General features: G+C 69.4%; 121 protein-coding genes (2 of these 121 cut by a window edge). 102 read left to right on the forward strand and 19 right to left on the reverse strand.

The window, feature by feature from the left end; all coding sequences use genetic code 11:
• The 55 genes from AS850_RS01375 to glmM all read left to right on the forward strand — a co-directional run.
• Positions 1–1,070: the 3' portion of a GspE/PulE family protein gene (locus AS850_RS01375; protein WP_119867504.1), read on the forward strand. Its footprint begins 598 nt before the window's first position; 1,070 of the gene's 1,668 nt are visible here — the last part of the coding sequence; the start codon falls outside the window, past its left edge; it ends in the stop codon at positions 1,068–1,070.
• Between the two features lie 38 nt (positions 1,071–1,108).
• The gene (locus AS850_RS16980) at positions 1,109–2,842 is read left to right on the forward strand and encodes a type IV pilus twitching motility protein PilT (RefSeq protein ID WP_119867505.1); all 1,734 of its coding nucleotides are present in this window, start codon (positions 1,109–1,111) and stop codon (positions 2,840–2,842) included.
• Positions 2,842–4,068 carry a type II secretion system F family protein gene (locus tag AS850_RS01385; RefSeq protein WP_119867506.1) on the forward strand — a complete coding sequence of 409 codons (1,227 nt, stop codon included), beginning with the start codon at positions 2,842–2,844 and terminating at the stop codon, positions 4,066–4,068. The genes AS850_RS16980 and AS850_RS01385 overlap by 1 nt, the downstream gene beginning before the upstream one ends.
• A gap of 28 nt (positions 4,069–4,096) precedes the next feature.
• The gene (locus tag AS850_RS16755) at positions 4,097–4,582 is read left to right on the forward strand and encodes a type II secretion system protein (RefSeq protein WP_236940793.1); all 486 of its coding nucleotides are present in this window, start codon (positions 4,097–4,099) and stop codon (positions 4,580–4,582) included.
• A 269-nt stretch (positions 4,583–4,851) separates the two neighbouring features.
• The gene (locus tag AS850_RS16995; protein ID WP_119867507.1) at positions 4,852–5,331 is read left to right on the forward strand and encodes a type II secretion system protein; all 480 of its coding nucleotides are present in this window, start codon (positions 4,852–4,854) and stop codon (positions 5,329–5,331) included.
• A 114-nt stretch (positions 5,332–5,445) separates the two neighbouring features.
• The gene (locus AS850_RS01400; RefSeq protein ID WP_119867508.1) at positions 5,446–6,843 is read left to right on the forward strand and encodes a type IV pilus modification PilV family protein; all 1,398 of its coding nucleotides are present in this window, start codon (positions 5,446–5,448) and stop codon (positions 6,841–6,843) included.
• Positions 6,843–7,559 carry a PulJ/GspJ family protein gene (locus tag AS850_RS01405; RefSeq protein ID WP_119867509.1) on the forward strand — a complete coding sequence of 239 codons (717 nt, stop codon included), beginning with the start codon at positions 6,843–6,845 and terminating at the stop codon, positions 7,557–7,559. Before AS850_RS01400 ends, AS850_RS01405 begins: the two co-directional genes overlap by 1 nt.
• A gap of 14 nt (positions 7,560–7,573) precedes the next feature.
• Positions 7,574–9,421, forward strand: coding sequence for a pilus assembly PilX family protein (locus tag AS850_RS01410; protein ID WP_119867510.1), 1,848 nt, complete (start codon positions 7,574–7,576; stop codon positions 9,419–9,421).
• A complete protein-coding gene (locus AS850_RS01415; protein WP_119867511.1) occupies positions 9,421–10,266 on the forward strand; it encodes a prepilin peptidase in 846 nt (281 codons plus the stop codon). The genes AS850_RS01410 and AS850_RS01415 overlap by 1 nt, the downstream gene beginning before the upstream one ends.
• A gap of 36 nt (positions 10,267–10,302) precedes the next feature.
• A complete protein-coding gene (gene pilM / locus AS850_RS01420; protein WP_119867512.1) occupies positions 10,303–11,352 on the forward strand; it encodes a type IV pilus assembly protein PilM in 1,050 nt (349 codons plus the stop codon).
• Positions 11,349–12,191 carry a hypothetical protein gene (locus AS850_RS01425; RefSeq protein ID WP_119867513.1) on the forward strand — a complete coding sequence of 281 codons (843 nt, stop codon included), beginning with the start codon at positions 11,349–11,351 and terminating at the stop codon, positions 12,189–12,191. Before pilM ends, AS850_RS01425 begins: the two co-directional genes overlap by 4 nt.
• 2 nt (positions 12,192–12,193) lie before the next feature.
• The gene (locus AS850_RS01430) at positions 12,194–13,000 is read left to right on the forward strand and encodes a hypothetical protein (protein ID WP_119867514.1); all 807 of its coding nucleotides are present in this window, start codon (positions 12,194–12,196) and stop codon (positions 12,998–13,000) included.
• 188 nt (positions 13,001–13,188) lie between these two features.
• Positions 13,189–13,656, forward strand: coding sequence for a DUF6121 family protein (locus tag AS850_RS01435; RefSeq protein WP_119867515.1), 468 nt, complete (start codon positions 13,189–13,191; stop codon positions 13,654–13,656).
• Positions 13,657–13,800: 144 nt separating this feature from the next.
• A complete protein-coding gene (locus tag AS850_RS16655; RefSeq protein ID WP_216819834.1) occupies positions 13,801–14,232 on the forward strand; it encodes a CBU_0592 family membrane protein in 432 nt (143 codons plus the stop codon).
• Between the two features lie 296 nt (positions 14,233–14,528).
• Positions 14,529–14,903 carry a 30S ribosomal protein S12 gene (gene rpsL, locus AS850_RS01445; protein WP_055964941.1) on the forward strand — a complete coding sequence of 125 codons (375 nt, stop codon included), beginning with the start codon at positions 14,529–14,531 and terminating at the stop codon, positions 14,901–14,903.
• The gene (rpsG, locus tag AS850_RS01450) at positions 14,903–15,373 is read left to right on the forward strand and encodes a 30S ribosomal protein S7 (protein WP_055964944.1); all 471 of its coding nucleotides are present in this window, start codon (positions 14,903–14,905) and stop codon (positions 15,371–15,373) included. Before rpsL ends, rpsG begins: the two co-directional genes overlap by 1 nt.
• Before the next feature lie 80 nt (positions 15,374–15,453).
• Positions 15,454–17,568, forward strand: a complete 2,115-nt coding sequence (gene fusA, locus AS850_RS01455) for an elongation factor G (protein ID WP_119867516.1) — start codon at positions 15,454–15,456, stop codon at positions 17,566–17,568.
• A gap of 164 nt (positions 17,569–17,732) precedes the next feature.
• Complete coding sequence (gene tuf / locus AS850_RS01460; RefSeq protein ID WP_119867517.1) at positions 17,733–18,923, forward strand: elongation factor Tu; 1,191 nt, start codon at positions 17,733–17,735, stop codon at positions 18,921–18,923.
• Between the two features lie 144 nt (positions 18,924–19,067).
• Entirely contained in the window at positions 19,068–19,280 is a 213-nt protein-coding gene (locus AS850_RS01465) for an Rv0909 family putative TA system antitoxin (RefSeq protein WP_119867518.1), read from the forward strand.
• A 105-nt stretch (positions 19,281–19,385) separates the two neighbouring features.
• Positions 19,386–20,378, forward strand: coding sequence for a DNA topoisomerase IB (locus AS850_RS01470; RefSeq protein WP_119867519.1), 993 nt, complete (start codon positions 19,386–19,388; stop codon positions 20,376–20,378).
• A gap of 51 nt (positions 20,379–20,429) precedes the next feature.
• Positions 20,430–21,221 (forward strand): DarT ssDNA thymidine ADP-ribosyltransferase family protein, encoded by a 792-nt coding sequence (locus AS850_RS01475; protein ID WP_123955411.1) that lies wholly within the window; start codon positions 20,430–20,432, stop codon positions 21,219–21,221.
• Between the two features lie 593 nt (positions 21,222–21,814).
• Complete coding sequence (rpsJ, locus tag AS850_RS01480; RefSeq protein WP_055964962.1) at positions 21,815–22,123, forward strand: 30S ribosomal protein S10; 309 nt, start codon at positions 21,815–21,817, stop codon at positions 22,121–22,123.
• Positions 22,124–22,136: 13 nt separating this feature from the next.
• Positions 22,137–22,790 carry a 50S ribosomal protein L3 gene (gene rplC, locus AS850_RS01485; protein ID WP_119867521.1) on the forward strand — a complete coding sequence of 218 codons (654 nt, stop codon included), beginning with the start codon at positions 22,137–22,139 and terminating at the stop codon, positions 22,788–22,790.
• A gap of 3 nt (positions 22,791–22,793) precedes the next feature.
• Positions 22,794–23,456, forward strand: a complete 663-nt coding sequence (gene rplD, locus AS850_RS01490; RefSeq protein ID WP_119867522.1) for a 50S ribosomal protein L4 — start codon at positions 22,794–22,796, stop codon at positions 23,454–23,456.
• Positions 23,453–23,752, forward strand: a complete 300-nt coding sequence (rplW, locus tag AS850_RS01495) for a 50S ribosomal protein L23 (RefSeq protein WP_119867523.1) — start codon at positions 23,453–23,455, stop codon at positions 23,750–23,752. The genes rplD and rplW overlap by 4 nt, the downstream gene beginning before the upstream one ends.
• Positions 23,753–23,771: 19 nt before the next feature.
• Positions 23,772–24,611, forward strand: a complete 840-nt coding sequence (gene rplB / locus AS850_RS01500; RefSeq protein WP_119867524.1) for a 50S ribosomal protein L2 — start codon at positions 23,772–23,774, stop codon at positions 24,609–24,611.
• Positions 24,612–24,623: 12 nt separating this feature from the next.
• Positions 24,624–24,905, forward strand: a complete 282-nt coding sequence (rpsS, locus tag AS850_RS01505) for a 30S ribosomal protein S19 (protein WP_055964978.1) — start codon at positions 24,624–24,626, stop codon at positions 24,903–24,905.
• A 26-nt stretch (positions 24,906–24,931) separates the two neighbouring features.
• Complete coding sequence (rplV, locus tag AS850_RS01510) at positions 24,932–25,324, forward strand: 50S ribosomal protein L22 (protein ID WP_119867525.1); 393 nt, start codon at positions 24,932–24,934, stop codon at positions 25,322–25,324.
• The gene (gene rpsC / locus AS850_RS01515; protein ID WP_119867526.1) at positions 25,324–26,112 is read left to right on the forward strand and encodes a 30S ribosomal protein S3; all 789 of its coding nucleotides are present in this window, start codon (positions 25,324–25,326) and stop codon (positions 26,110–26,112) included. The genes rplV and rpsC overlap by 1 nt, the downstream gene beginning before the upstream one ends.
• 2 nt (positions 26,113–26,114) lie before the next feature.
• Positions 26,115–26,534, forward strand: coding sequence for a 50S ribosomal protein L16 (gene rplP, locus AS850_RS01520; protein ID WP_119867527.1), 420 nt, complete (start codon positions 26,115–26,117; stop codon positions 26,532–26,534).
• Positions 26,534–26,878, forward strand: coding sequence for a 50S ribosomal protein L29 (gene rpmC / locus AS850_RS01525; RefSeq protein ID WP_119867528.1), 345 nt, complete (start codon positions 26,534–26,536; stop codon positions 26,876–26,878). Before rplP ends, rpmC begins: the two co-directional genes overlap by 1 nt.
• Entirely contained in the window at positions 26,878–27,174 is a 297-nt protein-coding gene (gene rpsQ, locus AS850_RS01530; protein WP_119867529.1) for a 30S ribosomal protein S17, read from the forward strand. Before rpmC ends, rpsQ begins: the two co-directional genes overlap by 1 nt.
• 29 nt (positions 27,175–27,203) lie before the next feature.
• Complete coding sequence (rplN, locus tag AS850_RS01535) at positions 27,204–27,572, forward strand: 50S ribosomal protein L14 (protein WP_119867530.1); 369 nt, start codon at positions 27,204–27,206, stop codon at positions 27,570–27,572.
• A 3-nt stretch (positions 27,573–27,575) separates the two neighbouring features.
• Entirely contained in the window at positions 27,576–27,935 is a 360-nt protein-coding gene (gene rplX / locus AS850_RS01540; protein ID WP_119867531.1) for a 50S ribosomal protein L24, read from the forward strand.
• Positions 27,935–28,543 carry a 50S ribosomal protein L5 gene (gene rplE, locus AS850_RS01545; protein ID WP_119867532.1) on the forward strand — a complete coding sequence of 203 codons (609 nt, stop codon included), beginning with the start codon at positions 27,935–27,937 and terminating at the stop codon, positions 28,541–28,543. Before rplX ends, rplE begins: the two co-directional genes overlap by 1 nt.
• A gap of 141 nt (positions 28,544–28,684) precedes the next feature.
• On the forward strand, positions 28,685–29,083 hold the full coding sequence (gene rpsH, locus AS850_RS01550) for a 30S ribosomal protein S8 (protein ID WP_119867533.1): 399 nt from the start codon (positions 28,685–28,687) through the stop codon (positions 29,081–29,083).
• Positions 29,084–29,089: 6 nt separating this feature from the next.
• Positions 29,090–29,626 carry a 50S ribosomal protein L6 gene (rplF, locus tag AS850_RS01555; RefSeq protein ID WP_119867534.1) on the forward strand — a complete coding sequence of 179 codons (537 nt, stop codon included), beginning with the start codon at positions 29,090–29,092 and terminating at the stop codon, positions 29,624–29,626.
• A gap of 2 nt (positions 29,627–29,628) precedes the next feature.
• Entirely contained in the window at positions 29,629–30,000 is a 372-nt protein-coding gene (rplR, locus tag AS850_RS01560; protein WP_119867535.1) for a 50S ribosomal protein L18, read from the forward strand.
• Positions 29,997–30,722 (forward strand): 30S ribosomal protein S5, encoded by a 726-nt coding sequence (gene rpsE, locus AS850_RS01565; RefSeq protein ID WP_119867536.1) that lies wholly within the window; start codon positions 29,997–29,999, stop codon positions 30,720–30,722. Before rplR ends, rpsE begins: the two co-directional genes overlap by 4 nt.
• Positions 30,722–30,904, forward strand: coding sequence for a 50S ribosomal protein L30 (rpmD, locus tag AS850_RS01570; RefSeq protein ID WP_173795167.1), 183 nt, complete (start codon positions 30,722–30,724; stop codon positions 30,902–30,904). The genes rpsE and rpmD overlap by 1 nt, the downstream gene beginning before the upstream one ends.
• Entirely contained in the window at positions 30,904–31,491 is a 588-nt protein-coding gene (gene rplO, locus AS850_RS01575; RefSeq protein WP_119867537.1) for a 50S ribosomal protein L15, read from the forward strand. The genes rpmD and rplO overlap by 1 nt, the downstream gene beginning before the upstream one ends.
• Positions 31,492–31,557: 66 nt before the next feature.
• Positions 31,558–32,880: a preprotein translocase subunit SecY gene (gene secY, locus AS850_RS01580; RefSeq protein WP_119867538.1), complete on the forward strand. Its 1,323-nt coding sequence runs from the start codon at positions 31,558–31,560 to the stop codon at positions 32,878–32,880.
• Positions 32,877–33,491 carry an adenylate kinase gene (locus AS850_RS01585; RefSeq protein WP_236940794.1) on the forward strand — a complete coding sequence of 205 codons (615 nt, stop codon included), beginning with the start codon at positions 32,877–32,879 and terminating at the stop codon, positions 33,489–33,491. Before secY ends, AS850_RS01585 begins: the two co-directional genes overlap by 4 nt.
• A 7-nt stretch (positions 33,492–33,498) precedes the next feature.
• Entirely contained in the window at positions 33,499–34,347 is an 849-nt protein-coding gene (map, locus tag AS850_RS01590; RefSeq protein WP_119867539.1) for a type I methionyl aminopeptidase, read from the forward strand.
• A 199-nt stretch (positions 34,348–34,546) separates the two neighbouring features.
• Positions 34,547–34,768 (forward strand): translation initiation factor IF-1, encoded by a 222-nt coding sequence (gene infA / locus AS850_RS01595; protein WP_055965022.1) that lies wholly within the window; start codon positions 34,547–34,549, stop codon positions 34,766–34,768.
• A 68-nt stretch (positions 34,769–34,836) separates the two neighbouring features.
• Positions 34,837–34,953 carry a 50S ribosomal protein L36 gene (gene rpmJ / locus AS850_RS01600; protein WP_055965025.1) on the forward strand — a complete coding sequence of 39 codons (117 nt, stop codon included), beginning with the start codon at positions 34,837–34,839 and terminating at the stop codon, positions 34,951–34,953.
• A 140-nt stretch (positions 34,954–35,093) separates the two neighbouring features.
• Positions 35,094–35,468: a 30S ribosomal protein S13 gene (gene rpsM, locus AS850_RS01605; RefSeq protein ID WP_119867540.1), complete on the forward strand. Its 375-nt coding sequence runs from the start codon at positions 35,094–35,096 to the stop codon at positions 35,466–35,468.
• A 43-nt stretch (positions 35,469–35,511) separates the two neighbouring features.
• A complete protein-coding gene (gene rpsK, locus AS850_RS01610; RefSeq protein ID WP_055799944.1) occupies positions 35,512–35,910 on the forward strand; it encodes a 30S ribosomal protein S11 in 399 nt (132 codons plus the stop codon).
• A 161-nt stretch (positions 35,911–36,071) separates the two neighbouring features.
• Positions 36,072–37,064 (forward strand): DNA-directed RNA polymerase subunit alpha, encoded by a 993-nt coding sequence (locus AS850_RS01615; protein ID WP_066277132.1) that lies wholly within the window; start codon positions 36,072–36,074, stop codon positions 37,062–37,064.
• A gap of 45 nt (positions 37,065–37,109) precedes the next feature.
• Positions 37,110–37,727, forward strand: coding sequence for a 50S ribosomal protein L17 (gene rplQ / locus AS850_RS01620; RefSeq protein ID WP_119867541.1), 618 nt, complete (start codon positions 37,110–37,112; stop codon positions 37,725–37,727).
• Between the two features lie 81 nt (positions 37,728–37,808).
• Positions 37,809–38,696 (forward strand): tRNA pseudouridine synthase A, encoded by an 888-nt coding sequence (locus tag AS850_RS01625; protein WP_119867542.1) that lies wholly within the window; start codon positions 37,809–37,811, stop codon positions 38,694–38,696.
• Between the two features lie 18 nt (positions 38,697–38,714).
• Positions 38,715–39,203, forward strand: coding sequence for a GNAT family N-acetyltransferase (locus AS850_RS01630; protein WP_216819836.1), 489 nt, complete (start codon positions 38,715–38,717; stop codon positions 39,201–39,203).
• A gap of 143 nt (positions 39,204–39,346) precedes the next feature.
• On the forward strand, positions 39,347–39,793 hold the full coding sequence (rplM, locus tag AS850_RS01635) for a 50S ribosomal protein L13 (RefSeq protein WP_119867543.1): 447 nt from the start codon (positions 39,347–39,349) through the stop codon (positions 39,791–39,793).
• Between the two features lie 29 nt (positions 39,794–39,822).
• Positions 39,823–40,308 (forward strand): 30S ribosomal protein S9, encoded by a 486-nt coding sequence (rpsI, locus tag AS850_RS01640; protein WP_119867544.1) that lies wholly within the window; start codon positions 39,823–39,825, stop codon positions 40,306–40,308.
• A 19-nt stretch (positions 40,309–40,327) separates the two neighbouring features.
• Positions 40,328–41,698, forward strand: a complete 1,371-nt coding sequence (gene glmM, locus AS850_RS01645; RefSeq protein ID WP_119867545.1) for a phosphoglucosamine mutase — start codon at positions 40,328–40,330, stop codon at positions 41,696–41,698.
• Positions 41,699–41,704: 6 nt separating this feature from the next.
• On the opposite strand, the gene coaA is transcribed toward glmM, so the two are convergent.
• Positions 41,705–42,649: a type I pantothenate kinase gene (gene coaA / locus AS850_RS01650; protein WP_119867546.1), complete on the reverse strand. Its 945-nt coding sequence runs from the start codon at positions 42,647–42,649 to the stop codon at positions 41,705–41,707.
• 134 nt (positions 42,650–42,783) lie between these two features.
• Between coaA and glmS the strand changes: the two genes are divergently transcribed.
• From glmS to tsaE, 5 genes are read left to right on the forward strand one after another with little or no spacing between them, the layout of a single operon-like run.
• Positions 42,784–44,631: a glutamine--fructose-6-phosphate transaminase (isomerizing) gene (gene glmS, locus AS850_RS01655; protein WP_119867547.1), complete on the forward strand. Its 1,848-nt coding sequence runs from the start codon at positions 42,784–42,786 to the stop codon at positions 44,629–44,631.
• A 15-nt stretch (positions 44,632–44,646) separates the two neighbouring features.
• Positions 44,647–45,075, forward strand: coding sequence for a holo-ACP synthase (locus tag AS850_RS01660; RefSeq protein WP_236940795.1), 429 nt, complete (start codon positions 44,647–44,649; stop codon positions 45,073–45,075).
• On the forward strand, positions 45,072–46,172 hold the full coding sequence (gene alr / locus AS850_RS01665; RefSeq protein WP_119867548.1) for an alanine racemase: 1,101 nt from the start codon (positions 45,072–45,074) through the stop codon (positions 46,170–46,172). The genes AS850_RS01660 and alr (AS850_RS01665) overlap by 4 nt, the downstream gene beginning before the upstream one ends.
• Positions 46,169–47,335, forward strand: a complete 1,167-nt coding sequence (alr, locus tag AS850_RS16395) for an alanine racemase (RefSeq protein ID WP_164088354.1) — start codon at positions 46,169–46,171, stop codon at positions 47,333–47,335. Before alr (AS850_RS01665) ends, alr (AS850_RS16395) begins: the two co-directional genes overlap by 4 nt.
• Positions 47,332–47,856 (forward strand): tRNA (adenosine(37)-N6)-threonylcarbamoyltransferase complex ATPase subunit type 1 TsaE, encoded by a 525-nt coding sequence (gene tsaE, locus AS850_RS01675; RefSeq protein ID WP_257788665.1) that lies wholly within the window; start codon positions 47,332–47,334, stop codon positions 47,854–47,856. The genes alr (AS850_RS16395) and tsaE overlap by 4 nt, the downstream gene beginning before the upstream one ends.
• 61 nt (positions 47,857–47,917) lie before the next feature.
• On the opposite strand, the gene AS850_RS01680 is transcribed toward tsaE, so the two are convergent.
• Genes AS850_RS01680 through AS850_RS16400 form a run of 6 tightly spaced genes read right to left on the reverse strand, consistent with a single transcriptional unit; the run spans position 47,918 to position 51,971 of the window.
• Positions 47,918–48,655, reverse strand: a complete 738-nt coding sequence (locus AS850_RS01680) for an ABC transporter permease (protein ID WP_119867549.1) — start codon at positions 48,653–48,655, stop codon at positions 47,918–47,920.
• A complete protein-coding gene (locus tag AS850_RS01685) occupies positions 48,652–49,413 on the reverse strand; it encodes an ATP-binding cassette domain-containing protein (protein WP_119867550.1) in 762 nt (253 codons plus the stop codon). Before AS850_RS01685 ends, AS850_RS01680 begins: the two co-directional genes overlap by 4 nt.
• Complete coding sequence (locus tag AS850_RS16195; protein WP_164088355.1) at positions 49,373–50,260, reverse strand: hypothetical protein; 888 nt, start codon at positions 50,258–50,260, stop codon at positions 49,373–49,375. Before AS850_RS16195 ends, AS850_RS01685 begins: the two co-directional genes overlap by 41 nt.
• Positions 50,235–51,053 (reverse strand): hypothetical protein, encoded by an 819-nt coding sequence (locus AS850_RS16200; RefSeq protein ID WP_123955414.1) that lies wholly within the window; start codon positions 51,051–51,053, stop codon positions 50,235–50,237. Before AS850_RS16200 ends, AS850_RS16195 begins: the two co-directional genes overlap by 26 nt.
• On the reverse strand, positions 51,043–51,828 hold the full coding sequence (locus AS850_RS01690) for an SAM-dependent methyltransferase (RefSeq protein ID WP_119867551.1): 786 nt from the start codon (positions 51,826–51,828) through the stop codon (positions 51,043–51,045). The genes AS850_RS16200 and AS850_RS01690 overlap by 11 nt, the downstream gene beginning before the upstream one ends.
• 5 nt (positions 51,829–51,833) lie before the next feature.
• Positions 51,834–51,971, reverse strand: coding sequence for a hypothetical protein (locus tag AS850_RS16400; RefSeq protein ID WP_164088356.1), 138 nt, complete (start codon positions 51,969–51,971; stop codon positions 51,834–51,836).
• Between the two features lie 136 nt (positions 51,972–52,107).
• On the opposite strand from AS850_RS16400, the gene tsaB reads away from it, so the two are divergent.
• From tsaB to AS850_RS01720, 6 genes are all read left to right on the forward strand, one after another.
• Positions 52,108–52,761, forward strand: coding sequence for a tRNA (adenosine(37)-N6)-threonylcarbamoyltransferase complex dimerization subunit type 1 TsaB (tsaB, locus tag AS850_RS01695; RefSeq protein WP_119867552.1), 654 nt, complete (start codon positions 52,108–52,110; stop codon positions 52,759–52,761).
• Positions 52,758–53,243: a ribosomal protein S18-alanine N-acetyltransferase gene (gene rimI, locus AS850_RS01700; RefSeq protein ID WP_173795168.1), complete on the forward strand. Its 486-nt coding sequence runs from the start codon at positions 52,758–52,760 to the stop codon at positions 53,241–53,243. The genes tsaB and rimI overlap by 4 nt, the downstream gene beginning before the upstream one ends.
• Positions 53,240–54,298 (forward strand): tRNA (adenosine(37)-N6)-threonylcarbamoyltransferase complex transferase subunit TsaD, encoded by a 1,059-nt coding sequence (tsaD, locus tag AS850_RS01705; protein WP_119867553.1) that lies wholly within the window; start codon positions 53,240–53,242, stop codon positions 54,296–54,298. Before rimI ends, tsaD begins: the two co-directional genes overlap by 4 nt.
• A 193-nt stretch (positions 54,299–54,491) precedes the next feature.
• Positions 54,492–54,824, forward strand: a complete 333-nt coding sequence (locus AS850_RS01710) for a DUF4190 domain-containing protein (RefSeq protein WP_119867554.1) — start codon at positions 54,492–54,494, stop codon at positions 54,822–54,824.
• 175 nt (positions 54,825–54,999) lie between these two features.
• On the forward strand, positions 55,000–55,704 hold the full coding sequence (locus AS850_RS16975; RefSeq protein ID WP_119867555.1) for a DUF4190 domain-containing protein: 705 nt from the start codon (positions 55,000–55,002) through the stop codon (positions 55,702–55,704).
• Positions 55,701–55,913 (forward strand): hypothetical protein, encoded by a 213-nt coding sequence (locus AS850_RS01720; RefSeq protein ID WP_119867556.1) that lies wholly within the window; start codon positions 55,701–55,703, stop codon positions 55,911–55,913. The genes AS850_RS16975 and AS850_RS01720 overlap by 4 nt, the downstream gene beginning before the upstream one ends.
• A 103-nt stretch (positions 55,914–56,016) precedes the next feature.
• Here AS850_RS01720 and AS850_RS01725 read toward each other — a convergent pair whose 3' ends face one another.
• Positions 56,017–57,210 carry a class I SAM-dependent methyltransferase gene (locus AS850_RS01725; protein WP_119867557.1) on the reverse strand — a complete coding sequence of 398 codons (1,194 nt, stop codon included), beginning with the start codon at positions 57,208–57,210 and terminating at the stop codon, positions 56,017–56,019.
• A gap of 161 nt (positions 57,211–57,371) precedes the next feature.
• Here AS850_RS01725 and groES point away from each other — a divergent pair, with 161 nt between their 5' ends.
• The 4 genes from groES (at position 57,372) to AS850_RS01745 (ending at position 61,144) form a co-directional block, all read left to right on the forward strand.
• Positions 57,372–57,668, forward strand: coding sequence for a co-chaperone GroES (gene groES / locus AS850_RS01730; protein WP_119867558.1), 297 nt, complete (start codon positions 57,372–57,374; stop codon positions 57,666–57,668).
• Positions 57,669–57,813: 145 nt separating this feature from the next.
• Positions 57,814–58,806 carry an EamA family transporter RarD gene (gene rarD, locus AS850_RS01735; RefSeq protein WP_119867559.1) on the forward strand — a complete coding sequence of 331 codons (993 nt, stop codon included), beginning with the start codon at positions 57,814–57,816 and terminating at the stop codon, positions 58,804–58,806.
• A gap of 111 nt (positions 58,807–58,917) precedes the next feature.
• On the forward strand, positions 58,918–60,252 hold the full coding sequence (locus AS850_RS01740) for an ABC transporter substrate-binding protein (RefSeq protein ID WP_119867560.1): 1,335 nt from the start codon (positions 58,918–58,920) through the stop codon (positions 60,250–60,252).
• A gap of 139 nt (positions 60,253–60,391) precedes the next feature.
• A complete protein-coding gene (locus tag AS850_RS01745) occupies positions 60,392–61,144 on the forward strand; it encodes an SGNH/GDSL hydrolase family protein (protein ID WP_123955415.1) in 753 nt (250 codons plus the stop codon).
• 140 nt (positions 61,145–61,284) lie between these two features.
• Here AS850_RS01745 and AS850_RS01750 read toward each other — a convergent pair whose 3' ends face one another.
• The 4 genes from AS850_RS01750 to AS850_RS01765 form a co-directional block, all read right to left on the reverse strand.
• A complete protein-coding gene (locus AS850_RS01750; RefSeq protein ID WP_442856915.1) occupies positions 61,285–62,007 on the reverse strand; it encodes an ABC transporter ATP-binding protein in 723 nt (240 codons plus the stop codon).
• A gap of 62 nt (positions 62,008–62,069) precedes the next feature.
• Positions 62,070–63,080: an ABC transporter ATP-binding protein gene (locus tag AS850_RS01755; protein ID WP_119867563.1), complete on the reverse strand. Its 1,011-nt coding sequence runs from the start codon at positions 63,078–63,080 to the stop codon at positions 62,070–62,072.
• The gene (locus tag AS850_RS01760) at positions 63,073–64,059 is read right to left on the reverse strand and encodes a branched-chain amino acid ABC transporter permease (RefSeq protein WP_119867564.1); all 987 of its coding nucleotides are present in this window, start codon (positions 64,057–64,059) and stop codon (positions 63,073–63,075) included. Before AS850_RS01760 ends, AS850_RS01755 begins: the two co-directional genes overlap by 8 nt.
• Before the next feature lie 14 nt (positions 64,060–64,073).
• Positions 64,074–65,450: a branched-chain amino acid ABC transporter permease gene (locus tag AS850_RS01765; RefSeq protein ID WP_236940796.1), complete on the reverse strand. Its 1,377-nt coding sequence runs from the start codon at positions 65,448–65,450 to the stop codon at positions 64,074–64,076.
• 278 nt (positions 65,451–65,728) lie between these two features.
• Between AS850_RS01765 and guaB the strand changes: the two genes are divergently transcribed.
• From guaB to guaA, 7 genes are all read left to right on the forward strand, one after another.
• Positions 65,729–67,231: an IMP dehydrogenase gene (guaB, locus tag AS850_RS01770; protein ID WP_119867565.1), complete on the forward strand. Its 1,503-nt coding sequence runs from the start codon at positions 65,729–65,731 to the stop codon at positions 67,229–67,231.
• Between the two features lie 43 nt (positions 67,232–67,274).
• Complete coding sequence (locus tag AS850_RS01775) at positions 67,275–68,396, forward strand: GuaB3 family IMP dehydrogenase-related protein (RefSeq protein ID WP_119867566.1); 1,122 nt, start codon at positions 67,275–67,277, stop codon at positions 68,394–68,396.
• 163 nt (positions 68,397–68,559) lie between these two features.
• The gene (locus tag AS850_RS01780) at positions 68,560–69,066 is read left to right on the forward strand and encodes a cation:proton antiporter regulatory subunit (protein WP_236940797.1); all 507 of its coding nucleotides are present in this window, start codon (positions 68,560–68,562) and stop codon (positions 69,064–69,066) included.
• Positions 69,067–69,071: 5 nt separating this feature from the next.
• A complete protein-coding gene (locus AS850_RS01785) occupies positions 69,072–70,556 on the forward strand; it encodes a cation:proton antiporter (protein ID WP_119867568.1) in 1,485 nt (494 codons plus the stop codon).
• The gene (locus AS850_RS01790) at positions 70,556–71,368 is read left to right on the forward strand and encodes an SURF1 family cytochrome oxidase biogenesis protein (RefSeq protein ID WP_119867569.1); all 813 of its coding nucleotides are present in this window, start codon (positions 70,556–70,558) and stop codon (positions 71,366–71,368) included. Before AS850_RS01785 ends, AS850_RS01790 begins: the two co-directional genes overlap by 1 nt.
• A gap of 73 nt (positions 71,369–71,441) precedes the next feature.
• On the forward strand, positions 71,442–71,885 hold the full coding sequence (locus AS850_RS01795) for a DUF3817 domain-containing protein (protein ID WP_119867570.1): 444 nt from the start codon (positions 71,442–71,444) through the stop codon (positions 71,883–71,885).
• On the forward strand, positions 71,882–73,465 hold the full coding sequence (guaA, locus tag AS850_RS01800) for a glutamine-hydrolyzing GMP synthase (protein WP_119867571.1): 1,584 nt from the start codon (positions 71,882–71,884) through the stop codon (positions 73,463–73,465). The genes AS850_RS01795 and guaA overlap by 4 nt, the downstream gene beginning before the upstream one ends.
• Positions 73,466–73,558: 93 nt before the next feature.
• Here the strand turns inward: guaA and AS850_RS01805 are convergent, their stop codons facing one another.
• Positions 73,559–74,410, reverse strand: a complete 852-nt coding sequence (locus AS850_RS01805) for a Bax inhibitor-1/YccA family protein (RefSeq protein WP_119870078.1) — start codon at positions 74,408–74,410, stop codon at positions 73,559–73,561.
• Between the two features lie 208 nt (positions 74,411–74,618).
• On the opposite strand from AS850_RS01805, the gene AS850_RS01810 reads away from it, so the two are divergent.
• Both AS850_RS01810 and AS850_RS01815 read left to right on the forward strand, forming a co-directional pair.
• Positions 74,619–75,656: a glycerophosphodiester phosphodiesterase family protein gene (locus AS850_RS01810; protein ID WP_119867572.1), complete on the forward strand. Its 1,038-nt coding sequence runs from the start codon at positions 74,619–74,621 to the stop codon at positions 75,654–75,656.
• Positions 75,657–75,714: 58 nt separating this feature from the next.
• Positions 75,715–78,162, forward strand: a complete 2,448-nt coding sequence (locus AS850_RS01815; RefSeq protein WP_119867573.1) for an ATP-dependent helicase — start codon at positions 75,715–75,717, stop codon at positions 78,160–78,162.
• A 38-nt stretch (positions 78,163–78,200) separates the two neighbouring features.
• Here the strand turns inward: AS850_RS01815 and AS850_RS01820 are convergent, their stop codons facing one another.
• Both AS850_RS01820 and AS850_RS01825 read right to left on the reverse strand, forming a co-directional pair.
• Positions 78,201–80,144 carry a Cys-Gln thioester bond-forming surface protein gene (locus AS850_RS01820; RefSeq protein WP_119867574.1) on the reverse strand — a complete coding sequence of 648 codons (1,944 nt, stop codon included), beginning with the start codon at positions 80,142–80,144 and terminating at the stop codon, positions 78,201–78,203.
• 207 nt (positions 80,145–80,351) lie between these two features.
• Entirely contained in the window at positions 80,352–80,573 is a 222-nt protein-coding gene (locus tag AS850_RS01825) for a hypothetical protein (protein WP_119867575.1), read from the reverse strand.
• A 211-nt stretch (positions 80,574–80,784) separates the two neighbouring features.
• On the opposite strand from AS850_RS01825, the gene sucC reads away from it, so the two are divergent.
• The 8 genes from sucC (at position 80,785) to AS850_RS01865 (ending at position 91,704) form a co-directional block, all read left to right on the forward strand.
• Positions 80,785–81,948 carry an ADP-forming succinate--CoA ligase subunit beta gene (gene sucC / locus AS850_RS01830; RefSeq protein ID WP_119867576.1) on the forward strand — a complete coding sequence of 388 codons (1,164 nt, stop codon included), beginning with the start codon at positions 80,785–80,787 and terminating at the stop codon, positions 81,946–81,948.
• A gap of 15 nt (positions 81,949–81,963) precedes the next feature.
• On the forward strand, positions 81,964–82,851 hold the full coding sequence (gene sucD, locus AS850_RS01835; protein WP_119867577.1) for a succinate--CoA ligase subunit alpha: 888 nt from the start codon (positions 81,964–81,966) through the stop codon (positions 82,849–82,851).
• Between the two features lie 156 nt (positions 82,852–83,007).
• Positions 83,008–84,405 (forward strand): cell division protein PerM, encoded by a 1,398-nt coding sequence (locus tag AS850_RS01840; protein WP_216819838.1) that lies wholly within the window; start codon positions 83,008–83,010, stop codon positions 84,403–84,405.
• Positions 84,406–84,454: 49 nt separating this feature from the next.
• Positions 84,455–85,048: a phosphoribosylglycinamide formyltransferase gene (gene purN / locus AS850_RS01845; RefSeq protein ID WP_119867578.1), complete on the forward strand. Its 594-nt coding sequence runs from the start codon at positions 84,455–84,457 to the stop codon at positions 85,046–85,048.
• Complete coding sequence (purH, locus tag AS850_RS01850) at positions 85,045–86,664, forward strand: bifunctional phosphoribosylaminoimidazolecarboxamide formyltransferase/IMP cyclohydrolase (RefSeq protein WP_119867579.1); 1,620 nt, start codon at positions 85,045–85,047, stop codon at positions 86,662–86,664. The genes purN and purH overlap by 4 nt, the downstream gene beginning before the upstream one ends.
• Before the next feature lie 246 nt (positions 86,665–86,910).
• Positions 86,911–87,438 (forward strand): hypothetical protein, encoded by a 528-nt coding sequence (locus AS850_RS01855; protein ID WP_119867580.1) that lies wholly within the window; start codon positions 86,911–86,913, stop codon positions 87,436–87,438.
• A 547-nt stretch (positions 87,439–87,985) separates the two neighbouring features.
• Positions 87,986–89,899 (forward strand): ABC transporter ATP-binding protein, encoded by a 1,914-nt coding sequence (locus tag AS850_RS01860; protein ID WP_119867581.1) that lies wholly within the window; start codon positions 87,986–87,988, stop codon positions 89,897–89,899.
• Positions 89,896–91,704, forward strand: coding sequence for an ABC transporter ATP-binding protein (locus AS850_RS01865; RefSeq protein ID WP_119867582.1), 1,809 nt, complete (start codon positions 89,896–89,898; stop codon positions 91,702–91,704). Before AS850_RS01860 ends, AS850_RS01865 begins: the two co-directional genes overlap by 4 nt.
• Positions 91,705–91,983: 279 nt before the next feature.
• Here AS850_RS01865 and AS850_RS01870 read toward each other — a convergent pair whose 3' ends face one another.
• Together AS850_RS01870 and AS850_RS01875 are read right to left on the reverse strand one after the other, a co-directional pair.
• Entirely contained in the window at positions 91,984–92,307 is a 324-nt protein-coding gene (locus AS850_RS01870) for an MGMT family protein (RefSeq protein WP_173795169.1), read from the reverse strand.
• Positions 92,308–92,321: 14 nt separating this feature from the next.
• The gene (locus AS850_RS01875) at positions 92,322–92,810 is read right to left on the reverse strand and encodes a GNAT family N-acetyltransferase (RefSeq protein ID WP_119867584.1); all 489 of its coding nucleotides are present in this window, start codon (positions 92,808–92,810) and stop codon (positions 92,322–92,324) included.
• 126 nt (positions 92,811–92,936) lie between these two features.
• On the opposite strand from AS850_RS01875, the gene AS850_RS01880 reads away from it, so the two are divergent.
• The 7 genes from AS850_RS01880 to AS850_RS01910 all read left to right on the forward strand — a co-directional run bounded on the left by AS850_RS01880 (position 92,937) and on the right by AS850_RS01910 (position 101,742).
• Positions 92,937–94,178, forward strand: coding sequence for an ROK family transcriptional regulator (locus tag AS850_RS01880; protein WP_119867585.1), 1,242 nt, complete (start codon positions 92,937–92,939; stop codon positions 94,176–94,178).
• Between the two features lie 223 nt (positions 94,179–94,401).
• On the forward strand, positions 94,402–95,817 hold the full coding sequence (locus AS850_RS01885) for an extracellular solute-binding protein (RefSeq protein WP_119867586.1): 1,416 nt from the start codon (positions 94,402–94,404) through the stop codon (positions 95,815–95,817).
• Between the two features lie 2 nt (positions 95,818–95,819).
• Positions 95,820–96,803, forward strand: coding sequence for a carbohydrate ABC transporter permease (locus tag AS850_RS01890; RefSeq protein ID WP_119867587.1), 984 nt, complete (start codon positions 95,820–95,822; stop codon positions 96,801–96,803).
• Positions 96,804–96,805: 2 nt separating this feature from the next.
• A complete protein-coding gene (locus tag AS850_RS01895; protein WP_119867588.1) occupies positions 96,806–97,642 on the forward strand; it encodes a carbohydrate ABC transporter permease in 837 nt (278 codons plus the stop codon).
• Positions 97,643–97,711: 69 nt separating this feature from the next.
• Complete coding sequence (locus tag AS850_RS01900) at positions 97,712–100,720, forward strand: alpha-mannosidase (RefSeq protein WP_119867589.1); 3,009 nt, start codon at positions 97,712–97,714, stop codon at positions 100,718–100,720.
• Between the two features lie 113 nt (positions 100,721–100,833).
• Positions 100,834–101,484, forward strand: coding sequence for a hypothetical protein (locus AS850_RS01905; protein WP_119867590.1), 651 nt, complete (start codon positions 100,834–100,836; stop codon positions 101,482–101,484).
• Positions 101,485–101,526: 42 nt separating this feature from the next.
• On the forward strand, positions 101,527–101,742 hold the full coding sequence (locus AS850_RS01910) for a DUF4287 domain-containing protein (protein WP_119867591.1): 216 nt from the start codon (positions 101,527–101,529) through the stop codon (positions 101,740–101,742).
• Between the two features lie 124 nt (positions 101,743–101,866).
• Here AS850_RS01910 and AS850_RS01915 read toward each other — a convergent pair whose 3' ends face one another.
• Positions 101,867–102,364: a GNAT family N-acetyltransferase gene (locus AS850_RS01915; RefSeq protein ID WP_119867592.1), complete on the reverse strand. Its 498-nt coding sequence runs from the start codon at positions 102,362–102,364 to the stop codon at positions 101,867–101,869.
• 64 nt (positions 102,365–102,428) lie between these two features.
• Positions 102,429–103,124, reverse strand: coding sequence for a phosphonatase-like hydrolase (locus AS850_RS01920; RefSeq protein WP_119867593.1), 696 nt, complete (start codon positions 103,122–103,124; stop codon positions 102,429–102,431).
• 188 nt (positions 103,125–103,312) lie between these two features.
• On the opposite strand from AS850_RS01920, the gene AS850_RS01925 reads away from it, so the two are divergent.
• The 8 genes from AS850_RS01925 to nagB form a co-directional block, all read left to right on the forward strand.
• Entirely contained in the window at positions 103,313–104,458 is a 1,146-nt protein-coding gene (locus AS850_RS01925; RefSeq protein WP_119867594.1) for an ABC transporter substrate-binding protein, read from the forward strand.
• Positions 104,459–104,462: 4 nt separating this feature from the next.
• Positions 104,463–105,413, forward strand: a complete 951-nt coding sequence (locus tag AS850_RS01930) for an ABC transporter permease (protein ID WP_119867595.1) — start codon at positions 104,463–104,465, stop codon at positions 105,411–105,413.
• A complete protein-coding gene (locus AS850_RS01935; protein WP_119867596.1) occupies positions 105,410–106,309 on the forward strand; it encodes an ABC transporter permease in 900 nt (299 codons plus the stop codon). Before AS850_RS01930 ends, AS850_RS01935 begins: the two co-directional genes overlap by 4 nt.
• Positions 106,306–107,400: an ABC transporter ATP-binding protein gene (locus AS850_RS01940; RefSeq protein WP_119867597.1), complete on the forward strand. Its 1,095-nt coding sequence runs from the start codon at positions 106,306–106,308 to the stop codon at positions 107,398–107,400. The genes AS850_RS01935 and AS850_RS01940 overlap by 4 nt, the downstream gene beginning before the upstream one ends.
• 141 nt (positions 107,401–107,541) lie before the next feature.
• Positions 107,542–109,752, forward strand: coding sequence for an NADP-dependent isocitrate dehydrogenase (locus AS850_RS01945; RefSeq protein WP_119867598.1), 2,211 nt, complete (start codon positions 107,542–107,544; stop codon positions 109,750–109,752).
• Positions 109,753–109,925: 173 nt separating this feature from the next.
• The gene (locus AS850_RS01950) at positions 109,926–111,083 is read left to right on the forward strand and encodes an ROK family transcriptional regulator (protein WP_119867599.1); all 1,158 of its coding nucleotides are present in this window, start codon (positions 109,926–109,928) and stop codon (positions 111,081–111,083) included.
• A 69-nt stretch (positions 111,084–111,152) separates the two neighbouring features.
• The gene (locus tag AS850_RS01955; RefSeq protein ID WP_119867600.1) at positions 111,153–112,781 is read left to right on the forward strand and encodes a beta-N-acetylhexosaminidase; all 1,629 of its coding nucleotides are present in this window, start codon (positions 111,153–111,155) and stop codon (positions 112,779–112,781) included.
• A 71-nt stretch (positions 112,782–112,852) separates the two neighbouring features.
• Positions 112,853–113,046, forward strand: partial view of a glucosamine-6-phosphate deaminase gene (nagB, locus tag AS850_RS01960; RefSeq protein ID WP_119867601.1) — the 5' end (the start) only. It continues 592 nt past the right edge of the window; only the first 194 of its 786 coding nucleotides appear in the window; the start codon lies at positions 112,853–112,855; its stop codon lies off the right edge, out of view.

Consider the following 113,046-nt stretch of genomic DNA (forward strand, 5'->3'; position numbering starts at 1 on the left):
AGGTGCGGGTCCGCTACCGCATCGACGGCGTCCTCCACGAGATGCAGCCCGCCCCGAAGAGCATCCAGAACGGCGTGATCTCGCGCCTGAAGATCATGAGCGACATCGACATCGCCGAGCGTCGCAAGCCCCAGGATGGCCGCATGTCGGTCCGCCACGGCAACCGCCAGATCGACCTCCGCGTGGCCACGCTGCCGACGGTGTGGGGCGAGAAGGTCGTCATGCGGATCCTCGACAACTCGAACACGTCGATGAGCCTCCGCGACCTCAACCTCCTCGAGCGCAACTTCGACGTCTACGCCGAGTCGTACTCGAAGCCGTACGGGATGATCCTCGTGACCGGGCCGACCGGATCCGGCAAGTCGACCACGCTCTACACGACGCTCAACGCCGTCGCGCGGCCCGAGATCAACGTCATCACGGTCGAGGACCCGGTCGAGTACCGGATGCCCGGGATCAACCAGGTCCAGGTCAACCCGAAGGCGGGCCTGACGTTCGCGAGCGCTCTGCGGAGCATCCTGCGGTCCGACCCCGACGTCGTCCTCCTCGGTGAGATCCGCGACCACGAGACGGCGCAGATCGCCATCGAGGCGTCGCTGACCGGCCACCTCGTGCTCTCGACGCTGCACACGAACGACGCACCCAGCGCCATCGTCCGCCTCACCGAGATGGACATCGAGCCGTTCCTCGTCGGCAGCGCCCTCGACTGCGTTGTCGCTCAGCGCCTCGCCCGCCGCCTCTGCGACCGGTGCAAGCGCCCCGCCGACTACACGCCCATGCACCTCAACGCCCTGAAGTTCCACATCGATCCGGACCTCGCGCCGCCCGTCATCTTCGAGCCGGTCGGCTGCCAGTCGTGCTCGAACACCGGCTACCGCGGCCGCGTGGCCCTGCACGAGGTCATGGCCGTCTCCGAGGACATCGAACGCCTCGCCGTCAAGCGCGCCTCGAGCGCCGAGATCGGCCGACTCGCCCAGGAGCAGGGCATGTTGACCCTCCGTCAGGACGGCTGGGAGAAGGCCAAGCAGGGCCTCACCAGCGTCGAAGAGATCCTCCGCGTCGTCGCCTAGCGGCCGACCGTTTCCGACCACCACCGAATGGACCCCCGATGAGCGACCCGATCTACGACCTGCCGGACCCCGACGGCACGAAGCGCCCGGTCTACTCCCTCGACGACGCCTCCGAGGCGGAGGCCGCAGGAGGCTGGTCCCCAGCCCCCGTGGGCAGCCGCCGCTGGCTGCGCGAGCAGGACGAGGCGGACGACTTCGACGACGACGCCCCCTCGGGCACCGGACGTGCCACGCCGACGTGGGAGATCCCGTCGTCGATCGCCGACCTCGACGACATCGATCCGACGCGCGCGCCCGAGTCGCCGCACGTCTTCGACCTCCCCTCGCCCCGTCAGAGCGCGCCGCCGGCCTGGCCCGCGTCGTCGTTCCCCGCGGCCGAGTCGTGGTCGGCACCCGCCCCCGCGGCGGAGCCGGTGGCGCCCGCCCAGCAGCCGGCCGCCTCGTTCCCGCCGCCGGAGGTGCCGCAGGCGTCCTGGGCCGCACCGACACCGGTCGACCAGGCTCCTGACCCTTCGTCGTTCGTCGCGCCCCAGGGCGCCTCGCACGTCGCGGCCGCCGAGGTCCCCGCCGCCCCGGTCGCCCCGCCGACCGCCGCCTCGTCCATCGCGCTGAGCCAGCACGCCCTGACCCAGGCGGACCACGACCTCATCGAGGCCCTCTGCCAGGTCGTCCTCCAGGGCGGCTCCGACCTCCACATCACGGTCGACGCCCCGCCGAGCATCCGCATCGACGGACACCTGCAGCCCGTCCTGTCGACCCTGCCCTGGGACCGCGAGAAGGTCCGTCGGGCCCTGTCGAGCCTCCTGTCGGCCGACCGCCAGCGCGAGTTCCAGACGCAGCTCGAGCTCGACTTCGCCTACTCGCTCTCGGAGGACTCGCGGTTCCGCGTGAACTTCTACCAGCAGCGCGGCGTCCTCGGCGCCGTGTTCCGCCTCATCCCGACCGAGATCAAGACGCTCGAGCAGCTCGGCATGGACCCCGCGGTGTCGAAGTTCGCCGGCCTGCCGCGCGGCCTGGTCCTCGTGACGGGGCCGACCGGATCCGGCAAGTCGACGACCCTCGCCGCCCTGATCGACCTCGTCAACCGCACCCGCGCCGACCACATCGTGACCGTCGAGGATCCGATCGAGTTCATCCACCAGCACAAGCGCGCGCTCGTCAACCAGCGCGAGGTCGGTTCCGACACGCACAGCTTCGCGAACGCGCTGAAGCACGTGCTGCGCCAGGACCCCGACGTCATCCTGATCGGCGAGCTCCGCGACCTCGAGACCATCTCCGTCGCCCTCACCGCCGCCGAGACGGGCCACCTGGTCTTCGCGACCCTCCACACGCAGGATGCAGCGCAGACCATCGACCGCGTCATCGACGTGTTCCCACCCCACCAGCAGGACCAGGTCCGCACGCAGCTGGCCTCCACCCTCCAGGGCGTCGTCTGCCAGACCCTCGTGCCGCGCGCCACGGGCCGGGGCCGGATCGTCGCCACCGAGATCATGATGATGACCCCCGCGGTCGGGAACCTCATCCGCGAGGGCAAGACCTACCAGATCTCCTCGTCGATGCAGGCCGGTCGCGACCTCGGCATGCACACCATGGACCAGGATCTCGCCGAGCTCGTCAACACCGGCAAGGTGACGCTCAAGGCCGCCATGGACAAGGTCCACGACACCGAGGGCTTCCACCGCCTCGTCACGCGCACCGACACCGGTGCGTCGCAGGGTCTCGCCGCCGGCGGGATCGACTTCGGAGACGCCTTCTCGGGGAGCGACCACTGATGGCCACCGCACTCACCTACGCCTACCGCGGCCGCGACGCCGCCGGCAAGGTCGTCAAGGGCAAGGTCGAGGCGTCCAGCGAGGGCGCCGTCGTCACCCGTCTCCGCACCATGGGCGTCTCGCCGATCGCGATCTCGGAGTCGTCGACGACGGGACTGCAGCGCGAGATCTCCATCCCGGGCTTCACCAAGGGCGTCAAGCTCAAGGACCTCGCGATCATGAGCCGCCAGATGGCGACGATGATCGGCTCCGGCCTGTCGCTCCTGCGGACCCTGTCGATCCTCGCCGAGCAGACCGAGAACCCGCGGCTGGCGAAGATCCTCTCGGAGATCCGCGAGGACGTCGAGACCGGTGTCTCGTTCTCCGACGCCGTCGGCAAGCACAAGCAGGACCTCCCCCCGATCATGATCAACATGGTCCGCGCCGGAGAGACGGGCGGATTCCTCGAGGGCGCCCTCGACTCGCTCGCCACCAACTTCGAGAAGGAGGTCAAGCTCGTCGGCACCATCAAGTCGGCGATGACCTACCCGGTCGTCGTGCTGGTGATGTCGCTGGTGGCGGTGGTGGTGATGCTGACGTTCATCGTTCCCATCTTCAGCAGCATGTTCTCGTCGCTGGGCGGCAAGCTGCCGCTCCCGACGCAGCTCCTCGTCTACGCCTCGCACGCCATGGTCTACGTGATCCCCATCGGGCTCGTCGTGGGCATCGCGTTCGGCGCCTGGTGGCGGGTGAACAAGAACACCGACCGGGTCCGATCCATCGTCGACCCGCTCAAGCTGAAGCTCCCCGTCTTCGGCCCCCTGATGACCAAGATCGCCATCGCCCGGTTCAGCCGGAACTTCTCGAACATGATCGGCGCCGGCGTCCCCATCCTGACGGCCCTCCGCATAGTCGGCGACGTCTCCGGCAACTGGGTGCTCCGGAAGGCCCTCGTCGAGGTGGCCGAGTCGGTCCGGCAGGGCGAGTCCATCGCCACGCCGCTCACCGAGGCGGCCGTCTTCCCGGCGATGGTCACGCAGATGATCTCCGTCGGCGAGGACTCCGGGTCGCTCGAGACGATGCTGATGAAGATCGCCGACTTCTACGACGCGGAGGTGCAGGCCACCACGGAGGCGCTCACGTCGCTGATCGAGCCGCTCCTCATCGCCTTCCTCGGCGTCGTCGTCGGAGGCATGATCGTCGCCCTCTACCTGCCCATCTTCAAGATCACGTCGCTCATCCACTGAGCCGCTCAGCACGAACGGAATTGCAGCCATGCCCCCTCGACCTCTCATCGACCTCGTCCACCGCCGGAAACCTCGACCGGACGGGGACGACGACGGGTTCACGCTGATCGAGCTCCTGGTCGTCGTCATCATCATCGGGATCCTGGCGGCGATCGCCATCCCGGTCTACCTCGGCGTGCAGAACAACGCGAAGGACTCCAGCGCCCAGTCCGACCTCGGCAACCTCAAGACGGCCGTGGTGAGCTACCAGACGACGAACGGCTCCGCGGTCGCGACGACCAAGACGACCTGGTCGTCGGCCGGGACGCCGCTGACGGCGGAGCTCGCGAAGTCCGGGGCGACCCAGGGGCAGAACACGACGAGCCTGACGTTCTATCCGTCGGCCACCGGCTTCTGCGTTCTGGCCATCAGCAAGTCGGGGACGAGCTTCGCTGCGACCGATCAGATCGGCGTGGCCAAGGGCTCCTGCACGGCCGCCGGCGTCTACCAGACGGCCCTCGTCACGACTCCCTGAGCGGGTTCCGCTCCGCCGTGAGCCCCGCCGACCCCCGTGGTCGGCGGGGCTTCTCTGTGCCCCGTTCGGGGCGACCTCGACGATCTAGCAACCACCCCCTCATCAGGGGTTCTCCCGCACCGCGCGCGCCCCGGACTGGGGTCACGAAAACGCCGAAAACCCCCCGGAGGAGGGATTGGGGGTCGCTTGATCGCCAAATAACGTCTCTCTTGGCAGGCAGAGCTTGCCTCCACCTCCCTCCCCATCCCCCTTCCCCGAAACGGACAATCATGTACTTCACGCTCATGGGCAAGCTCAACGCTCGCCGCAAGAACATCGCCGAGCAGGACGACAAGGGCTTCACCCTCATCGAGCTCCTCGTCGTCGTGATCATCATCGGCATCCTCGCCGCGATCGCCATCCCCGTGTACCTGGGCGTGCAGAACAACGCCAAGAACTCGGGCACGCAGTCGGACATCACGAACGTCAAGACGGCCGTCGTGTCGCTGCAGACGAACAACGGCGCGCTCCCCACGAAGTGGACCGCCGTCGTCACCTCGCCGACCGGCTTCCCGATCGCCCAGACCGGCGGCGCCACGACCGACTTCCCCAACGCCGGAGCCACGCTCAGCTCGAGCACGACGTCGCTGAACTACGGCCCGACCGGCACCTCGGGTGACTTCTGCATCATCGGCATCAGCAAGGGTGGCGGCACGTTCTACGCGACCTCCACCGCGGGCGTCAGCACCACCGCCTGCACCATCTCCTAACACCCCTCGTCTCAGGGCGGACACCCCGCGGTGTCCGCCCTGAAGCGCGATCCACCCACAGCACCCCACCCAGACTTCCCCGCCCGACGCCTCACCCGAAGGAGGTGAACCACCGTGAAGACCATCCGCAGGATCCTCGGCCTCGACCTCCCCGACGAGCGGACCGACGCCGGCCTCACCATCGTCGAGGTCGTCGTGGCGATGCTCGTCTTCGCGGTGATCACCGTCGGGGCCATCGCGGCCGTCGGGACCGTCCTCACGATGACGGGCGACAGCAGGAGCCGCGAGGTCGCGGCCAACCTCGCCGCCCAGGACGTCGACCGGGCCCGCAGCACGCCCGATGTGTTCGACGTCCAGTCGACGACGACCCCCGTCGTCTCCCAGCAGAACGGCACCACCTACAAGCTCACCCGTAATGTCAACTGGGTCAGCACGAGCGGGATCTCCTCCCAGTGCGGCGCCGGCGGCGGGGCGCTCCTCTACAAGCAGGTCAACACGACCGTGACCTGGGGCTCCGGCTCCTCGGCCCAGAGCACGTCGACCAACACCCTCCTCGCGCCGAACAGCAAGATCAACGACCCCGACTTCGGGACGATCCTCGTGACCGTCCAGTCGGGTGTCGGCCTCGGCTCGACGTCCGGTGTCTCGGTGACTATCGCGCCCGACTCGAGCGTGGCCTCGAACACGGCCGTCTCCCTCGCGGCGCAGCCGGACGCCACCGACGCCAACGGCTGCGCGTTCGCCCTCAAGGTGACCCCCGGCAGCTACACCGTCACCCTCTCCTACTCGGGCGCGCAGTACCGCGACCAGGCGCAGAGCGCGACCCCGAGCCAGTCCGTCAGCGTGGGGGCAGGAGGCTCGGCGTCGGCGATCTTCGCGTACGACCCCGCGGCGATCTACTCGATGCAGTACGCCAGCAACTACGCCCCGGGCGGCGCCACTCTCCCCTCGAACCTCGCCACCAGCTTCCTGAGCAACCTGCCCCAGTACACGGCGACGACGCCGGCCCTGACGCAGTACGTCAGCCCGTCCCAGGGCGGATACCAGGCGCTCGCGGGCCGCTACGCGCCGGCCACGGCCGCGCAGAGCTGCGTCGACACCGACCCCGAGGCCTGGCCCAAGGGATCGGGCAACACCACCGGCAAGCGCCAGCCGCTCGTCTCCGCGCAGCCGGCCGACACCCAGCCGATGAACGTCGCCATGGGCGTGATCCGCGTCAACGTCGCCTCCAACGTCCGCTTCGTCACCCTCTCGTCGACGTCGCCCCTGGGCGACGATCCCGGCTGCAACATCGCGCAGACCTACGTGTATCCCGTCGTCCCGACGGTGTCGGGCACGCAGTACCAGGTGACTCTCGCCGTCCCGTTCGGCACCTGGACCGTGGCCACGCAGACCACCTCCGGCGGTCTCTACAGCGGTGTCCTCTTCACGAACATCACCCCGCTGACCACGGGCCAGACGGCGTTCAGCCTCGCGCTGAACAAGGTCATGCTCGATCCGAGGACGAAATGATGCGCCGGATCCGCGAGGCGATGCCGGGCGCGCTGCGTCGCGACCGCGAGGCCGCCGACGCCGGGATCAGCCTGGCCGAGCTCCTCGTCACGATCACGATCTTCGGCATCATGATGGCCGTCGTCATGGGCATCTTCGTCTCGCTGACCCGCGCGACGTCGCTCGGTCAGAAGACGGACGCCAACGTCCGCCAGGCGTCCAACGGGATGAACGAGATGTCGCGCATCATCCGTGCCGGGACGAACAACCCGGTGCAGAACGCGGCACCGACGCCCGCGTTCGGCGACGCCAGCCGTGAGTCGCTCACGGTCTTCGCCTTCGTCAACTTCAAGGACACGACGCAGCGTCCCATCCGCGTCACCTTCTCCATCGACACCCAGCGCCGCCTCCTCGAGACCACGACGCAGGCGACCGACATCGGCAGCGGCTACTGGAACTTCACCGGTGCGACGTCGACGTCGGCGACCCGGGTCATCGCCACGGCGGTCGCGCCGCAGCAGGGGTCCGACCCGGCGCTCTTCTCCTACCTCGGGGCGGACGGGGCGGCCATCGCCCCCCAGGCGAGCGGCTCGCTCCTGCCGGCCCAGTGGCCCCTGGTGGCGGCCGTCCAGATCACGCTGAAGGTCAAGAACTCCTCCACCAGCACCGACACGGGAGTCACCCTGCAGAACACGGTCGGGATCCCCAACCTGACGAACACGGGAGCGGTCTCATGAGGCGACTTCGCCGGATGCTCGGATTCGACGCGAGCCAGGGGGAGAGCGGCGTGGCCCTCGCCATGGCCCTCATCTTCGGCGTCGTGATCACGATCGTGTCGGCCACCGCCATCTCGTTCGCCGTGTCCGGCCTCAAGAAGTCGAGTTCCGACGAGGACTGGAACGGCGCCATCGCCGCCGCGTACGCCGGTCTCGAGGATTACCAGGCGCACCTCTCGAACGACAACGCCTACCAGAAGTACGGGAATCCGGCCGCGCCCTTCAGCGCTGCGAGCTCGGTGACCCTGCCGACGGGCGCCCAGGCCAACCCGGCCTTCGGGATCGGCACCGGTGGCACCTGGCAGACCATCAAGAAGGCCGACGGCACGACGGACAGCGGTGCCCGCTACCGGTACGAGGTCGACAACTCCACCTACGCCGCCACCGGAACGCTCAAGATCCGCGTCACCGGGCAGGTCGGCCAGCGAGTCCGCTCGGTCGTGGCGAACCTCCGCCAGCAGGGCTTCATCAACTTCCTCTACTTCACGAACTTCGAGGTCCTCGACCCCAACATCTACACGCCCACGGGCGGGCAGACGGTCGCCTCCTGCTCGAAGTACGCCTGGGCGGGGCGCTCGACCAGCTGCAGCAACATCGCGTTCGGCAACGGCGACACGATCAACGGCCCCGTCCATTCCAACGACACGATCCGCATCTGCGCGGCGACCTTCAAGGGCATCGTCACGACGTCGAACCCGAACGTCGTCGGCGGCAAGCGGTACACGGCGACCGACTCCAACGGGACCGCGTGCTCCGGGCAGTCGTTCCCCGCGCAGCCGTCCACGGGCCCGACGTACGCGTCGACGATCGGTATCCCCGCCACGAACGGCAACCTCATCGCGGAGACGCGCTCCGACCTCACCGGTTCGACCGTCCCCCGCCCCGGCTGCCTCTACACCGGCCCGACGAAGATCGTCTACAGCGTCGACGGGTCCGGCAACGGTCTGATGACCGTCAAGTCGCCGAACACGAAGTTCACCAACATCGCGAGCCCCGACGCGAACGGCAACTACACCGCCGGCTCCAACCCGAGCCAGTGCGGGACCCCGGGCACCGCGACGAACGGCCTCGCCTCGGCGGCCGGCGCGACGATCCCGGTCATCAGCAACAACCTCATCTACGTCCAGAACATCCCGACCAACTCGGCCGACAAGAACTACACGTCGACGACGACGCTGCCGCAGAACTGCGGCTTCGACGCGACGACCAACCAGGCGACCGGATCCGGCAACGGCGTCGGCTACCCCATCGCCGGCGAGGCCGCGCCCGCTCCGTCGTACGCGTGCCCCTACGGCACCCGAAACGGCGACGTCTTCGTGCAGGGGACGTTCCACGGCCAGAACACGATCTCGTCGGCCAACTACACCTACATCACCGACGACATCCTCTACCGGGACACCAACGCCGACCTCCTCGGGCTCGTCAGCCAGAACCCGATCTTCATCTGGAATCCGCTCAAGTACAGCGGATCCTGCCTCAGCGGCAGCTGCAACGCCACGGCTCTCCTCAACACCGCCGCGTACAACAACGACTACAACCGCACGATCGACGCCGCCATGATCTCCGTCTCCGACATGATCCAGGTCCAGTCGACCTACGGCGGAGGGGCGCGAGGCACGCTGAACGTCTACGGCGCCATCGCTCAGAACTACCGCGGTGTCGTGACGACGGGCTCCAACGGCTACGTCAAGAACTACAACTACGACCAGCGCCTCCTCTACCAGGCGCCGCCGAAGTTCCTCTCGCCGGTGACGACGACCTACGGCGTCACCGTCCTCGAGGAAGTCCCCACCGCCATGAACCCCGACGGGAGCTCGAAGTGATGCTCACCGTCCTCCCGTGGATCCTCGCGATCGTCGTGGTCGGAGGAGGCCTCGGCCTCCTCATCGGATCGTTCCTCAACGTGGTCGTCTACCGCGTGCCCAACGGGCTCTCGGTGGTCTCGCCGCCGAGCACCTGCCCGACCTGCCACAGCGCGATCAAGGCGTACGACAACGTGCCCGTCGTGTCGTGGCTCCTGCTCCGCGGTCGCTGCCGGAACTGCAGCGAGTCGATCTCGGCCCGCTACCCGATCGTCGAGATGGCCACCGCCGTCTTCTTCGTCGCCGTGGCGGTCCGCTTCGTCCCCGCCCGTGCCCTCATGACGGCCGCGCCGGAGCTGGGCCCCTCGCTGGTCGCGCTCGTCGCCTTCCTCTACCTCGCCGCCATCAGCGTCGCGCTCGGCCTCATCGACGTCGACGTCCACCGTCTGCCCGACGCGATCGTGCTCCCGTCGTACCTCGTGGGGGCGGCGCTGCTCACCCTCGCCAGCGGGCTCGCCGGCGACTGGGCCGCCCTGGGACGCGCGGGCATCGGCATGGTCGCCCTCTGGGCCTGCTACCGCCTGATGCGCGCGGTCTACCCCGCCGCCATGGGCTTCGGCGACGTCAAGCTCGCGGGTGTCCTCGGTCTCTTCCTCGGCTGGCTCGGGTGGGGGCCCCTGGTGGTCGGGGCCTTCTCGGCCTTCCTCCTCGGGGCGGTCTTCGCCGTCTCGCTGATCGCCCGCGGGCGAGCCGGACGCAAGTCCGGCATCCCGTTCGGCCCCTGGATGCTCGCCGGCGCCTGGATCGGCATCTTCGCCGGCGGCGCCGTGTGGACCGCGTATCTGTCCCTCCTCGGACTCGTCTGAGCCCCCCACCCTTCCGAATCAGAAAGCGAGCGCACCATGAGCAAGACAATCGTCGGTGTCGACATCGGCGCGGACACCCTTCGCGCGGTCGAGATCTCGGGCGCCGCCTCCTCGCGCCCCACGCTGGTCCGCTTCGGCGAGATCCGCCTGCCCCAGGGATCGGTGAGCCGCGGCGAGGTCCTCGAGCCCCAGACGGTCGCCGACGTCCTCAAGACCCTGTGGTCGCAGGCCGGCTTCAAGAGCAAGCAGGTCGTCCTCGGCATGGGCAACCAGCGCGTCCTCGCCCGCGACCTCACCGTCGCGAAGGCGTCGAAGGCCCGCATCAAGGAGTCCCTGCCCTTCCAGGTCCAGGACATGCTGCCCGTGCCGGTCGCCGATGCGCTCCTCGACTTCTACCCCGTCTCCGAAGGTGTCGGGGAGCACGGGCCCGTCATCAACGGTCTCCTCATCGCCGCCGTCAAGGACGCCGTGCTCGGCAACGTGCGCGCCTCCAAGCTCGCGGGGCTCACGACGATCGGGGTCGACCTCATCCCGTTCGCCGTCACGCGGCTCCTGGTCGATCGCGGCCAGGCCCCGGAGACGGTGGCCCTCATCGACATCGGGGCGTCGACCACGTCGGTCGTCCTCGTGTCGAGCGGCGTGCCGCAGTTCGTCCGGATCATCCCGAGCGGCGGCGACGACGTGACCAAGGACCTCGCAGCCCGGCTGGAGATCCCCACGGAGCTCGCCGAGGGAGCCAAGCGCACCCTCGGACTCGTCTCCACGTCCACCGTCCAGGAGGACCGCGTCGCCTCGAGCGTCATCTTCGAGACGGTCAACGAGCTGCTCGGCAGCCTCCGGAACACCGTCAGCTACTACGCCAACACGCGCCCGCAGGAGACCGTCAGCAGGATCGTCCTGACGGGCGGGGGCGCTCGACTCCTCGGCCTCCCCGAGGCGCTCGCCGAGGTCACACGGCTGCCCGTCGTCGAGGCGGACCCCTTCGACTCCATCGCCTTCGGACGCTCCGTCGCTCAGGACGAGCTGCGTCGCAACGCCTCCTCGTACACCGTCGCCCTCGGACTCGCCCTAGGAAGTGCCGCATGAAGTTCTACCTGACCAAGGCCGCGCAACGCGCCGCCGAAGGGGGTGCGCAGCCTCAGAAACCGGCTCGCGCCGCGAAGACGCCCAAGCCGACCCCGGACGCTCCACCCCGGGCCCGGAATGCGAAAGCCACCGTCGAGTCCGCCGCCGCACCGCAGCGTGCTCCGAAGGCGCCGCGACGGGGTGACGTCCGCGCCGCGGGACTCGGCGCGGGCGCGGAACCCCGCGTGGACCTCCTTCCGCCCGAGGTCCGGGCCGAACGTCGCAGCGGCCAGATGGTCGGCCGCGCCTGGCTCGCCGTCGGAGTGGTCGCGGCCCTCGTCGTGATCGGGACCGGCTCGGCCACGCTCTACTCCGCGAGCGCGAAGTCGAAGCTCGCCGACTCGCAGGCCCAGACGGGCGAGTTGCTCGCCCAGCAGACGAAGTACAAGGACGTCCGGACGTACCAGGCGCAGTCGACACTCGTGTCGGCCGCGCAGAGCGTCGGGGGATCGACCGAGATCGACTGGAACACCTACCTGGCGAAAGTCCAGGCGAGCCTGCCGACCGGCGTCACGATCACCTCGGTCACGATCGACTCGACCGATCCGCTCAAGGCCTACGCCCAGGCGACGACCCCGCTCCAGGGCGAGCGCGTCGCGACCCTCACGTTCACCGCCACCAGCGCCGAACTCCCCGCCGTGCCCACCTGGTTGGACGACCTGACGAAGCTGCCGGGCTACACCGACGCCTCGCCGGGCAGCGTCGCGTTCGACGCGTCGACGAAGCTCTACACGGCGAACATCACGATGCACATCACCCAGGCCGCCTACTCGGGCCGCTACACCACCAAGGACAAGTGACCATGGACCGCAATCGTCTCCTGATGATCGGCGCCGCGGTCGCGGCGCTCGCCGTGATCGCCGGCGGGTTCCTCCTCGGCGTCCAACCGCAGCTCCAGGCCGCCGACAGCGCGTCGGCGCAGGAGACGAGCGTCCGGGCTCAGAACGCCTCCCTCGTCGAGAGCACCAAGACGCTCGAGAGCGCCTACTCCAAGCTCGACTCCCTCACGACGCAGTTGACGAGCCTCAAGGCGTCGATCCCGCAGACCGGTGGCCTCGCCGACCTGATCCGCGAGTACAACACCCTGGCCGACAAGACCGACACGACGATCGTCAAGATCGTCAACGGCGACGCCGAGGCGTACACGCCGCCCGCGGTCGCGGCGACCGCCACCGGGTCGTCGTCCGCCACCGCGACCGCGAGCCCGTCGCCGTCCGCGACCGCGGCTCCGACGAGCACGCTGCCCGTCGCGCCGGCGGTCGTCACGAGCCCGCTGATCACCGCCGCGAACTTCTCGGCGATCCCGGTCTCGGTGGAGATCAAGGGCAGCTACGCGCAGGCCCTCGAGTTCCTCAAGGGCCTCCACGACGGCCCCCGCCTCTTCCTCGTGACGCAGGTGACGAGCTCGGTGTCGTCCACCGAGACCAGCAGCGCGGCCTCGGGAGCGGCGGCGGCGTCCCAGTCGCCCAACGACTGGACCATCTCCGGCCTCGTCTACGCCCTCACCGACGCCGCCTCGGCGAAGGCCCAGCAGCAGTCGACCTCCACGTCGACCGCCGCCGGGACCGCCACCGACGCCTCGTCGGCCGACACCGCGGCCGGCAAGTAGCCCGAGGCGGGCATCCGCCGCACGGCAGCCGTCGCACCGCACCCGCCGCCCGGCAGCCGCCGGACGGCCCCCAAGCCGCCACGGACCGGTCGGAGGTCCCGATCGACCGGTCCGTGGCTCACCCCCCCCCCCCCCCCCCGCAGCACCAGCCCCGCCCCGCTCCACCGCGCCGCGCGTAGGCTCGGAGCATGTCCCGTGGCCTCCTCGCGATCATGGCCACGGTCACCCACCTCGGCCTCGTGGTCCTCACGATCGGCATCGTGTCCTACGCCTCGAACCGCGACGTCATCGTCGAGCAGGATGCCGGGACCCTCCTCGGCCCCGCCATGGTCCTGGCCGCGATGGCGGTCGTGTTCCTGACTCTCGCGCGCTCCTTCGGCGTGGCCGAGCGCGACGGGGTGACCCCCCGGATCCTGCCGCCCGCCGTCGTCGCCGCCGTGGTCGCGTTCGTCGCGATGCTGCTCGTCGGCAGCGGAATCTACGCGCTCGAACGCGGGGAGGCGGTCTGGCTCGTCCTCTTCGCGGGCCGCTACGCGTCGTCCGCTTTCGTGGTCGTGTCCGCCGTCTGGGCTGCCGCGGTCGTCGCCGGGACCCTGCTCGTCGCCCGTCACGAGGCGGCGGCCGGCCGGCCGTCGGGGCACCACGACGACCTCTGAGTATCACCCTCGTCCGGGGTGTCGAAACGGGTGCCGGAGCGTGCTTAGAATTGCTCGTCCGGCTCGTCCCGGGCACTTCCCCCCGAGGCGCCGGTCTTCTCCCGGCCGCTTCGTCGCGCTCGAAAGATAACGGAGAGACTGAGCGTGTTCATCGAGATCCTGGGCTGGTTCGGAGCCCTCGTCATCCTGGCCGGCTACGCCCTCTTCTCCCTCGGGAGGCTGCCCGACGGGCGGCTCTACCAGTGGACCAACCTGGTCGGTGCCGTCTGCATCTCGATCAACGTCGCCGTGCACGGCGCGTACCCGTCCGCGATCGTGAACGCCATCTGGGCGATCATCGCGGCCGTCGTGCTGCTGCGCCTCCGGTCCCGTCGCCGGGCTGAGCGCCTCGCGGCGTCTCACGCCGCCGCGCAGAGCGAGCGCAGGATCCGCGATGCCGAGATGGCCCAGCTCGCGCCCGCCCCGTTCATCGAGAGCGTGCCCGCGGTCACCGCCGCGCTCGCCGTCGTGGTCCTGGCCGCCGCGCACCACGAGCAGGCCCCGCAGTTCGCTCCGGGCGCACCCGCCGCCGTTTGATTAAGGCCTGAGCGACAGATAGTCTTGCTCGGGTGTGCGCTTTATCGAGCGCCCGGATTCCGGTGGTTTCACGAGGCCGGAACGAACCGTCTCTTCGGTTCGGCGAACTTCTCGCCGGTCCGATCGGGCTGCGTCACTTGCAAGGTGCGCCGTGTTTCACGGCCATTCTGCGCCGATGCAGGGAGACGCACCAGACGACACGCTTCGTATGACGACGTGTGGCGTGTGTGCTCCGGAGATGAGGAAGCCGTCCGACCGGGGCGGCCAGAACCGAGAAGTACGTCAGAGGAGAACCAGTGCCAACTATTCAGCAGCTGGTCCGAAAGGGACGCACGCCGAAGGTCGTCAAGACCAAGGCCCCCGCCCTGAAGGCCAACCCCCAGCAGCGTGGCGTGTGCACGCGTGTGTACACCACCACCCCCAAGAAGCCGAACTCGGCCCTCCGCAAGGTTGCTCGCGTCAAGCTCAGCAACGGCACCGAGGTCACCGCGTACATTCCCGGTGAGGGCCACAACCTCCAGGAGCACTCGATGGTGCTCGTCCGCGGCGGTCGTGTGAAAGACCTCCCCGGTGTTCGGTACAAGATCGTTCGCGGCGCCCTCGACACGCAGGCCGTCAAGAACCGCAAGCAGGCTCGCAGCCGCTACGGCGCGAAGATGGAGAAGAAGTAATGCCTCGTAAGGGTCCCGCTCCCAAGCGTCCCGTCGTCGCAGACCCCGTCTACGGCGCCCCCATCGTGAGCCAGCTGGTCAACAAGATCCTGCTCGACGGAAAGAAGGGTCTCGCCGAGCGCATCGTCTACGGTGCTCTCGCCGGTGTCTCGGCCAAGAACGGCCAGGACGCCGTGGCGACGCTCAAGAAGGCTCTCGACAACGTCCGTCCGACCCTCGAGGTCCGGTCGCGCCGCGTCGGTGGTTCCACCTACCAGGTGCCCGTCGAGGTCAAGCCGCACCGCGCGAACACCCTCGCCCTCCGCTGGCTCACCAGCTACGCGAAGGCTCGCCGCGAGAAGACGATGACCGAGCGTCTCATGAACGAGATCCTCGACGCGTCGAACGGTCTCGGCGCCGCCGTCAAGCGTCGTGAAGACACGCACAAGATGGCCGAGTCGAACAAGGCCTTCGCGCACTACCGCTGGTAACCCCGGCTCCGTCCGGTCGGCGCCAACCGCGCCGACCGGGCAGCAATCCCCCTCTCTAAACCCCCCAATCGGAGGATCCCGTGGCACAGGACGTGCTCACCGACCTGAACAAGGTCCGCAACATCGGCATCATGGCTCACATCGATGCCGGCAAGACGACGACCACCGAGCGCATCCTGTTCTACACGGGTATCACCCACAAGATCGGTGAAGTCCACGACGGCGCTGCCACGATGGACTGGATGGCTCAGGAGCAGGAGCGTGGAATCACCATCACGTCCGCTGCGACCACCTGCTTCTGGAACAAGAACCAGATCAACATCATCGACACCCCCGGTCACGTCGACTTCACGGTCGAGGTGGAGCGTTCGCTCCGTGTCCTCGACGGTGCCGTCGCCGTCTTCGACGGCAAGGAGGGCGTCGAGCCCCAGTCCGAGACCGTCTGGCGTCAGGCCGACAAGTACGACGTCCCGCGCATCTGCTTCGTCAACAAGATGGACAAGCTCGGCGCCGACTTCTACTTCACCGTCGACACCATCATCAACCGCCTCGGCGCCAAGCCGCTGGTCATGCAGCTCCCGATCGGTGCGGAGTCCTCCTTCGAGGGCGTCGTCGACCTGGTCGAGATGCGCGCGCTGACCTGGCGCGGCGATGCCAAGGGTGACGTCGAGATGGGCGCCAAGTACGAGATCGAGGAGATCCCCGCCGACCTCCTCGAGAAGGCCAAGGAGTACCGCCACAAGCTCCTCGAGACCGTCGCCGAGTCCGACGACGCGCTGCTCGAGAAGTACTTCGGTGGCGAGGAGCTCACGGTCGCCGAGATCAAGGGCGCCGTCCGCAAGATGACGGTCTCCTCCGAGCTCTACCCCGTGTTCTGCGGCTCCGCCTTCAAGAACCGCGGTGTCCAGCCCATGCTCGACGCCGTCATCGACTACCTCCCGTCGCCCCTCGACGTGCCGCCCATGGAGGGCCACGACGTCCGCGACGCCGAGAAGATCATCATCCGCAAGCCGGAGTCGTCGGAGCCGTTCTCGGCCCTGGCCTTCAAGGTCGCGGTGCACCCCTTCTTCGGTCGTCTCACGTACGTCCGCGTCTACTCGGGTCACATCGAGTCCGGTGCGCAGGTCATCAACTCGACGAAAGACAAGAAGGAGCGCATCGGCAAGATCTTCCAGATGCACTCCAACAAGGAGAACCCCGTCGACGGCGTGACCGCCGGTCACATCTACGCGGTCATCGGTCTGAAGTTCACGACCACGGGCGACACCCTGTGCGACCCGACCGACCAGGTCGTCCTCGAGTCGATGACCTTCCCGGAGCCCGTCATCGAGGTCGCCATCGAGCCGAAGACGAAGGCCGACCAGGAGAAGCTCTCCCTGGCCATCCAGAAGCTGGCCGAGGAAGACCCGACGTTCCGCGTCGAGCTCAACATCGAGACCGGCCAGACCGTCATCAAGGGAATGGGCGAGCTCCACCTCGACATCCTGGTCGACCGCATGAAGCGCGAGTTCAACGTCGAGGCCAACGTGGGCAAGCCCCAGGTGGCCTACCGCGAGACGCTCACCAAGGGCATCGAGCGCTACGACTACACGCACAAGAAGCAGACCGGTGGCTCCGGCCAGTTCGCGAAGGTCCAGATCGCTCTGGAGCCCTTCGAGGTCACGGCCGAGGCGTCGTACGAGTTCGTCAACAAGGTCACCGGTGGTCGCGTCCCGCGCGAGTACATCGGATCGGTCGACGCCGGCATCCAGGACGCCATGCAGGTCGGCGTCCTCGCGGGCTACCCCACCGTGGGTGTCCGCGCGCTGCTCCTCGACGGTGCGGCGCACGACGTCGACTCGTCCGAGATGGCGTTCAAGATCGCCGGATCGATCGCGTACAAGGAAGCCGCCCGCAAGGCCGGTCCCGCGCTGCTCGAGCCGATCATGGCCGTCGAGGTCCGCACGCCCGAGGAGTACATGGGCGACGTCATCGGCGACCTGAACTCGCGTCGTGGCCAGATCGCCTCGATGGAGGACGCCAGCGGCGTCAAGGTCGTCCGGGCGAGTGTCCCGCTGTCCGAGATGTTCGGCTACGTGGGCGACCTCCGGTCGAAGACCTCGGGTCGAGCCGTCTACTCGATGACCTTCCAGTCGTACGCCGAGGTTCCTCGGAACGTCGCGGAAGAGATCATCGCCAAGAACAAGGGCGAATAGCCCTCAGAGGCCGCGAGGTCTCGAGAGGGCACCAGAGCCCGAACTACGCGCCCGAGCCTCGGTCGCGTAGCATGAATACACACCAATGCGCAGGGTCTGCGGGTCGGCCGGAGAACATCCGGCCGGCCGCAGGAACTGCACCAGAGTCCTGAGGAGGACCCACAGTGGCGAAGGCCAAGTTCGAGCGGACTAAGCCGCACGTAAACATCGGAACCATCGGTCACGTCGACCACGGTAAGACGACGCTCACCGCGGCGATCACCAAGGTTCTGCACGACAAGTACCCCGACCTCAACACGGCCTCCGCGTTCGACCAGATCGACAACGCGCCCGAAGAGAAGGCTCGTGGTATCACGATCAACATCTCGCACGTCGAGTACCAGACGGAGAAGCGTCACTACGCTCACGTCGACGCTCCCGGCCACGCCGACTACGTGAAGAACATGATCACCGGTGCGGCGCAGATGGACGGCGCGATCCTCGTGGTCGCCGCCACCGACGGCCCGATGCCCCAGACCCGTGAGCACGTCCTCCTGGCCCGCCAGGTCGGCGTCCCCTACATCGTCGTGGCGCTCAACAAGGCCGACATGGTCGACGACGAGGAGATCATGGAGCTCGTCGAGCTCGAGGTCCGCGAGCTCCTCTCGAGCCAGGAGTTCGACGGCGACAACGCGCCCGTCATCCAGGTCTCCGCTCTCAAGGCCCTCGAGGGCGACGAGAAGTGGGGCGAGTCGGTCGCCGAGCTGATGGCCGCCGTCGACGAGAGCGTCCCGGAGCCCATCCGTGCGACGGACCAGCCGTTCCTCATGCCGATCGAGGACGTCTTCACGATCACCGGTCGTGGAACCGTCGTCACCGGTCGTGTCGAGCGCGGTCAGCTCAACGTCAACGAGGAGGTCGAGATCGTCGGCATCCGCCCGACCGTCAAGACCACCGTCACCGGCATCGAGATGTTCCGCAAGCTGCTCGATTCGGCTCAGGCTGGTGACAACACCGGTCTCCTCCTCCGCGGCACCAAGCGCGAGGACGTCGAGCGCGGCCAGGTCATCGTCAAGCCCGGTTCGGTCACGCCGCACACCGGCTTCGAGGCGAACGTCTACATCCTGTCCAAGGATGAGGGTGGCCGTCACAACCCGTTCTACGCGAACTACCGTCCGCAGTTCTACTTCCGTACCACCGACGTCACCGGCGTCATCACGCTGCCCGAGGGCACCGAGATGGTCATGCCCGGCGACACGACGGAGATCACGGTCGAGCTGATCCAGCCCATCGCCATGGAAGACGGACTCCGCTTCGCCATCCGCGAGGGTGGCCGCACGGTCGGCGCCGGCACGGTCACGAAGATCATCAAGTAGCACCACCAGCACTCCAGCACCGCGAGAGACGGGTCGGACCTCCGGGTCCGGCCCGTCTTTCGTCGTCGCGAACCTGTTGCACCTCGTCCGGCGCCGGGGCAGGATGGTCGAAAAGCCGGAGAGACCGGCGCAAGGGAGGGCGACATGGCTGGTTTCGACGACGTCACGAAGAAGGCTCAGGAGTTCCTGAAAGACGGCAAGGTGCAGGACGCCCTCAAGAGCGACAAGGCCGAGGAGGTCAGCGACAGCATCCTCGACGCCGTCGCCGGCGCCGCCGACAAGATCACCGGCGGCAAGTTCCACGACAAGATCGAAGACGCGAAGAACGCTGCCGACGACAAGATCGGCAACCAGTAGCGACCGCTTCACCGAGACCCTCGACGCCGAGAGCGCCGGGGGTCTCGTGCATCCTGCGTCCCCCGCTCCGCCAGATCGCAGGATGCCCGGAGTTGGCTGTTCAGCATGCCCAGACTCCGCCGCTCCGATGCCGCCCACCCCGGGCTGACGCGCTCCCGCTCCGGCAAGGGATTCACCTACCGGGACGCCGAGGGGCGGACCGTCACCAATCCCGAGCTGCGGGCCCGGATCGAGACGCTCGCCATCCCGCCGGCGTGGACCGACGTCTGGATCGCGCCGTACCCGAACGGCCACATCCAGGCGACCGGGGTCGACGGCGCGGGGCGCCGCCAGTACGTCTACCACCCCACCTGGCGGGAGCAGAAGGACCGCATCAAGTTCGACCGCGCCCTCGCCCTCGCCGAATCGCTGCCCACCGCGCGACGCTTCGTGACGATGGATCTCCGGCGCGACGAACCCGATCGGGCCCGCGTGCTGGCGGCGGCCTTCCGGATGCTCGACACCGGGTCCCTCCGTGTCGGCTCGGAGCGCTACGCGGCCGAGCACGGGAGCCACGGCCTCTCGACGCTCCTCTGCGCGCACGCCACGGTCAGCGGCGACACCGTCGGGCTGGCGTTCCCCGCGAAGAGCGGGCAGGCGTGGGACTCGGAGATCGTCGACGCCGATCTCGCGACGATCGTCCGGAGCCTCAAGCGACGCGGAGGGAGGGCTCGGCTGCTCGCCTCGCGGGAGCGCCCGGGCGGCTCCTGGAGCCCGATCCACGCCGCCGACATCAACGCCTACGTCCACGAGCGCACCGGGGGCGAGTTCACGGCGAAGGACTTCCGCACGCTGCACGGGACGGTCGCCGCCGCGGTCAGTCTCGCGAAGGCCGGTCCTGCCGCCTCGAAGACGACCCGGCAGCGCGCGCTCGCCCAGGCCATGCGTGACGCTTCGGCCGTGCTGGGCAACACCCCCGCGATCGCGAAGAAGAGCTACGTGGACCCCCGCCTCGTCGACGCCTACGCCGCCGGGGAGACCATCGACCCGTCGAGGCTCGCGTCCGCCGAGACCGAGGTGCGGGCCCTGCTGTTCCGCGGGGTGTCCGAAGTCCCGTAACGTGGACTGTCGTGCGCGCTACCCCCTCGGCGCACGCGAAAGGACCACCCTGTGACCGAGTGCATCCACGGTTTGGATGAAGCCCTCTGCGACATCTGCTCGCCCCGGAAGGCTCCGGAGGTGCAGGAGGCCCCGACGACGTCGCGGGCACGACCCGCCGCCGCGAAGAAGACGACCCCCCGCGCCCCCGCGCGCGTTCCCGGCGCCAAGCGGGTGGTCGCCGAGCAGCCCCTGCCCGACGTCGACCTCGGCTCGATGCGTGCGCACCACTGGACCCACGTGTCCAACCTCGAGCTGATCCTGGCCGACGGTCGCCTCTCGGCCGAGGCGGTCCCCGAGCTCGACGCGAGCTCGCCCGAGGCGCGCGAGAAGCGCGCGTCCGTCGCCCTGCCGACCGGCGCGACCGTCGCCGCGCACGTGCCGTTCTCCCTCTCGCCGGAGGCGTCGAGCTGGAACGAGATCCGTCGAGGAGCCGAGGGCCCCCGCTGGTCCGCCGCCGCCCGCTCGTCCCGTCCCACCGACTACATCGTCTTCGTCGCGCCCGTGACGTCCCTCCCGGAGGAGTTCGTCGTCACCGACGGAGACGCGAGCTCGACGCTGACGCGCTTCGCGACCGGTCTCTCCGACGGCAACATGCTCGTCCGTCGGGCCTCCTTCGACGACCCGGAGCTCCTCGAGGTCGAGGTGCTCGTCCCGGGCGCAGTCGACCTCGACGTGGTCAGCCTCATCGGCGTCCCGAACGACCGGGTCCGCGACCGCGTCAAGGCCCTGATCAAGGCGGCGGGAGGCGCGTCGCCCCGCGTCGCGATCTACCCGCCCTGGTTCCGGCCGCTCGAGGACTGAGCCGGCTCGCGGGGCCGGCCGTGGCCCGTTCCGCGGCTCCTGCGGGCCCGTGATCGGGGCCCCGACAGGCGCGACACGCCCGGGTTGCAGCAAATGCCGGGCTGTGGCAAGATTATCTGGTTCAACACTTCCACCTTGTGTTTCGGCGCGGGTGCGAATCACTGCCAGGCAGTGCACAGGAGCAGCGTCTCACCGAGACGCGATCTGGGCCGCGGGTAGCAGGACACCTCTTCAATCGAATCCGAAGGCCTCGGCGAGAAATCACCGCGGGCCGGATCCGGGAGCGGCTTCCACGCGGAGTCGGTCGCGGGCCGAGAGATGACCTCCCCAGGGCGGTCGCCGTGCGTGGTCCAGAGCATCATCTTCTAGGCCGGGCGAGCGGGAATCTCTCGCGGGTTCGACACGGTCGGGGAGCACCGCGAGGACTCCGCCGGCTTTGACACGAAAACAGTGGTGCGACGGTCGTCACCGGCAGATATCTGCCCGGATGCGACCCGAGTGACCCGAGTCTGATCAAGACCCAGTCTGCTTCGGCAGGCGCGTCAGGCGGCCCCGTGAAGGTGCGCGACGTATACATCGAGAGAGAGTCACACATGGCGGGACAAAAGATCCGCATCCGGCTGAAGTCGTACGACCACGAGGTCATCGACACGTCAGCTCGCAAGATCGTCGACACGGTGACCCGTGCCGGTGCGACCGTGGTCGGCCCCGTGCCGCTCCCCACGGAGAAGAACGTGATCGCCGTGATCCGTTCGCCGCACAAGTACAAGGACAGCCGCGAGCACTTCGAGAAGCGCACGCACAAGCGCCTCATCGACATCATCGACCCGACGCCGAAGGCCGTCGACTCGCTCATGCGTCTCGACCTCCCCGCCGACGTCAACATCGAGATCAAGCTGTAGGGGGCTCGTCAGAATGGCTACCACTACCAAGAACGTCAAGGGCCTGCTCGGCAAGAAGCTCGGCATGACCCAGGTCTGGGACGAGAACAACAAGCTCATCCCCGTCACCGTCGTCGAGATCTCGCCGAACGTCGTGACCCAGGTCCGCACCGAGGAGAAGGACGGCTACGTCGCCGTCCAGATCGCCGCCGGCCAGATCGACCCGCGCAAGGCGAACAAGCCCGCCACGGGCCACTTCGACGCTGCCGGCGTCACCCCCCGCCGCCACCTCACCGAGGTCCGCACCGCAGACGCCGCCGAGTACGCACTCGGCCAGGAGCTCACGGTCGACACCTTCGAGGCCGGACAGAAGGTCGACGTCGTCGGCACGTCCAAGGGCAAGGGCTTCGCCGGTGTCATGAAGCGCCACAACTTCAAGGGTGTCTCCGCTTCGCACGGTGCCCACCGCAACCACCGCAAGCCCGGTTCCATCGGTGCTTCGTCGACCCCGAGCCGTGTCTTCAAGGGCATGCGCATGGCCGGTCGCATGGGTGGGGAGCGCGTCACCGTCCTCAACCTCACGGTGCACGCCGTCGACGCCGAGAAGGGTCTGCTGCTCGTCAAGGGCGCCGTCCCCGGTGCTCGCGGTCGCATCGTCTTCGTCCGCACCGCCGTGAAGGGGAACTAGCGCATGGCTACCACCACTGCACCCACCAGCACCGTCGACGTCCTCGACGCCAAGGGCGCCAAGTCCGGCTCCGTCGAGCTTCCCGCCGCGATCTTCGATGTCGTCACCAACGTGCCGCTCATCCACCAGGTCGTCGTCGCCCAGCTCGCTGCCGCTCGTCAGGGCACGCACAAGGTCAAGGGCCGCGGCGAGGTCTCCGGCGCCGGCCGCAAGCCGTTCAAGCAGAAGGGAACCGGTCGCGCTCGTCAGGGCTCGATCCGCGCTCCCCAGATGACCGGCGGTGGCATCGTCCACGGCCCGACGCCCCGCAACTACGCGCAGCGCACCCCCAAGAAGATGATCGCCGCGGCTCTGCTCGGCGCCATCTCGGACCGCGCTCGCGGCGCCCGCGTCCACGTCGTCGAGGGCTTCGTCGCCGACGTCGTCTCGACCAAGACGGCTCTCGAGCTGCTCGCCACGATCTCGACCAGCAAGCACGTGCTCGTCGTCATCGAGCGCGAGGACGACCTCACCCGCAAGAGCGTCCGCAACGTCGACGAGGTCCACGTGATCACCTGGGACCAGCTCAACGCCTACGACGTCCTCGTCTCCGACGACATCGTCTTCACCAAGAGCGCATTCGAGGCCTTCGTGGCCGCGAAGACCAAGAAGGAGGCCACCGCATGAGCGGCATCCACAAAGACCCCCGCGACGTCGTCATCTCGCCGGTCGTCTCCGAGAAGAGCTATTCGCTGATCGACCAGGGCAAGTACACCTTCCTCGTCGACCCGCGTTCGAACAAGACCGAGATCAAGCTCGCCATCGAGAAGATCTTCGACGTCAAGGTCGACAGCATCAACACGCTGAACCGCACGGGCAAGACGCGCCGGACCAAGTTCGGAATCGGCAAGCGCAAGGACACCAAGCGCGCCATCGTGACACTCAAGTCGGGCTCCATCGACATCTTCACGGCTGTCGGCTAGGGCTCGGAGGGACAAGATAATGGCTATTCGTAACTACAAGCCCACGACTCCCGGTCGTCGCGGTTCGTCGGTCGCCGACTTCGCGGAGATCACGCGGTCGACGCCGGAGAAGTCGCTTCTCCGCCCGCTGTCGAAGACCGGTGGTCGCAACAACGCCGGTCGCATCACGACCCGTCACATCGGTGGTGGCCACAAGCGCCAGTACCGCGTCATCGACTTCCGTCGTAACGACAAGGACGGCGTGAACGCCAAGGTCGCTCACATCGAGTACGACCCCAACCGCACCGCGCGCATCGCCCTCCTCCACTTCGTGGACGGCACCAAGCGCTACATCATCGCGCCGAACAAGCTCAAGCAGGGCGACGTCGTCGAGTCGGGCGCCGGGGCGGACATCAAGCCGGGCAACAACCTCCCGCTGAAGAACATCCCCGTCGGTACCGTCATCCACGCGATCGAGCTGAAGCCGGGCGGGGGAGCCAAGATGGCTCGTTCCGCCGGAGCCTCGGTCCGACTCGTCGCCAAGGACGGCCCCTACGCCCAGCTGCGTCTCCCCTCGGGCGAGGTCCGCAACGTCGACGCTCGCTGCCGCGCCACCATCGGCGAGGTCGGCAACGCCGAGCAGTCCAACATCAACTGGGGAAAGGCCGGCCGGATGCGCTGGAAGGGCGTCCGCCCGACCGTCCGCGGTGTCGCCATGAACCCGGTCGACCACCCGCACGGTGGTGGTGAGGGCAAGACCTCCGGTGGTCGCCACCCGGTCAGCCCGTGGGGCCAGAAAGAGGGCCGCACGCGCCACCCCAACAAGGAGAGCGACAAGCTCATCGTCCGCCGCCGCAACGCTGGTAAAAAGCGCAAGTAGGAGTTGTAGAAGATGCCACGCAGTCTGAAGAAGGGCCCCTTCGTCGACGACCACCTGCTTCGCAAGGTCGTTGTCCAGAACGAAGCCAACACGAAGAACGTGATCCGCACCTGGTCGCGTCGTTCGATGATCATCCCGAACATGCTCGGCCACACGATCGCCGTTCACGACGGTCGCAAGCACATCCCCGTGTTCGTGACCGAGAGCATGATCGGCCACAAGCTCGGCGAGTTCGCGCCGACCCGCACCTTCCGCGGCCACGTGAAGGACGACAAGAAGGGTCGTCGCCGCTAACGCGGTGACGCAAGGAGGAGAGAAACATGGTGGAGTCGATCGCACGCGTGCGACACATCCGCGTTACGCCTCAGAAGGCTCGCCGCGTCGTCAACATGATCCGCGGCAAGCAGGCCCTCGAGGCCCTGGCCATCCTGAAGTTCGCGCCCCAGGGCGCCAGCGAGCCCGTCTACAAGCTCGTCGCGTCGGCCATGGCCAACGCCCGTGTCAAGGCGGACGCCCAGAACAACTACCTCAACGACGAAGACCTCTACATCTCGAGCGTCTACGTCGACGAGGGAGCCACCCTCAAGCGGTTCCAGCCGCGTGCTCAGGGCCGTGCGTTCCAGATCCTGAAGCGCACGAGCCACATCACGGTCGTCCTCGCGACGCCCGAAGAGGTCGAATCGGCCGCAACGTCGAAGAAGGCGAGCAAGTAATGGGCCAGAAAGTAAACCCGTACGGCTTCCGTCTCGGAATCACCACCGACCACGTGTCGCGCTGGTTCTCCGACAGCACGAAGGCCGGCCAGCGGTACAGCGACTACGTCGCCGAAGACATCAAGATCCGCAACCTGCTCAAGACCTCGCTCGACCGCGCCGGCGTGGCCAAGATCGAGATCGAGCGCACCCGCGACCGCGTCCGCGTCGACATCCACACCGCCCGTCCGGGCATCGTGATCGGTCGTCGTGGCGCCGAGGCCGAGCGCATCCGCGCCGACCTCGAGAAGCTCACGGGCAAGCAGATCCAGCTCAACATCCTCGAGGTGAAGAACCCCGAGGCCGAGGCTCAGCTGGTCGCCCAGGGCATCGCCGAGCAGCTCAGCGCCCGCGTGGCCTTCCGCCGCGCGATGCGCAAGGGTCTCCAGGGTGCTCAGCGCGCCGGAGCCAAGGGTGTCCGCATCCAGGTCTCGGGTCGTCTCGGCGGCGCCGAGATGAGCCGCTCGGAGTTCTACCGCGAGGGCCGCGTGCCCCTGCACACGCTCCGCGCCAACATCGACTACGGCTTCTACGAGGCCAAGACCACCTTCGGTCGCATCGGTGTGAAGGTCTGGATCTACAAGGGCGACATCACCAACAAAGAGCTCGCGCGCGAGCAGGCGAACCAGAAGTCGTCGCGCCCCGAGCGTCGTAACGACCGCGGCGGCGACCGCGACCGCGGACCGCGTGGTGGCAACACCCGCGCTCCGCAGCAGGACGCCCCCGTCACCGCAGGAGCTGAGGCGTAACCATGTTGATCCCCCGTCGTGTCAAGCACCGCAAGCAGCACCACCCCGGCCGTTCCGGCCAGGCCACCGGTGGCACTCGCGTGAGCTTCGGTGAGTACGGCATCCAGGCGCTCACGCCTGCCTACGTCACCAACCGTCAGATCGAGTCCGCTCGTATCGCCATGACCCGTCACATCAAGCGCGGTGGGAAGGTGTGGATCAACATCTACCCGGACCGCCCGCTGACCAAGAAGCCCGCCGAGACCCGCATGGGTTCCGGTAAGGGTTCGCCCGAGTGGTGGGTCGCCAACGTCAAGCCGGGTCGCGTGCTCTTCGAGCTCAGCGGCGTCAGCGAGGATGTGGCCAAAGAGGCCCTCACTCGTGCAATCCACAAGCTGCCCCTGAAGGCACGCATCATCAAGCGCGAGGAGGGCGACGCATAATGGCGATCGGATCCAAGGAGCTCCGCCCCACTGAGCTCGACACCTTCGAAGACGAGCGACTCGTCGACGAACTCAAGAAGTCCAAGGAAGAGCTGTTCAACCTGCGCTTCCAGTCGGCCACGGGCCAGCTCGAGAACCACGGCCGCGTGCGCGCCGTGAAGCGCGACATCGCCCGTATCTACACGGTCCTGCGCGAGCGCGAGCTCGGCATCCGTGCCACCCCCGCCCCGGTCGCGGCCGCTCCCAAGGCCGCCGCGAAGAAGTCGAGCAAGAAGGCCGCTGAGAAGCCGGCCGACGAGGCTCCTGCTGCCGAGGCCGCCGAAACCGCCGAGGAGAGCAAGTAATGGCTACCGAGAAGAAGACCGCGGCGGCCGAGACTCCTGTTCTCGTCCGCGGTTACCGCAAGACCCGTCGTGGCTACGTCACGAGCGACAAGATGGAGAAGACCATCGTCGTGGAGGTGGAGGACCGCGTGAAGCACCCCCTCTACGGCAAGGTCATCCGCCGCACCTCCAAGGTGAAGGTCCACGACGAGGCCAACTCGGCCGGCATCGGCGACCTCGTCGTGATCAGCGAGACCCGTCCGCTCAGCGCTTCCAAGCGCTGGCGTCTGGTCGAGATCCTCGAGAAGGCGAAGTAGGCCTCGGCCTGCTTGAGAAGGAGTAACAGATGATTCAGCAGGAATCCCGCCTCAAGGTCGCTGACAACACCGGTGCCAAGGAGATCCTCACCATCCGCGTTCTCGGTGGCTCCGGCCGTCGCTACGCCGGCCTCGGTGACGTCATCGTCGCCACGGTGAAGGACGCCATCCCCGGCGGCAACGTCAAGAAGGGCGACGTCGTCAAGGCGGTCATCGTCCGCACCAAGAAGGAGGTCCGTCGCACCGACGGCTCCTACATCAAGTTCGATGAGAACGCCGCAGTGATCCTGAAGGCTGACGGGGACCCCCGCGGGACCCGCATCTTCGGACCGGTCGGTCGCGAGCTTCGCGACAAGAAGTTCATGAAGATCATCTCGCTGGCACCGGAGGTTATCTAACTCATGGCAAACATCAAGAAGGGTGACCTGGTCCAGGTCATCTCCGGCCCCTCGCAGGCCCGCGGCGGAGACCGCGGAAAGCAGGGCAAGGTCATCGAGGTCCTCGTGGAGAAGAACCGCGTGGTCGTGGAGGGTGTCAACTTCGTCACCAAGCACGTCCGCGTCGGTCAGACTCAGCGCGGCACCAAGACCGGTGGCATCGAGACGCACGAGGCTTCGATCCACGTGTCGAACGTCGCGCTCGTCGACCCCAAGACCAAGAAGCCGACCCGCGTCGGATTCCGCGAAGAGACGGTCACGAAAGACGGAGTCACCAAGACCGTCCGTGTCCGTTTCGCCAAGAAGTCGGGGGAGGACCTCTGATGAGTGACACCGCAACCGCAACGCCCGAGGCCACTGTGCCGGCTGAGAATCGCCAGCCGCGCCTCAAGGCGAAGTACCAGGCCGAGATCCTGCAGCAGCTCAAGAGCGACTTCGGCTTCACGAACGTGCACCAGGTGCCCGGACTCGTGAAGATCGTCGTCAACACCGGCGTCGGCGAGGCCGCTCGCGACTCGAAGGTCATGGATGGCGCGGTCAAGGACCTCACCGCCATCACCGGCCAGAAGCCGCAGGTCACGAAGGCCCGCAAGTCGATCGCCCAGTTCAAGCTGCGCGAGGGTCAGCCCATCGGCGCTCACGTCACGCTCCGTGGCGACCGCGCCTGGGAGTTCCTCGACCGGCTCCTGTCGCTCGCCCTGCCCCGCATCCGCGACTTCCGTGGTCTCAGCGACCGCCAGTTCGACGGAAACGGCAACTACACCTTCGGTCTCAACGAGCAGAGCATGTTCCACGAGATCGATCAGGACCGCATCGATCGCGTCCGCGGCTTCGACATCACCGTCGTCACCACGGCCAAGACCGACGACGAGGGCCGGGCTCTGCTCAAGGCTCTCGGCTTCCCGTTCCGCACGGCCGACCAGGCCAACTAAGATCGTCCGGTCGGACACTTCAGCGATGGAGTGTCCGGCCGTACTCCCATGTTCGGAGAACCGCTCCGAGCAACCCCGATCGTTCAGGTCGGCTCCCGGTGGACCGGAAGTCGAAACCGAGCGAGAAAGTGATCAAATCGCATGACGATGACAGATCCGGTCGCAGACCTGCTGACCAGACTGCGCAACGCGAACTCGGCGTTCCACGACACCGTGTCGCTGCCGAGCTCCAAGCTCAAGTCCCACATCGCCGAGATCCTCCAGAAGGAGGGCTTCATCGACGGTTGGAAGATCGCCGACGCCCGCGTCGGACAGACCCTCACCATCGACCTCAAGTACGGCCCCAACCGCGAGCGCTCCATCGTGGGCATCAAGCGCGTGTCGAAGCCGGGCCTCCGGGTCTACGCGAAGTCGACCGAGATCCCTCAGGTCCTCGGCGGACTCGGCGTGGCCATCCTGTCGACTTCCTCCGGTCTGCTGACCGACCGCGAGGCCGAGCAGAAGGGCGTGGGTGGGGAAGTCCTCGCCTACGTGTGGTAACCCGCCATGTCACGAATCGGACGCCTCCCCATTCCGATCCCCACCGGGGTCGATGTGAAGATCGACGGCCAGGCCGTCACCGTCAAGGGCCCGAAGGGCGAGCTCTCGCTCGTCATCGCCAGCCCCATCGAGGCCAAGTTGGAGGAGGGCACCGTTCTGGTGACCCGTCCTGACGACGAGCGCTCCTCGCGTTCGCTCCACGGCCTCACCCGCACGCTCATCGCGAACCAGATCACCGGCGTCACCCAGGGCTACTCCAAGGGCCTCGAGATCGTCGGAACCGGTTACCGCGTGCAGGCCAAGGGCTCGAACATCGAGTTCGCCCTCGGCTACTCCCACCCCATCACCGTCGAGCCGCCCACGGGCATCAGCTTCACGGTCGAGGGCAACAACAAGCTCACCGTCACCGGCATCGACAAGCAGGCCGTCGGCGAAGTCGCTGCGAACATCCGCAAGCTTCGCAAGCCCGAGCCCTACAAGGGCAAGGGTGTCCGCTACGCCGGCGAGGTCGTCCGCCGCAAGGCCGGAAAGTCAGGTAAGTAATCATGGGTCTCGGAACCAGAGGTAAGAGCAAGTCGGCCGCCACGGCGCGCCGTCACACCCGCCTTCGCAAGAAGGTCGTGGGCACCGAACTCCGCCCGCGTCTCGTCGTCACCCGTTCGGCCCGTCACGTCTTCGTGCAGGTCGTCGACGACAGCAAGGGCCACACCGTCGCCAGCGCATCGACCCTCGAGGCCGACCTGCGTTCCTTCGACGGTGACAAGACGGCCAAGGCGCGCAAGGTCGGCGAACTCGTCGCCGAGCGTGCCAAGTCGGCCGGTATCGAGGCGGTCGTGTTCGACCGCGGTGGTAACAAGTACGCCGGACGCGTCGCGGCAATCGCCGAGGGCGCCCGGGAAGGTGGGTTGGACCTGTGAGCGACGCAACGAACAAGACGCCGGAGCCGGCGGCGGAAGCCGTCGTCGACCGTCCCGTCGAAACGGCTGCCGGATCGGAGTCGAACAACCGCGAGGGTGCCAACGCCGGTCGTACCGACCGACGTGGCGGCAGCGGTCGCGGCGACCGCAACCAGGGCCGTGGCGGTCGTGACGATCGCGACAAGAGCCAGTTCCTCGAGCGCGTCGTCACCATCAACCGCGTGTCCAAGGTCGTCAAGGGTGGTCGTCGCTTCAGCTTCACCGCTCTCGTCGTCGTCGGAGACGGCAACGGACTCGTCGGTGTCGGCTACGGCAAGGCCCGCGAGGTCCCCACGGCTATCTCGAAGGGTGTCGAGGAGGCGAAGAAGAACTTCTTCCGCGTCCCCCGCATCGCCAACACGATCCCGCACCCGGTGCAGGGTGAGGCCGCAGCCGGCGTCGTGCTGCTGCGTCCCGCCGCAGCCGGTACCGGTGTCATCGCGGGTGGCCCGGTTCGCGCCGTCCTCGAGTGCGCCGGCATCCACGACGTCCTGAGCAAGTCGCTCGGTTCGTCGAACACCATCAACATCGTGCACGCGACCGTCGCGGCGCTCAAGCAGCTCGAGGAGCCGCGCGCCGTCGCAGCTCGTCGTGGCCTGGACATCGACCACGTCGCTCCGGCTCGCCTGCTCCGCGTCGAGGCCGAGGCTCGTGCCGCCGCAACTGAGAAGGCAGGTGCCTGATGGCGCAGCTTCGCGTGACTCAGATCAAGTCCAAAATTAGCGAGAAGCAGAACCAGCGCGACACGCTGCGGAGCTTGGGTCTCAAGCGAATCGGCCAGACGGTCGTTCGCCCGGACGACAAGCAGAACCGTGGCTACGTCTCGACGGTCGCTCACCTCGTCAAGGTCGAGGAGATTGACTAATGGCTGACGAGAAGGCCCCCAAGGCCGCGGCCCCCAAGGCTGCTGCCGCCAAGAAGCCCGCCGCCTCCAAGGCCGCCGCTTCCACCAGCACCACCACGAAGGCGGCTCCTGCCGCTTCCAAGGCCGCGTCCACCGACGTCGCCCGTCCGCAGATCCTCAAGGTCCACCACCTTCGTCCGGCTCCCGGTGCCAAGAAGGACCGGACCCGCGTCGGACGCGGTGAGGGCTCGAAGGGTAAGACCGCCGGTCGCGGTACCAAGGGCACGAAGGCCCGTTACTCGGTCAAGATCGGCTTCGAGGGTGGGCAGATGCCTCTGCACATGCGCACCCCGAAGCTGCGCGGGTTCAAGAACCCGTTCCGCGTCGAGTACCAGGTCGTCAACCTGGAGAAGCTGGCCGACCTCTACCCGAACGGTGGCGACGTCACCGTGGGCGACCTCGTCGCCAAGGGTGCCGTTCGCAAGAACGAGAAGGTCAAGGTCCTCGGCAACGGCGACCTCGCCGTCAAGCTGAACGTCGTCGTCGACAAGGTCTCCGGCTCCGCCGAAGAGAAGATCGTCGCCGCCGGCGGTACCGTCACCAAGTAGTACCTGAAGGGGTGGCTCGGAAGAGCCACCCCTTTCAGTCGTCTATCCTCATACCGGGAGGCACACGTGTTCAGAGCTGTTGGGCGGATCTTCCGCACGCCAGACCTTCGCAGGAAGATCGGGTTCACGCTCGGCATCATTGCGCTCTTCCGGCTGGGGTCCTTCATCCCCTCGCCGTTCGTCGACTACAGCAACGTCCAGGTCTGCCTCGCCGGCAACCAGCAGACGTCCGGTCTCTACGAGCTGGTCAACCTGTTCTCGGGCGGCGCTCTCCTGCAGCTGTCGATCTTCGCGCTGGGCATCATGCCCTACATCACGTCGTCGATCATCGTGCAGTTGCTCCGCGTGGTCATCCCGCACTTCGACGCCCTCTACAAGGAGGGTCAGTCGGGCCAGGCCAAGCTGACGCAGTACACGCGCTACCTGACCATCGCGCTGGGCATCCTGCAGTCCACCACTCTGATCACCGTCGCCCGATCCGGTGCGCTGTTCGGCTCCTCCACCGTCTCGGAGTGCAGCCAGCTCATCACGAACGACGCGTGGTACGCGATCCTCCTCATGGTCATCACGATGACCGCCGGTACCGGCCTCATCATGTGGATGGGCGAGCTCATCACGGAGCGCGGCATCGGCAACGGCATGTCGCTCCTCATCTTCACGTCGATCGCGGCCAAGTTCCCCACCGCCCTCTGGGCCATCGAGCAGTCGAAGAGCTTCGAGGTCTTCCTCGGGGTGATCGCCATCGGCATCGTGATCATGGGCCTCGTGGTGTTCGTCGAGCAGTCCCAGCGCCGGATCCCCGTGCAGTACGCGAAACGCATGGTGGGTCGACGCACCTACGGCGGCAACAACACGTACATCCCGATCAAGGTGAACATGGCCGGCGTCGTGCCCGTCATCTTCGCGTCGTCGCTGCTGTACCTGCCCGCCCTGGTCGCGCAGTTCAACACCCCGTCCGACGGATCCGCTCCGGCCGCCTGGGTCACCTGGGTCCAGACGAACCTCACGTCGGGCGACAAGCCGCTCTACATGCTCCTGTACTTCCTGCTCATCATCGGCTTCACGTACTTCTACGTCGCGATCACCTTCAACCCCGAAGAGGTCGCCGACAACATGAAGAAGTACGGCGGGTTCATCCCCGGAATCCGCGCGGGTCGTCCCACGGCCGATTACCTCGACTACGTCCTGACGCGCGTCACCCTGCCCGGCTCGCTCTATCTGGGCCTCGTGGCGCTCATCCCGCTCATCGCTCTGGCCACCGTCGGCGCCAATCAGAACTTCCCCTTCGGTGGCGCGAGCATCCTGATCATCGTCGGCGTCGGTCTCGAGACCGTGAAGCAGGTCGACTCCCAGCTCCAGCAGCGTCACTACGAGGGACTCCTGCGGTGACGGGCGGAAGCGACAGCGGCGCACGCCTGCTCATCGTCGGTCCGCCCGGAGCCGGCAAGGGCACGCAGGCCGTGCGGATCGCCGAGAGCTACGGCATCCCGGCCATCTCGACCGGCGACATCTTCCGCGCGAACGTCAAAGACGAGACGCCCCTCGGCGTCCAGGTCAAGGCGATCCTCGACGCGGGCGACTACGTTCCCGACTCCCTGACGAACGAGCTCATCTCCGACCGCCTGTCGCAGCCCGACGCGGCCGAGGGCTTCCTCCTCGACGGCTACCCCCGGACCGCCGACCAGGTCGTCTTCCTCGACGAGCTGCTGGCATCCAAGGGCGAGGCGTTGAGCGCCGTCGTCCAGCTGGTCGCCGACCGCGACGAGATCGTGGAGCGCCTTCGCAAGCGTGCTCTCGACCAGGGCCGCAGCGACGACACCGAAGACGCGATCCGCCACCGCCAGGACGTCTACCTCCGCGAGACCGGTCCCCTGATCGCCACGTACGCCGAGCGCGGCCTCGTCCTCGAGGTCGACGGCCTGGGAGCGATCGACGTCGTCGCCGACCGGATCGACGCGGCGCTCTCGTCGCGCGACATCCGGCCGACGGCCGCCGCCTAGAGCGTCCGTGGCCTTCCGCAAGCAGGGCATCTACAAGACACCCGACGAGATCCGCAGGATGCTCGAGCCCGGCCTCCTCACGGCCGCTTCTCTCGACGCCGTCGCGGCGGCGATCCGGCCGGGAGTGACCACCGGCGAACTGGACGCCCTCGCCGAGAAGACGATCCGCGACGGCGGGGGAGTGCCGAACTTCCAGCTGGTGCCCGGCTACCGGCACACGGTCTGCGCCTCCGTCAACGCCGACGTGGTCCACGGCATCCCGGGCGACCGCGTCCTCCGAGCGGGAGACCTCGTGTCGATCGACTCCGGCGCCGAGGTCGGCGGGTGGAACGGCGACAGCGCCCGGAGCTTCGTGGTCGCGGGGCCCGCTGATCCTGCGCTGCCCGCCGCCGTGGTCGAGGCCCGTCGGCGCCTGAGCGACGTCACCGAGCAGTCGCTCTGGCACGGCATCGCGGCTCTGGCGTCCGCACGGCACCTCAACGAGGTCGGTGCGGCGGTCGAGGAGTACATCGAGTCGCAGGGCGACTACGGGATCCTGGAGGACTACGTGGGCCACGGCATCGGTCGTACCATGCACGAGGAGCCGCCCGTCTTCAACTACCGCGTGCGGGGCAACGGGCCGGCGGTGAAGCCGGGACTCGTCGTCGCCATCGAACCCATGGTGACCGCCGGGGGCATCGACACGGTGACGCAGGACGACGACTGGACGGTCACGACGGCCGACGGCAGCGACTCGGCGCACTGGGAGCACTCGGTCGCCGTGCACGCCGACGGCATCTGGGTGCTGACGGCGGCCGACGGCGGCGCCTCGGGGCTCGCGCCCATGGGCATCCGGCCGGTCCGTCCCGCGGGCTGACCCGTCGAGACCGACATCGGCGTGGCGAGTTGACCTGCCGGGTTGGCAAACGCAACTTCGATCGCATAAGATCGACCTTTGGTGCCTCAGGCCTGCGTTCTCGCATGCCGGTCGGCGGTGTATTCGTCTCGGATCCCCGCGACCCAGGGCACCGATCCCCGCAAGACCAACACAACCAATTTTTAGCGACAGTGAGGCTATGGCCAAAAAAGACGGTGTCATCGAAATCGAAGGCGCAGTGGTCGAAGCTCTGCCGAACGCGATGTTTCGCGTGGAGCTGAGCAACGGGCACAAGGTTCTCGCCCACATCTCCGGAAAGATGCGTCAGCACTACATCCGCATCCTCCCCGAAGACCGTGTGATCGTCGAGCTGAGCCCCTACGACCTGACCCGCGGCCGGATCGTCTACCGCTACAAGTAGGGCGTGCTGGAAAGGAACGGCCCGGCGCACCCGTCGGGCACGAGGCCAGCGAGTCAAGAGGAAACAACATGAAGGTCAAGCCCAGCGTCAAGCGCATCTGCGAGCACTGCAAGGTGATTCGCCGCAACGGTCGCGTCATGGTGATCTGCAACAGCAACCCGCGCCACAAGCAGCGCCAGGGTTAGTCCGCAGCAGCACCCGCACCACAGCAACACCACCGAGCAGCACCAGAACCGTCCTCCGCGCGAGGGCGGGGACACCCCGGGCGGAGGCCCTGGCACCGGTGCTGTGACACACCTCCACCATCTCTCAAGGAGAAGCCACCATGGCACGTCTAGCAGGCGTTGACATCCCGCGCGAAAAGCGCGTGGAAGTCGCACTGACCTACATCTACGGAGTCGGCCGCACGCGCGCGCTGAAGACTCTCGAAGAGACTTCGATCGACGGCAACATCCGCGTCAAGGACCTCAGCGACGACCAGCTCGTCCTGCTCCGCGACTACATCGAGGGCAACTTCAAGGTCGAGGGTGACCTCCGCCGCGAGGTCGCCGCCGACATCCGCCGCAAGGTGGAGATCGGAAGCTACGAGGGCATCCGCCACCGCCGCGGTCTGCCCGTCCGCGGCCAGCGCACCAAGACCAACGCTCGTACCCGCAAGGGCCCGAAGCGCACGGTCGCCGGCAAGAAGAAGGCTCGATAGGCCCGGCTTCCGCCGTAGCCATCCAAGGTTGTAGGAGAAAAAATTGGCAGCACCGAAGTCGGCCGCGCGTAAGCCCCGCCGTAAAGAGAAGAAGAACGTCGCCGTGGGCCAGGCCCACATCAAGTCGACGTTCAACAACACCATCGTTTCCATCACCGACCCGTCGGGTGCCGTCCTGAGCTGGGCGTCCTCCGGGGCCGTCGGCTTCAAGGGCTCGCGCAAGTCGACGCCGTTCGCGGCGCAGCTCGCCGCCGAGTCCGCTGCGCGTCAGGCGCAGGAGCACGGCGTCAAGAAGGTCGACGTCTTCGTGAAGGGCCCGGGTTCCGGCCGCGAGACCGCGATCCGCTCTCTTCAGGCCGCCGGCCTCGAGGTCGGTTCGATCAACGACGTGACCCCGCAGGCGCACAACGGCTGCCGTCCGCCGAAGCGCCGTCGCGTCTGAGGCTCTGCGCCCTCGGCGCTGACGCGTCGGGCGAGGGCCGGAGACGGCCCTCGCTCGTACGCGTCGTCACGATTTTCGATAACTCAATAATCGGCGGGCCAGCCACCCTGCCGCATCGCACAAGAGTCATATAGCGGACTCTTCGCCGAAAGGAATCCACAGTGCTCATTGCACAGCGCCCCACCCTCACCGAGGAGAACATCTCGGAGTTCCGCTCCCGCTTCGTGATCGAGCCCCTCGAGCCCGGCTTCGGCTACACGCTCGGCAACTCGATGCGCCGCACCCTCCTCTCTTCGATTCCCGGCGCTGCTGTCACCAGCATCCGCATCGACGGCGTGCTGCACGAGTTCACGACGGTCCCCGGTGTGAAGGAAGACGTCACCGAGGTCATTCTGAACATCAAGAGCCTCGTCGTCTCCAGCGAGCACGACGAGCCGATCACCGCCTACCTGCGCAAGCAGGGCGCCGGTCAGGTCACCGCCGCCGACATCTCGGTGCCGGCCGGAGTCGAGGTCCACAACCCCGAGCTCGTCATCGCGACCCTGAACGACAAGGCCAAGTTCGAGCTGGAGCTGACCATCGAGCGCGGTCGCGGTTATGTGTCCGCCGTCCAGAACCGCTCGGAGTTCTCCGAGGCCGGCCAGATCCCGATCGACTCGATCTACTCGCCCGTCCTCAAGGTGACCTACCGGGTCGAGGCGACCCGTGCCGGTGAGCGCACCGACTTCGACCGTCTCGTCGTCGACGTCGAGACGAAGCCGGCCATCAGCCCCCGCGACGCCATCGCTTCGGCGGGCCGCACGCTGACGGAGCTCTTCGGCCTGGCCCGCGAGCTCAACACCGCCGCCGAGGGCATCGAGATCGGCCCCGCGCCGGTCGACGCCGTCCTCTCGTCGGAGCTCCAGACCCCGATCGAAGACCTCGACCTCTCGGTGCGCAGCTACAACTGCCTCAAGCGCGAGGGCATCAACACGGTGTCCGAGCTCGTCGCCCTCTCGGAGACGCAGCTCATGAACATCCGCAACTTCGGACAGAAGTCGGTCGACGAGGTGAAGGACAAGCTCGTCGAGCTCGGCCTCTCGCTGAAGGACACCGTCCCCGGTTTCGACGGCGCCCACTTCTACAGCGGCTACGACGAGGAGGAGACCAACTAGGTCTCCTGCTGTCCGCCTTCCCCTCTCAACACTTAGGAAACGACAATGCCCAAGCCCACCAAGGGTCCCCGCCTCGGAGGCGGCCCGGCGCACGAGCGCCTTCTCCTCGCCAACATGGCCGGTCAGCTGTTCACGCACAAGAGCATCAAGACCACCGAGACGAAGGCCAAGCGCCTCCGCCCCGTGGCCGAGCGTCTGGTGACCTTCGCCAAGCGCGGCGACCTGCACTCGCGCCGTCGCGTGCAGGCCATCCTCCGCAACAAGGAGTCCACGCACATCCTGTTCTCGGAGGTCGCGCCGCTGCTCGAGCTCCGCGAGGGCGGGTACACCCGGATCACGAAGCTCGGCTTCCGCAAGGGTGACAACGCGTCGATGGTCCAGATCGAGCTCGTCCTCGAGCCCGTCACCCCGAAGACGAAGCGCAGCAGCTCGTCCTCGAAGGTCGGCGTGCCCGCGACGACGCAGGCCCTCCTGGAGGAGCCGGCCGAGGAGCTGACCGTCTCCGACGAGGCCATCATCGAGGCCACGACCGAGGCGCCCGTCGACTCCGACGTGGTCCCCGAGTCGACCGGCGAGCTCGAGTCGGAGTCCGCCGACGACCTGACGGCGTCCGACGAGACGATCATCGAGGCCACCACGGAGGCCCCGAAAGACGAGAAGTAACCTTCTCGCCGCTTCGCCGAAAGGCCCGCTCCCCTCGGGGGCGGGCCTTTCGCCGTCCTGCCCTCTCGTAGAATCGAGGGCGTGGACAGCGAGACAGGCCGGACGACCCGGATCCGGCTCGACCTCTCGTACGACGGCACCCGATTCAGCGGCTGGAGCCGTCAGCCGGGTCTCCGGACCGTTCAGGGCGAGATCGAGAGCGCTCTCGAGATCGTCTTCCAGCGTCACCTGCCCGCTCCCGTCACCGTGGTGGCGGGCCGCACCGACACCGGCGTCCACGCGATCGGCCAGGTCGCTCACCTCGACGTGACCCCGGAGCAGTTCGCGCTCCTCCAGCGCCCTCACCGCAACGTCACCAAGTACCCGACGTTCCCGCCGGCCATGATGCTCGCGCGCCGGATCAACGGGCTCGCGGGGGCGGAGGAGGACCTCCACATCACGCACGCCTCCGTCGTGCCCGACACGTTCGACGCCCGCTACTCGGCGCTCTGGCGCGAGTACGAGTACCGCGTGTCCGACCTCACGGGGCCGCGCAACCCCATCCGGCGGCACGACACCCTGTGGTTCCCGGCCACGGTCGACCTCGACCTCCTGAACGCGGCTGCGCTCTCGCTCCTGGGACTCCACGACTGGGCCGCCTACTGCCGGCCCCGCGACGGCGCGACGACGGTCCGGACCCTGCAGGAGTTCCACTGGCGCCGCGAGGCGGACGGGATCCTGGTCGCCCGGGTGCGCGCGGACGCCTTCTGCCACAGCATGGTGCGCTCGCTCGTCGGCGCGACGCTCGCGATCGCGGAGGGTCGTCTCCCGCTCGAGGCCGCCGTGGAGATCCGCGAGGCGCGCCTCCGCGACGGCCAGTTCAAGGTGGCTCAGGCCAAGGGGCTGACGCTTCGCGAGGTGCGCTACCCCCACGACGAGCACTTCGGGCAGCGCGCCGAGCAGACGAGGGCGCGCCGCGCCGCGCTCTGACCCGGGTACTGTGGCGGCGTGATCCTGCGCGAGGCCGTTCCGGCCGACATCCCCGAGCTGCTTCGTCTCACCGTCGAGCTGGCCGTCTACGAGCGGGAGCCGGACGCCGTGAAGACGAGCGAGAGCGATCTCGCGCGGGCGCTCTTCGCCGAGCATCCTGCGGTCTTCGCGTTCGTGGTGGAGGACGACGTCGAGAGCAGGCTCGCGGGGATGGCGATCTGGTTCCTGACCTTCTCGACCTGGGAGGGCGTGCACGGCATCCACCTCGAAGACCTCTACGTGAGTCCGGAGCATCGGGGCCGGGGCCACGGGAAGGCGCTGCTCTCGAGGCTGGCCGCCCTCTGCGCCGAGCGGGGCTACGCCCGCCTGGAGTGGAACGTGCTCGACTGGAACGAGCCTGCCATCGGCTTCTATCGCTCGCTCGACGCCGAGGCGCTCACCGACTGGACCACCTTTCGCCTATCGGGCGACCCGCTCGCGGTTGCCGCCGCTGCACACGTCCTGTAACGTGTCCCCTTGGTGTCTGCGCAACTGCGCGCGTTCACCCGAAGTTGAGCCCTCCACCTGACTCGTTCCCGTGCGATCCGCGCGAGAACGGCAACGGAGCGGGATTCACGAACCTCTCACCTCGACCAGAAAGCAGCACTACTGTGACGCGCACTTTCTCCCCCACCCCGGCTGATGTCAAGCCGGAGTGGCTGATCATCGACGCGAACGACATCGTTCTCGGCCGCCTCGCCAGCCACGTCGCCGCTCTCCTCCGCGGAAAGCACAAGCCCACGTTCGCCCCCCACATGGACATGGGCGACTTCGTCATCGTCATCAACGCCGAGAAGGTCGCCCTGACCGGCTCGAAGCTGCAGACGAAGCTCGCCTACCGCCACTCGGGTTACCCGGGCGGCCTCACGGCGACGACCTACTCCGAGATGCTCGAGAAGCACCCGACGCGCGCGGTCGAGAAGGCCATCCGCGGCATGCTCCCGAAGAACTCGCTCGGTCGCGCCCAGATCGCGAAGCTGAAGGTCTACGCCGGCCCTGAGCACCCCCACGCGGCCCAGAAGCCCACGGTGTACACCCTCGACCAGGTCGCCCAGTAGCGACCGCTGAAGACTTAAGGATCCCTACAGTGGCAAGCATCGCCGATTCCATCGAATCCACCCCCGAGAGCTTCACGACCGAGAGCGCCGCTCCCGTCGCCGCGTCGACTCCCCGCCCCGTCCTCACCGTCGGCGGCGGCGCCGTCGGCCGTCGCAAGCAGGCCATCGCCCGCGTGCGCCTCGTCCCCGGCTCCGGCACCATCACGGTCAACGGCCGCACCCTCGAGGACTACTTCCCCAACAAGCTGCACCAGCAGCTGATCAACGACCCGTTCAAGGTCCTCGACCTCCTCGGCTCGTACGACGTCGTCGCGAAGATCTCCGGTGGTGGCCCCTCGGGTCAGGCCGGAGCCCTGCGCCTCGGCATCAGCCGCACGCTGAACGAGATCGACGAAGAGAACAACCGCGCCGAGCTGAAGAAGGCGGGCTTCCTCAGCCGCGACGCTCGCGTCAAGGAGCGCAAGAAGGCCGGTCTCAAGAAGGCCCGTAAGGCTCCTCAGTTCTCCAAGCGCTAACACCCGGCCAGGTCTCGCGATGACGCGTCTTTTCGGAACCGACGGAGTTCGGGGCCTCGCCAACCGTGAGTTGACGGCCGCGCTCGCACTGGGTCTCGCCCAGGCGAGCGCGGTCGTGCTCACGAAGGGGCATCACGCCGATGCCCGCCGCGCCGAGGGGCGACGTCCCGTCGCCGTCCTCGCGCGCGACCCCCGGATCTCGGGGGAGTTCCTCGCGGCCGCGGTCGCCGCCGGGCTCGCCTCGTCCGGCGTCGACGTCCAGGACGCCGGGGTCATCCCGACACCCGCCGCCGCATTCCTCGTCGCCGATTCCGGCGCCGACTTCGGCGTGATGATCAGCGCGTCGCACAATCCGGCGCCCGACAACGGCATCAAGTTCTTCGCGTTCGGCGGCACCAAGCTGCCCGACGAGGTCGAGGACCGCATCGAGGCCACGATGGACGCCCCGCGGCTCATGCCGGTGGGTGGAGACGTCGGCCGGATCCGGCGCTTCGCCGACGCCGAGGACCGCTACATCGTCCACCTGATGGGTGCTCTGCCGCACCGCCTCGACGGCCTGCACGTCGTCCTCGACTGCGCTCACGGAGCCGCAGCCGGTGTCTCGCCGGAGGCGTTCGCCCTCGCGGGAGCGCGCGTCACCGTGATCGGTGCCGATCCCGACGGCGTCAACATCAACGACGGCGTCGGCTCGACGCACCTCGACAACCTCGCCGCCGCCGTCCTCGAGCACGGGGCCGACGTCGGCATCGCGCACGACGGCGACGCCGACCGTTGCCTCGCCGTCGACGCCGACGGCCGGATCATCGACGGCGACCAGATCATGGCGATCCTCGCGCTCTCGATGAAGCAGCGCGGCATCCTGCACGAGGACACCCTCGTCGCGACGGTCATGAGCAACCTCGGCCTCAAGCGCGCCATGCGCGACAACGGCATCCGCGTCATCGAGACCGGGGTCGGCGACCGCTACGTCCTCGAGGAGATGAACGCGCACGACTACAGCCTGGGCGGCGAGCAGTCCGGGCACATCGTCTTCCGCCGCTACGCGACCACGGGCGACGGCATCCTGACCGGCCTCACCCTCGTGGCCGAGATGGCGCGCACGGGCAGGACGCTGGCCGAGCTCGCCGACGTCATGACCGTCTTCCCGCAGATCCTCGTGAACGTCCGTGGCGTCGATCGGGCCGGTCTCCGGGGCGACAGCGTCATCGCGGACGCCGTGCGCGCGGCCGAGGAGGAGCTCGGCGACGCGGGGCGCGTGCTCCTGCGCCCCTCGGGAACCGAGCAGCTCGTCCGCGTCATGGTCGAGGCCGCCTCGCAGGACGACGCCGACCGCATCGCTCACGCCCTCGCCGACGTGGTGCGCGAGCGCCTGGCCGTCCCCGCCGCCTGACCCGCCTCAGATCTTCCGGAGCAGCACGCTCGACACGGTGTGGTCGGCATCCTTCCGCAGGACCAGCGTGGCGCGGGAGCGCGTCGGCTGCACGTTGCGCTTCAGGTTCGGCTCGTTGACCGTGCGCCACACCTCGCGGGCGAAGGCGAGCGCCTCGTCCTCCGGGATCTCGGCGAAGCGGTGGAAGAACGACTCCTCGGAGCTGAAGGCGCCCTCGCGCAGTTTCCGGAACCGCTCGACGAACCAGTTCTCGATGTCGTGGGTGCGCGCGTCGACGTAGATCGTGAAGTCGAAGAGGTCGCTCAGCGCGAGGCGCCCGTTCGTCGGCGGCTGGAGCACGTTCAGACCCTCGACGATGAGGATGTCCGGGCGGCGGACGACGACCTCGGCTCCCGGCACGATGTCGTACTCGATGTGCGAGTAGAACGGGGCCCGCACCTCTTCGGCGCCGCTCTTGACCTGCGAGACGAACTTGAGGAGCCGACGCCGGTCGTACGACTCGGGGAAGCCCTTGCGGTCCATGATCCCGCGGCGTTCGAGCTCGGCGTTGGGGTAGAGGAAGCCGTCGGTGGTGATCAGCTCGACCCGCGGGGTGTCGCTCCAGCGCGAGAGCAGCTCGCGCATGAGACGGGCGACCGTCGACTTGCCGACCGCCACGGATCCGGCCACGCCGATCACGAAGGGCGTGCGCTGCGCCCGCTCGCCCAGGAAGTCGCTCGTCGCGCGGTGCAGGTTGCGCGCACCTGCGGCGTAGAGGTTGATCAGTCGGCTCAGCGGCAGGTAGACGTCGCTGACCTCCTGGAGGTCGAGCCGGTCGCCGAGGCCGCGGAGCTGCACGAGCTCGAGCTCCGTCAGGGGGTTCCGCGTCGAGGGCGCCAGGTCGGCCCAGGAGTCGCGGCTCACCTCCACGAACGGGGTGAGGTGGGTGGGGGCGGCGGTCGCATCGGCCATGAGTGACGAGCTTATGGGGTCGCGCCCTCCCGCGCCCGGGCCCGCCGCCGGCGGCGGAAGTCCGTCTCGCGACGGAGCCCCGGGCGACGTGCGGCGGACGGGGTGATCAGCGAGCGGACGTTAGGCTGACTCCCATGTGTGGCATCGTGGGTTACGTCGGTTCGGACAAGAGCGTCGAGGTCCTCCTCGGCGGTCTGGCGCGTCTCGAGTACCGGGGCTACGACTCCGCCGGCATCGCGGTCATCGCGCCCGACGGCACCCTGGGGATGCGCAAGAAGGCCGGCAAGCTGAAGATGCTCGTGGGCGACCTCGGCGCCTCCCCGCTGGCGAACGGCGCCACGGGAATCGGCCACACCCGGTGGGCCACGCACGGCGGGCCGACCGACCAGAACGCCCACCCGCACCTCTCCGACGGGGGCAAGCTGGCGCTCATCCACAACGGCATCATCGAGAACTTCTCCGAGCTGAAGGCCGAGCTCCTCGCGGAGGGCGTCGAGTTCCTCAGCGAGACCGACTCCGAGGTCGCGGCGCACCTCGTGGCCCGCGAGTTCCGGGCGACGGGCGACCTCACGGAGGCGCTCCGCCTCGTCGTCAACCGGCTCGAGGGCGCGTTCACGCTCCTCGTCGTGCACGCCGACCAGCCCGGCGTGGTCGTCGGTGCGCGGCGCAACTCCCCGCTCGTGATCGGGCTGGGCGAGGGCGAGAACTTCCTGGGCAGCGACGTCGCCGCCTTCATCGAGTTCACCCACCGGGCCATGGCCATCGGTCAGGACCAGATCGTCACCATCACGCGCGACGCCGTCGACGTCGTCGACTTCCACGGCTCGCCCGTCGAGGCGCAGGAGTTCGAGGTCACCTGGGACGCCAAGGCGGCGGAGAAGGGCGGCTGGTCGAGCTTCATGGCGAAGGAGATCAGCGAGGAGCCGGAGGCCGTCGCCAACACGCTCCTCGGCCGCGCGGTCGACGGCGCCGTCCACCTCTCCGACCTCGACCCGATCCGCGAGCGTCTGCTCACCGTCAACCGGGTCATCGTGATCGCCTGCGGCACCGCCGCCTACGCGGGCATCCTCGGCAAGTACGCGATCGAGCAGTGGTCGAGGCTCCCCGTCGAGGTCGAGCTGGCCCACGAGTTCCGCTACCGCGACCCGGTGCTCGACGAGCACACCCTCGTCGTGTCGATCAGCCAGTCCGGCGAGACGATGGACACCCTGATGGCCGTCAAGTACGCCCGGGAGCAGGGCGCTCAGGTGCTCTCCATCTGCAACACGCAGGGCGCCACGATCCCGCGGGAGAGCGACGCCGTCATCTACACGCACGCCGGCCCCGAGGTCGCGGTCGCGTCGACGAAGGCGTTCGTCGCGCAGGGGACGGCCCTGTTCCTCCTGGGCCTCCACCTGGCCACGCTCCGTCGGACCCTGACGGCGGAGGAGATCGCCGAGCAGGTCGACGACCTGGTCGCCATCCCCGACAAGATCCGCCGCGTGCTCGAGTCGGGCGACCGGATCAAGACCCTCGCCGGCTGGATGGCGGACACCCGCTCGGTCCTCTTCCTCGGTCGCCACGTCGGCTACCCGATCGCGCTCGAGGGAGCGCTCAAGCTCAAGGAGCTCGCCTACATCCACGCCGAGGGCTTCGCCGCGGGTGAGCTGAAGCACGGCCCGATCGCCCTGATCGAGCCGGGCCAGATCGTGTTCGTCATCGTGCCGTCGCCGCGCGACCCGCGTTCGCTCCACCCGAAGGTCGTCTCCAACATCCAGGAGATCCGCGCCCGCGGCGCCCGCGTCATCGCGATCGCCGAGGAGGGCGACGCCGCCGTGCTGCCCTTCGCCGACGAGGTGTTGCACATCCCGCTCGCATCGCCCCTCTTCGAGCCGCTGCTCGCCGTCGTCCCGCTCCACATCTTCGGGATGGAGCTCGCCAGCGCGAAGGGGCTCGACGTCGATCAGCCCCGCAACCTGGCCAAGTCCGTCACCGTCGAGTAGCCGCCGGAGCATCGGGTGAGCATCGTGGGAGTCGGTGTCGACGTGGTCGACGTCGCCCGGTTCGACCGGGCGCTCGAGCGCACCCCGAAGCTCCGCGGACGCCTGTTCACCGAGGCGGAGCTCGTCCGCGACGGCGAACCCCGCCGGATCGAGTCGCTCGCCGCGCGCTTCGCCGCCAAGGAGGCCTTCATCAAGGCCGTCGGCGGCTCCACGGGCGTGTTCTGGCACGACATGGTGGTGGGCGCCGACGACCAGCGCGCCCCGTCGCTCCTGCTCTCGGGCGGTGCCGCGGAGCTCGCGGCCGCGCGCGGCGTCGGGCGCGTCCACCTCTCGCTGAGCCACGACGGCGGCATCGCGACGGCGTTCGTGGTGGCCGAGGCGACGGCGGCCGAGGCGACGGCGGGCGAGGCGACGGCGGCCGGCCAGTCGGGGGTCGGCGCATGACGCAGGAGGTGCGGGTCGCCGTCGACACCGGGGCGCTGCGGCACAACGTCGAGGTGCTGCGCAGGGTCGTGCATCCTGCGCGTGTGATGACCGTGGTCAAGGCGAACGCCTACGGGCACGGCGCCGTCGAGAGCGCGCGGGCGTTCGAGGAGGCCGGGGTCGACTGGATCGGCGTGGTCGACCTCGACGAGGCCGTGGCGCTCCGGCGGGCGGGCATCTCGGTGCCGATCCTGGCGTGGCTGCATGCGCCCGGTGAGACGTTCCAGCGCGCCGTGCAGTTCGACGTCACGCCGGCGATCTCCGATCTGGCGCAGCTCGGGGCGTGCGCCCGAGCCGGTGTCCCCGTCGTCCACCTCTGCCTCGACACGGGGCTCAGCCGCAACGGCGCGGTCGAGTCGGAGTGGGCCGAGTTCTTCGATCGCGCCCGGTCGCTCCGAGGCGCCGTCGAGGTGGGCGGCGTCATGAGCCACCTCTCCAACACGTCGCCCGCCGAGGACGCCCACCAGTTGGCGGCATTCCTCCGGGGGGTCAGGATGCTCGCCGACCGCGGCATCACCGCCCCGCTCCAACACATCGCGGCATCGGCCTCGGGGCAGTCGTCCTCCGACGCGCGCCTCGGGATGGTCCGCTTCGGTCTCTCGGCGTACGGTCTCAGCCCCCTCGCGGGTCGCACCCCCGCAGACCTCGGACTCCGCCCCGCGCTCACTCTGACGGCACCGGTCATCGGTCTGAAGCGCGTGCTCGCGGGAGAGGGGACCTCCTACGGCCTCACCTGGCGCGCCGAGCGCGACACCCGGCTCGCGCTCCTGCCGGTCGGCTACGCGGACGGCATCGAGCGCATCGCCGGCAACCGCGCCCGCGTCCTGCTGGGTGGCCGCCTCCGCCCCGTCGTCGGCCGCATCGCGATGAACGCCCTGACGGTCGACCTCGGGCCCGACGACCCGACCGACGCCGTCGCCCTCGGCGACGAGGCCGTCCTCTTCGGCGACGCCGAGAAGGGCCACCCGACGGTCGCCGACTGGGCCGAGGCGACCGGCACCATCGACTACGAGGTCGTGGCCAGGCTCTCGGCCCGCCTGCCGAGGAGCTACCGGTGACCGACACGTACCTGCGGCGCGCGACCGTCGACCTCGAGGCCTACCGGGCCAATCTGACGCACCTCCAGCGGCTCGTCGCTCCGGCCGAGCTGATGGCGGTCGTCAAGGCCGACGCCTACGGGCACGGCGCCACGACCCTCGCCGCGGTCGCCGTCGACGCCGGCGTGCGCTGGCTGGGCACGCTCGAGCTGCAGAACGCCCACGAGCTGCGCGCCTCCGGGATCGGCGACGGCATCGCCCTCTTCGCCTGGCAGTACTCGCCGCACGAGTCGTTCGAGCGCGCCGTCTCCGAGAAGATCGACCTCGGCCTCTCGACGCTGGCCCAGCTGGAGCGCGTCGCGCTCGCCGTGGTCTCCGTGGCCGACGCGCTCGCTCCCGACGCGGTCGGCGGCGCTGCCGTCGACGTGCCCGCTCTCGTGCACCTCAACGTCGACACGGGTCTCCACCGCGACGGTGCCTCCGCCGACGAGTGGGAGGCCCTCGTGACGCGCGCGGTCGAGCTGGAACGGGCGGGGCTCCTGCGCCTGCGGGGCGTCTACTCGCACCTCGCGGAGGCGTCCGACGAGGAGGACACCGAGTCGGCGGGCCTCCTCGCGGCCGCCATCGAGCGCGCCGAGGAGCTCGGCGCGGCCTTCGAGGTCCGGCACCTGACGGCGTCGAGCGCCGGGATGGAGCGTCCGGAGCTGCGGCTCGACCTGGTGAGGATGGGCTCGAACACCTACGGCATCCCCGTCACCGACGGCGTCTCGGCCGCCGACCGCGGGCTGGTGCCGGTCATGACCCTCACGGCCCGGATCGCGCGGGTCAAGCGGATCGCGGCCGGCACGGGCGTCTCCTACGACTACACCTACCGGGCGCCCCGCGACACGACCATCGCCCTCGTGCCCGTGGGCTACGCCGACGGTGTCTCGCGTCGAGCGCAGAACGGCGTCACCGTCGCCCTGCGCGGCAAGCGCTACCCGATCGTCGGGCGAGTGGCGATGGACCAGTTCCTGATCGACGTCGGCGACGACCCCGTGGAGGTCGGCGACGTCGTCACCCTCTTCGGCCCGGGCACGGCCGGCGAGCTCACCGTCGGCGAGTGGGCCGACCTCGTCGGCACGATCGGCGAGGAGATCTGCACGAGCGTCGGGGCTCGAGTGCCGCGGGCGTACGTCTCGTGAGCACCACGGTGGCGGTTCCCGACGCGGCGGCCATGGAGGCGCTCGGGGTCTCGCTCGCGGCGCTGCTGCGCGCCGGCGACCTGCTCGTGCTCACCGGGCCGCTCGGGGCGGGCAAGACCACTCTGACGCGCGGCATCGGTCGCGGGCTCGGGGTGCGCGGGCAGGTGGCGTCGCCGACGTTCGTGCTGGCGCGGACGCATCCTGCGCTCGCCGCGTCGGGCGTGCCGCTGGTGCACGTCGACGCCTACCGGCTCGCCTCCGCCGCCGAGCTCGACGACCTCGATCTCGACTACGAGTCGACCGTCGTGGTGGTGGAGTGGGGCGAGGGGCTCCTCGACGGCGTGGCCGACTCGTGGCTCGACGTGCGCATCGAGCGGCCCGTCGGTGCTGCCGGTGGTACCGTCTCCGGCGCTTCGGAGGTACCGGATGCACCCGCCGACGAGACCGTCGACGAGCCTCGCACCGTTGTGCTCGAGGCGCACGGCCCGCGGTGGCAGGGCGTCGCTCTTTCTCTGCCCTAATCGCCACACTGCGGCCACCCGACGTCGGCACCAGGCCAGACGTTGCGAGAAAAGGGACACGTCATCGTTCGCGAGACACGCGATCCGCCCGGCTCAGCATGACGAGCGCAAGAGACAGGGCGCCGACGGCCCACACCGTTGCGAACAGCAGAGTCGGGCCGGCGGGCCCCGAGCGCATCCACCCGACCTGATAGGTGAGCGGGTTGGCCAGGGCAATCGCGTGCAGATACGGCGGCACCGAGGCCAGCGGGTAAAAGAGCGGCGCCGAGAGCACGACCGGTAGCGACGTGACGGTGATGACGAGGTCACGGACGGCGTACGACTGGACGCGAGCAGCGACCGCGGCCCCGATGCCGACCCAGCCGGCGACCAACAGCAACCCCATGGCAGCGCGCGCCAGCAGGGGCGGTCCACCGATCGCGGCAAATCCGAAGAGGGCGCTGCCGACGGCGATGACGATGATGATCTGCGCCGCGAAGACGAGGGCGCCGAACATGAGGATGCTCGCGAGGTAGCCGGCGATGCTGCCGCCCTGAAGCGTGTAAATGGCGGTCACGCCCCACTTGCGGTCGTTCGCGACGTCCGAGACCGTGCTCGTCGCGGATCGGAACGCAATGAAGCAGAACAATCCCGTCGTGGCGAAGCCGAGATAGTCCCCGTCGGGAACGGCGACGGATCGACTGAGACCTGCCGTCAAGAAGGCGAGATAGGCGATCGGCTCGAGAAAGCGCCCCAGATAGGAGGCGCGCCAGTTCCACAGCGAGAAGAAATGGAATTCGAGCAGGGTGAACGGCCTCATCGGTGCGCCCACTCGTCTTGGAGGACCGTGTAGGCGGCCCACAGGTCGTCATGGTCGTCCGTGCGAGCGATGAACTTCTCGACCGGTTCGTCGGCGATGATCCGACCGCGGTCAAGGGCGATGACTCGCGTGCAATACCGGGCAAAACGCGAGGTCTCATGCGTGCTGATGATGGCCGAGGCCCCATGGGTTCGTCGTTGCGCAAGGTAGTCGAAGACAATGCCGATACCCTCCGGATCGAGACCGGTCGTGGGCTCGTCGAGCACGAGGAAGGCCGGCTCGCCAGCCAACGCGCGCGCGATCTGAGTGCGTCGCAACTCGCCGCCGGACAACCCCTCGGCAGTCCGGTCGAGATAGGGCGTCAGCCGCAGAGTCTCACTGACGCCGAGGATCAGTTCGCTACGCCGACCGTGCGAGAGTCGTCGCCGCAGCGCGAGGCCGAGAGCGATGTTCTGCTTGACGGTGAGCGACCAGTCGATGATCTCGCGTTGTGGGCACCAACCGACTTCCTGGGTCGGGAGACCCAGCTGGACGCGTCCGGTGTCGGGCTTCGCGAGGCCACCCAGGATGTCGAGGAAAGTCGATTTTCCGGCGCCGTTGTGACCGACCAAAGCGATTGTCTCGCCGGAGCCGATGGTGACGTCGCACACGGCGAGGGCCGGCTCGGCCTTCTTCGGGTACGACCGTGAGATCCCTTCGGCCCGCAAGAGCGGGAGGTCACTCGACGAACCGGTTTTCGATGAGAGCGGCGATGTCATCAGGCGGGGTTCCTTTCTTCACGGTGACGACGAGGGCTTCGTCGGGGAGGTAGTCGCGTTGATCGAATCCCTCGACGCCGGTGAACCAGGGCAACTGAGGTGCGGGCTCCTGGCGCATCGTTTCCGATTCGCCAGATCGCAGCACGACTAGTCGCGCAATTCGTCCGCCTGGGGCGTTGGCGAATCCCAGAACGGAAGACGGCGACAGCAGACCCACGAGACCCGTGTCCGGCGAGACCGTCGTCCGATGAGGGTGCCGATCGAAGACGGGTAGGTGGTCGAGAAGTGATTGCCGGCGAAAGCCGAGGGGCGTCTCGTACGTCAATACCCGACCGGTTTGCGTGTCGATAGAGGTGATGTTGTCCGTCACGAGGCGTGCTCCTCGACGGCAGAGCGCCAACGCCAGAGCTGTCTTTCCGACGTAGTTCTCGCCGACGATAAAGATGCGTTGGCCTGACCCGGTTTGGACTAGAGCGCCCGGCGTCGTCGCGATGGACGACCAAAGCCGAGAGTGGAACAGGGGTGGAAAAGGGGAGGGGATGGTCGACCACTCGCGGAAAGACGAGCGCCCCAGTCGTGCATCCACGTGAAGCGGCTCAACCTCTATCGACTTCAGAAGTCGGTCCTTTGCGAGGAGGCTTGTGAAGAAACCCCGCGACGGCCACTCGGAACACTTCAGAGTGACATGGATGGCCGGATCGAAGGAGGCATCGTCCGTCAGAAAACTACCGTAGAGAAAATCGAGGTCGTCGACATCTCGTCGAGTGCAGGATACGGCCACATCGACACCGAAGAATCGAAGTCGGACTACCGGGGTTGCGTCATGCACGAGGCGCACCTTCTGCATCTGTTTGAGGAGAGCACAAGTCCTCAATGCAGGCGACAGCCGACTTCAGGTGTCTGCTCACATCGAGCTGGAGGCGAAGAGCATCGCCAGCCAGCCTCTCAACAGTGAAGCTGTTCGATTTGACCAGATGAACGGTCCAGGCCCATTCCGCGGGTCGGCTCCTGACGGAAAAGCCAAGGTCGGCGGCACGGATGCATTTCGTCAGTCCTGTGGATGTTGTGAAGTCGACCCCGACTCCAGCGGGAATTCGAATTCCCGACAGAATTGTCCGCGTCTGTTGCCGGATTCCGATGGGGCGTCCGTAGGGCCAAACCATCGAATCGTCGTCGACCACGCACGTGTCATCGCTGATGAAATGCCAGCCGCGTTCGAGCAATGCCAGCAGCACGGCCGATTTGCCAGCTGTGGACTCGCCAGTGATCACAATGGCGCGCTCACCGTCGATCGGCAGAGCGGCGCAACTTGCGTGGATGGTCTTGAATCGGTCACTGAGGGGCGGATCGGTGAAGGGTGGTATTGGAGTCGGCCCGCCTTGATCGAGTGGCTCCCAAGCGCTCGTCGGGGACCGCCTGCGAAGCACCGACCGCAGGTGCGGCGCGGATTCGACGAATGCGGCATCGTCACCGATGAATTCGATCGCCACGGGGGCTTGGGGTTCTGCGTTGCAGAGGTGATCGGCGAAGTAGTAGGCCAAGTGCGCTGCGTCCTGCGGATGGTGCGTTCTCGCGTCGATTCGCGTGCCCCAGAAATCAAATGAGAGCCATGTGGACTGACGAGCGGCGTCAGTGGACATCGGAATCACCGGCAACGAAAAGCGAGCAACCAGTGTGGATCGAGCTCACGATCGCCGCAATCTCGCCGATGGTCGTCCAAGCCACCTCCGGCGCCATGTCAGAGCGCCAAGACGAGAAGATCACGCAGCACCTGCGCTCTGATGGGTAGAGCTCGCCGAGACGCGACATCAAGGGGTGCATCCGCGACACGATGTTGGTGTGCGTGCGAAGTTTTTTCGTGTGGAAATGCCCCACCTGACTGAGGAGTAGGGCGATCCGCGGATCGACCTCAACCTTCCGTTCCATGAAGAAATTCGCCTCGTAGGCCTGGAGTCCACGATCGAAACGATGCTCGAGATCGACCAGCACCTGATCTACGAATGAGGTTGCCGCGATTGCCTTTGCTCGGAGGCCATGGCTGCGCGCCTGAGACAGAATGTCCCAGTTCGAGTCGACCAAGTTGAGAGGATGGCCGTAGCTGGCGAACGCAACATATCGACCAGGGCTCTGGTCGGTGGCCTGGCACAGAACCGCACGGGTGATGGAGTCGTACACGATCTTTGGGTCGTCGTCGGACTCATAGAGAAGACGTAAATCGACAACGAGTCCGGAAGACAGAGCTCGCAGAGAATCGTCGAACGCTGTGAGATGTAAGACGACCGACGCCTGACGCAGGATGGAATCGACCTCCACTGAGCGGGAATCGAGCCCTCCGATACCGAGGCCGACCAGATAGAGATCGGCCTCGGCGTCAGGGACCCGGAGGTCTTCCCTGGGAACGCGCACTCCGGGCATTTCTGCTAGCCCATGGCCTGCTGGTGACCACCGCTTGCTTTGACCGTCTCTTCGATGGTCGGAACGTAGGTGGGGATGAACAGCACGTCAGCGGGGCTCGCGACTTCGCGTTCCACGGTTGTGTTGTCGAGGATGATTTCCATGATTTTCCCTTCTCGATGCCGACGCCAGAGCGAATTGGAGGCGATTCCTCCCAGCCCGTTGATACAAACAGTCGTGATGTAGAATGTCAAATGAAACATGATCTTGCAAGAGGCGCGACTGGCCTACGATTGGGGAATGCTGCTGGCCATCGACACCTCGTCGGGGACGTCCGTCGCCGTCGTCGACCGCGACGGGGGAGTCCTCGCCGAACGGCAAGAGCTCGACACCCGCCGGCACGCCGAAGTCATCGGGCTGCTGATCACCGAGGTGCTGGCCGAGGTCGACATCACTCCCGGGCGACTCAGCGCCGTGGTGGCCGGCATGGGGCCGGGGCCGTTCACGGGGCTTCGGGTGGGGATCGCGGCCGCGCGGGCGTTCGCCTTCGGGGCCGGCAAGCCCTGCCTGCCGCTGGTGAGCCACGACGCCGTCGTGTTCGGAACGGGGGCCACAGCCGTGCCCCTCCTCGTCGTCACGGACGCGCGCCGCCGCGAGGTGTACTTCAGTGCGTACGCGGGCCTCGACGAGCAGGGCCTGCCCGTGCGGCTCGGGGAGCCGGGGCTGTGCAAGCCGGGCGAGCTCGAGGCGACGATCCGGGCATCCTTCGCCCCCCACGCCGAGGCGCTGCTCGGCAACCAGACCGACCCGGCGAACACGCCGATCAGTGCGGGAGCCCTGGGGATGCTCGGCGAGACGCTCTTCGCGCGCGGCCGCTCCTTCGCCGCCGACGTGCCGCTCTACCTGCGCTCACCCGACGTCACCGTGCCGGGCGCGCCGAAGAGGGTCTCGTGACCGGGGCGCCGCTGGTCGTCCGGAGGGCCGAGCCGGCCGACGTCGACGGCATCATGGCGATCGAGTCGAGCGTGTTCGAACTCGACGCGTGGTCGCGCGACACCATGGCCCGCGAGGTCTCCGACTCCTCCGGCTTCTATCTCGTGGTGACCGAGGGCGACGCGGTCGTCGCGTACGCGGGGATGCTCGCACCGGTCGGGTCGCCCGATTCCGATGTGCAGACGATCGCCGTGCATCCTGCGGTCCGTCGCCGCGGCGTCGCCCGCGACCTGATGCGCAGGATGCTGGCCGAGGCCGTCGAGAGGGGAGCGCGCGAGACGTTCCTCGAGGTGCGAGTCGACAACCCGGGCGCCCAGGCGCTCTACGAGTCGCTCGGCTTCGAGGGCATCGCCGTGAGGCCCCGCTACTACATGCCCGAGGGGGTCGACGCGCTCGTCATGCGCGCGAAGCTCCCCGCCCCGACCGGTGGAGGTGCGTCGTGAGCGACCGGGAACCCCTCGTCCTCGGCATCGAGACGAGCTGCGACGAGACCGGCGTCGGGATCGTCCGCGGCCGCACGCTCCTCGCCAACGTCATCGCGTCGTCGATGGACGAGCACGCCCGCTACGGCGGCGTCGTGCCGGAGATCGCCGCCCGCGCCCACCTGGAGGCGATGCAGCCCGCGCTCCGGGCGGCGCTCGCCGAGGCCGACGTCACCCTCGACGATCTCGATGCCATCGCCGTGACGAGCGGTCCGGGGCTCGCCGGCGCCCTCATGGTCGGCGTCGGGGCGGCAAAGGCGCTCGCGCTCGGCTCGGGCAAGCCCCTCTACGCCGTCAACCACCTCGTCGGCCACGTCGGCGCCGACGTGCTGCGCGACGACGGCAGCGAGATCGAGCTGCCGACAATCGCGCTCCTCGTCTCGGGCGGTCACACGTCGCTCCTGCTCGTCCGCGATCTCCTCGACGACGTCGAGCTCCTCGGCGAGACCATCGACGACGCCGCCGGGGAGGCCTTCGACAAGGTGGCGCGCCTGCTCGGCCTGCCCTACCCCGGGGGCCCGCAGATCGACCGCGTGGCGGCGACCGGCGACCCGGCGGCGATCCGGTTCCCGCGCGGGCTGACCCTTCCCAAAGACCTGGTGCACCACCGCTACGACTTCTCCTTCTCGGGTCTCAAGACGGCGGTCGCGCGCTGGGTCGAGAAGACCGAGAGCGCAGGAGCCCCGATCCCGGTGCCCGACGTCGCCGCCAGCTTCCGCGAGGCCGTCGTCGACGTGCTCCTCACCAAGGCCCTCGCCGCCTGCCGCGACCTCGGGGTGCCGCGGCTCTTGCTCGGCGGAGGCGTCGTCGCGAACCAGCGGGTCCGCCAGGTGGCGGCCGAGCGCTGCGCCGCCGCCGGGGTCGCCCTGCGGATCCCGCCGCTGTCGCTGTGCACCGACAACGGCGCCATGATCGCCGCTCTGGGGGCGGAGCTCGTCGCCCGCGGGCGGACGCCCTCGCCCCTCGGCTTCGGGGCGGACTCCACGCTCCCGGTGACGAGCGCTCAGGCGCTCTGACCTGGCCTGGGCCGAAAAGCGACTCCGCCGGCGCGGGCCCCGGGCGACTCGGCCCGGCGCGTTTTCCGGCTAGTCGGCGGGGGAGCGAACCGAACGGTCCGCTCCGGGAATAATCTCGACGCCGAGCAGCGTCGACGCCGCTCGTGGCCGCGCCGATCACGTCCGGCCACCCTTCCCGAAATCGGAGACACCCATGTCCAGCTCCACCCCTCCCGCCGCGAACCCCGCTCCCCAGACGGGCGTCGCCGCCACCGGCGCGCTCAACAAGCTGTCGGTCGCCGCGCTCGTCGTGGGCATCGTCAGCTGCACGTTCGTCCTGAGCTTCTACGGGATCCCCGGCCTCGTCGCGCTGATCTTCGGTCTCGTCTCGCGCAGCCAGATCAAGAAGACCGGCCAGCGTGGCAACGGTTTCGCCCTCGCCGGCATCATCCTCGGCATCGTGGGCATCCTGATCGGCATCGCGACGATCGTCCTCGCCGCCGTCCTCGCGCAGCAGCTCCAGAACCAGGGCGTCGGCACCAACTGACACTTGGAGCATTAGCGCAGGCCCCCGCCCGGTCGTCCCGGACGGGGGCCTGCTGCGTGGTCCGAACCGGGTAGTAGGGTCGTCGGCACGAGGCAGTGCGTTCCGAACCGATCCGGAGCCGGGCCCGCGGGTCCCCACCAGGCCCGACCCCAGACACAGAAGCGGAGTGCGACACATGTCCGACCAGACGCCCCACGACCCGTCGGCGACGCCCCCGTCGAACGACGCGTGGACGCAGCCGAACGACGGCGCCCCCGGCGCAGCACCGCACAACGCGGGGCAGGATGCTCCCGCCGAGCAGCCGCCCGCCTACGGCCAGCCGCCGGCCTACGGCCAGCAGGAGCAGCCGCGGTACGGCGAGCAGCACCCGGGCGGCCAGCAGTCGCCCGCGCCGCAGACGTACGGCCAGAACGCCTCCGGGCAGCAGCCTTACGCGCAGCAGACGTACGGCCAGAACGCCTCCGGCCAGCAGCCCTACGGCCAGAACCCGTACGCGCAGCAGCAGTACGGCCAGAATCCCTACGCGCAGCAGCCGTACGGCCAGAACCCCCACGCGCAGCAGGGAGCCGGCCCCTACCCCGGCAGCCGCAGCGCGCTGGCCATCGTGTCGATGATCCTCGGGATCGTCGGCGTCGCCTTCGGCTTCGCCGTCACCTTCGGTCTCCTGCCGATCGCCGCCGTCGTCACGGGCTTCATCGCCCGCAGCCGGATCAAGCGCTACCAGCAGCAGGGCTCCGGTATGGCGCTCGCCGGCATCATCACCGGCTTCGTCGGCGTCGCCTTCACGATCGGCTTTATCGCCTTCTACGCCGTGATCTTCGCGAACGCCTTCAACTCCGGCGACTTCTCCGACTCGGGCACGGGCACCTACAACCCGTGATCCCTCGCGGCCGTGTCCCGTTCCTCCGCAGCCCGCTGGTGCTCGCGGCGCTGTTCTACGGGCTCGGCCGGTCGCGACCGGGGCCCGAGGGTCGCAGGAGCCGCGTGGCCGGCCTCGTCATCGCGGCCGTCTGGCTCGGGGCCGTCGCCGTCACGGGCCTGGTGGTCGTCGGGACGATCGTGCTCCTCGGCCTCGTCGCCCTGCACTGAGCCGCACCCCCTCCCGGCTGAGCCGCACCCCCGCGCGGGACAGCGCACCCCGCATCGAGAGGGTGCACCGCGGCGGAAGGGGGTGCCGCTCGGCCCGGAGCCGCTAGAACGCCACGCGCTCGGCCAGGATCGCCGTGTGACGACCGGCCACGCGGGTCAGGATCAGCGTCGCCTCGTTCGAGCCCTGCAGCTGCAGCTTCTTCCGGAACGCCGCGGGATCGACGTCCACGCCCCGCTTCTTGATCTCGACGCGTCCGATGCCGCGCCGCTTCAACTCCTGCCGGAGCTTCCGCTCGTCGAGCGGGAACGTCTCGACGACCCGGAAGCACTGAGCGAACGGCGTCTCGGCGGCGATGTCGGAGCTCAGGTAGGCGATGTCGCGGCTGATGGTCCGCGCCTCCAGCTGACGTCCCAGGTCGCCGATGAGCCGGGCCCGGATGACCGCGCCGTCGGGTTCGTAGAGGTACTCGCCGAGCGGGCCGACCTCGACGTCCTCGGAGTCGCCCGCCGCCGACAGCTCCGCCGGGCCGGAGGCACCGAGCACGAGGGCGGCCCGCCGGATGCCGGGGCGGGCGAGAGCGCCGAACCAGACGCCGACCTCCACGACCGATCGGTCGACGGAGATCCACTGGCACTCCGCGTCGTCCGGCAGGAGCTCGCGATCGATCCCCGGTCCGAGCTTCACGCCGGTCGGGAGCCGCTCGGCGAAGGCGAAGGCGGTGTCGAGCCCGGGGGACCAGTCCGCCGGGTCGCTCAACCGCGACGTGGAGGAGTGTCCGGAGGTGCGGCGCGCCGGGTCGAGGAAGACACCGTCCACGCCGTCGAGGTCGGCCTCCTCCGCCGTGCCGAGGCGCACCTCGGCGCTCTCCCACGGGGCGAGGTTGTAGGTCGCGATGGCCGCGGTCACCTCGTCGCGGTCGACGGCGACGACTCCGAGTTCGAGGGCCGCGAACGCGAGGGCGTCGCCGCCGATGCCGCAGCCGAGGTCGGCCACCCGGGAGAGGCCGGCGCGACGGAAGCGCCCCGCGTGCGTCGAGGCGACCGCGAGGCGCGTCGCCTGCTCGAGGCCCGCCTCCGTGAAGAGCATCCGGGCGGCGAAATCGCCGAACTTGGCTCGCCCCTTCGACCGGAGGCGCGCCTGGCCGAGGACGGCGGAGACGAGTTCGGGCGAATGGCCGGCCCGCCGGAGCCGCGACACCTGCCCCACCACGTCCTCCTTCGCGTCGAAGGGCGGCAGGGAGTCCAGCAGCGACAGCCCCTCGGTGGTGAGCAGTCGGCGGAGCTCGGCGGATTCCATGGGTCCATCGTCGCACCCCGGGGATTGGCACTCGGATTGACCGAGTGCCAACCACGCCCTAGAGTTGATCTGGCACTCGCACGCGTGTAGTGCCAACCAGATGTTTCGTCTGAAATCGACCAGAAGCACAGTCGCAGCTTGTGAGAAAGAAGAGGTCAACCGTGTCGGTCAACATCAAGCCGCTCGAAGATCGCATCGTCATCCGTCAGGTCGAGGCCGAGCAGACCACTGCCTCGGGCCTCGTCATCCCTGACACCGCCAAGGAGAAGCCCCAGGAGGGCGAAGTCGTGGCCGTCGGGCCGGGGCGCATCGACGACAACGGCAACCGCGTTCCCCTCGACGTCGCCGTCGGAGACAAGGTCATCTACTCGAAGTACGGCGGGACCGAGGTGAAGTACTCGGGCGAAGACCTCCTGGTCCTCTCGGCCCGCGACGTCCTCGCCGTCATCGTCCACTAGTCCCCGGGCTGGTCGGTCACGACCGCAGGTCCACGAAGGCCCCCTCCCGTCAGGGAGGGGGCCTTCGTGCGTCGTGGCAGGAGGCTGCGGGTCGGTGGCGGTCGCGGCACCGGCCCCGGGCATCCTGCGCGGCTAGGCTTTCGAGGTGACGCAGCCCACCCCGACGACCGACAGCCCGACACCCGACACCTCGGCCCGCACCGGCGTCCTCTCCGCACTCGGCGCCTACGCGCTCTGGGGCGTCCTCCCCGTCTACTTCCTGCTCCTCGCGCCCTCCGGAGCGGTGGAGGTCGTCGCCTGGCGGATCCTCTGGTCGCTGATCTTCTGCGGGATCCTCCTCGCCGTGACGCGCGGCTTCCGCCGGTTCGCAACGCTCCTGCGCGACCGTCGTCTCGTCGGCACGATGGGCCTCGCCGGCGCGTTCATCGTCGTCAACTGGACCACCTTCATCTTCGCGACGCTGTCGGGGCACGTCGTCGAGGCCTCGCTCGGGTACTTCATCAACCCCGTCGTCACGGTGCTGCTCGGCGTGCTCGTCCTGCGGGAGCGGCTCCGGGTCGCGCAGTGGATCGCCGTCGGCCTCAGCGTCGTGGCCATCGTCGTGATCGCCCTGGGCTACGGGCAGTTCCCGTGGATCTCGCTCCTGCTGGCCTTCTCCTTCGGGTTCTACGGCCTGATCAAGAAGCGCGTCGGGGGTCGACTGGGCGCCGTCGACGGGCTCACCCTCGAGACCCTGCTGCTCTCGCCGGTCGCCGTGATCGCCCTCGTCGTCACGGGCGCGACGTCCGGGCTCGTCTTCGGCACGGCGGGGACGGGCCAGGCTCTCGCGGTGATCGGCACGGGCGTCATCACCGCCGTGCCGCTCCTGCTCTTCGCCGGCGCCGCTCGTCGCCTGCGGCTCTCGACGCTCGGTCTCACGCAGTACCTCGCCCCGATCCTGCAGCTCGTCGTGGGTGTCGCGGTGCTCCACGAGCCCATGTCCACCGGACGGTGGATCGGCTTCGGGCTGATCTGGGTGGCACTCGCGATCCTCAGCGCCGACGCCCTCCGGGCCTCACGCCCACCCCGTCCGGCCCGGAAGGGGCGCCCGCGCGACTCGGCGGATACATCACGAATTGCTAACGAAACCCCATCTTGATGCCCGCAACACACGGGTGAAACATTCGACCAATAGGTTCAGACCCATTCAACGGTAGGACGGCACGCCATCGTGTCGCCGCATCACCGCCGTCACGAAAGGGTTCCACGGATGATCAGATCCATCACCGCCCTCAAGGTCCTCGCGGTCGCCGGAGCAGCAACAGTGCTCCTGGCCGCGTGTTCCGCGGGTGGCTCCACCTCTCCCTCGGGTTCGGCGTCGCCCAGCGCGTCGAAGAAGACCGACCCTGCAGCCAGCTGCAAGGCCCCGTCGACACCGTCCACCGAGGCCATGAAGATCGGCACCCTGCTGCCGCTCACCGGGTCGCTGGCCTACCTCGGCCCGCCCGCCGTCGCGGGTGCGGGTCTCGCCCTCGACGACATCAACGCCGCCGGCGGTGTCATCGGCAAGCCCGTTTCGATCGCCTCCGCGACCGACTCCGGCGACTCGACCGACCTCACCGTCTCGTCGGCCTCCGCCGCGAAGCTGAAGGCCGCCAAGGTCTCCGTCGTCCTCGGAGCGGAGTCGTCCAGCGTCACGCTGAACGTCATCGACCAGATCACGGGTAGCTGCACGATCGAGATCTCGCCCGCCAACACGGCGTCGACGCTCTCGGGCTACTCGTCCTACTACTACCGCACCGCTCCGCCGGACTCGGTCCAGGGTTCCGCCCTCGGTCAGCTTGTCGTCGGCGACGGCAACGCGAAGGTCGCCTTCCTGGTCTTCAACGACTCCTACGGCACCGGTCTCCGCGACTCCACCCAGAAGGCCGTCGAAGCTGCGGGCGGATCCGTCGTCTACGGCGGCACCGGCAAGGGCCAGGAGTTCCCGCCCGGTCAGACGACCTTCTCGTCCGAGGTGACCGCGGCTCTCGCCGCCAAGCCCGACGCGATCGTCGTCCTGGCGTTCGACGAGACGAAATCCATCGTCCCGGAGCTCGTCTCGCAGGGCTGGAACATGAAGAAGACCTACATGTCGGACGGCAACACGGCCGACTACTCGAAGGACTTCAAGGCCGGCACGCTCGCCGACGGCAAGGGCACCATCCCCGGCGCCCAGCCGACGACCGACCTCAAGGCCAAGCTCAACTCCTGGTACCAGAAGAACCAGGGCAAGGCGCTGAGCGACTACTCCTACGCCGCCGAGTCGTACGACGCCATCACCCTCACGGCCCTCGCGGCCGAGGCGGGCAAGGGCACCGACGCAGGCACGATCCAGGCCAACATGGCCAAGGTCTCCGGAGCCGACGGCGGCACCAAGTGCGCCACGTACGCGGCCTGCAAGAAGCTGCTGGACGCGGGCACGAGCATCCAGTACCAGGGCCCGTCCGGCATCGGTCCGTTCAACAAGAACAACGACCCGTCGAGCGCCTACATCGGCATCTACAAGTACGACTCGAAGAACGTCCCCGTCTACCAGAGCAGCATCCAGGGAGCGGTGAAGTAACCCTTCGCACACAGCACGACCCGACGGCGAGGCCCGGCAGGAGCGATCCTGCCGGGCTTCGTCGTTTTCATCCGCGGGTCCTCCGTTGGGGGGACCGAAGTCGCTGACAATTGTCCCCCGGCGTGGGATTATGGACCCGATGTCCTCCGCGCCCGAAACCCGAGACCGGACGCCCCTCCGAGGGCGTCGTCTCACCGATGCGCTGCACACGCTCGGGCGGCCGCTGCTTCGCATCTCGTTCTTCCTCTACCAGGTGGAGGTGCGGCGCAACCTCTACCCGCGCGACCCGCTCGTGACGGAGCACGAGGGCATCGACCCCCTGCGGGTCCTCTTCGCCGGCGACGTCGCCGCGTCGGGCCACGGCGTGCTCAGCCACGGGCTCACGGTCGTGACGCGCACCGCCGACGCGCTGTCCGCGGCGACGGGCCGAGGATGCTCGTGGCGCGTCATCGCGAAGACCGACCTGACGATGGCCGGGCTGGCCGCACGCCCCTCGCTGTCGGCCGAGGGGGTCGAGCTGGCGTTCCTGCTGCTCGGCATCCCCGACGTCCTCCTGGTGACGCGCTCGGAGGCGTGGGCGCGCGACCTCCTCGCGGTGACCGAGCGGATCCAGCGGGAGTCGGGGCTGCGGGCGTGCCGCGTCATCGTCTCGGGCATCCCGCCGCTGTCGGACTTCCGGCCCATCCGCCCCGCCGTGCGCCGGGTCATCGACCGCCAGGTCGACCGGCTCAACGCGATCAGCGTCGAGGTGGCCGAGCGGACCCCGGGCCTCACCTTCGTGCCGTTCCCGTCGTGGCGGATCGGCGAGATGTACGTCAAGCAGATGTTCTCGTGGAAGACGATGCACGAGACCTGGGCCGCGACGCTCGCCGAGGCCGCGCGCGACCGCTAGCGGTCGTCGACAACGCCGCGAGCGGCCCCGTTCGCCGTTCTGCCTGGCGGCCTGGTGTGGTCGGTCGCGAGGCGGAGGAGGAGCGCGATGGCGGCGCCATCGCCGACGTCGACGACGCCGCGAGCGGCCCCACCAGGACGTCAGGAGTTGTCGACGTCCTTGGCGAGGGTTCCGAGGTAGAGCTCGATCACCTTCGGATCGTCCGCGAGCTCGTGCCCCGTGCCCGAGTAGGCGTTGCGCCCCTGGTCGAGGACGTAGCCGCGGTCGCAGATCTGCAGGCAGCGGCGGGCGTTCTGCTCGACCATGATGACCGAGACGCCGGCCTTGTTGATGCGGCGGGTCCGGATGAACGTCTCGTCCTGGCGGACCGGCGACAGCCCGGCGGACGGCTCGTCGAGGAGCAGCACCTTGGGGTCCATCATCAGCGCCCGCGCCATGGCGACGGACTGGCGCTCGCCGCCGGACAGGGATCCTGCGCGCTGCGCCCGGCGGTCGGCGAGGACGGGGAAGATCTCGAAGATGCTGTCGAGTCGCTCTTCGAACTGCTTGGGGCGGAGGAACATCCCCATCTGCAGGTTCTCTTCGATCGTGAGGGAGGGGAACACGTTGTTCGTCTGCGGCACGAATCCGACTCCGGCCTGGACGAGCTTGTTCGCCTTCAGGTTGGTGATGTCCTGCCCGGCGAGCGTGACGCTGCCGGAGTGGATCTTCACGAGGCCGAAGAGGGCCTTGAGCAGCGTCGACTTGCCGGCGCCGTTCGGTCCGATGATGCCGATGAGCTCGCCCGGGTAGCAGACGAGGTCGCAGTTGTTGAGGATGTTGACCCCGGGGAGGTAGCCGGCGACGAGGTCGTCGGCGCGCATGATCGGCTCCTGCCCCGCGAACTTCTCGGTGCCCTTGTGGACGGTGGTGTCGATGGCGTTGCTCATGCTTTGTCTTCCTCTTCGCGCTGGGCGCTCTCCTGCTCGACCTCGGCCTCGAGCCGGTCGATGGACTCGTCGGTGAGGAGGGAGTCGTCGCCGAGGTCGGTGTCGTGGTGGGCGCCCAGGTAGGCGTCGATGACGGCGGGGTTGTCCATGACGGTCCCGGCGGGGCCTTCGGCCACGATGCGGCCCTCCGCCATGACGATGACCCAGTCGGAGATGTGCCGGACCATGTGCATGTCGTGCTCCACGAAGAGCACGGTCGTGCCCTCGTCGCGGAGGCTCTGGATGTGGCCGAGCAGCGACTGGGTCAGGGCCGGGTTCACGCCGGCCATGGGCTCGTCGAGCATGATCATCGCGGGGTCGCTCATGAGCGCGCGGGCCATCTCGAGGAGTTTCCGCTGGCCGCCCGAGAGGCTGCCGGCGTAGTCGTCCTTCTTCTCGTAGAGCTTGAAGCGCTTGAGGAGCTCCTCGGCCTTGGCCTCGATCTCCGCCTCGCGCTTCTTCCAGAGCGGCTTGATGATCGCGATGAAGAAGTTCTCGCCGGGCTGGTCCTTCGCCCCGAGGAGCATGTTCTGCATCACGGTCAGCCGTGACAGCGCCTTCGTGAGCTGGAAGGTGCGGACCATCCCGCGGCGCGCGACCGCGGCGGCTCCGACGGCGCCCATGGCGCGGCCGTTGAACAGCCAGCGGGCCGTCCCCTCGCCGCGGTTCGTCAGCGTGGGGGCCGAGTTCGGCTTGTCGAAGCCGGTGAGGAGGTTGAAGAACGTCGTCTTGCCGGCGCCGTTCGGGCCGATGAGGGCCGTGATCGCACCGCGCTGCACCTCGACGTGTCCGACGTCGACGGCGGTCATGCCGCCGAAGCGACGGACGACGTTGTCGACGGTGAGGATGGGGTCGGGCTTCGCGCTTCCGGGCTCCTCGGGGACGGCGGCGAGTTTGCGCCGGAGCTCGACTCGGTCGTAGTCGTACCCGGGCTGGGCATCCTGCGTGGTTCCGGTTGACTCAGACACTGAACGACAGCTCCCTCTTGTTGCCCAGGATCCCCTGGGGTCTGAAGATGATCAGGCACATGAGCGCGACTCCGACGAGGACGTACGAGAACTGGACGGTCTGCTGCTGGTTCATGATGCTCGACGGGATGAAGTCCTGCGCCAGGGTCTGGATGAGCAGCCGCATCACGAAGAAGAGGATCGCGCCGAGCACGGGGCCGAAAACGCTGGCCGCGCCACCGAGGAGCAGGGCCGTGTAGATGAAGAACGTCGTCGAGCGTCCGAGGCCGTCGGGCTGGACGGACGACGGCAGCACGTAGATGATGCCGGCGACGGCGCCGATCAGGCCGCCCAGGACGAGGGCCTGGAGCTTGTACGAGTAGACGTTCTTGCCGAGGCTGCGGACGGCGTCCTCGTCCTCGCGGATCCCCTTGAGGACGCGGCCCCAGGGGCTCCTGCTGAGAGCGAAGACGAGCAGCGTGAAGAGCGCGACGAGCGACCAGCCGACGATGCGGATCCACCAGCCGTTGACGCCGTTGTTGTCGTAGGTAAACCAGAGGATCGTGGTCGCCTGGTTCGGGAGCGGCGACAGGGCGATGAAGGGTCCGTTGAACGTGTTGCCGGTGATGCCGTTCGAGCCGCCGGTGAGGCTGGTCAGGATGCTCGACCGGCCCACCATGCGGATGATCTCCGCCGCCGAGATCGTGACGATCGCCAGATAGTCGCCCCGGAGCTTCAGGGTGGGCAACCCGAGGACGAACGCGAAGACCAGCGCGCAGAGGAGGGCGACGAGCGTGGCCAGCCAGATGCCGAGGCCGTTCTCGATCGAGATGGCGAATCCGTAGGCGCCGAGCAGGAGGAACGCCGCCTGACCGATGTTGAGGAGGCCGGCGAAGCCGAAGTGGATGTTGAGGCCGATGGCCGCGATGGCGAACGCTGCCGTGGTGGGCGCGAGCGCCTGGACCGTGAGGGACTGCAGCAGGCTGACGAGGTAATCCATGGTGTGGTGCTCCCTTAACCGATGCGCTCGCGGCGGCCGAAGATGCCCTGCGGTCGGAACAGCAGGATGACGATGAGGATGAGGAGTGCGGTCGCGTACTTGAAGTCGCCGGGCAGCACGAGGTTGGTCAGCTCGACGATGATGCCGACGATGAGCGAGCCGACGAGGGCGCCGAAGGCCGTGCCGAGACCGCCGAGGGTGACGGCGGCGAAGATCAGCAGCAGGATCTGCAGACCGGTCTGCCAGTTCACGCCGTTGAGCACGAGCCCGAGCATGACGCCGGAGAGGCCCGCGAGGCCGGCCGCGATGGTCCAGACGAGGCGGATGATCCGGTCGACGTCGATGCCGGAGGCGGCGGCCAGGGCCGGGTTGTCGCTCACGGCCCGCGTGGCGCGGCCGGTGCGGGTCTTCAGGAGGAAGAGGCCCGAGAGCACCAGCACCACGATCGAGATGCCCATGGCGACGTACGACTGGACCGTCAGGACGACGCCGCCGATGTTCACCGTGGTCGGGTTGTTCGTGTCGATGCGGACCGTCGCGGCGCCGTAGAAGTACTGGAAGGCGTACTGCAGGGCGATGGAGAGGCCGATGGTCACGATCATCAGCTGGGTGAGGCTGAGGCCCCGCTTCCGGAGCGGTTTCCAGATCAGCATGTCCTGGAAGAAGCCCGTCGCCGCGGAGATGATCACCGTGATCACAGCGGCCAGGATGAGGTTCATCCCGAGCACGTTCGCGAAGGTGTACGCCAGCAGACCGCCGAGGGTGACCTGCTCGCCGTGCGCGAAGCTCTGGAGGCCCGTCGTGCCGTAGACGAGGGAGAGGCCGATCGCGGCCAGCGCGAGCAGGAGGCCCAGCCGGATGCCCGAGACGCTCTGCTGGGCGAGCCGCTGCCAGGAGAAGTCGCTGCCGTTGTTGGCGTTGTCGATGACCGCGCCCTTGGTGGTCGACAGCTGGAAGATCGTGCCGGCGCTGGAGCCGAGGGTCACGGCCACCTTGCGGTCGTTCGTCTTCTCGTTGGCCAGGTACTGGCCGCTCGGGAGAGTCGACTCGACGAGTCGCACCGTGAACGTGCCGGAGGACTTCACCGGGATGACCCAGCGGCCCGTCGCGTCGGTGGTCGCCTTGACGACGTCGCCCGCAGGACTGGTCGCCTGGATGTCGACGCCCGCCGCCGGCTTCGAGTCGCTCCGGAGCAGCGTGCCCTGGATGCAGGCGGTGCTCGCGTCGGTCGCGCAGACCGTCGCCGCGCTCGCCGCCGAGGGGGAGACGGCGAGGGACGCCATCGTCGCGACGAGGCCGAGCATCAGCATCGACGCCAGCAGCACGAGGGCGTGGCGGCCCCGCTGGACGGACCTCCGCCGGGGGTGCGCGAGAGTGGGGGTGAGAGTCACGGATCCTCCTGGACGGCCCAGTCAGGACATTTCCCCGAGGGTCTGGCTCGCCGTCGTCGTTGACAGTACTTTCCCTTTGTGTCTTCTGTGTTTCGTCGAGAACACAGTCGGGACACAGGTCAGTATGTCGGGTGAGGCCCCCGGGCCGGAATAGAAACGCGCGACCCGGGTTAAGATGTACCACCGGTGATCGACGGCGAAACCGGCTCCTCGGCAGCGCCTCCCCCGGGCGGCTGCCCCCGCTGCCTCGCGAAGAGGCTCGCACGCAAAGGTGGCTCATGGACCAGCCGGATCCCTTCGGTTTCATCGGACTCACGTACGACGACGTCATGCTCCTCCCCGGGCACACCGACGTCATCCCCTCGGAGGCCGACACGTCGTCGCAGCTGACCAAGCGGATCCGGGTCGCGACCCCGCTCCTGTCCGCGGCGATGGACACCGTCACCGAGTCGCGCATGGCGATCGCGATGGCCCGTCAGGGCGGTATCGGCGTGATCCACCGCAACCTCTCGATCGCCGACCAGGCCGCGCACGTCGACAAGGTCAAGCGCAGCGAGTCGGGCATGATCACCAACCCCGTCACGACGACGCCGGACGCCACCGTGGCCGAGGTCGACGCGCTCTGCGGGCAGTTCCGCGTCTCCGGCCTCCCCGTCGTCGAGCAGGACGGCACCCTCGTCGGCATAATCACCAACCGCGACATGCGCTTCGTCTCGAAGTTCGAGATGGCCACGACGTTCGTCCGCGACGTGATGACCTCGAAGAACCTCATCACCGCTCCGGTCGGGGTCGACCCCGACTCCGCCGTGGCGATCTTCGCCCAGCACAAGATCGAGAAGCTCCCGCTCGTGGACGCCGACGGCAAGCTCCGCGGCCTCATCACCGTCAAGGACTTCGACAAGAGCGAGAAGTACCCGAACGCCACGAAGGACGACGAGGGCCGCCTCCGCGTCGGCGCCGCCATCGGCTTCTTCGGCGACGCCTGGCAGCGCGCGCAGGCCCTTCGCGACGCGGGCGTCGACGTGCTCGTCGTCGACACCGCCAACGGCGAGAGCTTCGGCGAGCTCGACATGATCAAGCGGATCAAGGCCGACCCGTCGTTCGCCCACATCGACGTGATCGGCGGCAACGTGGCCACGCGCAGCGGCGCCCAGGCCCTCATCGACGCCGGCGCCGACGCCATCAAGGTCGGCGTCGGTCCGGGCTCGATCTGCACGACCCGCGTCGTCTCCGGCGTCGGAGTCCCCCAGGTCACCGCCGTCTACGAGGCGTCGCTCGCCGCGCGCGAGGCGGGCGTCCCGGTCATCGCCGACGGCGGGCTGCAGTACTCCGGCGACATCGCGAAGGCCCTCGTGGCCGGAGCCGACACCGTCATGCTCGGCTCGCTCCTCGCCGGCTGCGACGAGAGCCCGGGCGAGCTCGTCTTCGTGAACGGCAAGCAGTTCAAGAACTACCGCGGCATGGGGTCGCTCGGTGCCATGCAGACGCGCGGCAAGAACACCTCCTACTCGAAGGACCGCTACTTCCAGGCCGACGTCCCCTCCGACGACAAGCTGATCCCCGAGGGCGTCGAGGGCCAGGTGCCCTACCGCGGGGCTCTGTCCAACGTCGTGTACCAGCTCGCGGGCGGCCTGCGCCAGTCGATGTTCTACGTCGGCGGTCGCACCGTCCCCGAGCTGAAGGCGCGGGGCAAGTTCGTCCGCATCACCGCCGCGGGCCTCAAGGAGAGCCACCCGCACGACCTGCAGATGGTCGTGGAGGCGCCGAACTACCGTCGCTAGCGGGCGGAGGCCGCCCGTCGGCGGTCACCGGTAGGGTTGACGGGTGACTGAGGTAGAGATCGGCGTGGCCAAGCGCGCCCGCAGGGCGTATGCGTTCGACGACATCGCGATCGTGCCGTCGCGGCGCACCCGCGACCCGCGCGACGTGAGCGTCTCGTGGTCCATCGACGCGTTCCAGTTCGAGTCGCCCATCATCGCGGCCCCGATGGACTCCGTCGTCAGCCCGGCCACGGCCATCCGCATGGGGCAGCTCGGCGGTCTCGGGGTCCTCGACCTCGAGGGCGTGTGGACCCGCTACGACGACCCGGAGGCGGTGCTCGCCGAGATCCGCGGCCTGCCCGACGACCAGGCGACGCGCCGGATGCAGGAGATCTACGCCGCCCCCATCCGGCCCGACCTCGTCACGGCCCGTCTCGCGGAGATCCGTGCCGCCGGCGTCGTGGTGGCCGGTGCCCTCAGCCCGCAGCGCACGCAGGACCTCTATCAGACGGTCGTCGACGCCGGCGTCGACGTGTTCGTCATCCGCGGCACGACCGTCTCGGCGGAGCACGTCTCGAAGAGCAGCGAGCCGCTCAACCTGAAGAAGTTCATCTACGAGCTCGACGTTCCGGTCATCGTCGGCGGAGCGTCGACCTACACCGCGGCTCTCCACCTCATGCGCACGGGAGCCGCCGGCGTCCTCGTCGGGTTCGGCGGGGGAGCGGCGTCGACGACGCGTGCCTCGCTCGGCATCCACGCGCCCATGGCCACCGCCGTCGCCGACGTCGCCGGTGCTCGCCGCGACTACCTCGACGAGTCCGGCGGGCGCTACGTGCACGTCATCGCCGACGGCGGTCTCGGCACCTCGGGCGACATCGTCAAGGCCGTCGCGATGGGAGCCGACGCCGTGATGCTCGGTGCCGCCCTCGCCCGGGCGACCGACGTGCCCGGCGGCGGCTTCCACTGGGGTGCCGAGGCGCACCACCCGGAGCTTCCCCGCGGCCGCCGCGTCGAGGTCGGCTCGATCGGCACGCTCGAGACGATCCTCTACGGGCCCGCCCCCACGGCCGACGGCACCGCCAACCTGCTGGGCGCCCTGCGCCGCTCGATGGCGACGACGGGCTACAGCGACCTCAAGGAGTTCCAGCGCGTCGAGGTCGTCGTCGCGCCGTACCACCCCCACTGAGCCGGCCACCGGCGGCGGGAATCGGAGGAGGCCTCCGGGCGTTGTCCACAGGTGAAGCGCAGCCCGGAGACCCTCGAGAACTCGAACGGTAAGCTGAGACGACTGCCCCCGAACCTCTGGAGACCAGCTCATGGTTGACGTGCGTCGTGTGAAACTCCCCGGCGTGGGAGTGCTCCACACCTTCATCACCGACGACGGTGGCAAGTGCGGTGTCATCACGCACCGGTCGGGTCACAGCGATCTGATCACGTTCAGCGACGAGTCCGACGACAAAGACGTCACCAAGGTCTCGCTCCGCCTGAGCGAAGACGAGGCGCATACGCTCGCCGAGCTCCTTGGCGGCACCCGCATCACCGAGTCGCTGTCCGCGCTCGAGCAGATGCCCGGCCTCAGCATCGACTGGTTCACGGTCGACTACGACGACCACATCGCCGGCCAGCCCCTCGGCGACCTCTCCGCGAAGGGCGTCGTCGGCCTGACCGTCGTGGCCGTGGTGCGCGGCGAGACCGCGAATCCTGCGCCCTCCGGTGATTTCCGCGTCTTCCCCGGCGACACGCTCGTGGTCGCCGGCTCGCCCGAGAAGGTCGCCAAGGCCTTCGCCTTCTACCGCAGCGGCGGAATGAAGGCCAAGGCGGGCGGCTCCTCGATCGACGCCCCGCCGGGAGGGTAGGCAGGATGCACCTGGGCGAAGAGCTCCTCGTTCTCGGTGTCCTGCTCCTCCTCGCGTACGTGCTGGGCAGGCTCGCCAAACTGATCGGCCTGCCCACAATCCCGATCTACATGGTGGTCGGGCTCTTGGCGAGCCCGCACGTCGGCTGGTTCCCGCTCGACTTCGGCGCCGACAAGATCGAGCTGATCGCGATCTTCGGTCTGATCCTGCTGCTGTTCAACCTCGGCCTCGAGTTCGATCAAGACGAGTTCTTCGGCAACGTCGGCAAGCTCGTGCTCTCGGGCGGCAGCTACATCCTAGCCAACATGGTGGTCGGCCTGGCCTTCGGCTTCTGGCTCGGCTGGGGCACGCGGGAGGCCCTCATCATCGCCGGCATCACGGCGACGTCGTCGAGCGCGATCGTCACCAAGCTCCTCATCGAGCTCGGCCGCCTGGCGAACAACGAGACGCCGATGATCCTCGGCGTCACCGTCGTCGAGGACATCTTCATCGCCATCTACCTGGCGATCGTGTCGGTCGTGCTGAGCGGCGAGACCGATCCGCTGCCGGTCATCAGCAAGCTGCTCATCGCGTTCCTCTTCCTCGTGGTGATGTTCAGCGTCGCGCGCTGGGGAGGCAAGGTCGTCTCGCGGCTCATCCGCACGCGCGACGACGAGCTCTTCACGATCCTGTTCTTCGGTCTCGCCGTCACCTTCGCCGGGATCGGCGAGATCCTCGGGGTCACCGACGCCATCGGCGCGTTCCTCATCGGTCTGGTCATCGGGGCGACCCGGTTCCGCTCGCGGATCGAGGCGTTCGCCCTGCCCATGCGCGACGTGTTCGCCGCCTTCTTCTTCCTCAACTTCGGCCTGGGGCTCAACCCCGGCACGTTCCCGGCGGTCGTCTGGCCCGTGCTCGGCGCGGTGCTCATGACAATGGTCATCAACGTCGGGGCGGGCCAGTTCGTCGCGTGGCTCAACAAGCTCGGGCCTCAGGCCGGCATCAACACCGCGTTCATCCTCCACAACCGCGGGGAGTTCGCGCTCATCCTGGCGACCCTGTCGGTGGGCGCAGGACTCGACTCCCGCATCCAGCCGTTCGCCGGTCTCTACGTGCTGATCATGGCGGTCGTCGGTCCGCTCCTCGCCAGCAATTCCGAGAGGATCGGGGGCGTACTCTTGCGATCGCGGAAGAAACCGAGCAAGACGTCCGACCGCTCCTCCCGGGCCGAACCGCGACACGGCGAGGAGATCGCTCTCATGGAGGCCGCCCTCGCGGGGCGACCTCTCCAGAGGGCGGACGACGGCGACGACGACGAGGCGTTCGACTTCGAGACCGAGGAGTCGTCCGAAGCGAGAGCATCCCGCGACGATGCGGACGACGGCGACTACGACAGCGAGTTCGACGGCGCCTTCGGGCCCGAGGAGCGCTCCACGGTCGACCGGGCGGCGGAGCAGGCCGGGCAGCAGTCCGACCAGCGAGCGACGAGGCAGAGAGACCCCGAATACTGATGACCGAGACCCAGGTGAAGGCGCCCCTCCTGCCCGAGAGCATGTGGGAGGTCGCCCGGCGACCCCGCTGGATCGCCGCGCTCGTCTTCGCCCTCGCGGTGGCGGCCCTCTTCGCGTGGCTGGGTCACTGGCAGCTCGACCGCAGCGTCGTCAGTCTCCGACCGATCAACACCGGCACCGAGACGAGCAAGGTCCTCTCCGACGTCGCGAAGCCCCAGTCCGAGTTCCCGGACCGCCTCACCGGGCAGAAGGTCACCGTCGAGGGCTCGTTCGCGCCCGGCGACTTCCGCGTGCTCAGCGACCGGCTCGACGGAGGGCGATCCGGCTACTGGCTGATCGGGCGCTTCGTCGACCGGGCCGACGGCTCCTCGCTGGCCGTTGCGCTCGGCTGGGGCGCGACCGCCGCCCAGGCGCGCGCGGCGGAGTCGTCCGTCCCGCTGTCGCCGACGGTCGAGACGCTGGCCGGTCGCTACCTGCCGAGCGAGGCCTCGTCCGACGGCAAGTACCAGCAGGGCCTCGAGACCGTCGTCTCGGTGCCGCAGCTGATCAACGAGTGGCAGGGCTTCTCGGGCGCCGTCTACGACGGCTACGTCGTCGACGGCCGGGGCTGGGGCGGTCTCGAGGCGATCTCGTCGCCCCCGCCCATCGACAAGGCCACCGTCAACTGGCTCAACATCTTCTACGCCGTCGAGTGGGTCATCTTCGCCGGCTTCGCCATCTTCCTCTGGTACCGACTCGTCCGCGACGCGTTCGAGCGCGAGCTCGAAGAGGCGCAGGAGTCGGCGGGCGACGCCGATCCGTCGGCCGCCTGACCGCCCTCGGCCCTCGCTCGACGTCGACGCAGTGCCGTCGTCGCGCCGATCGGCTCCGGGTAGAATCGGCGCCATGCCTCTGAAGCCCCGGCCGCGCGACATCCCCAAGATCCCGGGCGCCGTGCGCCTTTACAAGATCTCGGCGTACGTGACCGGCGTCATGCTCCTGCTGCTCTGCGTCGAGATGATCCTCAAGTACACGCCGCTCCACACGGAGCTCGCCATCGGCGACCCGCGCGGCTTCCTGGTCCCGGCGGGCAGCATCCGGAGCCCCGCCCTCGACCTCTCGCTGGGCATCCTGATCGCCCACGGCTGGCTCTACGTCGTCTACCTCTTCATGGACTTCCGTCTGTGGAGCATCATGCGCTGGCCCTTCACGCGCTTCGTCCTCATCGCCCTGGGAGGCATCATTCCGTTCCTGTCGTTCGTCATGGAGCGCCGTATGGCGGCGCTCGCCCTGTCTCAGTACGGCGAGCTCCAGGCCGAGCGCGCCGTCGCCCGGGCGGCCGCGGCATGAGCGACGAGACCACCCAGCGGCCCGTCCTCGTCGTCGACTTCGGTGCGCAGTACGCGCAGCTGATCGCCCGCCGGGTCCGCGAGGCGAACGTCTACTCCGAGATCGTCCCGCACACCATCACGGCGGCCGAGGTCGCGGCGAAGAGCCCCGTCGGCATCGTGCTGAGCGGCGGGCCGTCCAGCGTCTACGAGGAGGGGGCCCCGGCACTCGACCCGGGCATCCTGCAGCTCGACATCCCCGTTCTCGGCATCTGCTACGGCTTCCAGGCGATGGCGAAGGCCCTCGGCGGCGAGGTCGCCCGGACGGGCGCCCGCGAGTACGGCGCCACCGACGTCCACGTGACCGGCACCTCGTCGACCCTGCTCGACGGTCAGCCGGCCGACCAGACGACGTGGATGAGCCATGGCGACTCCGTCTCCAAGGCACCCGAGGGCTTCGAAGTCCTCGCCTCCAGCGCGTCGACCCCCGTCGCGGCGTTCTCGTCCGACGAGCGCCGCCTCTACGGCGTGCAGTGGCACCCGGAGGTCAAGCACTCCGCCCACGGCCAGGCCGTGCTCGAGAACTTCCTCCACCGCGCGGCGGGCATCCCCGCCGACTGGAACAGCGGCAACGTCATCTCCGAGCAGGTCGCGCGCATCCGCGAGCAGGTCGGTTCCGAGCGCGTCATCTGCGGTCTCTCCGGCGGAGTCGACTCCGCCGTCGCCGCGGCCATCGTGCACGAGGCGGTCGGCGACCAGCTCACCTGCGTCTTCGTCGACCACGGGCTCCTGCGCTCGGGCGAACGCGTTCAGGTCGAGAAGGACTACGTCGAGGCGACGGGCGTCCGCCTCGTCACCGTCGATGCCGAGCAGCAGTTCCTCGACGCCCTCGCCGGAGTCACCGACCCCGAGCAGAAGCGCAAGATCATCGGTCGCGAGTTCATCCGCAGCTTCGAGGAGGCCGCCGCGGCGCTCGTCCTCGAGGCGGCCGCGTCGTCCGACGGCGGCGAGGTGAAGTTCCTCGTGCAGGGCACGCTCTACCCCGACGTCGTCGAGTCCGGCGGCGGCACGGGGACGGCCAACATCAAGAGCCACCACAACGTCGGCGGCCTCCCCGAAGACCTGCAGTTCGAGCTCGTCGAGCCGCTCCGCACCCTCTTCAAGGACGAGGTCCGCGCCATCGGCCGCGAGCTGGGGCTCCCCGAGGTCATCGTGGGCCGCCAGCCGTTCCCCGGGCCCGGTCTCGGAATCCGGATCGTCGGCGAGGTCACCCACGAGCGCCTCGAGCTGCTCCGCGAGGCCGACCTGATCGCGCGGACCGAACTCAGCGCCGCCGGCCTCGACGGCGAGATCTGGCAGTGCCCTGTCGTGCTCCTCGCCGACGTGCGCTCCGTCGGTGTCCAGGGTGACGGCCGCACCTACGGTCACCCGATCGTCCTGCGCCCCGTCTCGTCGGAGGACGCCATGACGGCCGACTGGACGCGACTCCCGTACGACGTCCTCGCGCGGATCTCCAACCGCATCACCAACGAGGTCGCCGGCGTCAACCGCGTCGTCCTCGACGTGACGTCGAAGCCGCCGGGGACGATCGAGTGGGAGTGATCCCCGCCGAATCCGCGTGAACGAAAGCGGGCCGCCCCCGAGGGGACGGCCCGCTTTCGTGTCGCCGGGCGGCATCGGCCGCCCGGGCGGACGCTAGTTGTTGCCGCGCAGGATCGCGAGGAATCGCAGGATCTCCGTGTACAGCCACACGATCGTCACGACGAGACCGAAGGCGGCCTGCCAGCCGAAGATGCGCGGAGCCCCGCGGTCGACACCCACCTTGATCTGCGTGAAGTCGAGGACGAGCGAGTAGGCCGCGAGGAGCACGACGACGATGCCGATCACGGCTCCGATGGGCAGGAATCCGAACAACTTGATGCTGCTCAGGCCGAAATCGCCCGAAGCCGCTCCGACGCCGAAGATCTGGAGCCCGATGTTGACGAGCGTGTAGGCGGCGTAGCCGACCATCGCCACGAGGAAGATCTGGGTGGCGCGCTTCGACGCGCGGACCTTGCCCGAGGCGAACAGCGCCAAGGTCACGGCGAAGACGCCCAGGGTGCCGAACACGGCCTGAGGGACGATGCCCGGGTAGCGAGTGTCGAAGAACGCGGAGATGCCGCCGACGAAGAGGCCTTCGAAGCCGGCGTAGGCGAGCACGAGCGCACCGGACGGCCGCTTCTTGAAGATGTTCGCCATCGCGAGACCGAAGCCGACCAGGCCGCCGACGATCCAGAGGCCGGGGATCCACCAACCGGCCACCGCACCGACGAGGAGGACGGCGAACGCGCCGACCGTCTTCGCGATGGTGTCTTCGTACGTCATCCGGTCGGTGTCGACCGGAGAGGCGCTGGGCTGGCTGTACATCTGCTGGAGCTGTTCGGCCGTCATGCCGCCGTTGACGACGGGCTGACGTTCCGCCGCCTGGGCGTTCTGCCACTTCGCGAGGTCGTTCGCGTTGTTCGAGAAGGCCGGTGACTGGCTGAAGCCGGGGTTCGAGTGGGCCATGTGGTCCTCCGAGGATCTGTGCTGGTTGCGCACTGCTGTTGCCACGATGGTAGTCGACGCCCCTCTCTCGAGCGCTGGGAATTCACCTGATGAGAAGCCGATTCGCCGAGAGCGTACCTGCAGAGGGTGCACGATTCCATGGTGCGAGGTCACCCGATGTTCACTGCGGCCTCGCTCGGCGCCGTGGGCCGCGCGCTAGCGTGATCGGGTGACAGACTCGCCCCGCGTCATCGCCCACCGGGGGGCCTCCGGCCTCCGCCCCGAGCACGGAGCCGCCGCCTACGCGCTGGCCGTCGAAGCAGGGGCCGACGCCATCGAGCCGGACGTCGTGGCGACCCGCGACGGCGTGCTCGTCCTCCGGCACGAGAACGAGATCTCGGCGACGACGGACGTGGCCGAGCATCCTGCGTTCCGGGACCGCCGACGGACGACCGAGGTCGACGGCGAGGCGCTGACCGGCTGGTTCACCGAGGACTTCACCTGGGCCGAGCTCCAGGAGCTGCGGATCCGGGAGCGGCTGCCGGAGCTGCGACCGGGGAGCGCGGCGCACGACGGCGAGGGCAGGATCCTCCGGCTGGCCGACCTCCTCGGCCTCCTCGACGATGGCGCGGCCCGCGACCGCGGCACGGCGCTCGTCGCGGAGATCAAGCACCCGACCCACTTCGCCGCGCTCGGTCTCCCCCTCGACGAGCTCTTCGCCGCCGAGATCGCCGCCGCCGGGTGGACCGACGACGCGAGGCTCACCGTCGAGAGCTTCGAGAAGAGCGTGCTCGAGCGGCTCCGGGCTCGCGGGGTCGGCGGCCGTCTCGTCTACCTCGTCGAGGCCCGGGGAGCCGCGTTCGACCTCGTGGCGCGGGACGGCGCCGGGGCCCTCCCGTACGCCGAGCAGCTCGCCCCCGCGGGACTCCGGCTGCTCGCGGGTGACCTCGACGGCATCAGCCTCCCGAAGGAGCTCCTGCTCGATGCCGACGGCGCGCAGGATGCCTCCCTCGTCACCGCCGCGCACGCCGAGGGTCTCGAGGTCTTCACCTGGACCCTCCGGCCGGAGAACGCCTTCCTCGCCGCGCCGTTCCGCCTCGGCGACCGCCCGGCGGACCACGGCGACTGGCGGGCGGAGCTCGACCGGATCGTCTCGACCGGGGTCGACGGGGTGTTCGCGGACGTCCCGGGGCTCGTCCTCGGCGCTCTGGGTCGCGGCGAAGCTCCGGCCCGCCGCGTGCCGGGCGCCGGGGCCCGCGACGCCTGACGGCCGAGCCGGACCCGTGGGCCACGATGTCGGTGGGCCCGCTTAAGCTGGACGGATCATGACGATCGTGCTCGAGCCCTCCGACCCCTCCGACCGGCCCGCTGGTCCGGCCACGGGCGCCTTCCACGACAGGCTCACGGCGGGGCTCAACCCGCAGCAGAAGGAAGCGGTCGAGTACCGCGGCCAGTCGCTCCTGATCGTCGCCGGTGCCGGCTCGGGCAAGACGAGCGTCCTGACGCGGCGCATCGCCGGCCTGCTCGACTCGCGCGAGGCCTGGCCGAGCCAGATCCTCGCCATCACGTTCACGAACAAGGCCGCCGCCGAGATGCGCGAGCGGGTCGCGCAGCTCGTGGGGCAGTCCGCCGAGGGGATGTGGATCTCGACGTTCCACTCGGCCTGCGTGCGGATCCTGCGTCGCGAGGCCGAGCAGTTCGGCTTCACGAAGAGCTTCACGATCTACGACTCGGCCGACTCCCGAGCGCTGCTCAAGCGGATCCTGAAGGAGCTCGACGCCGACACGCTCGGCTTCACGGTCAGCCAGGCGGCGGGCAAGATCTCGAAGCTGAAGAACGAGCTCAGCGACGTCGAGACCTACTCGCGGCAGATCAACGCCGGCGATCCGCAGGAGGTCATGTTCCTCGAGATCTTCCGCCAGTACACGCGGGAGCTGCAGCGCGCGAACGCCTTCGACTTCGACGACCTCATCGCGCAGACGGTCTACCTCTTCCGCGCCTTCCCGCACGTGGCCGCGCTCTACCAGCGGCGCTTCCGTCACGTGCTCGTCGACGAATACCAGGACACCAACCACGCCCAGTACGCGCTGATCCGCGAGCTCACGCGGCCGGTCGATCCCGACGTCGTCGACGACCTCGAGCGAGGCGGGCAGTACGTGGCGAGCATGCGAGACGGCAGCGGCCGGATCCCCGGTGCCTCGCTCACCGTCGTCGGTGACTCCGACCAGTCGATCTACGCGTTCCGCGGCGCCGACATCCGCAACATCACCGAGTTCGAGCACGACTTCCCCAACTCGAAGGTCATCCTCCTCGAGCAGAACTACCGCTCGACGCAGAACATCCTCGACGCGGCGAACGCCGTCATCTCCAACAACTTCGACCGGCAGGCGAAGAACCTCTTCACGACGGTGGGCTCGGGCGACAAGATCGTCGGCTTCACGGGCTACACCGGCCACGACGAGGCCCAGTTCGTCGCCGACGAGATCGCCGCGCTGCACGACTCGGGGATGGCCTACAAAGACGTCGCCGTGTTCTACCGCACCAACTCCCAGACCCGGGCGCTGGAGGAGATCTTCATCCGCTCCGCCATCCCGTACCGCGTCCTGGGCGGCACGAAGTTCTACGAGCGCGCCGAGATCAAAGACGCGATGGCCTACCTCATCTCCGTCGCCAACCCCTCCGACCCGATGGCTCTGCGACGCATCATGAACGTGCCCAAGCGCGGCATCGGCCCCGCCACGGAGACGGCGCTCCAGCGGTACGCCGACACGCACGAGGTCGGCCTGCGCGACGCGCTGCGGAACGTGACCGAGCTGGGCCTCGGCCCCAAGGTGACGGGCGCGATCGCGGGCCTGGCGACGCTCCTGGACGGGGTGGCCGAGACGGCGGGGACCGCCCCCGTGCACGAGATCCTCCAGGCGCTCATCGAGGGCAGCGGCCTCGTCACGGCGCTCCGCGCCTCGCGCGACCCCCAGGACGAAGCCCGCGCCGAGAACATCGACGAGCTCATCGCTGTCACCCGCGAGTTCCAGAAGAACAACCCGGACGGCACGCTGCTCGACTTCCTCACCGAGGTCACCCTCGTCGCGGCCGCCGACGACCTCGACGACACCAGCGGCACGGTCTCCCTGATGACCCTCCACACCGCCAAGGGGCTCGAGTACGAGGCGGTCTTCCTCACCGGCGTCGAGGAGGATCTCCTCCCGCACCGCATGTCGGCCTCCGAGCCCGGGGGTCCGGCCGAGGAGCGTCGGCTCTTCTACGTCGGCATCACCCGCGCCCGTAAGAAGCTCTTCCTGTCGCTGGCTATGACGCGCGCCCAGTTCGGCGAGGTCAACGTCGCCATGCCGTCGCGCTACCTGCAGGAGATCCCGGTCGAGCTGATCGACTGGAAGCAGTCGCCGGGGATGGCGACGAGCCGCGGCGGCACGCAGCCCCGGGCTCTGAACGCCCGCCGCGACGGCTTCGACCCGGCGGGCGGTTCCGGTCGGGTCCGCGCCGGGGGCGGCTTCGGCGGCGGGAGCTACGACCGCGCCACGGCGGCGTCCAAGACGAAGCCGAAGACCGAGTGGGCCAACCGGGTCACCGGCACGGTCCGCGACAACGGCGACCTCGAGCTGGAGGCGGGCGACCGCATCTCGCACGTCGACTTCGGCGAGGGGCGTGTGGCCGCGGTCACCGGTCAGGGCGCGCGCCGTATCGCGGAGGTGCAGTTCGACACCGCGGGGCGGAAGAAGCTCCTCATCAAGGTCGCGCCGATCGAGAAGATCTGAGACGGGGCGGGCGGTCTCCCACCCCGCCCGCCCGGTCGTCACGCGTCGCCCTCGGCGTTCCGCCCGAGGCCCATCGCGTCACCGTTCGGAAGGGCGCTCGCCGCAGACCTCGAGCGGATGCCGCGGATCCTGCGGACCAGGGCGCTGCCCAGCAGGGCCGAGGCGCCGAGGCCCGCCGTGCCCAGCCCGCCGAGCAGGGTGAGTCCGACCCCGTCGGTCCCCGTGAACGCCAGTGCCGGCACGGTCGGCGGCGGGCTCGTCGCGGGTGTCGTCGGCGGGACGACGGGCGGGGTGCTCGGCGGGGGAGTCGGCTCGTCGGGGCGGCGGACGTCCACCATCTCGGAACGGTGGGCGACGAGATCGGAGAACGGGCCCACGACCTGGTGCCCCTGAGCATCCGGCGCGGAACCGTTCGACCGGAAGACGAAGACGTAGTGGCCGTCCTCGGTGAGCGGCAGGCAGGGCGTCGTGACGCTGCCGTCTCCGTCCACGGTGGTTGTTACGGTCCCGGCGACGGGCAGGGTCTCGAAGCGGTCGCCGAGATCGTCGCCGTCGGCGACGGGCTCCGGGAGGGGTCCGACCAGAACGGATTCGACGTCGAACGACGCGCCGCCCGCGCCGCTCACCTCCAGGCCGTCGGCCACGCAGGCGCCGATCTCCGCCTCGGCGGTCTCGGCGCGCGTGCTGATCGACGGCGTCAGGACCTCCTTCACCTCAGTCGTCTCGGTCGCGACGCCGAAGGGCGACCTCCAGGGCCGCAGTCGATCCCGGCCCTGATCGACGGGGGTGTCGTCGGGGGAGATCGTCTCCACCCACACGAAGTGCCCGCTGCTCGGCAATCGGCAGGCCGTCGTCTCATAGCTCCCGGGCCCGTTGTCGACCACCGTGGCGACCTCGCAGACGACGGGAGCGTCGTCCGGCCACTCCGCGCTCTCGACCGGGGCCTCGGGGAGAGGGCCCAGGAGCCGGCTGCGCACCGTCACCGGAACAGGCCGGCGCTCCGTCACGTCGCCGTGGATGCCCCACACGTCGAGGAGTCCGTCTCCCGGCTCGACCCCGACGTCGAGCCGGTCGGTCAGCATCGCCCCGGCGGAGGCGACGGCGCTGCTCGTCGTGGTCACCACGCGCGGCTGGAAGGGCCGCGGCGAGATCGTCTCGGAGGTGTCGGTGGCGCCGCGCGCGACGGTGCCCTGCGCGGAGAAGAGGAGCGCCTGGGATCCTGCGGGGCTCCGGCCGACCGTCACCGCCCTGCCGTACGGGAGGCCCGAGTAGGTGACGTCGGCCCGGACGCGGACCACGGACCCGCTGGTGCGGGGGAGCACCGTGACGCGTCGGCCGTTCGGGATCTCGGCGCGCGTGGTGCCGTCGGCGAACGTCGCGCCCGCCAGCGACAGCGACCCCGTGTGGAGTCCGTCGGGGACGAGCGTCGCCCCCGATCCGACCCGGTTCGTCAGGACGTCGGCCCGGACGATGGCGCCTCCGTCGTCACGGACGGAGAGCTTGATCTCGGCCCGGACCGACAGGGTCGCGCGCTCGTCGGCCTCCGCGAGCATCTGCCTCGCCCGCTGGAGGACGACGTCGGCGCGCTCGTTGGCCCGCTGCGCGTAGTGCTCGAGGGTCTGCCCGGCCAGGCCGGTCAGCGACCAGACGGCCAGCTGACCGGCGGCGGCCGTGTCGTCGTCGGGAGCCGCGGCCCAGGTCCGCGCGATGTACGCCAGCTTGGCCACCTGGGCGGAGGGCAGCCCCGGAAGCTCCTCCGACGTCGTCGTGGCGTAGTCGTTGCCGACCGGGGAGGGCTTTCCGACCTCGAGGCAGAAGGCGAAGCGCCCGTCGTCGAGGCGGTAGCTGCCGAGCCAGGAGAACCCGTCGCCCTTCCAGAGGTGGCCACGGCCGTGGCCCGTCGACGACACGGCGGTCGCAGGAGTCGCGGGCAGGGCCACGAGGGCCGCGAGCGTCGCCAGCGCCAGCAGAGCGGCCGCCACGAGGGCTGCGAGTCGAGCGCCGCGGCGGCCCGGCGGATCGACGGAAGCCGGCAGCCGGGCCGAGCGGGGCGGTCGTGTCGGAGGGGAGGAGGACTGGTGTGCGGTTCTCATGGCCACGAGCATCGGCGGTCGTCGACCCCGGGCAGGGGCGGCGACCGCCGATGTGTGGATGATCGCGCACGCGGGTGCGCTGTGGGGGAGCGGTGGCTAGGGGGTCTCGTCGAGGTCGACGTCGTCGCCCTCGAGGTCGTTCTCCGCGTACTCCGGCGAGCCCTCGCGAGGAGCTCCGCCCGTCGGCCCGTCGTTCCCTTCCCCCACGCCCGGCTCGACGGTCTCTCCGGCGACCGCGTCGTTGGTCGCGATCTGCTCCGACTCGGCGAAGCGGGTCTCGGCGTCGTCGTCGGCGTAGGGGGTCTTCTCGTCGCTCATGGCTGATCCTTCGCTGGGGTTCGGGGTGCCGGACGAGGTCGACCGGCCACCCCGGTCTACTCCCGGACGTCTCGGGAACGCCTGTCGGACCGGGGGACGGACACCGGGCGTCCGGGCGGAAGCGCTAGGCTTCATCCGGCCGGATGTCTCGATGTCGAGAGAGCTCGAGACGGACGATGACGACTGCAGTGATGCGGATAGGAAGAACAGCGTGGATCTTTTCGAGTACCAGGCCAGAGACCTCTTCGAGGCCTACGGCGTTCCCGTTCTGGCGGGTCTGATCGCCGACACCCCGGCGGAGGCGAGAGCCGCCGCCGAGAAGATCGGGGGCGTCACCGTGGTCAAGGCGCAGGTCAAGGTCGGAGGCCGTGGCAAGGCGGGCGGCGTCAAGGTCGCGAAGACCCCCGACGACGCCGAAGCGGCCGCCGAAGCCATCCTGGGCCTCGACATCAAGGGCCACACCGTGCAGCGGGTCATGATCGCCGGCGGTGCCCAGATCAAGCAGGAGTTCTACTTCTCGGTCCTCCTCGACCGGGCCAACCGCTCCTATCTCTCGCTCTGCAGCGTCGAGGGCGGCATGGAGATCGAGGAGCTCGCAGTCGAGCGGCCCGAGGCCCTCGCGCGCGTCGAGGTCGACCCGCTCACCGGCATCGACCTCGCCAAAGCCACGGAGATCGCTCGCGCCGGCGGCTTCCCCGACGACCTCGTCGAGAAGGTCGCTCCCGTCCTCGTCAAGCTCTACGACGTCTACAAGGGCGAGGACGCCTCCCTGGTCGAGGTCAACCCGCTCGTGCTGACCGAGCAGGGCGAGATCCTCGCGCTCGACGGCAAGGTCACCATCGACGAGAACGCCGACTTCCGCCACCCGAACCACGCCGAGCTGGAGGACGCCGCGGCGGCCGACCCGCTCGAGGCGAAGGCCAAGGCCGCCGGCCTCAACTACGTGAAGCTCGACGGCGAGGTCGGCATCATCGGAAACGGCGCCGGTCTCGTCATGTCGACCCTCGACGTCGTCGCCTACGCGGGCGAGCGGCACGGCGGGGTCAAGCCGGCCAACTTCCTCGACATCGGCGGCGGGGCGTCGGCCGAGGTCATGGCCAACGGGCTCGACGTCATCCTCGGCGACAGCCAGGTGAAGAGCGTGTTCGTCAACGTCTTCGGCGGCATCACGGCGTGCGACGCCGTCGCCAACGGGATCGTCGCGGCCCTGGGCATCCTGGGCGACGCCGCGACGAAGCCGCTCGTCGTGCGCCTCGACGGCAACAACGTCGACGAGGGCCGTCGCATCCTGGCGGAGGCGAACCACCCGCTCGTCACCGTCGTACCCACCATGGACGAGGCTGCCGACAAGGCCGCCGAGCTGGCTTCGAAGTAAGGGCTGCACAGAGAAATGTCGATCTTCCTCAACAAAGACAACAAGGTCATCGTCCAGGGCATCACCGGCGGCGAGGGCACGAAGCACACGGCCCTGATGCTGAAAGCCGGCACCCAGGTCGTCGGCGGCGTCAACGCCCGCAAGGCCGGTACGACGGTGAGCCACGGCGACGTGACGCTGCCCGTCTTCGGCACCGTCTCCGAGGCCATGGCCGAGACCGGGGCCGACGTCTCCATCGTCTTCGTCCCGCCGGCGTTCGCGAAGGACGCCGTGGTCGAGGCCATCGAGGCGGCCATCCCGCTCGTCGTGGTCATCACCGAGGGCATCCCGGCGCAGGACGCCGCGGAGTTCTGGGCCCTGGCCAAGTCCAAGGGCGGCGTCACCCGCATCATCGGCCCGAACTGCCCCGGGATCATCACGCCGGGCGAGTCGCTCGTCGGGATCACCCCCAACAACATCACGGGCAAGGGGCCGATCGGCCTCGTCTCCAAGTCGGGCACCCTGACCTACCAGATGATGTTCGAGCTCCGCGATCTCGGCTTCTCGACCGCCATCGGCATCGGCGGCGACCCCGTCATCGGCACGACGCACATCGACGCCCTCGCGGCGTTCGAGGCGGACCCCGAGACGAAGGCCATCGTGATGATCGGCGAGATCGGCGGCGACGCCGAGGAGCGCGCGGCCGACTTCATCAAGGCCAACGTCACGAAGCCCGTCGTCGGCTACGTCGCGGGCTTCACCGCCCCCGAGGGCAAGACGATGGGCCACGCCGGCGCCATCGTGTCCGGTTCCGCCGGCACCGCCCAGGCCAAGAAGGAGGCCCTCGAGGCCGCCGGGGTCAAGGTCGGCAAGACGCCGAGCGAGACCGCCGCGCTCCTGCGAGAGGCCTACGCGGCCCTCTAGGGCCCGGCAGCCCACGCACGCCGGACACGGGTTCCGGCTCCCCGCACCGATGCTTTCCGGTGCCCGGAGCCGGAACCCGTGTCTTTTCCGGGGCCTCCGGAGCGCGCGGCGAGGCGGGGGAGCGGCGACGGAGGCCGCCGGTACAGTCGACGCCGTATGAACCGCCCCGCCACCGCCCTCTTCGCCGCGCTCGAGTCCCTGCTCGTCGTGGGCATCGGCGCGGGCATCCCCGTCGTCGCATTGACCTTCCTGTGGGCCTTCCAGTACGGGCTCCAGGTCGACTGGCTCGTGTTCTGGCGGGCCGGAGTCGACGTCTGGCTGGTCGGTCACGGCGTCGACCTCACCCTCGTCCTCCCGACCGCGACGGCGTCGGCCATGGGGATCGAGGGGGCCGGAGCGCCCCTGACGATCTCGATCGCGGCTCTCGGCTTCGCGGTCCTCACGGTCCTGCTCGGCGCGCGGGCGGGTCGTCGTCTCGCCGAGACGCGGCATCGCGCCGTCGGGAGCTCGACGGCCATCGCGACGTTCGCCGTCCTCTCCCTGGCGGTGACCGCGTCGGCGCGGACACCGTCGGCGGACGCGTCGCTGATGCAGGGCATCCTGCTGCCCACGCTGATCTACGCCGTGCCGCTCGTCGTCGCGGCCGAGATCGCCCGCCGGAGGCGCGGGGCCGACGCCGACCCCGTGACCGCCGTGATCCTGCGCCTCGTCCGTTCCGTCCCCGACACGGGCAGCGACGTGGCGCTCGTCGTCCTGCGCGCGGGCACGGCCGTCGCCGCGATCGTCTTCGCGGTGTCCGGCATCGCCGTCGCGCTCCTGCTCGTCACGCACTACGCGCAGGTCATCGCCCTCTACGAGGGAGCCCACGGCGGGGTGCTCGGCGGTCTCGCCCTCACCATCGGGCAGATCGCCCTCCTGCCGAACGCCGTCGCGTGGGCGGCCTCGTGGTTCGTCGGCCCGGGCTTCGCGCTGGGGGCCGGCTCGGCCATCTCGCCGCTCGGAACCACCATCGGCCCGATGCCCGCGATCCCCTTCCTCGGGGCCCTGCCGACCGGAGACGGGGCCTTCGCCTTCGTCGGCATCCTCGTTCCCGTCGTGGCCTCGTTCGTCGTCGTGACGCTCTTCCGCGACCGCATCGAAGAGGCACTCGGTCGCGACGACACCCTCGTCCTCCGCATCGTCGCAGGAGTCGCCACGGGAGTGGTCGCGGGCCTCGCCCTCGGCCTCGCCGCGGCCTTATCCGCGGGCTCGGCCGGCCCGGGCCGCCTCGCTCAGGTCGGCCCCGACGCCCTCGCGGTCGGCGGCTTCGCAGCGCTCGAGGTCGCACTCCCCGCCGTGCTGGCGCTGGTGGTGCGGCAGCCGTCGCTCGGGTTCCTCCCCGCCGTGCCGTCGAGGGCGACCGACCTGCTGTCGCGCGGATCCCGCGATCGCGGCCGCCTCGATCCTGCGGGCCGTCGCGACGAGGCGGAGGGCCGCCGAGGCGAGCAGGAGCCGCCCGGTCCGGCCGGCTCCGACGACGTCGTCACCGAGCGGCTCGACGGCTTCACGCGCTGAGCCCGTCGCACGCCCGAGGGGCGTCGCGGGCTCGCGCTAGGCTTGCCGGGTGCTGAAGCTCGTCGTGCTCATCTCCGGCGGGGGCTCCAATCTGCGCGCGCTGCTCGAGGCCGCGCGCGACACCGAGTACCCCGCGCGGGTCGTCGCCATCGGCGCCGACCGGGAGGCCGACGGTTTCGAGCACGCCGAGGCGTTCGGGATCCCCACGTTCTCCGTCCCCTTCGGCGGGTTCGCCGACCGGGAGTCCTGGGGTGCGGAGATGCTGGCGCAGATCCGGCAGTGGCAGCCCGACCTCGTCGTGCTGAGCGGCTTCATGCGGCTGTTCCCCGCGAGCGTCGTCGACGCCCTCGCGCCGCACATGATCAACACGCACCCCGCCTACCTGCCGGAGTTCCCCGGGGCCCACGGCGTCCGCGACGCGCTGCGCGCCGGAGTCGAGCAGACCGGCGCCAGCGTCATCGTCGTCGACAGCGGTGTCGACTCGGGCCCGATCCTCGCCCAGGAGCGGATCCCGGTGCTCCCGGGCGACAGCGAGGCGAGCCTCCACGATCGTGTCAAGGTCGTCGAGCGGCGGCTCCTGATCCAGACCATCCTCGACATCGCCACCGGACGAATCGACCTCACGGAGAAGAGCCCCGCATGAGCGGACACACCATCGACCCGAGTCTCTACCGCGACCGCGACGCGGTCCCGATCACCCGCGCGCTGATCTCGGTCAGCGACAAGACGGGTCTCGTCGACCTGGCCACCGCGCTCGGGGCCGCCGGGGTCGAGATCGTCTCCACCGGGTCGACCGCGTCGACGATCCGCGACGCCGGGATCGCCGTCACCGACGTCAGCGCCGTCACCGACTTCCCGGAGTCGCTCGACGGCCGCGTGAAGACGCTCCACCCCGCCATCCACGCCGGCGTCCTCGCCGACCTCCGACTGGAGGCGCACGAGGAGCAGCTCCGGGATCTGGACATCAAGCCGTTCCAGCTCGTCGTCGTCAACCTCTACCCGTTCGTCGAGACCGTCGCCTCCGGCGCGGAGACCCCCGTGGTCATCGAGAACATCGACATCGGCGGTCCGGCGCTCGTCCGGGCGGCGGCCAAGAACCACGCCAACGTCGCCATCGCGGTGTCGCCGGCCTCCTACCCCCAGCTCGTGAAGGCGCTCACCCTCGGCGGAACGACCCTGGCCCAGCGTCAGCGTCTGGCCGGCGAGGCGTTCGCGCACACGGCCTCGTACGACACCGCCGTCGCCGCGTACTTCGCCTCGAACGTGGGCGTCCGCGCCGAGCACGAAGCGGCGTCGGCTCCGGCGTTCCCGTCGACGTTCACGGTGACGGCGTCCCTCGACCACGCGCTCCGCTACGGCGAGAACTCGCACCAGTCCGCCGCGATCTACGGCGAGGCCTCCGGCCACGGCATCGCCCAGGCCGCGCAGCTGCACGGCAAGGAGATGTCGTACAACAACTACGTCGACGCCGACGCCGCCGTCCGGGCGGCCTACGACTTCGACGAGCCGGCCGTGGCCATCATCAAGCACGCCAACCCCTGCGGCATCGCGATCGGCGGCCTCCTGGAGGCCGACCCCATCGCCGACGCGCACCGCCGCGCCCACGCCTGCGACCCCGTGTCGGCCTACGGCGGCGTCATCGCGGCCAACCGCCCCGTGACCCGCGGGATGGCGGAGACCGTGAAGGACATCTTCACCGAGGTCGTCGTCGCCCCGGGCTTCGAGCCCGAGGCGCTCGCGATCCTGCAGGCCAAGAAGAACGTGCGGCTGCTCGTGCTCCCCGACGGCTTCGCCCTGGCGGAGCGCGAGATCAAGCAGATCTCGGGTGGGCTCCTCGTGCAGGAGAGCGACCGGTTCACCGGCTTCGACTCCTCGTCGTGGCGCCTCGTCGCGGGCGAGGAGGCCGACGCCGAGACCCGCGCCGACCTCGAGTTCGCCTGGATCGCCTCGCGCGCCGTCAAGTCCAACGCCATCCTCCTGGCCGACCACGGCGCCTCCGTCGGCGTCGGCATGGGCCAGGTCAACCGCGTCGACTCGTGCCACCTCGCGGTGACCCGGGCCGGAGACCGTGCCCGCGGATCCGTGGCGGCGTCCGACGCGTTCTTCCCCTTCGCCGACGGCCTCCAGGTGCTCCTCGACGCGGGGGTACGCGCCGTCGTCCAGCCGGGCGGTTCGATCCGCGACGACGAGGTCGTCGCTGCGGCGCAGGCGGCGGGGGTCACGATGTACCTCACCGGCGAGCGGCACTTCTTCCACTGAGGTCGGGCCGGGGTCGCGGGGCGGTCAGGGGGCGGTCGCGCCGGGGTCGCGGGGCGGTCGCGCCACGGTTTCGCAGCGGTCGCGCAGGAGGCCCGGGCGTACGGGTTCCGTAAGGTTCCGGCCGCCCGGCATCCGGGTTCCGTAAGGGGCCCCGCCGGGAGCCGGAGGCGGCGGTAGACCTCTGTACATGCCTGACCGATCGACCGGATCCGCGGATCCTGCGCCCGCCCCGCGGAGCGCCCACTCATGACCCTCACCGACCTCATCCCGTCGGTCCGCACGATGATCGCGGACCCGCTGGGCCTCGACCGCTGGCCCGCCTGCACCGCGTCCACGCCGGCGGACGTCTTCGTGGCCGGCGTCTCGCACGTGCGTCTCGCGGAGATCTGCGGAACGCCCTGCGTGCACACGGCGCAGGCCGTCCTCCCCGGCACGCACGGTCGGCCGTCGCCGACCGACACGGTCACCTCGGTCGTCGTGACCGTCGTCTCGGTCGGTCGCCACCCCGCCGGGAGCCTGCTCGTGACGGTCGACGCGGACCTCGCCCGCGTCGACGCCGACCTGACGGAGGCGCGCCTGATCGGTCGGGTGTCGACCGCTCGCGACGTGGAGGCGCTGCTCACCAACACGTGCGTGCACCCGGATGCGGGGACGCCGTTCTCGCTCCTCGGCACGGGGCTGCCGGGCGATCTCGCGGCGGGCGACCTCCTGGTCTTCCCGTGTCGCGGCCTCGTGACGCTCCACGACGTCCGCGTGGTCGACGCGCACCGCTGATCGCCTCCGCTCCACCCTTCGCCCCCGGCCCCGTGCCGGGGGCTTCTCGTCGTCCGGGGGTGGTCTCTCCGGGCGGTCTCTCCCGGGTGACCGCGTGGGGCCGCGAGGATTGAGTCTTGCGCTCTCCGCGGACTCGGCCCTATCCTGTAAGGCTGCGTGCAGCCGACTCTCTCGGGAGTCGAGATGACGATCACACACTGCAGAACGCCTCGGGAGGACACGATGAAGAAGACAGCCCACAACCCGGTCGACGAGACGACCATCGGTGGCGGCAGCTCCTTCGTCGCCCCGACCCCGGTGATCCGCGCGGGGCGAACCGCCTAGCGCCTCCCGCTCGGCTCCGGCCGAACGCGACACCGACACCGAGCGACCGCCTCACCAGCGCGTCTCCAGAACGCAGCTCCTCCCGCGTTCGCGGCTTACGCCGCCACCACGCCCCGACGCCCGTCTGTCCTCGTCTCCGGACGAGACGGTTCGGATGTCGGTGGTCACGAGCATCATGAACACGGGTCGGACACGACCCCGCACCAGAACGAGTTGGAACCCCATGTCCCACCATCCCCCCTCGACCACCGCCACCGATCGGGTCGATGCGGCGACCCGCGAGGCCGCCCGCGACGACGCCACGTTCCTCGACGAGGCGGCCCGCGAGGCCGCGCGCATCAAGGCGCCCAAGCGCCTGTCGACGTTCGCGTCGATCTTCCGTCTCTACCCCTACGTGAGGCCCGCTCGCGGTCGCATCCTGCTCGGCATGATCTCGGCGCTGATCGCAGGAGTCGTCGCGCTCGTCATCCCGCTGGTCCTGCAGGGCCTCGTCGACGGCCCCCTCTCGCGACGCGACGCGGGGCAGGTGTGGCCGGCGTTCTTCGCCGTCCTCGGCCTCGGCGTGCTCGAGGCGGTCATGATCGCCCTGCGCCGTTGGTTCGTCCTGACGCCCGGCACCATGGTCGAGGCGAGCCTCCGCAACAGTCTCTACAAGAAGCTGCAGGATCTGCCGGTCGCGTTCCACGACCGCTGGCAGAGCGGTCAGCTGCTGTCGAGGTCGGTCAGCGACCTGAGTCTCATCCGCCGTTGGCTGTCGTTCGGCATCGTGCTCTTTGTCGTCAACATCCTGACCATCGTCGTCGGGTTCGTCGTGCTGTTCTCGTGGAGCCCGCTGCTCGGCGGGATCTTCGCGGTCGCGTCGATCCCGCTCTGGATCTACGGCTTCACCTTCGAGAAGCGCTACTCCGTCGTCGCTCGGCGGAGCCAGGATCAGGTGGGCGACCTGGCCACGAGCGTCGAGGAGTCGGTGCACGGCATCCGCGTCCTCAAGGCGTTCGGCCGGGGCTCCCACTCGCTGAAGAACTTCTCGAAGCAGGCCGCCGACCTCCGGGGGACCGAGATCGAGAAGGCGCGCGCCATCGCCGGCATCTGGCTGTGGCTGCTCATGGTGCCCGACGTCGCGTTCGCCCTCTGTCTGCTCGCGGGCATCTGGCTCGCGTCGACGGGACAGCTGACCGTGGGCGAGCTGTTCGCGTTCTTCGCGGCGGCGACCGTCCTACGCCAGCCCGTGGAGTCCATCGGCTTCCTCCTCTCGATGACCTTCGACACGCGCACGGCGGCCGACCGGTTCTTCGAGGTGCTCGACACCGAGAACACCGTCACCGATCCGGCTGAGCCCAAGACCCTGGCGCACCCCACGGGGCGCTTCGAGTTCCGCGACGTGCACTTCCGCTACCAGGACAGCCCCGCGCAGTACGACGACCTCGTGAACGGCGTGCAGCTCGTGCTGGAGCCGGGAGAGACGATGGCGCTCGTCGGGCTGACCGGGTCGGGCAAGACCACCCTGCTGGCTCTGGCCACCCGTCTCTACGACGTGACGGGCGGTGAGGTGCTGCTCGACGGCATCGACGTCCGCGACTTCACCCGCGAGGAGCTCCGGCGCCACGTGGCGATGGCGTTCGAGGACGCCACGCTCTTCAGCGCGTCGGTCCGCGACAACGTGCTGCTCGGTCGCCCCGAGCTCACCGGTCAGGCCGCGGAGGACGTCCTCGTCGAGGCGCTCGAGATCGCGCAGGCGTCCTTCGTCTACGACCTCCCCCAGGGCCTCGACACGCGCGTCGGCGAGGAGGGGCTGAGCCTCTCCGGCGGTCAGCGTCAGCGCCTGGCGCTCGCGCGAGCCATCGCGGCCCGCCCGGCGGTCCTGGTGCTCGACGACCCGCTCTCGGCCCTCGACGTCGACACGGAGGCCCGCGTCGAGGCCGGGCTCCGACGAGTGCTCGACTCGACGACGTCGCTGATCGTCGCCCACCGCCCCTCGACGGTCAATCTGGCCGACCGGGTGGCACTGCTCGAGAACGGCCGCGTCACCGCGGTCGGCACCCACTCGGAGCTGATCGCCACCAACGAGCACTACCGCTACGTCATCTCGTCCCTCGACGACGAAGACGCGACCGATCGACAGGAGGTGCACGCATGAGCGTCATCGGAGTAGAGGGCGAAGAGCGCCAGGACTTCTCGCGCGCCGAGAGCAAGTCGCTTCGTCAGCGGTCCACGCGGCTCCTGCTGTCGCTGCTGACGCCGCTCCGCGCGCGTCTGGTGCTGACCGGCCTCGTGGTCGTCGTCAGCACGGCGGCGCAGGTCGCCGGGCCGGCCCTGATCGCGTACGGCATCGACAAGGCGCTGCCCGAGGTCATCCAGCGGGGCGACTGGATGCCGACGTTCGGCGTGGTCGGGATCTACCTGATCACCGGCATCGCGGGCGCGATCCTCATCTCGCAGTACACGATCCAGTCGGCGAAGATCAGTCAGGCGATCCTGTTCGACCTGCGGAACCGGGTGTTCCGGCACACGCAGCTGCTCAGCCTGGAGTTCCACGAGACGTACACGTCGGGCCGCATCATCGCGCGCCAGACCAGCGATGTCGACTCCATCCGCGAGCTGCTCGACTCCGGGGTCAACCAGCTCGTGCAGGGCATCCTCTACATGCTCTTCACCGCGATCGCGCTCGTCAGCCTCGACCCCACCTCGGGCCTCGTGCTGGCCGTGGCGCTCGTTCCGCTCTTCGCGCTGACGCGCTGGTTCCAGGTGCGCTCGCAGAAGCTCTTCCGGGCGACTCGGGTCACGAGTGCGCGGGTCATCGTGCACTTCGTCGAGACGATGACGGGCATGCGCGCGGTGCAGGCGTTCCGCAAGGAGAAGCGCAACGAGAAGGAGTACGGCGGCTACGTCGAGGAGTACCGCGACGCCAACGCCAAGGTCATCTCGCTGTTCGGCGTGTTCGACCCGGGGCTCATCCTGATCGGCAACGCCTGCCTCGCGGCGGTCGTGGTCGTCGGCGGATTCCGCGTCATCGGCGGCTCGCTCGAGGTGGGCGCGCTGCTGGCCGTCGCCCTCTACGCGAAGCGGTTCTTCGATCCCGCCGAAGAGATGGCCATGTTCTACAACAGCTACCAGTCGGCGTCGGCAGCGCTCGAGAAGGTGTCCGGCGTGCTGGAGGAGGAGCCGAGCGTGCCGGATCCGGTCGAGCCGCGTGAACTCCGGCAGGCTCGCGGGTCGATCGGTTTCGACGGCGTCGAGTTCGCGTACAACCGCGACCGCGTCGTGCTGCCGGAATTCGACCTGCAGGTGCCGGCGGGGCAGACCATCGCGCTCGTCGGATCCACGGGTGCCGGAAAATCGACCCTCGCCAAGTTGATCTCGCGCTTCTACGACCCCTCGAAGGGATCCGTGACGCTCGACGGTGTCGACCTCCGAGACCTGTCGGCGGCGGACCTCCGCCGAGCCATCGTCATGGTGACGCAGGAGGCGTACCTCTTCTCGGGGACGGTCGCCGACAACATCGCGCTCGGCAAGCCGGACGCCGCGCGCGACGAGATCGAGCAGGCGGCTCGCGCCGTGGGCGCTCACGAGTTCATCATGGCGCTGCCCGACGGCTACGACACCGACGTCAACAAGCGCGGCGGGCGCGTCTCCGCGGGTCAGCGCCAGCTGCTCTCGTTCGCCCGGGCGTTCATCGCCGACCCGCGCGTGCTCATCCTGGACGAAGCGACGGCGTCGCTCGACATCCCGAGCGAGCGGCTCGTGCAGGAGGGGCTGCAGACGCTCCTCTCCGACCGGACCGCCCTCATCATCGCCCACCGGTTGTCGACGGTCGCGATCGCGGACCGCGTGCTCGTCATGGAGTACGGCCGCGTCGTCGAGGACGGCACGCCCGACGACCTCATCTCGGGGACGGGTCGCTTCGCGCAGCTGCACGCCGCCTGGCGCGACTCGCTGGTGTAGCGGCGTCGCGCTCGTGTAGCCGCGTCACGCTGCCCCGCGAGACTCCACGATCGGCCCCACCGGCGGAAGGTGAGCGGCGTGTTGTGGAGTCTCGCGGGGTGGGCGTGTGGCGCACCGTCTCGGGGCGACGCTCGGCGTGCTGAGACTCCACGCTTGGCCACGTGGGCGGAAGGTGAGCGGCGTGTTGTGGAGTCTCGCGGGGTGGGCGGGGCGCAGCGCGGGCGGGGCGCAGCGAGGGCGGGGCGCAGCGCGGGCGGGGCGCACTGGCGGGGCGCAGCGCTAGCCGCGCCAGGCCGCACGGGCGAGGTCGACCCGCCACGTGCCGGCCCGCGACCAGCGGAGGGGCGTGTTCTCGGCGCGGTAGTGCTGCAGGGCCTCCTGCTCGTGGCCGTCCGGAGGATGCCCGGACGCCCGGATCACCCGCCACCAGGGGAGCCCGTGCCCCGCGTGCGCCATGACCCTGCCCACCCCGCGTGAGGAGCGCGAGCCGAAGGCGGCGGCGACCTGCCCGTACGTCATGACGAAGCCCTCGGGGATGGATTCGACGACGCCGATGACCAGACCCTCGAAGTCGACCGCGTCGTCACCCGGAGCATCGGCCACCCTCCCGGCGCCGCTCAGGACTCGGTGCCCTCGGATTCGTGCGGGTCGGGCAGGATGCGGAGCGCCGCCAGGTGCTCGCCGTAGGGCGTCTCGCGGACGACCTCGAAGCCGATCCGGGTGAAGAAGGCCTCCGGGCCGTCGTCGCCGGGCTCGTACATCACGGTGAGCTGGTCGAACCCGCGGTGGCGGGCTTCGGCGGCCAGGGCGTGCACGGCGAAGCGCCCGACACCGCGGCCCTGCGCGTCGGCGGAGACGTTGATGCGCCAGATGCAGCTGCGGAGCTCGTCGTGGTCGTTCTCGGCGTCGAAGTTGCCCATGATGAAGCCGACGACCTCGTCGTCGTCGAGGACGACGCGCGGCCAGGCGGTCGACGGGTTGACGTAGGCCTCGGCGATGGAGTGGGAGACGGGCGCCACGTATTGCTCCTGGCCCGGCTTGAGGGTCAGGGTATTGGCGGCGACGATGGTCGCGGCCGACAGCTCTTCGAGGCGGAGGTCACTCATGTCGTTCAGGGTAGCGCGACGGGATCGGCCGGGACAGGACCACGGCCAACCTGTGGAGAAGTCATCGGCGCAGCGAACCGGTAGGGTGCAGGCGTCACGACCGTCGAGCGGCGAGGAGGAGAGCGCGTGCGAACCGGTACGAACCTCCCGGCGATCAGCGGCTACAACCAGGTCGTCGTGCTCGACTCCATCCGGCGCGCCCGGAGCGGCCTCAGCCGCGTCGAGCTGGCGGAGCGGACGGGGCTGAGCGCGCAGACGATCGGCAACGTCTCGCGGCGGCTCCTCGAGGCCGGGCTGATCCGGGAGTCCGGCAAGGTCGTCAACGGGCCGGGCAAGCCGCGCACGCTGCTGCAGCTCGTCTCGCGCGGGAGCTTCGCGGTCGGCGTCCACATCGACCCGGCCGTCATCACCTACGTCGTCCTCGACCTCGAGGGGGCCGTCGTCGCCCACTCGCGCACCCGGACCCCGTCGCCTCCGCAGGCCGACCAGGTGATCGAGCTGATGGCGCGGTCGATCCGCGCGCTGATCGACGACTCCGGCGTCGACCCGTCGCTCGTGCTCGGCGTGGGGATCGCCTCGCCCGGGCCCATCGACCCCGAGGCGGGAATCGTCCTCGACCCGCCGATGCTGCCCCGCTGGCGTGACGTGCCGCTCCGGGCGGCCCTCAGCGAGGCGACCGGCCTGCCCGTCCTCCTCGAGAAGGACGTCACCGCGGCCGCCGTCGCCGAGACCTGGTTCTCGACCGGCGTCTCGCGCGCGAACTTCGCCTTCGTCTACTACGGCACCGGCTACGGCACGGGTCTCGTCCTCGGTCGCGAGGCCGTCCGAGGGGTCAGCTCGAACGCGGGCGACGCGGGCCACATCACCGTCGACTCCGAGGGCACGATCTGCGTCTGCGGTCGTCGCGGCTGCGTCGGCGACCTCATCACCCCGCGCGCGCTCGTCGCGGAGGCGGTGAGCGCCGGCGTCCTGGCGCCCCTCCCGCCGCGCGACGACGACCCCCTCGACATGCGCGCCGTCGGCGAGGCGTTCCAGTCGCTCGCTGCGGCGGCAGGATCGGGCGACGAGGCCGCGACGCGCATCCTGCATTCCGCGGCCCGCCACCTGGCCCGGGCCCTCGTCGTGATCGTCAACCTCCTCGACATCGACGAGATCGTCTTCGGCGGGCCGTTCTGGGAGGACATCGGCGACGCCGTCCTCGAGGTCCTGCCCCACGCCGTGCTGACGTCGAAGGCGCTGATCATGAAGCGCGAGATCGCCTTCGTCACGTCGGCGATCGGGGAGGACGTCGCCGCCGTCGGCGCCGCGTGCCTCGTGCTCGACTACGCCTTCTCGCCGCGCCCGTCCGGGATGCTCATCTCCGTCTGAGCCGCGCGCGAGCACTCCCGGAGGCCCCGCCGAGCCGGCAGGAGCCCCGGAGAACGCCGGCCCGCTCCGCACCGCCGACCCCTCCGCCCCGACCCCGCGGACCGGCAGGAGCCGCGTCGCCGTGATCGAAAATTGTCTTGACATGCATTACTCATTACGTTTTAGTAATCGCAGGCCGAGTCGGCACAGCAGCCGCGGCGACTTCCTGGAGCAAAGGAGCACCATGAAAATCTCACCATCTGCAGCGCCCGTCAACGGCCGCGACGGCAGGCGCACGAGCGCCGCCCGCCGCCGCCGCGTCCTCGGTATCGCCGCCGGCGTCCTCGCGACCGCCCTCGTCGCGACCGGCTGCTCGGGGTCCGCGGGAGGCGGCTCCGACACCCTCAAGATCGCTTACCAGAAGTTCGGCACGTTCACGCAGCTCGACGCCCACCTCAAGGAGACCGTCAAGACCTTCGAGAAGGCGAACCCGAAGATCAAGGTCGAGCTCGTGCCGATCGCCGCGCAGAACGACGACTACTACACGAAGCTCGCGCTGATGAACCGGGCCTCGGCCACCGCGCCCGACGTGATGTACGAGGACACCTTCAAGATCAAGGCCGACGCCGCCGCCGGCTACCTCGCGCCCCTCGACGAGTACACGAAGACGTGGGCCGACTGGAGCAAATTCTTCGACAACGCCAAGCAGGCGGGCATCGGCACCGACGGCAAGACCTACGGCATCCCGATGGGCACCGACACCCGCGCCCTCTGGTACAACAAGGAGCTGTTCGCCAAGGCCGGCCTGCCCGTGCCGTGGCAGCCGAAGACCTGGGACGACGTGCTGAGCGCCGCGAAGACGATCAAGTCCAAGCTCCCCGGTGTCATCCCCATGAACATCTACTCGGGCAAGCCGCAGGGCGAGGGCTCGACGATGCAGGGCTTCGAGATGCTCCTCTACGGGACCCCGAGCGGCACCCTCTACGACTCCGGCTCCAAGAAGTGGATCGCCGGCTCGCAGAACTTCACCGACTCGCTGGGCTTCATCAAGGACGTCTACCAGGGCGACCTCGGCCCGACGCCGCAGCAGGCCCTCGACACGAACGCGGCGACGACCGTCGCCGCCGAGCTCCTGCCGCAGAGCAAGCTCGCGATCGACCTCGACGGCTCGTGGCTCAGCGGTACCTGGCTCTCGACCGGCACGAACCCGTGGCCGAAATGGAGCACCGTCCTCGGCCAGGCGCCGATGCCGACGCAGAACGGGCAGGCGCCCGGCGGGGTCAGCATGTCCGGTGGCTGGACCCTCTCGGTCGGCGCCAAGAGCGCCAACAAGGCCAAGGCCTTCGAGTTCATCGCCGACACGCTCGACAAGGAGGGGTCGACCTCGTACGACATCGCCGCGAGCCAGATCGCGGTTCGCAGCGACGTCGCCTCCGACCCCACCTACGTGAATTCCAACCCGTCGTTCAAGTTCTTCTCGTCGATCGTGCCGGTCACGCACTACCGCCCGGCGACGACCGAGTACAGCCAGATCTCCAACCAGATCACGGTCGCCATGGAGTCGGTCATGACGGGGCAGCAGACGCCGGAGAAGGCGGCCGCCGCCTACGACACCGCTCTCAAGGGCATCGTCGGCGACGACAAGACGGAGACGAAGTAACGATGGCCACGCTCGCACCAGCCCCGATCGGCAAGGGGAGCTCGGGGTCCGGCGCGGGCTCGCCGCGCGGCACCGGGTCGGAGCGTCCGTCGCTCCGGCCCGGCGCCTCGCGGGCGAAGCGGAGGCGGTCGGTGGTGCGGTCCATCCCGCTCCTGCCGTCCATCGTCCTGCTCGTCATCTTCCTGGTCGGGCCGATCATCTCGTCGTTCTACGGCTCGTTCACGAACATGTCGCTCACCGGGGCTGCGGCCCAGGGGTCGTCGTTCATCGGCTTCAAGAACTACACCGACCTCTTCGCCGACCCGGACTTCCCGAAGTCGGTCGTGCTGACCCTGGTCTTCCTGTTCGCCTCGGCCGTCATCGGCCAGAACCTCCTCGGTCTCGGCCTCGCGCTCCTCATGCGGAGCGCCCTGGCGCCGGTCCGGGCGATCGTCGGGACCTTCGTCGTCGCGGCCTGGGTGCTGCCCGAGATCGTGGCGGCCTTCGCCGCCTACGCGTTCTTCAACCAGACGGGCACGCTCAACACCGTCCTGGCCTGGTTCGGCATCCAGGGGGCCAACTGGCTCTACACCTTCCCCATGCTCTCGGTGATCCTGGCCAACATCTGGCGGGGCACGGCCTTCTCGATGCTCGTCTACGCGGCGGCCGTGCAGGAGGTGCCGCCCGAGATCACGGAGTCCGCGGAGGTCGACGGCGCCGGCGGCTTCAAGCGGCTGATCTACATCACGCTGCCCGTCATCCGGCGGAGCATCTCGACCAACCTCATGCTGACGACCCTGCAGACGCTGTCCGTCTTCACGCTGATCTTCGTGATGACCGGCGGCGGGCCGGGCACCGAGAGCTCGACCCTGCCGATCCTGGCCTACCAGGAGGCATTCAAGTTCTCGCAGCTCGGCTTCGGGACCGCGATCGCCACGATCATGCTCCTGGTGGGGGCGATCTTCTCGATCGTCTACATCCGGGCGCTCAAACCGGAGGTGGACTGACCATGGCCATGACCTCGCCCAGCGGCCGCAGCATGCGGGCCGTGTCGAACGCCGTGCTGATCGTGGTGGCGGTGTGCTTCGCGATCCCTCTCGCGTGGCTCCTGCTGGCCTCGTTCGACCCGTCGGCGACGCTCTCGGTGAAGGTGCCGTCGTCGCTCACGCTGTCGAACTTCCAAAAGGTGCTGACGCCCGACATCTCGTTCATCCCGCTGTTCAACAGCCTCCTGCTCTCGGGCGGGTGCGCCATCGTCACGGTGGTGGTCGCGATCCTCGCGGCCTACCCGCTGTCCCGGTACCGGATGCGGGTGAACAAGCCGTTCCTCTACGGCATCCTGTTCGGCACCTGCCTCCCGATCACCGCGATCATGGTGCCCGTCTACAGCCTGTTCGTGAGCCTCAACCTCATCGACAGCGTCGCCGGCACGATCTTCTTCCTCGCCGCGTCCAGCCTCCCGATGGCGATCTGGATGTCGAAGAACTTCATGGACTCGGTGCCGATCTCCCTCGAGGAGGCCGCCTGGACCGATGGCGCGTCGATGATGTCGACCCTGACGCGCATCGTCGTGCCGCTCATGCGTCCCGGCATCGCCGTCGTGTTCATCTTCGTGTTCATCCAGGCCTGGGGCAATTTCTTCGTCCCCTTCATCCTGCTGCTCAGCCCCGACAAGCAGCCCGCGGCCGTGAGCATCTTCAACTTCTTCGGCCAGTACGGCTCGGTGGCCTACGGTCAGCTGGCGGCGTTCTCGCTCGTCTACTCCGTTCCGGTGATCGCGCTCTACGTGCTCGTGTCTCGGACCCTCGGCGGATCGTCCGCATTGGCGGGTGCTGTCAAAGGCTAGAGCTCGTCCCACCACCGCGTCAGAACCACCACCGACTCCCCGCCGTGAGGCGGCTCCAGGAGGAGAACCATGCACGACAACAGCGCCCACGTCGAAGTCCGGATCGAACGCTTCGTCCGAGAACGCCTCGTCCCCGCCATCTACCGCCGCACCAGCCCGCTCACGATCGAGGCCTGGGAGGTGCCCGACGAGCCCGTCCCGTTCTCGGAGGCGGTCGGGCAGAGCTTCGAGCCGTTCTCCGTCGGCACCCCGTGGAGCAAGCCGTGGGGCACCACGTGGTTCCACGTCACCGGAACCGTCCCCGAGGGCTGGGGCGCAGGAGCCACGGCCGTCGAGCTCCTCGTCGACCTGGGGTTCAGCGCCCGCCAGCCCGGCTTCCAGGCGGAGGCCCTCGTCTACCGACCCGACGGCACCATCGTCAAGGCGCTGGAGCCGTTCAACGGCTACGCGCCCCTCGAGGGTGGCCCCGGGGCACCCATCGACCTCTACCTCGAGGCGGCCTCCAATCCCGACGTGGGCGGGAACTTCTTCTACCTGAAGACGCCCCTCGGCGACAAGAAGACGGCGGGCGCCGACCCCATCTACACGCTGCGGCAGATCGACGTGGCCGAGCGCGACCTCACCGTCTGGGAGCTGGAGCGCGACACGTGGGCCCTCATCGGCCTGATGCGCGAACTCGATCCGGGGCTGCCGCGGAGGGCGGAGATCCTGCGGGCCCTCGAGCGCATGTGCGACGTCGTCGACCCGGACGACGTGGCCACCACGGCGACGGCGGGGCGCGACGCGCTCGCCGCGGTCCTGGCCTCGCCGGCGTACGCGAGTGCGCACGACGTGCGCGCGGTCGGCCACGCCCACATCGACTCCGCCTGGCTCTGGCCGACGCGCGAGACGGTGCGGAAGTGCGCGCGCACCTTCTCGAACGTCCTCCAGCTGATGGACGACCATCCCGACTTCGTGTTCGCCTGCTCCAGCGCCCAGCAGTACGCCTGGATGCGCGACTTCTACCCGGAGCTCTTCGAACGCATCCGCGTCCGCGTGGCCGAGGGGCGATTCGTCCCCGTCGGCGGCATGTGGGTGGAGTCCGACACGAACATGCCGGGCGGCGAAGCGCTCGCGCGGCAGTTCGTGGCGGGCAAGGGCTTCTTCCTCCGCGAGTTCGGCGTCGACGTGTCGGTCGTCTGGCTGCCCGACTCCTTCGGCTACACGGCGGCGCTGCCGCAGATCGTCCGGCACGCAGGATCCGACTCCTTCCTCACGCAGAAGATCTCCTGGAACGACACCAACCGGATGCCCCACCACTCCTTCCTCTGGGAGGGGATCGACGGCTCCCGCGTCTTCACGCACTTCCCGCCGGCCGACACCTACAACTCCGACCTCTCGGCCGAGGACCTCGCCCGCGGACAGCGCCAGTACGCCGAGAAGGGCGCCTCGAACGTCTCCATGGCGCTCTTCGGCTACGGCGACGGCGGCGGCGGCCCCACCCGCGAGATGCTCGCCGTCGCCGCCCGCACGCACGACCTCGAGGGCTCTCCCGCGGTCACGCTCGACACACCGCAGCACTTCTTCGCGGATGCCAAGGCCACCCTCGCCACACCCTCGGTCTGGTCGGGCGAGATGTACCTCGAGCTGCACCGCGGTACCTACACGTCGCAGGCGAAGACCAAGCAGGGCAACCGCGTGAGCGAGCACCTCCTGCGCGAGGCCGAGCTCTGGAGTGCCACGGCCGCGGCGCGGGGCCTGATCGACCACCCCTACGACGAGCTGACCTCGATCTGGGAGACGGTGCTCCTGCAGCAGTTCCACGACATCCTGCCGGGCTCGTCCATCGCCTGGGTGCACCAGCAGGCGGAGGAGAACTACGAGCGGGTCGCGGGCGAGCTGGAGGCGCTGATCGGCCGGGCGCAGCGAGCACTCGCGGGCACGGGCGACGCCTCCGTCGTGTTCAACGCGTCGCCGGTCGCCGCCTCCGGTGTCGGGCCGCTTCAGGCGTCGACCGTCGCGCAGCCGGCCCTCGTGCGGCCGCTGCGGGGCGACGACGGGACGGTGCTCGAGAACGGCGTCGTGTCGGCGCGCTTCGACACCTCGGGTCTCCTCGTCTCGTTCGTCGACCTGGCGTCGGGGCGCGACCTCGTCGCTCCGGGGGAGGTGGCCTCGCTCCTGCAGGTCTTCCGCGACACGCCAAACCAGTGGGACGCGTGGGACATCGACGTCCACTACCGCCACAACCGCACCGAGCTGCGCACGCCGACGACCGTCGAGGTCGAGGGCGACCGGCTCGAGGTCACGCACAAGTACGGGGAATCGCTGATCACCCAGCGCTACTGGCTCGTCGAGGGCGCGTCGGAGCTCCAGATCGAGACCGTCGTCGACTGGCACGAGCACGAGAAGCTGCTGAAGCTGGCGTTCCCGCTCGACGTCCGAGCCGACGTCGCCACCTCCGAGATCCAGTTCGGGCACGTCAAGCGCCCGACCGCCGTCAACACGTCGTGGGACTACGCCCGCTTCGAGACGATCGCGCACCGCTGGATCCACGTGGGCGAGCCGGGCTTCGGGGCGACCGTCGCGAACGGCTCGACCTACGGGCACGACATCACCCGCACGACGCGCGACGACGGCGGCACGACGACGCTCGTGCGCGAGTCGCTGCTGCGGGCCCCGCAGTTCCCGGACCCGCACGCCGACCAGGGGGTCCACATCCTGCGGACCGCCCTGGGCGTCGCTCCCGACGTGCTCGATGCGGCGTCGCTCGGCTACCGCGTGAACCTGCCCGTCCGCACCGTCGACGGGGCCTCCGGCGACGGCGTGGCACCGCTCGTCACGGTGTCGTCGCCCTCGGTGTTCGTCGAGGCCGTGAAGCTGGCGGAAGACCGCTCCGGCGATGTCGTCGTGCGGCTGTACGAGGCCCAGGGTGCGCGGGCCACGACGACGATCGGGATCGGAGGCGCGTGGTCGCGCGCGCTCCGGACCGACCTGCTCGAGCGTCCGCTCGACGACGCCGCGTGGGCCGAGGGGGACGAGATCGCGCTGACGCTGCGCCCCTTCGAGGTGGTGACCCTCCGCGTGGTGCTCCGGTCGTGACGCGGCGCGCGGTCCGATCGTGACGCGGCGCGCGGTCCCGGCGTCGTGATGCCGCGCGCGGTGCACCCGTCGCGAGACGGGCGCCGGGGGAGTTCCCGGGCCAGGATCGACGGGTGGACTACGCGGGCGACAGGTGGGTGCGGCGGCTCCGCGACGGGGTGATCCCGCGGCGGTGGCCGCTCGTCGTGGGTCTGTCGGTCGCCGCGCTGGCGGGTGCGGCGATCGGCTGGGCCGAGCTCTCGCACCCGTTCGTGGTGACGGAGACGACGAGGTTGCGGTCGGCCGTGGCGCTCGTGATCCTGCCGATCGGCCTCATCGCGCTCGGGCCGATCGTCGCCGTCGGGACCTGGTTCCGGAGCCGCGACGACCGCAAGACCCTCGCGCGGATCCGGGCGGGGAGCACGCCGGCGTTCCACCTGCCGGTGGACGCGCCCGGTCACGCCGTGGCGGAGACGGTCCGGCCGACGGGGCCCGTCGTCTGGACGGTCGATGGGGTCGGGCTCCACGCGTGGACACCGGACGACGCCGAGCCGATCATCGACCTGCCGTGGTCGGAGATCGAGGGCTTCGACCTCTCGCAGACCGTCTCCCAGGGCATGGAGGTCGCGACCGGGATCATCGTCACCGCGGCGGAGGGTCCGCCGCTCCTGCTCACCTGCCGGTCGACGCTCGGTCGCCCGTACCCCGCGGGAGCCACGAAGATCGACATCCTGATGCGGGTTCTGCGGTCGCTCCGACGCGAGCTCGACCGCTCGACCGTGTGATGGGCGTCGCGCCCGCGGCGGCGGCGCGCTAGGCTCCCGGCCATGACGGAGCGGATCACCGGGCCGGCCAGCTACTTCCCGTCCATCGAGAAGACCTACGGCCAGCCCGTCGAGCACTGGTTCGAGATCGTGCGCGCGGCGCCGGCCTCCAAGCACGGGGAGTTGGTCGCCCTCCTGAAGACCGAGCACGGCCTCGGGCACGGCCACGCCAACGCGATCGTCGCCCACGTCCGCGCCCAGGACGCCGCCGGCTCCTAGCCCGCCCCGCGCCCCGCGCCCTGCAGCCACGGTGTGCTGTCACGTTTCGTGCGTCGTGTCACGTCGAGACGCGACATCACGCACGAAACGTGACACCACGCACGCACGAATCGCCGCGCGACCGTCACACCGGGAGGTCGAGAACGCTCCAGACGATCTCACCGCGGTCGTCGACGGTGGTGTGGTCGCGGTGGAAGCCGAGCTTGTCGAGCACGCGGAAGGACGCCGCGTTCCCGGGCCGGACGGTCGACCACAGGCGGGTCCGACCGGACTCCGCGGCCGCTGCGAGCACGGCCCTCGCCGCCTCCGTCGCGTACCCGTGCCCGTGCTCGCGTTCGAACAGCTCGTAGGCGAGTTCCGGCTCGTCGACCGTGGCCTGGCCGACGACGAGGCCGCAGTAGCCGGCGACGGCACCGGTCTCCTTGAGGACGACGACCGACGGCACGACGCCGTGGTCCCGCGCCCTGTCGAGCAGACGGGCGACCACGGCCGCGTCCTCCTCGGCCGTCGGCGTCCCTCCGCCGCGCTCGGTCACGAGGTGGCGGTGCCAGGTCGTGTCGTCCGGGGTCCACGGGCGCAGCCGCAGCCGCGCCGTCTCGAGGTCCAGTCGAGGTCTCGCCATCGGTGCTCCCATACCTCAGCCTGGCACGGCGAGCGCGACGCCACCGGCGCGACGGGACCGGCGCCTAGGGGGCCGGCGCCGCGCAGACGTCGAGCGACGGCACGGCGGCGACGCCCGGCAGGATGAGGTCGTACGGCCCGGCCGACAGCGCCTCCTCCGAGAGAGCCCCGGTGAGCACGCCCACGGAGATCGCGCCGGCGTTCCGCGCGGCCTCCAGGTCGACGAGCGTGTCGCCCGCCGCGAGCACCCGGGCGACCGAGCGCACCCCGGTCAGCTCCATCGCGTGGTGGATCAGGTACGGCGCGGGGCGCCCGGCGGCGACGTCGGAGGTGGTGACGACCGCGTCGACGGTGTCGTCGGGGGAGGGGCCGACGGTCCAGCCGAGCGACCGCAGGAGCGACGTGGCGACATCGCGATCGAATCCCGTCGAGAGGGCGACCCGGATGCCCCGCGACCGCAGCTCGCCGAGCGCCTCCACGACCCCGGGGAACGGGGTCGGCGGCTCCGCCTCGTAGGCCGCGGCGAGCTCGCGGGTGAACGCGGCGAAGGTGGAGCGGACGAGCTCGTCGGTCGGCGTCACTCCGCCGAGACGGAGGAGGGCCGTGATCGCCTCGACCTTGTCGGTGCCCATCCAGGTCTGGAGGTCGTCGTCGTCGACGGTGGCTCCCGCCGCCGAGACCGACGCGGAGAGCGCCCGGTAGACGGCCCCTCCGTCGTCGATGGTGGTGCCGGCCATGTCGAAGACTGCCAAGTCGATCATTCTTCCGAGCGTAGGGGCGGCCCGGAACGGGGCCGGCGCGCGCAAGCGACTGGTCGCCCAGTGTTGGCGAACCATTCACCGACGAAGAGTGTCCCCGTAACGGGGGACGGCAACCATGGCCCCGATCGGCACGCGGTTCCCCTTGTCCGGCACCACGGACCACCGGCGGCGATCATGGAGGAAACACAGTGAAACGCAACCGCATCGTCGCCGGCCTCGCCTTCACGGCCGCCGTCGCCGTCGTCCTCACGGGCTGCTCCTCGAGCTCGACCGCAGGATCCGGGTCGACCGCCGACACCAAGGCCGCCACCGCCACGAGCGCGGCCGACCTCGGCGGCATGGACGCGCTCGTCAAGGCCGCCAACGCCGAGGGCAAGCTGAACGTCATCACCCTTCCGCCGTCGTGGGCGAACTACGGCAAGATCATCGCCGGCTTCGAGAAGAAGTACCCGGGGATCAAGATCACCTCGGCCAACCCGAACGGTTCCAGCGCCGACGAGGTCGCCGCGGCGAAGTCCCTCAAGGGCCAGTCGACCGCCCCCGACGTCTTCGACCTCGGCACGGCCGTCCTCTCGCAGAACACCGACCTCCTCGCGCCCTACAAGGTGTCGAACTGGGCCGACATCCCCACCGACTTCAAGGACGCCTCGGGGAAGTGGTTCTACGACTACACCGGCCTGATGTCGATCGGCTACGACTCGTCCGTCATCAAGACGGCTCCGACCTCGGTGTCCGACCTGCTCTCCTCCGAGTACAAGAACAAGGTCGCCATCAAGGGCGACCCGACGCAGGCGAACGAGGCGGCCTCGGCCGTCTACCTCGCGGCGCTCGGCACCGGCGGCTCGGCCTCGAACATCCAGCCCGGCATCGACTTCTTCAAGGACCTCAAGTCGAAGGGCAACTTCATCTCGACGCTCCCGACCCAGGCGACCGTCAACTCCGGCGAGACCCCCGTCGTGATCCAGTGGTCGTACAACAACCTCGCCTGGGGTTCCGCCGGCGGCTCGGCCGGCAACCCCAACTGGAAGACCGTCGTCCTGCCGGGCACGGCCCTCGGCTCCTACTACAACCAGGCCATCAACAAGGACGCCCCGCACCCGGCCGCCGCGCGCCTCTGGGAGGAGTACCTCTACACCCCCGAGGTACAGAACCTCTACCTGGCCTCGGGTGCCTACCCCGCGACCCTCTCGGCGATGCAGAAGGCCGGCACCGTCGACTCCGCGACCCTGAAGACCGTCGGCGAGCCGCCGTCGGACTTCGTCCAGCTCACGAGCGACCAGGCCGCCTCCGCGGCGAAGCTGCTGACGGCCGGCTGGGCCAAGGCGGTCAACTAGCGCCATGACGACGCACTCGACCACCGACTCGCTGACCCGCGCTCCGCGGTCGAGTGTGTCGTCCGCCGCCGCGGGCGCCGGCGCGACGTCCGCGAGGAGCGGACGACGCCGGCGCCCGAGCGTGGCGTGGCTCGGCTTCACCCCCTTCGCCGCCTACGTGGTGCTCTTCCTCGCGATCCCCGCGGTGATCGCGGTGGCGAGCGGGTTCTTCACCGCCGACGGGGTGTTCACGTTCGCGAACCTCAAGGCGCTCCAGGACCCGACGATCGTCAAGGCCTTCCAGGGGTCGTTCGTCGTCTCGATCTCGAGCGCCCTGCTGGGGGCCGTGATCGGCGCCCTCGTGTGCTTCGCCCTCCTCGGGACGCGAGCGGACGGGCTCCTGCGGACCGCCATCGACTCGGCGGCATCGGTTCTCGCGCAGTTCGGCGGCATCATGCTGGCGTTCGCGTTCATCGCGACGATCGGCTTCCAGGGCTTCGTGACGCTCTGGCTCAAGACCACCTTCGGGCTCGACCTCAACGCCAACGGCGCGCTGCTCTACAGCGTCCCGGGGCTCGTCATCCCGTACACCTACTTCGAGGTGCCGCTCATGGTGCTGACCTTCATGCCCGCGATGGAGGGCCTCAAGGCGACCTGGGGCGAGGCGGCCGCGACCCTCGGAGCCACCCGGTTCCACTACTGGACCCGCATCGCCATGCCCGTGCTCGCGCCCGCGTTCTGGGGCAGCGTCCTCCTCCTCTTCGCGAACGCGTTCTCGTCGTTCGCCACGGCCGCGGCCCTCCTCAGCCAGGGCGGCATCGTCCCGCTCACCATCAAGCAGCAGCTCACGAGCGAGACCGTCGTCGGCGTCTCCAACACGGCCGGGGTCCTCGCCCTCGGGATGCTCGTGGTGATGGTCGTCGTCATGGGCGCCTACTCGCTCCTGCAGCGTCGGGCCGCGCGGTGGCAGCGATGAGCGCGCCCCGCGTCGGCGCCGCCCCGAGCCGCGTCACCGGCACCGTCATCCTCGTGGTGGTCGGACTCGTCTTCCTGGTGCCGCTCGCCGCGATGTTCGAGTTCACGCTGCGGGTCACCGGCAAGACCGGCGTCTACAACTTCGACCACTACGGCTCGATCTTCCACCCCGATCCCGCCCTGGGCGTCGACTACTCGCCGCTGTTCGAGGGCATCCAGAACTCGCTCGGCATCTGCGCGATCACGGTGGCGATCATCCTGCTGCTCCTCCTGCCGACGATGCTGCTGGTCGAGCTGCGGTACCCGCGGGTCCGCAGGATCCTGGAGTTCGTCTGCATCCTGCCCATCACGATCCCCTCGATCGTCCTGGTCGTCGGCTTCGTGCCCGTCTACCAGACGGTCGCCGCGGTCTTCGGCAGCAACGCGTGGACCCTGGCCTTCGCCGTCGGCATCATCGTGCTGCCCTACGCCTACCGGCCGATCGCCACGAACATCAGCGCGTTCGACCTCGTGACGCTCAGCGAGGCGTCGCGGTCGCTCGGAGCCTCGTGGGGGACCGTCATCGTGCGGATCATCCTGCCCAACATGCGCCGGGGTGTCGTCTCCGCCGTGTTCCTCACGATCGCCGTGGTGCTGGGGGAGTACACGATCGCGTCGTTCCTCAGCCAGAACACGTTCCAGACCGCGCTCCTGCTGATCAGCCAGCGCGACCCGTTCACCGCCACGATCTTCGCGCTCGCCGCCCTCGTGTTCGCCTTCGTCCTGCTCATCGTGATCGGCCGTTTCGGCGCCATCCGACCGGGCGGACGCGAGCGCCCCACGCGCTCCGAGCGCCGCACCGCCGCTGCCGCCGCAGCTCCCACCGTCCCCGCCGCAGCCCCCGGGAGGGCCTCATGACATCCACCAGCCCCGCACCCACCCTGGAGCGCCTCGGCGAGGGCGCCGTCGTCGAGCTCGACGGCGTCGTCAAGGAGTACTCCGGTTCTCGCGCCCTCGACGGACTCAGCCTCCGCATCGAGCCCGGCGAGCTGGTCGCCCTGCTCGGCCCCTCCGGCTGCGGCAAGACGACGGCGCTGCGCTCGCTCGCCGGCCTCGAGCAGATCACGGAGGGCTCGATCCGCATCGACGGCGTCGACGTCGCCTCGACCCCGGTCAATCGCCGCGACATCGGCATGGTCTTCCAGCAGTACTCGCTGTTCCCGCACATGACGGTGCGGCAGAACGTCGAGTTCGGCCTGGAGATGCGCAAGGTCGACTCCGCGTCCCGGAAGCTCCGGGCCGTCGAGGCGCTCGAGATGGTCGGCCTCGACCACCTCGCGGCGCGCTACGCCCACCAGCTCTCCGGCGGTCAGCAGCAGCGGGTCGCCCTCGCGCGCGCGCTCGTGACCCGGCCGCGCGTGCTCCTGCTCGACGAGCCCCTGTCGGCCCTCGACGCCAAGGTGCGGGTCGGGCTGCGCGAGGAGATCCGCAGGATCCAGACCGAGCTCGGCATCACCACCCTCTTCGTCACCCACGACCAGGAGGAGGCCCTGGCCGTCGCCGATCGGGTCGCCGTCATGCGCGCGGGCGAGATCGAGCAGATCGGCACGCCCGAGCAGCTCTACCTGACGCCCTCCACCGCCTTCGTCGCCGACTTCGTCGGGGTCAGCAACAGGATGCGCGGGGACCTGCGCTCGGGCGCGATCACCGTCCGCGGGGCGACCCTCCCGTCGATCGATCCGACGCTTCCCGACGGACCCGTGATCGCCTACGTGCGCCCCGAGGACATCGCCTTCGTGCCGGTCGGGGAGTCCGGCCCCGGCGATCTCCACGGGCACGTCGCCTCGACGAGCTTCCTCGGCTCGCTCCGCCGGACGAGCGTCCGCCTCGACGACGACACCATCGTCGCCGTGCAGCACGGAGTGGAGCAGCAGTTCCTCTTCGGCGACGCGGTCGCGCTGCGGCTCGCGGGGCGCGCGGTGGCCTCGGCGCCGCTCCCCGCCGAGTAAGAGGCGACCAATAGGCTGGACACGCCACTCGAGACACCGGAAGCCGTCACGACGGCCGCGACGAAGCGGCCACGGGGCAGACGAGGTATCTTGATATCGAGACAATGCTGTGTCCGAAGTTCCTAAGGAGTCGTCACGACCATGAGCAAGATCATCTACACACTGACCGACGAGGCACCGAGGCTGGCGACCTACTCCTTCCTGCCCGTGATCGAGGCCTACGCGGCGAAGGCCGGCGTCGGTGTCGAATCGCGCGACATCTCGCTCGCCGCCCGCATCCTCGCCCAGTTCCCGGAGCGCCTCGCGCCCGAGCAGGTCGAGCCCGACGCCCTCGCCGAGCTGGGCGCCCTCGCCGACGTCGCCGAGGCGAACATCATCAAGCTGCCCAACATCTCGGCGTCGGTGCCGCAGCTGAAGGCCGCGATCGTCGAGCTGCGCTCGCAGGGCTTCGACCTCCCCGACTACCCCGACGAGCCGTCGACGCCCGAGGAGAAGGACGCCCGCGCGCGCTACGACCGCGTCAAGGGCTCGGCCGTCAACCCGGTCCTCCGCCAGGGCAACTCCGACCGTCGCGCCCCCGCATCGGTCAAGCAGTACGTGCGCAACCACCCGCACCGCATGGGTGCCTGGTCGTCCGACTCGAAGACGAACGTCGCCACGATGGGCGTCGACGACTTCCGCTCCAACGAGACCTCCACCATCGTCGAGAACGAGGGCACCGTCTCGATCGAGTTCTTCGGCGCCGACGGCGAGCACACGGTGCTCCGCCCCTCGGTCGCCGTGAAGAAGGGCGAGGTCGTCGACGCGACGGTCATGCGCACGGCTCAGCTCCGCGCCTTCTTCGAGGCCCAGATCGAGCGCGCCGCGGCCGAGGGCGTCCTCTTCTCGGTCCACCTCAAGGCGACCATGATGAAGGTCTCCGACCCGATCATGTTCGGCCACGCGATCCGCGCCTACTTCGGCGACGTCTTCGACCGCTTCGGCGCCGACCTCGCGGCGGCCGGCCTCAACCCCAACGACGGCCTCGGCGCCCTGCTCGACGGCCTCTCGGCCCTCCCGAACGGCGACGAGATCACGGCCGCGTTCCAGGAACGCCTCGCGACCGGGCCCGAGATCGCCATGGTCGACTCCGACCGGGGCATCACCAACCTGCACGTGCCGAGCGACGTCATCGTCGACGCGTCGATGCCCGCCATGATCCGCTCCTCCGGTCACATGTGGGGCAAGGACGGCGCCGAGCACGACACCCTCGCGGTCATCCCCGACTCGAGCTACGCCGGCATCTACCAGACGGTGCTCGACGACTGCCGCGCGCACGGCGCCTTCGACCCCACCACGCTCGGCTCCGTGCCGAACGTCGGGCTCATGGCGCAGGCGGCCGAGGAGTACGGCTCGCACGACAAGACCTTCGAGGCGACCGCGGCGGGGACCATCAAGGTCCTTGACGCCTCGGGCACGGCGCTCCTGACCCACGAGGTCGCTCGGGGCGACATCTGGCGCATGTGCCAGACGAAGGACGTCGCCATCCGCGACTGGGTGCGCCTCGCGGTCACGCGGGCTCGGGCGACCGGGGCTCCGGCCGTCTTCTGGCTCGACCCGACGCGGGCACACGACGCGGTCCTGACCGGGCTGGTGAACGGCTACCTCGCGGAGCTCGACACCGACGGGCTGCAGATCGAGATCATGTCACCCGTCGACGCGATGACCTTCTCGCTCGAGCGCATCCGTCGCGGTGAGGACACCATCTCGGTGACCGGGAACGTCCTCCGCGACTACCTCACCGACCTCTTCCCGATCATGGAGCTCGGCACCTCGGCCAAGATGCTGTCGGTCGTCCCGCTGCTGGCCGGCGGCGGCCTCTTCGAGACGGGTGCCGGCGGCTCGGCTCCGAAGCACGTCACCCAGCTCGTCAAGGAGGACTACCTCCGCTGGGACAGCCTCGGCGAGTTCCTCGCGCTCGCGGCCAGCTTCGAGCACCTGGCGACGTCGACGGGCAACGCCCGCGCGCAGATCCTGGCCGACACCCTCGACAGGGCGACCGCGACCTTCCTCGACGAGAACAAGTCGCCCTCGCGCTCGGTCGGCTCGATCGACAACCGCGGGAGCCACTTCTACCTGGCGCTCTACTGGGCCCAGGAGATCGCGAAGCAGACGGCCGACGCCGCTCTCGCCGCCGACTTCGCGCAGCTCGCGGGCACCCTCGCCGGTGCGGAGGACGTCATCAACGGCGAGCTGATCGCCGTGCAGGGTTCGCCCGTCGACATCGGCGGCTACTACCGCCCGGACGACGCCAAGGCGACGGCCGTGATGCGTCCGTCGGCGACGTTCAACGACGCGATCGCGTCGCTCTAGCGACGACGTCGTGCGGCCTCGGGTCGCGAACGCCCGAACACCCTCGACCTTCCGGTCGGGGGTGTTCGTCGTCGGGCCGCCGTCTTCCATCGTGGACCGCTCTTGACTTTTGTTTGTTAGGGCAATTTACTAACACCACCGGGCCGTGGTGCCCCGAGCGAGAGCGAGCGGCCGTGTCGGACGACGTGGTGACCAGCGCGCAGGAGGCGGTCGCCCCGCGCCGCCGCCGCGTCTCGATCAAGGCGCTGCCGCAGCACAACCGCGTTCACAACCGGGCCCTGGTCCTCCAGGCCCTCTTCCACCAGGGCGCCATGAGCCGCGCCGACCTCGCCCGCGAGTCCGGTCTGACCCGCCCCACCGTGTCGGTGCTGGTCGCCGAGCTGGCGGCCGACGGGCTCCTCCGGGAGCTCGGCCCGCGCGAGGACGCCCGCGTCGGCAAGCCGGCCACACTCGTCGAGATCGACGCCGACGCCTTCCACCTGATCGTCCTCGACCTCTCCAGCGCCGACCGCTTCGTCGGGGCGGTCGTGACCCTCCGCGGCGAGGTCGTCGACCGGGCCGAGATCGACCTCGACGGAGCCGTCCGCGAGGACGCCATCGGGCGCGTCGTCCGACTGGGAGAGCGTCTCTCGGCTCTGACGACGCGACGGCTCCTCGGCATCGGCGTCGGCTCGCCGGGCATCGTGGACGACCGAGGCGTCGTGCGCGAGGCGCTCCACCTCGAGTGGTTCGACCTCCCGCTGCAGGAGCGACTGGCCGAGCACTTCCGGGTCCCCGTCCGGGTCGCCAACGACGCGAACGTCGCCGCGCTCGGCGCGCACACCTTCCGCGAGATCCCCGGGCTCAGCCTCATGGTCGTGACGATCGAGCACGGCGTCGGCGTCGGTCTCCTCATCGGCGGCGCGCTCGTCGAGGGGGAGCAGTTCTCCGCGGGCGAGATCGGACACGTGACGGTCGACGAGGAGGGCGACCCCTGCGCCTGCGGCCGGCGCGGCTGCCTCGAGACCGTGATCGGCGCGCGCTCGCTGAGCGACCGCATCCGGGGCCTCGACGGCGAGGCGGTCGACGCGGCGCTGACGGCAGCGGGCAGAGCGCTCGGCATCGTCACGGCCCCGGTCATCAGCGCGCTCAACCTCAACGAGGTGGTCCTCTCGGGGCCCTCCGCCCTGCTCGACGGCCCGTTCCTCCGGGCGGCCCTCGCGACGATCCGCGCACGGACGCTCGCGGCGGTCGGCGACGGCCTGTCGATGCGGACCACGCGCGGCGACACCGATCTCGTGCTGCTCGGCGGCGCCTCCCTGGTCCTGCGCGCCGAGCTCGGCGTCTTCTGATGCGCCTCCCGATCGTCCACCGCAACCCGGTTCCGGGCCTCTCGGCCGGCGCCGTGAAGGGATAGCCCCGTGATCGCACTCGTCCCCGCCCCCACCTCGCTCGTCGAGGGCACCGGGGTGTTCACGCTCGACCTGAACACCCGAATCATCGCGCCGGAGCCGCTGGCCGGCACCGTCGCGTGGCTCCAGGGCGCGCTCCGCCCGGCCACCGGCCTGCCGCTGCCCTCGGCGGCCGGTGGCTCCGGCCCGGTCATCGACCTCGGGCTGGCCCCCGAGCTCCGACCGTCGGAGTACCGGCTCGACGTCACCCCGGACGGCGTTGTCGTGCGGGGCGGCGACGCCGCCGGCGTGTTCCACGGGGTCACGACCCTGGTGCAGCTCCTGCCGGCCGCCATCTACCGGAAGGCGTTCGTGGCGGGAGTCGAATGGACCGTTCCCGCCGTGTCGATCGTCGACGCTCCGCGGTTCGGCTGGCGCGGGGCGATGCTCGACGTCGCCCGGCACTTCCTCCCGAAGCGCGACGTGCTGCGGTTCCTCGACCTGATGGCGCTGCACAAGCTCAACACGCTGCACTGGCACCTGACCGAAGACCAGGGGTGGCGCATCGAGATCCTCCGCTACCCGCGGCTGACCGAGATCGGGGCGTGGCGCACGGAGTCGCAGGTCGGCGTCGGGCCCGATGCTCCTGCCGACGGCCGGCCGCACGGCGGCTTCTACACGCAGGACGACATCCGCGAGGTGGTCGCCTACGCGGCGGCGCTGCACATCGACGTCGTCCCCGAGATCGACGTGCCCGGGCACTCGCAGGCGGCCATCGCGGCCTACCCGTTCCTCGGCGTCGGCGGCGAGACCGAGCAGCTCGCGGTCGGGACGCGCTGGGGCATCATCGAGGACGTCCTGTCGATGGAGGAGACCACGGTCGAGTTCTACCGGAACGTCTTCGACGAGGTGATGGACCTCTTCCCCGGCCGGTACATCGGCGTCGGCGGTGACGAGTGCCCCAAGGTCCGGTGGCGCGACGACCCGCGCACGCAGCAGCTGATGCGTGCGCGGTCGCTCGACACGGAGGAGGAGCTGCAGACCTGGTTCATCCGCCGCCTCGACGACCACATCACCGCCCGCGGCCGGCGCCTCTTCGGCTGGGACGAGATCCTGGAGGGCGAGCTCGCGGAGAGCGCGACCGTCGCCTCGTGGCGCGGCATGACCGGTGCCGTCGTCGCCGCCCGTCGCGGGCACGACGTCGTCGCCTGCCCCGACGACCAGGTCTACCTCGACTACCGGCAGTCGACCGACCCGGACGAGCCGATCCCCGTCGCGATCCCGCTCACGGTCGAGGACGTCTACGCGTTCGAACCGGTGCCCGCCGAGCTGACGGACGAGGAGGCCCGGCACGTCCTGGGCGGCCAGGGCAACATCTGGACCGAGCACATCGACTCGCCGCGCACCCTCGACTACCTCGTGTTCCCGCGGCTCTCGGCACTCGCCGAGGCGGTCTGGACGACGCGGACGCGCGATTTCTCCGAGTTCGCGCCGCGCCTCGAGGCGCACCTCTCCCGGCTCGACGCGATCGGCGTCGAGTACCGGCACGCCGCGGGTCCTCTGCCCTGGCAGAAGCGACCCGGGATCGAGGGCCGCCCGTCCACCCGCGAGGAGCGGGCCGCCTACATGGCCGAGGTCACCGCCACTATCGCCCCGTGACGCGCGGGGCGAGCCGTCGCCCGTCCCGTCGCTCGCCCCGCCCCGTCGCCCCGTCGAAAGGACCCCACCCGGTGGAGATCATCATCCTGCCCACGCCCGACGAGGTCGGCCGCGTGGCCGCCTCCCTCATCGCCTCCGTCGTGCGCGCGAAGCCCGACGCCGTCCTCGGCCTCGCCACGGGCTCGTCTCCGCTCGGCATCTACCGGTCGCTCGCGGAGCGCGTCCGGGCGGGCGAGCTGGATCTGACGGGAGTCTCCGGCTTCGC

This window comes from Frondihabitans sp. 762G35 (assembly GCF_002074055.1).
Lineage (GTDB): Bacteria > Actinomycetota > Actinomycetes > Actinomycetales > Microbacteriaceae > Frondihabitans.

Bases quoted from the DNA above. Each gene is read 5' to 3' on its own strand.
- AS850_RS16980 (WP_119867505.1), top strand. From the start codon at position 1,109: ATGAGCGACCCGATCTACGACCTGCCGGACCCCGACGGCACGAAGCGC.
- AS850_RS01385 (WP_119867506.1), top strand. From the start codon at position 2,842: ATGGCCACCGCACTCACCTACGCCTACCGCGGCCGCGACGCCGCCGGC.
- AS850_RS16755 (WP_236940793.1), top strand. From the start codon at position 4,097: ATGCCCCCTCGACCTCTCATCGACCTCGTCCACCGCCGGAAACCTCGA.
- AS850_RS16995 (WP_119867507.1), top strand. From the start codon at position 4,852: ATGTACTTCACGCTCATGGGCAAGCTCAACGCTCGCCGCAAGAACATC.
- AS850_RS01405 (WP_119867509.1), top strand. From the start codon at position 6,843: ATGCGCCGGATCCGCGAGGCGATGCCGGGCGCGCTGCGTCGCGACCGC.
- AS850_RS01410 (WP_119867510.1), top strand. From the start codon at position 7,574: ATGCTCGGATTCGACGCGAGCCAGGGGGAGAGCGGCGTGGCCCTCGCC.
- AS850_RS01415 (WP_119867511.1), top strand. From the start codon at position 9,421: ATGCTCACCGTCCTCCCGTGGATCCTCGCGATCGTCGTGGTCGGAGGA.
- pilM (WP_119867512.1), top strand. From the start codon at position 10,303: ATGAGCAAGACAATCGTCGGTGTCGACATCGGCGCGGACACCCTTCGC.
- AS850_RS01425 (WP_119867513.1), top strand. From the start codon at position 11,349: ATGAAGTTCTACCTGACCAAGGCCGCGCAACGCGCCGCCGAAGGGGGT.
- AS850_RS01430 (WP_119867514.1), top strand. From the start codon at position 12,194: ATGGACCGCAATCGTCTCCTGATGATCGGCGCCGCGGTCGCGGCGCTC.
- AS850_RS01435 (WP_119867515.1), top strand. From the start codon at position 13,189: ATGTCCCGTGGCCTCCTCGCGATCATGGCCACGGTCACCCACCTCGGC.
- rpsG (WP_055964944.1), top strand. From the start codon at position 14,903: ATGCCTCGTAAGGGTCCCGCTCCCAAGCGTCCCGTCGTCGCAGACCCC.
- AS850_RS01465 (WP_119867518.1), top strand. From the start codon at position 19,068: ATGGCTGGTTTCGACGACGTCACGAAGAAGGCTCAGGAGTTCCTGAAA.
- AS850_RS01470 (WP_119867519.1), top strand. From the start codon at position 19,386: ATGCCCAGACTCCGCCGCTCCGATGCCGCCCACCCCGGGCTGACGCGC.
- rpsJ (WP_055964962.1), top strand. From the start codon at position 21,815: ATGGCGGGACAAAAGATCCGCATCCGGCTGAAGTCGTACGACCACGAG.
- rplC (WP_119867521.1), top strand. From the start codon at position 22,137: ATGGCTACCACTACCAAGAACGTCAAGGGCCTGCTCGGCAAGAAGCTC.
- rplD (WP_119867522.1), top strand. From the start codon at position 22,794: ATGGCTACCACCACTGCACCCACCAGCACCGTCGACGTCCTCGACGCC.
- rplW (WP_119867523.1), top strand. From the start codon at position 23,453: ATGAGCGGCATCCACAAAGACCCCCGCGACGTCGTCATCTCGCCGGTC.
- rplB (WP_119867524.1), top strand. From the start codon at position 23,772: ATGGCTATTCGTAACTACAAGCCCACGACTCCCGGTCGTCGCGGTTCG.
- rpsS (WP_055964978.1), top strand. From the start codon at position 24,624: ATGCCACGCAGTCTGAAGAAGGGCCCCTTCGTCGACGACCACCTGCTT.
- rplV (WP_119867525.1), top strand. From the start codon at position 24,932: ATGGTGGAGTCGATCGCACGCGTGCGACACATCCGCGTTACGCCTCAG.
- rpsC (WP_119867526.1), top strand. From the start codon at position 25,324: ATGGGCCAGAAAGTAAACCCGTACGGCTTCCGTCTCGGAATCACCACC.
- rplP (WP_119867527.1), top strand. From the start codon at position 26,115: ATGTTGATCCCCCGTCGTGTCAAGCACCGCAAGCAGCACCACCCCGGC.
- rpmC (WP_119867528.1), top strand. From the start codon at position 26,534: ATGGCGATCGGATCCAAGGAGCTCCGCCCCACTGAGCTCGACACCTTC.
- rpsQ (WP_119867529.1), top strand. From the start codon at position 26,878: ATGGCTACCGAGAAGAAGACCGCGGCGGCCGAGACTCCTGTTCTCGTC.
- rplN (WP_119867530.1), top strand. From the start codon at position 27,204: ATGATTCAGCAGGAATCCCGCCTCAAGGTCGCTGACAACACCGGTGCC.
- rplX (WP_119867531.1), top strand. From the start codon at position 27,576: ATGGCAAACATCAAGAAGGGTGACCTGGTCCAGGTCATCTCCGGCCCC.
- rplE (WP_119867532.1), top strand. From the start codon at position 27,935: ATGAGTGACACCGCAACCGCAACGCCCGAGGCCACTGTGCCGGCTGAG.
- rpsH (WP_119867533.1), top strand. From the start codon at position 28,685: ATGACGATGACAGATCCGGTCGCAGACCTGCTGACCAGACTGCGCAAC.
- rplF (WP_119867534.1), top strand. From the start codon at position 29,090: ATGTCACGAATCGGACGCCTCCCCATTCCGATCCCCACCGGGGTCGAT.
- rplR (WP_119867535.1), top strand. From the start codon at position 29,629: ATGGGTCTCGGAACCAGAGGTAAGAGCAAGTCGGCCGCCACGGCGCGC.
- rpmD (WP_173795167.1), top strand. From the start codon at position 30,722: ATGGCGCAGCTTCGCGTGACTCAGATCAAGTCCAAAATTAGCGAGAAG.
- rplO (WP_119867537.1), top strand. From the start codon at position 30,904: ATGGCTGACGAGAAGGCCCCCAAGGCCGCGGCCCCCAAGGCTGCTGCC.
- infA (WP_055965022.1), top strand. From the start codon at position 34,547: ATGGCCAAAAAAGACGGTGTCATCGAAATCGAAGGCGCAGTGGTCGAA.
- rpmJ (WP_055965025.1), top strand. From the start codon at position 34,837: ATGAAGGTCAAGCCCAGCGTCAAGCGCATCTGCGAGCACTGCAAGGTG.
- rpsM (WP_119867540.1), top strand. From the start codon at position 35,094: ATGGCACGTCTAGCAGGCGTTGACATCCCGCGCGAAAAGCGCGTGGAA.
- rplQ (WP_119867541.1), top strand. From the start codon at position 37,110: ATGCCCAAGCCCACCAAGGGTCCCCGCCTCGGAGGCGGCCCGGCGCAC.
- glmM (WP_119867545.1), top strand. From the start codon at position 40,328: ATGACGCGTCTTTTCGGAACCGACGGAGTTCGGGGCCTCGCCAACCGT.
- coaA (WP_119867546.1), bottom strand. From the start codon at position 42,649: ATGGCCGATGCGACCGCCGCCCCCACCCACCTCACCCCGTTCGTGGAG.
- glmS (WP_119867547.1), top strand. From the start codon at position 42,784: ATGTGTGGCATCGTGGGTTACGTCGGTTCGGACAAGAGCGTCGAGGTC.
- alr (WP_119867548.1), top strand. From the start codon at position 45,072: ATGACGCAGGAGGTGCGGGTCGCCGTCGACACCGGGGCGCTGCGGCAC.
- AS850_RS01680 (WP_119867549.1), bottom strand. From the start codon at position 48,655: ATGAGGCCGTTCACCCTGCTCGAATTCCATTTCTTCTCGCTGTGGAAC.
- AS850_RS01685 (WP_119867550.1), bottom strand. From the start codon at position 49,413: ATGACATCGCCGCTCTCATCGAAAACCGGTTCGTCGAGTGACCTCCCG.
- AS850_RS16195 (WP_164088355.1), bottom strand. From the start codon at position 50,260: ATGCAGAAGGTGCGCCTCGTGCATGACGCAACCCCGGTAGTCCGACTT.
- AS850_RS16200 (WP_123955414.1), bottom strand. From the start codon at position 51,053: ATGTCCACTGACGCCGCTCGTCAGTCCACATGGCTCTCATTTGATTTC.
- AS850_RS01690 (WP_119867551.1), bottom strand. From the start codon at position 51,828: ATGCCCGGAGTGCGCGTTCCCAGGGAAGACCTCCGGGTCCCTGACGCC.
- AS850_RS16400 (WP_164088356.1), bottom strand. From the start codon at position 51,971: ATGGAAATCATCCTCGACAACACAACCGTGGAACGCGAAGTCGCGAGC.
- tsaB (WP_119867552.1), top strand. From the start codon at position 52,108: ATGCTGCTGGCCATCGACACCTCGTCGGGGACGTCCGTCGCCGTCGTC.
- AS850_RS01710 (WP_119867554.1), top strand. From the start codon at position 54,492: ATGTCCAGCTCCACCCCTCCCGCCGCGAACCCCGCTCCCCAGACGGGC.
- AS850_RS16975 (WP_119867555.1), top strand. From the start codon at position 55,000: ATGTCCGACCAGACGCCCCACGACCCGTCGGCGACGCCCCCGTCGAAC.
- AS850_RS01725 (WP_119867557.1), bottom strand. From the start codon at position 57,210: ATGGAATCCGCCGAGCTCCGCCGACTGCTCACCACCGAGGGGCTGTCG.
- AS850_RS01740 (WP_119867560.1), top strand. From the start codon at position 58,918: ATGATCAGATCCATCACCGCCCTCAAGGTCCTCGCGGTCGCCGGAGCA.
- AS850_RS01745 (WP_123955415.1), top strand. From the start codon at position 60,392: ATGTCCTCCGCGCCCGAAACCCGAGACCGGACGCCCCTCCGAGGGCGT.
- AS850_RS01750 (WP_442856915.1), bottom strand. From the start codon at position 62,007: ATGCGCGCCGACGACCTCGTCGCCGGCTACCTCCCCGGGGTCAACATC.
- AS850_RS01760 (WP_119867564.1), bottom strand. From the start codon at position 64,059: ATGGATTACCTCGTCAGCCTGCTGCAGTCCCTCACGGTCCAGGCGCTC.
- guaB (WP_119867565.1), top strand. From the start codon at position 65,729: ATGGACCAGCCGGATCCCTTCGGTTTCATCGGACTCACGTACGACGAC.
- AS850_RS01785 (WP_119867568.1), top strand. From the start codon at position 69,072: ATGCACCTGGGCGAAGAGCTCCTCGTTCTCGGTGTCCTGCTCCTCCTC.
- AS850_RS01790 (WP_119867569.1), top strand. From the start codon at position 70,556: ATGACCGAGACCCAGGTGAAGGCGCCCCTCCTGCCCGAGAGCATGTGG.
- AS850_RS01795 (WP_119867570.1), top strand. From the start codon at position 71,442: ATGCCTCTGAAGCCCCGGCCGCGCGACATCCCCAAGATCCCGGGCGCC.
- guaA (WP_119867571.1), top strand. From the start codon at position 71,882: ATGAGCGACGAGACCACCCAGCGGCCCGTCCTCGTCGTCGACTTCGGT.
- AS850_RS01805 (WP_119870078.1), bottom strand. From the start codon at position 74,410: ATGGCCCACTCGAACCCCGGCTTCAGCCAGTCACCGGCCTTCTCGAAC.
- AS850_RS01815 (WP_119867573.1), top strand. From the start codon at position 75,715: ATGACGATCGTGCTCGAGCCCTCCGACCCCTCCGACCGGCCCGCTGGT.
- AS850_RS01825 (WP_119867575.1), bottom strand. From the start codon at position 80,573: ATGAGCGACGAGAAGACCCCCTACGCCGACGACGACGCCGAGACCCGC.
- sucD (WP_119867577.1), top strand. From the start codon at position 81,964: ATGTCGATCTTCCTCAACAAAGACAACAAGGTCATCGTCCAGGGCATC.
- AS850_RS01840 (WP_216819838.1), top strand. From the start codon at position 83,008: ATGAACCGCCCCGCCACCGCCCTCTTCGCCGCGCTCGAGTCCCTGCTC.
- purH (WP_119867579.1), top strand. From the start codon at position 85,045: ATGAGCGGACACACCATCGACCCGAGTCTCTACCGCGACCGCGACGCG.
- AS850_RS01855 (WP_119867580.1), top strand. From the start codon at position 86,911: ATGACCCTCACCGACCTCATCCCGTCGGTCCGCACGATGATCGCGGAC.
- AS850_RS01860 (WP_119867581.1), top strand. From the start codon at position 87,986: ATGTCCCACCATCCCCCCTCGACCACCGCCACCGATCGGGTCGATGCG.
- AS850_RS01865 (WP_119867582.1), top strand. From the start codon at position 89,896: ATGAGCGTCATCGGAGTAGAGGGCGAAGAGCGCCAGGACTTCTCGCGC.
- AS850_RS01875 (WP_119867584.1), bottom strand. From the start codon at position 92,810: ATGAGTGACCTCCGCCTCGAAGAGCTGTCGGCCGCGACCATCGTCGCC.
- AS850_RS01885 (WP_119867586.1), top strand. From the start codon at position 94,402: ATGAAAATCTCACCATCTGCAGCGCCCGTCAACGGCCGCGACGGCAGG.
- AS850_RS01890 (WP_119867587.1), top strand. From the start codon at position 95,820: ATGGCCACGCTCGCACCAGCCCCGATCGGCAAGGGGAGCTCGGGGTCC.
- AS850_RS01895 (WP_119867588.1), top strand. From the start codon at position 96,806: ATGGCCATGACCTCGCCCAGCGGCCGCAGCATGCGGGCCGTGTCGAAC.
- AS850_RS01900 (WP_119867589.1), top strand. From the start codon at position 97,712: ATGCACGACAACAGCGCCCACGTCGAAGTCCGGATCGAACGCTTCGTC.
- AS850_RS01910 (WP_119867591.1), top strand. From the start codon at position 101,527: ATGACGGAGCGGATCACCGGGCCGGCCAGCTACTTCCCGTCCATCGAG.
- AS850_RS01915 (WP_119867592.1), bottom strand. From the start codon at position 102,364: ATGGCGAGACCTCGACTGGACCTCGAGACGGCGCGGCTGCGGCTGCGC.
- AS850_RS01920 (WP_119867593.1), bottom strand. From the start codon at position 103,124: ATGATCGACTTGGCAGTCTTCGACATGGCCGGCACCACCATCGACGAC.
- AS850_RS01930 (WP_119867595.1), top strand. From the start codon at position 104,463: ATGACGACGCACTCGACCACCGACTCGCTGACCCGCGCTCCGCGGTCG.
- AS850_RS01935 (WP_119867596.1), top strand. From the start codon at position 105,410: ATGAGCGCGCCCCGCGTCGGCGCCGCCCCGAGCCGCGTCACCGGCACC.
- AS850_RS01940 (WP_119867597.1), top strand. From the start codon at position 106,306: ATGACATCCACCAGCCCCGCACCCACCCTGGAGCGCCTCGGCGAGGGC.
- AS850_RS01945 (WP_119867598.1), top strand. From the start codon at position 107,542: ATGAGCAAGATCATCTACACACTGACCGACGAGGCACCGAGGCTGGCG.